The organism is Streptomyces sp. NPDC126499 (assembly GCF_040302485.1).
In the GTDB taxonomy this organism is placed as follows: Bacteria; Actinomycetota; Actinomycetes; order Streptomycetales; family Streptomycetaceae; genus Streptomyces.
The window spans coordinates 55246-170149 of the sequence record NZ_JBEOUO010000003.1 but is presented as its reverse complement, the minus strand read 5'-3'; the positions used below and the strand labels follow the sequence as shown (position 1 = coordinate 170149).

The 114904-nt window shown below is 71.8% G+C and carries 100 protein-coding genes and 5 tRNA genes (2 of these 105 running past the window's edge); 78 read left to right on the top strand and 27 right to left on the bottom strand.

Features of this window, described 5'->3' with window-relative positions; all coding sequences use genetic code 11:
- Positions 1-601: the beginning of an amino acid permease gene (locus tag ABTZ91_RS05560; RefSeq protein WP_352075824.1), read on the bottom strand. The gene continues 776 nt to the left of window position 1, outside the view; only the first 601 of its 1377 coding nucleotides appear in the window; it begins with the start codon at positions 599-601; its stop codon lies off the left edge, out of view.
- 261 nt (positions 602-862) lie between these two features.
- Between ABTZ91_RS05560 and ABTZ91_RS05555 the strand changes: the two genes are divergently transcribed.
- Positions 863-1456, top strand: coding sequence for a biotin transporter BioY (locus tag ABTZ91_RS05555; RefSeq protein WP_352075823.1), 594 nt, complete (start codon positions 863-865; stop codon positions 1454-1456).
- Between the two features lie 175 nt (positions 1457-1631).
- On the opposite strand, the gene ABTZ91_RS05550 is transcribed toward ABTZ91_RS05555, so the two are convergent.
- Both ABTZ91_RS05550 and ABTZ91_RS05545 read right to left on the bottom strand, forming a co-directional pair.
- The gene (locus tag ABTZ91_RS05550) at positions 1632-2987 is read right to left on the bottom strand and encodes an FAD-binding oxidoreductase (RefSeq protein WP_352075822.1); all 1356 of its coding nucleotides are present in this window, start codon (positions 2985-2987) and stop codon (positions 1632-1634) included.
- Positions 2988-3093: 106 nt separating this feature from the next.
- A complete protein-coding gene (locus tag ABTZ91_RS05545) occupies positions 3094-4554 on the bottom strand; it encodes an amino acid permease (RefSeq protein ID WP_352075821.1) in 1461 nt (486 codons plus the stop codon).
- A 206-nt stretch (positions 4555-4760) separates the two neighbouring features.
- On the opposite strand from ABTZ91_RS05545, the gene ABTZ91_RS05540 reads away from it, so the two are divergent.
- Positions 4761-5252 (top strand): ribose-5-phosphate isomerase, encoded by a 492-nt coding sequence (locus tag ABTZ91_RS05540; RefSeq protein WP_352075820.1) that lies wholly within the window; start codon positions 4761-4763, stop codon positions 5250-5252.
- 9 nt (positions 5253-5261) lie between these two features.
- Complete coding sequence (locus ABTZ91_RS05535; RefSeq protein WP_352075819.1) at positions 5262-6071, top strand: DNA-formamidopyrimidine glycosylase family protein; 810 nt, start codon at positions 5262-5264, stop codon at positions 6069-6071.
- A gap of 97 nt (positions 6072-6168) precedes the next feature.
- Here the strand turns inward: ABTZ91_RS05535 and ABTZ91_RS05530 are convergent, their stop codons facing one another.
- Positions 6169-7398, bottom strand: coding sequence for a GNAT family N-acetyltransferase (locus ABTZ91_RS05530; protein ID WP_352075818.1), 1230 nt, complete (start codon positions 7396-7398; stop codon positions 6169-6171).
- A 108-nt stretch (positions 7399-7506) separates the two neighbouring features.
- Here ABTZ91_RS05530 and ABTZ91_RS05525 point away from each other — a divergent pair, with 108 nt between their 5' ends.
- From ABTZ91_RS05525 to ABTZ91_RS05515, 3 genes are all read left to right on the top strand, one after another.
- The gene (locus tag ABTZ91_RS05525; RefSeq protein ID WP_352075817.1) at positions 7507-8652 is read left to right on the top strand and encodes a PP2C family protein-serine/threonine phosphatase; all 1146 of its coding nucleotides are present in this window, start codon (positions 7507-7509) and stop codon (positions 8650-8652) included.
- Positions 8653-8656: 4 nt separating this feature from the next.
- Entirely contained in the window at positions 8657-9118 is a 462-nt protein-coding gene (locus tag ABTZ91_RS05520; protein WP_352075816.1) for an HD domain-containing protein, read from the top strand.
- A gap of 174 nt (positions 9119-9292) precedes the next feature.
- Positions 9293-9487: a hypothetical protein gene (locus ABTZ91_RS05515; RefSeq protein WP_345488297.1), complete on the top strand. Its 195-nt coding sequence runs from the start codon at positions 9293-9295 to the stop codon at positions 9485-9487.
- 60 nt (positions 9488-9547) lie between these two features.
- Here ABTZ91_RS05515 and ABTZ91_RS05510 read toward each other — a convergent pair whose 3' ends face one another.
- Together ABTZ91_RS05510 and ABTZ91_RS05505 are read right to left on the bottom strand one after the other, a co-directional pair.
- On the bottom strand, positions 9548-11110 hold the full coding sequence (locus ABTZ91_RS05510) for a hypothetical protein (RefSeq protein WP_352075815.1): 1563 nt from the start codon (positions 11108-11110) through the stop codon (positions 9548-9550).
- Between the two features lie 161 nt (positions 11111-11271).
- Positions 11272-11342: transfer RNA gene (locus ABTZ91_RS05505), tRNA-Gly, on the bottom strand.
- 132 nt (positions 11343-11474) lie between these two features.
- Between ABTZ91_RS05505 and ABTZ91_RS05500 the strand changes: the two genes are divergently transcribed.
- The 5 genes from ABTZ91_RS05500 to clpX all read left to right on the top strand — a co-directional run bounded on the left by ABTZ91_RS05500 (position 11475) and on the right by clpX (position 16135).
- Positions 11475-11551, top strand: a tRNA-Pro gene (locus ABTZ91_RS05500).
- A 151-nt stretch (positions 11552-11702) separates the two neighbouring features.
- The gene (tig, locus tag ABTZ91_RS05495; protein WP_352075814.1) at positions 11703-13082 is read left to right on the top strand and encodes a trigger factor; all 1380 of its coding nucleotides are present in this window, start codon (positions 11703-11705) and stop codon (positions 13080-13082) included.
- 270 nt (positions 13083-13352) lie between these two features.
- Positions 13353-13970, top strand: a complete 618-nt coding sequence (locus tag ABTZ91_RS05490; RefSeq protein ID WP_352075813.1) for an ATP-dependent Clp protease proteolytic subunit — start codon at positions 13353-13355, stop codon at positions 13968-13970.
- Between the two features lie 63 nt (positions 13971-14033).
- Positions 14034-14696: an ATP-dependent Clp protease proteolytic subunit gene (locus ABTZ91_RS05485; protein WP_352075812.1), complete on the top strand. Its 663-nt coding sequence runs from the start codon at positions 14034-14036 to the stop codon at positions 14694-14696.
- Between the two features lie 155 nt (positions 14697-14851).
- On the top strand, positions 14852-16135 hold the full coding sequence (clpX, locus tag ABTZ91_RS05480; RefSeq protein WP_352075811.1) for an ATP-dependent Clp protease ATP-binding subunit ClpX: 1284 nt from the start codon (positions 14852-14854) through the stop codon (positions 16133-16135).
- A 119-nt stretch (positions 16136-16254) separates the two neighbouring features.
- On the opposite strand, the gene ABTZ91_RS05475 is transcribed toward clpX, so the two are convergent.
- The gene (locus tag ABTZ91_RS05475) at positions 16255-17232 is read right to left on the bottom strand and encodes a hypothetical protein (RefSeq protein WP_352075810.1); all 978 of its coding nucleotides are present in this window, start codon (positions 17230-17232) and stop codon (positions 16255-16257) included.
- A gap of 138 nt (positions 17233-17370) precedes the next feature.
- Here ABTZ91_RS05475 and ABTZ91_RS05470 point away from each other — a divergent pair, with 138 nt between their 5' ends.
- The 16 genes from ABTZ91_RS05470 to ABTZ91_RS05395 all read left to right on the top strand — a co-directional run bounded on the left by ABTZ91_RS05470 (position 17371) and on the right by ABTZ91_RS05395 (position 35298).
- Positions 17371-19992, top strand: coding sequence for a valine--tRNA ligase (locus ABTZ91_RS05470; protein ID WP_352075809.1), 2622 nt, complete (start codon positions 17371-17373; stop codon positions 19990-19992).
- A gap of 193 nt (positions 19993-20185) precedes the next feature.
- Positions 20186-21322, top strand: a complete 1137-nt coding sequence (locus ABTZ91_RS05465; protein ID WP_352075808.1) for an ATP-binding protein — start codon at positions 20186-20188, stop codon at positions 21320-21322.
- 110 nt (positions 21323-21432) lie between these two features.
- A complete protein-coding gene (locus ABTZ91_RS05460; RefSeq protein WP_352075807.1) occupies positions 21433-22932 on the top strand; it encodes a folylpolyglutamate synthase/dihydrofolate synthase family protein in 1500 nt (499 codons plus the stop codon).
- Positions 22933-22935: 3 nt separating this feature from the next.
- On the top strand, positions 22936-23292 hold the full coding sequence (locus tag ABTZ91_RS05455; protein WP_352075806.1) for a DUF4233 domain-containing protein: 357 nt from the start codon (positions 22936-22938) through the stop codon (positions 23290-23292).
- A gap of 64 nt (positions 23293-23356) precedes the next feature.
- Positions 23357-23770, top strand: a complete 414-nt coding sequence (gene ndk / locus ABTZ91_RS05450; protein WP_352075805.1) for a nucleoside-diphosphate kinase — start codon at positions 23357-23359, stop codon at positions 23768-23770.
- Positions 23771-24052: 282 nt separating this feature from the next.
- Positions 24053-25072 carry a rod shape-determining protein gene (locus ABTZ91_RS05445; protein WP_345488318.1) on the top strand — a complete coding sequence of 340 codons (1020 nt, stop codon included), beginning with the start codon at positions 24053-24055 and terminating at the stop codon, positions 25070-25072.
- A gap of 105 nt (positions 25073-25177) precedes the next feature.
- A complete protein-coding gene (mreC, locus tag ABTZ91_RS05440; protein WP_352075804.1) occupies positions 25178-26296 on the top strand; it encodes a rod shape-determining protein MreC in 1119 nt (372 codons plus the stop codon).
- Entirely contained in the window at positions 26293-26961 is a 669-nt protein-coding gene (gene mreD / locus ABTZ91_RS05435; RefSeq protein ID WP_352075803.1) for a rod shape-determining protein MreD, read from the top strand. Before mreC ends, mreD begins: the two co-directional genes overlap by 4 nt.
- A gap of 19 nt (positions 26962-26980) precedes the next feature.
- On the top strand, positions 26981-29167 hold the full coding sequence (gene mrdA / locus ABTZ91_RS05430; RefSeq protein ID WP_352075802.1) for a penicillin-binding protein 2: 2187 nt from the start codon (positions 26981-26983) through the stop codon (positions 29165-29167).
- A gap of 4 nt (positions 29168-29171) precedes the next feature.
- Complete coding sequence (gene rodA, locus ABTZ91_RS05425; protein WP_352075801.1) at positions 29172-30371, top strand: rod shape-determining protein RodA; 1200 nt, start codon at positions 29172-29174, stop codon at positions 30369-30371.
- A 40-nt stretch (positions 30372-30411) separates the two neighbouring features.
- The gene (locus ABTZ91_RS05420; RefSeq protein WP_352075800.1) at positions 30412-31926 is read left to right on the top strand and encodes a CYTH and CHAD domain-containing protein; all 1515 of its coding nucleotides are present in this window, start codon (positions 30412-30414) and stop codon (positions 31924-31926) included.
- A gap of 51 nt (positions 31927-31977) precedes the next feature.
- A complete protein-coding gene (locus tag ABTZ91_RS05415) occupies positions 31978-33906 on the top strand; it encodes a TIGR03960 family B12-binding radical SAM protein (RefSeq protein ID WP_352075799.1) in 1929 nt (642 codons plus the stop codon).
- Positions 33907-33935: 29 nt separating this feature from the next.
- Positions 33936-34097, top strand: a complete 162-nt coding sequence (locus tag ABTZ91_RS05410; RefSeq protein ID WP_352075798.1) for a hypothetical protein — start codon at positions 33936-33938, stop codon at positions 34095-34097.
- Positions 34098-34264: 167 nt separating this feature from the next.
- Complete coding sequence (locus tag ABTZ91_RS05405) at positions 34265-34483, top strand: hypothetical protein (protein ID WP_352075797.1); 219 nt, start codon at positions 34265-34267, stop codon at positions 34481-34483.
- Complete coding sequence (locus ABTZ91_RS05400; RefSeq protein ID WP_352076041.1) at positions 34431-34913, top strand: DUF6879 family protein; 483 nt, start codon at positions 34431-34433, stop codon at positions 34911-34913. Before ABTZ91_RS05405 ends, ABTZ91_RS05400 begins: the two co-directional genes overlap by 53 nt.
- A 31-nt stretch (positions 34914-34944) precedes the next feature.
- Positions 34945-35298: a helix-turn-helix transcriptional regulator gene (locus ABTZ91_RS05395; RefSeq protein WP_352076040.1), complete on the top strand. Its 354-nt coding sequence runs from the start codon at positions 34945-34947 to the stop codon at positions 35296-35298.
- Between the two features lie 673 nt (positions 35299-35971).
- On the opposite strand, the gene ABTZ91_RS05390 is transcribed toward ABTZ91_RS05395, so the two are convergent.
- Positions 35972-37546, bottom strand: a complete 1575-nt coding sequence (locus ABTZ91_RS05390; RefSeq protein WP_352075796.1) for a recombinase family protein — start codon at positions 37544-37546, stop codon at positions 35972-35974.
- A 174-nt stretch (positions 37547-37720) separates the two neighbouring features.
- On the opposite strand from ABTZ91_RS05390, the gene ABTZ91_RS05385 reads away from it, so the two are divergent.
- From ABTZ91_RS05385 to obgE, 8 genes are all read left to right on the top strand, one after another.
- Positions 37721-38548, top strand: a complete 828-nt coding sequence (locus ABTZ91_RS05385; RefSeq protein WP_352075795.1) for an SAVMC3_10250 family protein — start codon at positions 37721-37723, stop codon at positions 38546-38548.
- 177 nt (positions 38549-38725) lie between these two features.
- The gene (locus tag ABTZ91_RS05380; protein ID WP_352075794.1) at positions 38726-40000 is read left to right on the top strand and encodes a hypothetical protein; all 1275 of its coding nucleotides are present in this window, start codon (positions 38726-38728) and stop codon (positions 39998-40000) included.
- A gap of 124 nt (positions 40001-40124) precedes the next feature.
- Positions 40125-40916, top strand: coding sequence for a TIGR03936 family radical SAM-associated protein (locus ABTZ91_RS05375; RefSeq protein WP_352075793.1), 792 nt, complete (start codon positions 40125-40127; stop codon positions 40914-40916).
- Between the two features lie 234 nt (positions 40917-41150).
- Positions 41151-44993 (top strand): Rne/Rng family ribonuclease, encoded by a 3843-nt coding sequence (locus ABTZ91_RS05370; protein ID WP_352075792.1) that lies wholly within the window; start codon positions 41151-41153, stop codon positions 44991-44993.
- A 95-nt stretch (positions 44994-45088) separates the two neighbouring features.
- The gene (gene galU, locus ABTZ91_RS05365; RefSeq protein WP_352075791.1) at positions 45089-46000 is read left to right on the top strand and encodes a UTP--glucose-1-phosphate uridylyltransferase GalU; all 912 of its coding nucleotides are present in this window, start codon (positions 45089-45091) and stop codon (positions 45998-46000) included.
- Between the two features lie 184 nt (positions 46001-46184).
- On the top strand, positions 46185-46505 hold the full coding sequence (gene rplU, locus ABTZ91_RS05360; RefSeq protein WP_010476312.1) for a 50S ribosomal protein L21: 321 nt from the start codon (positions 46185-46187) through the stop codon (positions 46503-46505).
- 14 nt (positions 46506-46519) lie between these two features.
- Complete coding sequence (rpmA, locus tag ABTZ91_RS05355; RefSeq protein WP_010476314.1) at positions 46520-46774, top strand: 50S ribosomal protein L27; 255 nt, start codon at positions 46520-46522, stop codon at positions 46772-46774.
- Positions 46775-46883: 109 nt separating this feature from the next.
- Positions 46884-48323 (top strand): GTPase ObgE, encoded by a 1440-nt coding sequence (obgE, locus tag ABTZ91_RS05350; protein WP_352075790.1) that lies wholly within the window; start codon positions 46884-46886, stop codon positions 48321-48323.
- A gap of 97 nt (positions 48324-48420) precedes the next feature.
- Here the strand turns inward: obgE and ABTZ91_RS05345 are convergent, their stop codons facing one another.
- The 9 genes from ABTZ91_RS05345 to rfbB all read right to left on the bottom strand — a co-directional run bounded on the left by ABTZ91_RS05345 (position 48421) and on the right by rfbB (position 61315).
- Positions 48421-49965, bottom strand: a complete 1545-nt coding sequence (locus ABTZ91_RS05345) for a DUF6020 family protein (protein ID WP_352075789.1) — start codon at positions 49963-49965, stop codon at positions 48421-48423.
- A gap of 20 nt (positions 49966-49985) precedes the next feature.
- Complete coding sequence (locus tag ABTZ91_RS05340) at positions 49986-53552, bottom strand: CDP-glycerol glycerophosphotransferase family protein (RefSeq protein WP_352075788.1); 3567 nt, start codon at positions 53550-53552, stop codon at positions 49986-49988.
- A 69-nt stretch (positions 53553-53621) separates the two neighbouring features.
- Positions 53622-55868 carry a bifunctional glycosyltransferase family 2 protein/CDP-glycerol:glycerophosphate glycerophosphotransferase gene (locus tag ABTZ91_RS05335; protein WP_352075787.1) on the bottom strand — a complete coding sequence of 749 codons (2247 nt, stop codon included), beginning with the start codon at positions 55866-55868 and terminating at the stop codon, positions 53622-53624.
- Positions 55869-55951: 83 nt separating this feature from the next.
- Positions 55952-56893 (bottom strand): glycosyltransferase, encoded by a 942-nt coding sequence (locus ABTZ91_RS05330; RefSeq protein ID WP_352075786.1) that lies wholly within the window; start codon positions 56891-56893, stop codon positions 55952-55954.
- Positions 56890-57624: a glycosyltransferase family 2 protein gene (locus ABTZ91_RS05325; protein WP_352075785.1), complete on the bottom strand. Its 735-nt coding sequence runs from the start codon at positions 57622-57624 to the stop codon at positions 56890-56892. Before ABTZ91_RS05325 ends, ABTZ91_RS05330 begins: the two co-directional genes overlap by 4 nt.
- A complete protein-coding gene (locus ABTZ91_RS05320) occupies positions 57621-58001 on the bottom strand; it encodes a DUF2304 domain-containing protein (protein WP_352075784.1) in 381 nt (126 codons plus the stop codon). Before ABTZ91_RS05320 ends, ABTZ91_RS05325 begins: the two co-directional genes overlap by 4 nt.
- A gap of 139 nt (positions 58002-58140) precedes the next feature.
- Positions 58141-59415, bottom strand: coding sequence for a hypothetical protein (locus tag ABTZ91_RS05315; protein WP_352075783.1), 1275 nt, complete (start codon positions 59413-59415; stop codon positions 58141-58143).
- Positions 59412-60329 carry a dTDP-4-dehydrorhamnose reductase gene (rfbD, locus tag ABTZ91_RS05310; protein WP_352075782.1) on the bottom strand — a complete coding sequence of 306 codons (918 nt, stop codon included), beginning with the start codon at positions 60327-60329 and terminating at the stop codon, positions 59412-59414. The genes ABTZ91_RS05315 and rfbD overlap by 4 nt, the downstream gene beginning before the upstream one ends.
- Positions 60326-61315: a dTDP-glucose 4,6-dehydratase gene (gene rfbB, locus ABTZ91_RS05305; protein WP_352075781.1), complete on the bottom strand. Its 990-nt coding sequence runs from the start codon at positions 61313-61315 to the stop codon at positions 60326-60328. Before rfbB ends, rfbD begins: the two co-directional genes overlap by 4 nt.
- Before the next feature lie 172 nt (positions 61316-61487).
- Between rfbB and rfbA the strand changes: the two genes are divergently transcribed.
- The 8 genes from rfbA to ABTZ91_RS05265 all read left to right on the top strand — a co-directional run bounded on the left by rfbA (position 61488) and on the right by ABTZ91_RS05265 (position 69604).
- Positions 61488-62366, top strand: a complete 879-nt coding sequence (gene rfbA, locus ABTZ91_RS05300; protein WP_352075780.1) for a glucose-1-phosphate thymidylyltransferase RfbA — start codon at positions 61488-61490, stop codon at positions 62364-62366.
- Positions 62367-62385: 19 nt separating this feature from the next.
- Positions 62386-62991, top strand: a complete 606-nt coding sequence (gene rfbC / locus ABTZ91_RS05295) for a dTDP-4-dehydrorhamnose 3,5-epimerase (protein WP_352075779.1) — start codon at positions 62386-62388, stop codon at positions 62989-62991.
- A gap of 256 nt (positions 62992-63247) precedes the next feature.
- Positions 63248-64237, top strand: a complete 990-nt coding sequence (gene galE, locus ABTZ91_RS05290) for a UDP-glucose 4-epimerase GalE (protein ID WP_352075778.1) — start codon at positions 63248-63250, stop codon at positions 64235-64237.
- A gap of 96 nt (positions 64238-64333) precedes the next feature.
- Positions 64334-65455 carry a glutamate 5-kinase gene (proB, locus tag ABTZ91_RS05285; RefSeq protein ID WP_352075777.1) on the top strand — a complete coding sequence of 374 codons (1122 nt, stop codon included), beginning with the start codon at positions 64334-64336 and terminating at the stop codon, positions 65453-65455.
- 238 nt (positions 65456-65693) lie between these two features.
- Positions 65694-66173 carry a hypothetical protein gene (locus tag ABTZ91_RS05280; RefSeq protein ID WP_352075776.1) on the top strand — a complete coding sequence of 160 codons (480 nt, stop codon included), beginning with the start codon at positions 65694-65696 and terminating at the stop codon, positions 66171-66173.
- A 234-nt stretch (positions 66174-66407) separates the two neighbouring features.
- Positions 66408-67691 carry a glutamate-5-semialdehyde dehydrogenase gene (locus ABTZ91_RS05275; protein ID WP_352075775.1) on the top strand — a complete coding sequence of 428 codons (1284 nt, stop codon included), beginning with the start codon at positions 66408-66410 and terminating at the stop codon, positions 67689-67691.
- An 88-nt stretch (positions 67692-67779) separates the two neighbouring features.
- Positions 67780-68328, top strand: a complete 549-nt coding sequence (locus tag ABTZ91_RS05270; protein WP_352075774.1) for a hypothetical protein — start codon at positions 67780-67782, stop codon at positions 68326-68328.
- A gap of 193 nt (positions 68329-68521) precedes the next feature.
- Complete coding sequence (locus ABTZ91_RS05265; RefSeq protein WP_352075773.1) at positions 68522-69604, top strand: hypothetical protein; 1083 nt, start codon at positions 68522-68524, stop codon at positions 69602-69604.
- On the opposite strand, the gene ABTZ91_RS05260 is transcribed toward ABTZ91_RS05265, so the two are convergent.
- A complete protein-coding gene (locus tag ABTZ91_RS05260; protein WP_352075772.1) occupies positions 69589-70740 on the bottom strand; it encodes a M48 family metallopeptidase in 1152 nt (383 codons plus the stop codon). The two genes, ABTZ91_RS05265 and ABTZ91_RS05260, sit on opposite strands and share 16 nt — an antisense overlap.
- Before the next feature lie 128 nt (positions 70741-70868).
- Between ABTZ91_RS05260 and ABTZ91_RS05255 the strand changes: the two genes are divergently transcribed.
- The 8 genes from ABTZ91_RS05255 to ABTZ91_RS05220 all read left to right on the top strand — a co-directional run bounded on the left by ABTZ91_RS05255 (position 70869) and on the right by ABTZ91_RS05220 (position 75701).
- Positions 70869-71180: a hypothetical protein gene (locus ABTZ91_RS05255; RefSeq protein ID WP_352076058.1), complete on the top strand. Its 312-nt coding sequence runs from the start codon at positions 70869-70871 to the stop codon at positions 71178-71180.
- Positions 71181-71262: 82 nt separating this feature from the next.
- Entirely contained in the window at positions 71263-71430 is a 168-nt protein-coding gene (locus ABTZ91_RS05250; protein ID WP_352075771.1) for a hypothetical protein, read from the top strand.
- A gap of 54 nt (positions 71431-71484) precedes the next feature.
- Complete coding sequence (nadD, locus tag ABTZ91_RS05245; protein WP_352075770.1) at positions 71485-72105, top strand: nicotinate-nucleotide adenylyltransferase; 621 nt, start codon at positions 71485-71487, stop codon at positions 72103-72105.
- A 19-nt stretch (positions 72106-72124) separates the two neighbouring features.
- Positions 72125-73828: a LytR C-terminal domain-containing protein gene (locus ABTZ91_RS05240; protein ID WP_352075769.1), complete on the top strand. Its 1704-nt coding sequence runs from the start codon at positions 72125-72127 to the stop codon at positions 73826-73828.
- A gap of 80 nt (positions 73829-73908) precedes the next feature.
- The gene (gene rsfS / locus ABTZ91_RS05235) at positions 73909-74346 is read left to right on the top strand and encodes a ribosome silencing factor (protein ID WP_352076039.1); all 438 of its coding nucleotides are present in this window, start codon (positions 73909-73911) and stop codon (positions 74344-74346) included.
- A complete protein-coding gene (locus ABTZ91_RS05230; RefSeq protein WP_352076038.1) occupies positions 74343-74996 on the top strand; it encodes a histidine phosphatase family protein in 654 nt (217 codons plus the stop codon). The genes rsfS and ABTZ91_RS05230 overlap by 4 nt, the downstream gene beginning before the upstream one ends.
- Positions 74997-75091: 95 nt before the next feature.
- Positions 75092-75164, top strand: a tRNA-Ala gene (locus tag ABTZ91_RS05225).
- 303 nt (positions 75165-75467) lie between these two features.
- Entirely contained in the window at positions 75468-75701 is a 234-nt protein-coding gene (locus ABTZ91_RS05220; RefSeq protein WP_046498555.1) for a hypothetical protein, read from the top strand.
- On the opposite strand, the gene ABTZ91_RS05215 is transcribed toward ABTZ91_RS05220, so the two are convergent.
- On the bottom strand, positions 75680-77053 hold the full coding sequence (locus ABTZ91_RS05215) for a glycosyltransferase 87 family protein (RefSeq protein WP_352075768.1): 1374 nt from the start codon (positions 77051-77053) through the stop codon (positions 75680-75682). The two genes, ABTZ91_RS05220 and ABTZ91_RS05215, sit on opposite strands and share 22 nt — an antisense overlap.
- Positions 77054-77173: 120 nt before the next feature.
- Here ABTZ91_RS05215 and ABTZ91_RS05210 point away from each other — a divergent pair.
- The 10 genes from ABTZ91_RS05210 to ABTZ91_RS05165 all read left to right on the top strand — a co-directional run bounded on the left by ABTZ91_RS05210 (position 77174) and on the right by ABTZ91_RS05165 (position 88958).
- Positions 77174-77246, top strand: a tRNA-Ala gene (locus ABTZ91_RS05210).
- Between the two features lie 69 nt (positions 77247-77315).
- A tRNA-Ala gene (locus ABTZ91_RS05205) sits at positions 77316-77388 on the top strand.
- A 262-nt stretch (positions 77389-77650) separates the two neighbouring features.
- Positions 77651-80518 carry a leucine--tRNA ligase gene (gene leuS / locus ABTZ91_RS05200; protein ID WP_352075767.1) on the top strand — a complete coding sequence of 956 codons (2868 nt, stop codon included), beginning with the start codon at positions 77651-77653 and terminating at the stop codon, positions 80516-80518.
- A gap of 134 nt (positions 80519-80652) precedes the next feature.
- Positions 80653-81357 carry a hypothetical protein gene (locus ABTZ91_RS05195; RefSeq protein WP_352075766.1) on the top strand — a complete coding sequence of 235 codons (705 nt, stop codon included), beginning with the start codon at positions 80653-80655 and terminating at the stop codon, positions 81355-81357.
- Between the two features lie 102 nt (positions 81358-81459).
- Positions 81460-82305: a DegV family protein gene (locus ABTZ91_RS05190; RefSeq protein ID WP_352075765.1), complete on the top strand. Its 846-nt coding sequence runs from the start codon at positions 81460-81462 to the stop codon at positions 82303-82305.
- A 440-nt stretch (positions 82306-82745) separates the two neighbouring features.
- A complete protein-coding gene (locus tag ABTZ91_RS05185) occupies positions 82746-83510 on the top strand; it encodes a ComEA family DNA-binding protein (protein ID WP_352075764.1) in 765 nt (254 codons plus the stop codon).
- Entirely contained in the window at positions 83507-85954 is a 2448-nt protein-coding gene (locus ABTZ91_RS05180) for a ComEC/Rec2 family competence protein (RefSeq protein ID WP_352075763.1), read from the top strand. Before ABTZ91_RS05185 ends, ABTZ91_RS05180 begins: the two co-directional genes overlap by 4 nt.
- Before the next feature lie 70 nt (positions 85955-86024).
- Entirely contained in the window at positions 86025-86663 is a 639-nt protein-coding gene (locus ABTZ91_RS05175) for a helix-turn-helix domain-containing protein (RefSeq protein WP_352075762.1), read from the top strand.
- A gap of 2 nt (positions 86664-86665) precedes the next feature.
- On the top strand, positions 86666-87925 hold the full coding sequence (locus ABTZ91_RS05170; protein WP_352075761.1) for an MFS transporter: 1260 nt from the start codon (positions 86666-86668) through the stop codon (positions 87923-87925).
- A gap of 142 nt (positions 87926-88067) precedes the next feature.
- Positions 88068-88958 carry a YceI family protein gene (locus ABTZ91_RS05165; RefSeq protein ID WP_352075760.1) on the top strand — a complete coding sequence of 297 codons (891 nt, stop codon included), beginning with the start codon at positions 88068-88070 and terminating at the stop codon, positions 88956-88958.
- Between the two features lie 6 nt (positions 88959-88964).
- On the opposite strand, the gene ABTZ91_RS05160 is transcribed toward ABTZ91_RS05165, so the two are convergent.
- Positions 88965-89210, bottom strand: a complete 246-nt coding sequence (locus ABTZ91_RS05160; protein ID WP_345488412.1) for a hypothetical protein — start codon at positions 89208-89210, stop codon at positions 88965-88967.
- A 56-nt stretch (positions 89211-89266) separates the two neighbouring features.
- Between ABTZ91_RS05160 and holA the strand changes: the two genes are divergently transcribed.
- A complete protein-coding gene (holA, locus tag ABTZ91_RS05155) occupies positions 89267-90256 on the top strand; it encodes a DNA polymerase III subunit delta (protein ID WP_352075759.1) in 990 nt (329 codons plus the stop codon).
- 249 nt (positions 90257-90505) lie between these two features.
- On the opposite strand, the gene rpsT is transcribed toward holA, so the two are convergent.
- Complete coding sequence (gene rpsT / locus ABTZ91_RS05150; RefSeq protein ID WP_352075758.1) at positions 90506-90772, bottom strand: 30S ribosomal protein S20; 267 nt, start codon at positions 90770-90772, stop codon at positions 90506-90508.
- A gap of 215 nt (positions 90773-90987) precedes the next feature.
- Between rpsT and lepA the strand changes: the two genes are divergently transcribed.
- The 3 genes from lepA (at position 90988) to hemW (ending at position 96270) form a co-directional block, all read left to right on the top strand.
- Positions 90988-92859, top strand: a complete 1872-nt coding sequence (gene lepA, locus ABTZ91_RS05145; RefSeq protein WP_345488418.1) for a translation elongation factor 4 — start codon at positions 90988-90990, stop codon at positions 92857-92859.
- A gap of 216 nt (positions 92860-93075) precedes the next feature.
- Entirely contained in the window at positions 93076-94953 is a 1878-nt protein-coding gene (locus ABTZ91_RS05140; protein WP_352075757.1) for a long-chain fatty acid--CoA ligase, read from the top strand.
- An 84-nt stretch (positions 94954-95037) separates the two neighbouring features.
- Positions 95038-96270: a radical SAM family heme chaperone HemW gene (gene hemW, locus ABTZ91_RS05135; RefSeq protein ID WP_352075756.1), complete on the top strand. Its 1233-nt coding sequence runs from the start codon at positions 95038-95040 to the stop codon at positions 96268-96270.
- Between the two features lie 103 nt (positions 96271-96373).
- Here the strand turns inward: hemW and ABTZ91_RS05130 are convergent, their stop codons facing one another.
- Positions 96374-97177: a DUF3097 domain-containing protein gene (locus ABTZ91_RS05130; protein ID WP_352075755.1), complete on the bottom strand. Its 804-nt coding sequence runs from the start codon at positions 97175-97177 to the stop codon at positions 96374-96376.
- A gap of 10 nt (positions 97178-97187) precedes the next feature.
- Positions 97188-97934, bottom strand: coding sequence for an MBL fold metallo-hydrolase (locus ABTZ91_RS05125; protein WP_352075754.1), 747 nt, complete (start codon positions 97932-97934; stop codon positions 97188-97190).
- Between the two features lie 156 nt (positions 97935-98090).
- Between ABTZ91_RS05125 and hrcA the strand changes: the two genes are divergently transcribed.
- The 7 genes from hrcA to ABTZ91_RS05090 all read left to right on the top strand — a co-directional run bounded on the left by hrcA (position 98091) and on the right by ABTZ91_RS05090 (position 104754).
- On the top strand, positions 98091-99110 hold the full coding sequence (gene hrcA / locus ABTZ91_RS05120; protein ID WP_345488429.1) for a heat-inducible transcriptional repressor HrcA: 1020 nt from the start codon (positions 98091-98093) through the stop codon (positions 99108-99110).
- Positions 99111-100247, top strand: a complete 1137-nt coding sequence (gene dnaJ / locus ABTZ91_RS05115) for a molecular chaperone DnaJ (RefSeq protein WP_352075753.1) — start codon at positions 99111-99113, stop codon at positions 100245-100247.
- A 244-nt stretch (positions 100248-100491) separates the two neighbouring features.
- On the top strand, positions 100492-101583 hold the full coding sequence (locus ABTZ91_RS05110; protein ID WP_352075752.1) for a nitronate monooxygenase: 1092 nt from the start codon (positions 100492-100494) through the stop codon (positions 101581-101583).
- Positions 101580-102323 (top strand): 16S rRNA (uracil(1498)-N(3))-methyltransferase, encoded by a 744-nt coding sequence (locus tag ABTZ91_RS05105; RefSeq protein ID WP_352075751.1) that lies wholly within the window; start codon positions 101580-101582, stop codon positions 102321-102323. Before ABTZ91_RS05110 ends, ABTZ91_RS05105 begins: the two co-directional genes overlap by 4 nt.
- A gap of 143 nt (positions 102324-102466) precedes the next feature.
- The gene (locus tag ABTZ91_RS05100) at positions 102467-102826 is read left to right on the top strand and encodes a histidine triad nucleotide-binding protein (RefSeq protein WP_345488437.1); all 360 of its coding nucleotides are present in this window, start codon (positions 102467-102469) and stop codon (positions 102824-102826) included.
- Positions 102827-102845: 19 nt separating this feature from the next.
- Entirely contained in the window at positions 102846-103748 is a 903-nt protein-coding gene (locus ABTZ91_RS05095) for a ribonuclease Z (protein WP_352075750.1), read from the top strand.
- A 10-nt stretch (positions 103749-103758) separates the two neighbouring features.
- Complete coding sequence (locus ABTZ91_RS05090; RefSeq protein ID WP_352075749.1) at positions 103759-104754, top strand: adenosine deaminase; 996 nt, start codon at positions 103759-103761, stop codon at positions 104752-104754.
- Here ABTZ91_RS05090 and ABTZ91_RS05085 read toward each other — a convergent pair.
- Positions 104729-106420 (bottom strand): ABC-F family ATP-binding cassette domain-containing protein, encoded by a 1692-nt coding sequence (locus tag ABTZ91_RS05085; protein WP_352075748.1) that lies wholly within the window; start codon positions 106418-106420, stop codon positions 104729-104731. The genes ABTZ91_RS05090 and ABTZ91_RS05085 overlap by 26 nt on opposite strands.
- Positions 106421-106570: 150 nt before the next feature.
- Positions 106571-106918: a DoxX family protein gene (locus ABTZ91_RS05080; protein WP_352075747.1), complete on the bottom strand. Its 348-nt coding sequence runs from the start codon at positions 106916-106918 to the stop codon at positions 106571-106573.
- 95 nt (positions 106919-107013) lie between these two features.
- Between ABTZ91_RS05080 and ABTZ91_RS05075 the strand changes: the two genes are divergently transcribed.
- Entirely contained in the window at positions 107014-107454 is a 441-nt protein-coding gene (locus ABTZ91_RS05075) for a MarR family transcriptional regulator (protein ID WP_352075746.1), read from the top strand.
- 120 nt (positions 107455-107574) lie between these two features.
- Here ABTZ91_RS05075 and ABTZ91_RS05070 read toward each other — a convergent pair whose 3' ends face one another.
- Complete coding sequence (locus ABTZ91_RS05070) at positions 107575-108915, bottom strand: MFS transporter (protein ID WP_352075745.1); 1341 nt, start codon at positions 108913-108915, stop codon at positions 107575-107577.
- Between the two features lie 233 nt (positions 108916-109148).
- Between ABTZ91_RS05070 and ABTZ91_RS05065 the strand changes: the two genes are divergently transcribed.
- The 5 genes from ABTZ91_RS05065 (at position 109149) to ABTZ91_RS05045 (ending at position 113738) form a co-directional block, all read left to right on the top strand.
- A complete protein-coding gene (locus ABTZ91_RS05065; protein WP_407077903.1) occupies positions 109149-110285 on the top strand; it encodes a carbohydrate kinase family protein in 1137 nt (378 codons plus the stop codon).
- 195 nt (positions 110286-110480) lie between these two features.
- Positions 110481-111545 carry a PhoH family protein gene (locus ABTZ91_RS05060; protein ID WP_352075743.1) on the top strand — a complete coding sequence of 355 codons (1065 nt, stop codon included), beginning with the start codon at positions 110481-110483 and terminating at the stop codon, positions 111543-111545.
- A gap of 12 nt (positions 111546-111557) precedes the next feature.
- On the top strand, positions 111558-112055 hold the full coding sequence (gene ybeY / locus ABTZ91_RS05055; protein WP_100107097.1) for an rRNA maturation RNase YbeY: 498 nt from the start codon (positions 111558-111560) through the stop codon (positions 112053-112055).
- A 10-nt stretch (positions 112056-112065) separates the two neighbouring features.
- The gene (locus tag ABTZ91_RS05050; RefSeq protein ID WP_352075742.1) at positions 112066-113388 is read left to right on the top strand and encodes a hemolysin family protein; all 1323 of its coding nucleotides are present in this window, start codon (positions 112066-112068) and stop codon (positions 113386-113388) included.
- Positions 113385-113738, top strand: a complete 354-nt coding sequence (locus ABTZ91_RS05045; protein ID WP_352075741.1) for an MmcQ/YjbR family DNA-binding protein — start codon at positions 113385-113387, stop codon at positions 113736-113738. Before ABTZ91_RS05050 ends, ABTZ91_RS05045 begins: the two co-directional genes overlap by 4 nt.
- 59 nt (positions 113739-113797) lie before the next feature.
- Here the strand turns inward: ABTZ91_RS05045 and ABTZ91_RS05040 are convergent, their stop codons facing one another.
- A protein-coding gene (locus ABTZ91_RS05040) for an MFS transporter (protein ID WP_352075740.1) crosses the window boundary here: on the bottom strand, positions 113798-114904 show its 3' portion. The gene runs 417 nt beyond the window's last position; the window shows 1107 of its 1524 coding nt (coding positions 418-1524); its start codon lies beyond the right edge, outside the window — the gene reads right to left on this strand; its stop codon occupies positions 113798-113800.

Here is a 114904-nt window from a genome sequence, read left to right as displayed (position 1 = left end):
CGTGCGGCAGGAAACCGCCCTGCCCGGTCAGGTTGGCCAGGCCCACCGGATCCGTGTCCGGGAGCCATCCCGCGATCGCGAGTGCCCCGAGGACCAGGAACAGCACGATCGCGCCGACCTTGAGCGCGGCGAACCAGAACTCGAACTCGCCGAAGTTCTTCACCGCCGCCAGATTGGCGGCCGTGAACACCAGCATGAACACCAGCACCCAGCCCCACTGCGGGACCCCCGGCACCCAGCCGTGCGCGATCCGCGCCGCGCCCGCCGCCTCCACGGCGAGCACCACCACGAGCAGGAACCAGTACAGCCAGCCCACCGAGAAACCGGCCCACCGGCCCAGCGCCCGTTCCGCGTGCACCGAGAACGCGCCGGAGGCCGGCATCGCCGCCGACATCTCGCCCAGCATCCGCATGACCAGCATCGCCAGCGCGCCCGCGATCAGGTACGAGACGACGATCCCGGGACCGGCGACCGCGATGCCCGCGCCCGAGCCGACGAAGAGGCCCGCGCCGATCACCCCGCCGAGCCCGAGCATCGTCAGGTGACGCTGTTTCAGCCCGTGCGAGAGCGGCTCGGGTTCGGGGGCGAGGGAGTCGGGCATGGAGGAATCGCTCTCGGACGGTTTATGGAGACCCCACAGTCTCTCCAGGGAGGGGCCCGTGGCGCAAAAAGGACCTCCGTGCGGGAGTTCCCAGTGACAAGTGTCACGCTGCGCGGAGCGGCGGACGTGGGCTTTGTTTGATCTCCACGAAGGGCTCACCCCGGGCTTTGTGGGCGGCTGACCGTGATCGGGTGCTCACCCCTGGCATACGGTCGAGCCTGACCGTCCCGTCCCTGTCCCCGTCACCCCTACGGAGTACCGATGAGCACCGCCGCCGCCCCCGTCTCCTCCTTCCGGTCCGGGACGGTTCTCGCCGACCTGATCCCGGCCGGCCGCGTCCGCGACATCGCGCTGGTCGCCGGCGGCGCCGCGCTGACCGGCCTGGCCGCCCAGCTCTCCGTCCTGGTCCCGGGCTCCCCGGTGCCCGTCTCCGGCCAGACCTTCGCCGCGCTCCTCGTCGGCACCGCCCTCGGCGCCCGCCGCGGCTTCCTCGCGCTCGGCCTGTACGCCGTGGCCGGCATGGCCGGCGTGCCGTGGTTCGCGCAGGCCACCTCCGGCTGGTCCATGCCGTCCTTCGGCTACATCCTCGGCATGCTGCTCGCCGCGACCGTCGTGGGCGCCCTCGCCCGTCGCGGCGCCGACCGCTCGGTGCTCCGGATGGCCGGCACCATGGCGCTCGGCTCGGCCGTCATCTACGCGGTCGGCGTCCCCTACCTGGCCCTGGCCACCGGCATGACCCTCGGCCAGGCCGTCGCGGCGGGCCTCACCCCGTTCCTGATCGGCGACGCCCTCAAGGCGGCCCTCGCCATGGGCGCGGTGCCGGCCGCCTGGAAGCTCGTCGGCCGCAAGGGCTGAGCCGGCCGCCCAGCCGAGCCGACCGCCCCAGCCGAGCGGCTGCCCGCTCCGAGCCGGCCGTTCGCGTGGGCTGCCCGCGCCGAGCCGGTCGTCCGCGCCGAGCCGGCCGTCCGCGCCGAGCCGGCCGCAAGGGCCGAGCCTCCTGGCGCCCCGGCCTCCTGCCGCCCTGCCGCCCTCACCGCTTCCCGAACCCCCCGAAGAGGTTCGCCGGGTCGAGTTCCCCCTTGACCGCGGCGAGCCTCTTCGCCGTATCGGCGTCGTACAGACCTTCCGTCCGCCCGCGGTCGCCGAAGACGAAGCCGGCCGCCCGGCCGAGGGTCTGCGGGGCCAGTCCCTCCGTCACGCGCGCGTGCAGCTCCCGGGCAGGCGCCACGCCCTCCTCGTCCAGCGGGTAGAGCGCGCGGACCAGCCAGCCCGCCGCGCGGTACGCGGCCGGGTGCGGCACCGGCGCGTCGGCGGCGAGGGCCCCGCCCAGGTGGTTGAGCTGCACCACCGCCATCCGCCCGGCACCCGGCCCGGTCAGCCGCAGCACCCGGGCGAGCGCGTCCTCGTCGAGGTCGCCGAGGAGGATCCCGTCGCCCCAGTAGGCGTGCGGGAAGTCCGGGTCGGCGTGGATGGTGTGGCTCTCGGCGTACGGCAGCTCCCGCAGCGAGTCGCCGAGCGCGGGCCCGATCGCCCGCAGCGGCGCCACCAGACGCTCGCCCTCGGCCGCCTCGCCGGTGAACGCCACCCGCACCGACAGCACATGGCGGCCGCGCAGGTGCGGCGGCAGCGCGGGCACGTCCGGGTACACGAGGGCGGCGAGCGAGGAGGTCAGCGTCGTCGGCAGCTCCCGCGCCCAGGCCGCGTAGCCGCGCAGCACCTCGGCCGGGTCGGTCACGGCGCCGTCGAAGGAGACCGAGCCGCCGTAGAGCCGGGCCAGGGGCACCAGGCCGATCTCCACGGAGGTGACGACGCCCAGGCCGTGACCGCCGCCGAGGACCGCGCCGAACAGCTCGTCGCCCCGCGCGAGGCGGCGCAGGCGGCCGTCCGCCGTCACCAGGTCGAGCGCGTGGACGTGGCCGGCGGCCCACCCGTACGTACGGCCGAGGATGCCCAGGCCGCCGCCGAGGAGGTAGCCGACCACGCCCACGCCCGGCGAGGAGCCGTTCAGCGGGGCGAGGCCGTGCGGCGCGGCGGCCTCGATCACCTGGCCCCAGCGGGCCCCGGCGCCCACCCGCGCGGTGCGGGCCACCGGGTCGACGACGACCTCGTCCATCCGCCGGGTGTCGATCAGCAGCCCGCCCTCGACGGGACCGCCGCGCCCGTGCCCGGTGGACTGCACGGCGACCGCGAGACCGTGCTCGGCGGCGTGGCGCACGACGGCGGCGACCCCCTCGGGCCCGGTGGGCCGTACGACCCGGTCGGGCCGCACGGCGAAGGCGGTCTGGAACCCGGTGATCCGCTCGGCCGTGAACTGCTCGTCGGTGGTCCGCTCGTCGGTGGTCCGCGCTTCGGTGGTCCGCGCTTCGCTGGTCTGCGCTTCGGACATGGAAAGGCTCTCCGTTCCCGAGGTGGTCGGTGTGCGGAGAGCCTTTCGCGGATACCTGACAGGTGCCGTCAGGTATGGCGCCGGACCGGGATTCCCGTGTCGCGGATCAGACGCGCTCTGTCTCCGGGCGCTTCCGGATGCGGTCCTTGACGAGCCCGATCGCGAGGACGAGCGCGGCCACGAGCAGCGAGAGCACGACCTGCTCGCGGTTGCTGCCGCCGGCGTAGACCATGTAGCCGAGGACGAAGACGATCATGGCGGCGGTGGCCCAGGTCAGGTACGGGAAGAGCCACATCCGCACGACCAGCTTCTCCGGCTCCTCGCGCTGGATGATCCCGCGCATCCGCAGCTGGGTCAGGCAGATGACCAGCCAGACGAAGAGGGCGACGGCACCGGAGGAGTTCAGCAGGAAGGCGAAGACGTCGTCCGGCCGCCAGTAGTTGAAGAAGACCGCCACGAAGCCGAAGACCACCGAGGCGAGGATCGCCGTCACGGGCACGCCGCGCGGGTTGGTGCGGGCGAAGGACTTCGGCGCGTCGCCGCGCTGGCCGAGCGAGAAGGCCATGCGGGAGGCCGTGTAGAGGCCGGAGTTCAGGCAGGACAGCACCGCGGTCAGGACGATCACGTTCATGATCTGGCCGGCGGCCGGGATGCCGATGGAGTCGAGGGCGGCGACGTACGAGCCCTTCTCGGTGATCGACTTGTCGTTCCACGGCAGCAGGGTGAGCACGACGAAGATCGAGCCCAGGTAGAAGACGCCGATCCGCCAGATCACGCTGTTGGTCGCCTTGGTCACGGCCCGCTGCGGGTCCTCCGACTCACCGGCCGCGAGGGTGACGATCTCGCTGCCCATGAAGGAGAAGACGACCATCAGCACACCGGTGAGGATCGCGCCCGCGCCCATCGGGAAGAAGCCCCCGGTGTCGGTGAGGTGGGCGAAGCCCGCGCCCGGGTTGTCCGAGCCCGGCAGCACGCCGAAGACGGCGAGCAGGCCGATGGCGACGAAGGCGGCGATGGCGACCACCTTGATGCCGGCGAACCAGAACTCGAACTCGCCGTACGAGGCCACCGAGCCGAGGTTGGTCGCGGTGAGGACCACCATCACGATGAGCGCCCAGGCCCACTGCGGGACGGCCGGCACCCAGCTCTCCAGGATCACCGCGCCGGCGGTCGCCTCGACCGCGAGCACGACCACCCAGAAGAACCAGTACAGCCAGCCGATGGTGAAACCGGCCCAGCGGCCGAGCGCCTGGTCGGCGTAGGCGGAGAAGGAGCCGGAGGACGGGCGGGCGGCGGCCATCTCGCCGAGCATCCGCATCACGAAGACGACCATGGCGCCCACGAGCGCGTACGACAGGAGGATGGCGGGGCCGGCCGCGGCGATGCCGGAGCCGGAGCCGACGAAGAGGCCGGCGCCGATGACGCCGCCGATGGCGATCATCGACAGGTGGCGGTTCTTGAGGCCGGCCTTCAGGCCGTCGGAGCCGTGGGCGCCGGGGGAGTGCGGGGCGTGACCGGGGTCTCCGGTGCTCCTGCCTTCCTTCGCCAGGGTCGGCTGCGTGTTCATGAACGCTTCCTTCGGTATGTGGGGCTGCTCGGGTCGCGAGCCGGAGACATGTAACCCGGAGACCGATGAGTACGGAAGAGCTGATTCCGGATCGTGATTCAGGACATATCCGTGAGATATGGTCCGGACCAAAGGGACGGAAGTCCCGGACGAAGGTCCCGACCCCGCTGACCGTTACCCCGCCCCGGCCGTGCCACACTCGGAGCATGCGCGTCTACCTCGGCTCCGACCATGCCGGCTACGAACTCAAGAACCACCTCGTCGAATGGCTGAAGGCCCACGGCCACGAGCCCGTCGACTGCGGACCCCACATCTACGACGCCCAGGACGACTACCCGCCGTTCTGCCTGCGCGCCGCCGAGAAGACGGCCGCGGACCCGGACAGCCTCGGCATCGTGATCGGCGGCTCCGGCAACGGCGAGCAGATCGCCGCCAACAAGGTCAAGGGCGTCCGTGCCGCCCTCGCCTGGAGCGAGCAGACCGCCGCCCTCGGCCGCGAGCACAACAACGCCAACGTGATCTCCATCGGCGGCCGCATGCACTCCCAGGAAGAGGCGACCAAGTTCGTCGAGATCTTCCTGTCCACCCCGTACTCGGGCGACGAGCGCCACACCCGCCGCATCGACATGCTGAGCGCGTACGAGACCACCGGCGAGCTCCCGCCGATCCCGGCGCACCACCCGCAGAACGAGGCCTGATCACCGGCCATGCCTGAGGGGCACACCATCCACCGGCTGGCCGCCGACTACCGGGAACGGTTCGGCGGCCGGCCGGTGCGCGTCTCCAGCCCGCAGGGCAAGTTCTCCGACTCCGCCGCCCTGCTCGACGGGGCCGTCCTCACCCGCACCGAGGCCCACGGCAAACACCTCTTCCTGGGCTTCCCCGGCGAGGAGTGGATCCACATCCACCTCGGCCTCTTCGGCAAGGTCGGCTTCGGCGACGCGCCCGCCCCGCCGCCCACCGACACGGTCCGGCTGCGGCTCGCCAACCCCGACGCGTACGTCGACCTGCGCGGACCCACCGCCTGCGCGCTCGTCACCGACGCCGAGAAGCGCGCGATACACGACCGGCTCGGCCCCGACCCGCTCCGCGACGGCGACGGCCCCGACAAGGCGTGGCGGCGGATCTCCCGGTCCCGCACCACCATCGCCGCCCTCCTCATGGACCAGAAGGTCATCGCGGGCGTCGGCAACGTCTACCGCGCCGAGGTCCTCTTCCGGCACGGCATCGACCCGTACCGCGCGGGCAAGGACCTGACCGAGCGGGAATGGCACGCCATCTGGGACGACCTCGTGACGCTGATGCGCGAGGGCGTGCGCCTGAACCGCATCGACACCGTCCGCCCCGAACACACCCCCGAGGCGATGGGCCGCCCGCCGCGCGTCGACGACCACGGCGGCGAGGTCTACGTCTACCGCCGGGCCCACCTGCCCTGCCACATCTGTGGCGGCGAGATCCGCACCGCCGACCTCGCCGCCCGCAACCTCTTCTGGTGCCCGACCTGCCAGAACGCCTAGCGGGTCCCGTCGGAGTGCCCGGCAGGCCCTGTCGAAGTCCTGGCAGGCCCCGCCGAGATCCCCGGCGGGCCCTGCCGGCACGCCCAGCGGGTCCCTCCTAGAACCCGTGCGGCAGCCACGGGGCGACCGGCGAGCCGAACGCGACGGACGCCTCCACCAGCGCCCCCTCGCGCAGCTCCCGCACCCGCCCCGCCGCCGCCAGCGACAGAAGCGACACCCCGCCCAGATACGCCGAGCCCAACTCCCTTACGGACAGGGCAAGATCGGCGGCATCCTCGGTGCGGACGCAGACCCCGCCCTTCGCGTCACCGGTCAGCCGCCAACGCCCCTCGTTCCACGGGCAGAACGCGTCCTCGACCTCGAACACCACGTCCACCGGCGCCTGGTACGTCCGCGCCGCGAGCGCCTCGCCCACGTCCACGAGCCGGACGAACAGCCCCTCCCGCAGCGTCGGCTCACAGCGCCGGACGTCCGACACCAGGTGCTGCCAGCCGTCGTCCACCGGGCGGCTGTGGAACTCCACCCGCGAGGTCAGGTCCACCGAGCACAGGAACCGCCACAGCGCCGCCTCCGCCACCGGGTCGAGCCCCGCCAGCTGGTGCGCGACGACGGACCCCTCCGGCCCCGCCCAGGACCACTTCGGCCGGATCGCGTACTGCGCGTACCCCACGACCCCGCCGTCCCGCTCCGCGAGCACGAACCGCCGCGGCCCCGCGCCCTCCCGCTGGTCCGGCGGATCGATCAGCGCCAGCCGCTCCCAGCCCGGCCGCCTCTCCAGCATCCCCGGCCGGCCGGGCACCAGACGCGCGTACACCGCCTCGACCGCCGCCAGCGCCTCCGCCGGCGTCACCACCCGCAGCGCCACCTCGTCCGTGCCCTCCGGCACCGCGAGCCGCACCCGGGTCGTGTCGATCGCCGCCCGCACCGCGTGCGTGGCCACCCCGTAGCCGAACCGGCCGTAGATCTCCGGCTCCGAGGCCGTCAGCACCGCGAGCGGCTCGCCCCAGCTCCGTACGTCGTCGAGCTGGCGCCGCATCATCGACGTGAGGATCCCGCGCCGCCGGTGCGTCCCGGCCACGCTCACCATCGTCACCCCGGCCGCCGGCACCGCGGCCCCGCCCGGCACCGTCAGCCGGAACGTGAACGCCCCCGCCGTACCCACGCAGCGGTCCCCGTCCCAGACGCCCACGGAACGCTCGTGCTCGGTCAGCTCCTGCCAGAGCTCGCGCTCCTCGGCCGCCTCCGGAACACCCCCGAACGCGAACTCCAGCACCCCGTACCAGTCGTCCCACGCGGCAGGGTCCAGGACCCGCAGTTCAGTCGTCATATGCCATCGATATCAGCGCCCCGCGGACCGACGCGACCCGATTTCGAATGCAATGTCAGCTGGGTCCCCCCTGCACGAGCTCCGAGCGGGTGGATAGGGTCCAGGCCAATGGGACGTCGCGGTGGAGTGGACTCGTACGCGGCCCGGATGCGCAAGAGCGCCCACCGGGTCCGCGTCGCGCTGCGCCGGTCCGGGGTCGACTACTTCCGCGGCGACGGCTCCGACTGGATCGCCCTCGCCGGCCTCCTGCTCACCGTCCCCGCCATCGCCTTCGGCACCATCGTCAACCCCGTGTGGTGCGCACCCGCCGCCCTCGTCCTGCCGATCGTCGCCGGCGGACTGCTGCTGCGCCCCGCGAGCCTCCTCAGCCTGTACGCGGCGGCCGCCGGCGCCCTCATCGTCGAGTCCGTCGTCCTCGGCCCCTACACCCAGGGCCCCGCCCGGGTCACCCCCGGCACCGTCCTGGTCGTCGCCGCCTGCGGCTTCTTCGGGCTCCTCATCGCCCAGTTCCGGGCCCGCGTCGGCGTGCCCTGGCGGCGCGGCGGCACCATGCTCTTCGACCTGCGCGAACGCATCCGGGTCCAGAGCGCGCTGCCCCGCCTGCCGGCCGGCTGGCACCGCGAGATGGCGCTCCGCCCGGCCGGCGGCCAGTCCTTCTCCGGCGACTTCGTCGTCGCCGCCCGCACCAACGGCGGCCGCACCCTGGAGGTCCTGCTCACCGACGTCTCCGGCAAGGGCATGGACGCGGGCTCCCGCGCCCTGCTGCTCTCCGGCGCCTTCGGCGGACTCCTCGGCTCCCTGCCCCCGCACGGCTTCCTGCCGGCCGCCAACGCCTACCTGCTGCGCCAGGACTGGGACGAGGGCTTCGCCACCTCCATCCACCTCGTGCTCGACCTGGAGTCCGGCGACTACGAACTCCTCTCCGCGGGCCACCTGCCCGCGCTGCAGCTCCACGCCGGCAGCGGACGCTGGGAGGAGAAGGCCGCCGAGGGCCCCCTCCTCGGCGTCTACGACGGCGCCGAGTTCCACCCGGTCAAGGGCTCCCTGCGCCCCGGCGACGTCCTCATGCTGTTCACCGACGGCCTGGTCGAGAGCGCCGACCGCGACATCGCCGAGGGCATCGACCGGCTCACCGGCGAGGCCGACCGCTATGTCGCCGCCGGTTTCGAGGGCGCCGCCTGGCACCTCATCGAAGCCTGCGCCAAGGACGTCAACGACGACCGGGCGCTGCTCCTCATCAGCCGCAAGGGATGACGCCATGACCGGTACGCCGTACCTCACCCTCGCCGAGATCGAGGCCCTCGCCGTGGCCGCCCACGCCGGCCAGACCGACAAGGCGGGCCGGCCCTACGCCGAGCACCTGCGGGCCGTCGCGGAGGGGGTACGCGCGCGGGGCGGCAGCCCGGAGCAGATCGCGGCGGCCTGGCTGCACGACGCCGTCGAGGACGACGCCCTGTCCGAACGGTGGCTCGCGGACGCGGCCCTGCCGCCGCGGGTCAAGGCCATGGTGCTCGCCCTGACCAAGCGCCCCGGCGAGGAGCCGGAGGCCTACGCCCGCCGCGTCCTCGCGGTCCCCGGCGCCCTCCTGGTCAAGGAGGCCGACCTGGCCCACAACGCCGACCCGGCCCGCCTCGCCGCCCTCGACCCGCCGACCCGGGACCGGCTCACCGCCAAGTACGCCCGGATGCGGTCGCTGCTGGGTCTCGCCCCCGAGGAGTGATCAGGACCGCGGCGATCAGTGCGGAATGCGTCACGTTGACTTGATTTCGACGGCGACGATTCGTCACCCCACCGCCCGGGGCAGGAAGTTGGTGGCACGATAGATGCGGCGGGGGTGTTCTGTGACGTGCGCTCCCCGGCGGCAAGGCGGTACCGACCGAGGGTGTGATCAGTTGTGGCCATTTCACTGTCCGTGGTGCTGCTGTTGGCGATCATCCTGGTGGTGCTGATCCGCGGCGGAAACCTCAAGGCCGGCCCGGCCGTCGTCGCGGTGCTCTTCGGCTTCTTCCTTGCCTCCACCGGCATGGCCGACGACATCCAGCGCTTCCTCGACTCGATAACGCGCACCATCGGAGCGATCAAGTTCTGATCCGGCCAAGGGCCCCCGCCGCGACCGGCAGGGGCCCTTCCCGGGTCTCGACGTCCGGTCTCAGAACAGCCGGACGCCCTCGAAGCCCGAACCGGTCAGCACCGCCGGCGCGCCCAGCGTGCCGTCCTCGTGTGCCGGGTGCAGCACCAGACCGCCCCGCGGATCGGTGGTGACGAGATCGATCCGCTCGTCACCGGTCAGGTCCCCGGCCGCGACCAGCGCGGGCACCCGTGCCTCCTCCCATCCGGATCCGGCCACCACCACCGGCTCCGCCAGGACGTACGGAGCGTCCCAGCCGTAGTCGACACCGGCGAACTCCAGCGAGCCCCGGACGGGGTCACGCGCGAGCACGCCCGCCGCCAGCATCTCGGCCCTGCCCTCGGAGGCGACGATCGTCCGCCCCGCCCAGCCGCTCGCCGCCAGCACCGTCGGCTCGCCCGCGCGCAGCTCGACACCGCCCTCGTAGAGGTCGAACACCAGCAGCCGGTCGCCCTCGACCGCCACCAGCTTCGGAAGCCCCGCGACCGTCCGGTTCACCGCGATCCGGCTCACTCCGGACCAGTCGTAACCGGCGATCTCGGCCGGCGCCCCGAAACCGCCCCTGCCGTCGCCCGGGTACACCAGCAGCTTCGCGCCCTGCCGGGCCACCAGGTCGTTGCGCACGTCATTGGGCTCCTGCGGCCCGTACCGGTTGATCAGATGCCCGGCCCGCGCCACCACCGCGCCCGACCAGTCCCGGCCGTCGGCGACCACGGGCGCCGAGAAACCGCCCTCGACACCGGCGGCCAGCGTCAGCCGGCCCTGCGCGTCCACCCCGAGCAGATCGGCCCGGCCGTCGCTGTCGTAGTCACCGAACGGCTCCGGGAACGGCGAATTGACCCAGTACTCTGCGCCCACCGCGTCCGACGGGTTGCCCGCGCGGTCCACCGCCCGCGCCCAGAACGTCGCCGGACCGGACCTCTCGGGCGTGACGAAGGTCGTGGTGGCCGTCCCGTCGGCGCCGACCGGGACCCGCCCGCCGGCCGGGCAGGGCAGCGTCCTGTCGCGGTACTCGGGGTCCACGCAGAAGTACGCGGCCTCCGTCCCCTCCGGCAGGGCGAGCCGCACGGTCCGCACCGTCCCCGGGTCCGAGGCGTTCGGAAAAGGCGTCGCGTCCAGGAAGGTCACCGCCGGGGCGGCCGGCGGCGTGTAGTCGGTCGAGAACCCGCACGGCACGGTCCACTCCGAGGCCCGGCCCGCGCTCTCCAGGCGCACCTGCCACCAGTACGGGCCCTCGGGCGGCAGCGACTCCCCGGGCACCCGCAGAGTGGCCGTGGAGCCGCCGCTCGTCGGAACCGTCGTGTCGACGACCGGAGTCCCGGCCTGCCCCGCGCGCCACAGCCGGAAGTGCGCCTCGGGCAGCCCGCCCGTGGGGCTCTGGCCCTGGACCTTCACCGCCAGGGTCACATGGGAGGTGTTCCCCACCCAGGGAAGCTCGCCGGAGGTCGCGCAACCGCCCGGGAGCGACACCGGATCGACCGGTGCGTAGGGCGAGTCGGCGGCCGCGGCCGTCCCGCTTCCCAGCAGCGCCACCGCACACGCCAGTGCCAGGGACGCCACGGCCCCTCTGCTCGTTCGTCTCATGTTCCCCTCCCGGTCAGTGCAGTTGATCACTGCGGGAGCGAAGCTAGCCGGGACCTCGGACAACGGGCGCGGGGATTTCCGCGGAACGACCGGAACCGGACACACGACGACGGCCCGGGTCGGTCCATCGCAATGGACCGACCCGGGCCGTGCCGAATCAGAGCGGGCGACGGGAATCGAACCCGCGTAGCTAGTTTGGAAGACTAGGGCTCTACCATTGAGCTACGCCCGCGAAGCGGCGCCGCAGGCGGTGTGGGCCGCGGCACGGACGCCATCGTAGCGGGTCCCGGCGGGTGCCCGCACGCCCCTCGAAAAGAGGGGGCGTCACACCGTCCCCGTCCATGTACCCTACGTGTCGCACCGACGGGGTGTGGCGCAGCTTGGTAGCGCGTCCGCTTTGGGAGCGGAAGGCCGTGGGTTCAAATCCCGCCACCCCGACCACCAGCCAAGATCACGTTGTGGGCCGCCAGCCGCTTGCGGTTACTATGCAAGCTGCGTGCCCGTGTGTCTCTCTGACCGGGCCGATCGGCCGGAACCGCCCCCTGGCGGTGCCGCCCGGAAACCAGGAATCAGTCACCAAGGAGACCGAACCGTGAAGAGCGCCGTGGAGACCCTGAACCCGACCCGGGTTCGGCTCACTGTCGAGGTGCCCTTCGAGGAGCTCAAGGACAGCCTCGACGCGGCGTACAAGAAGATCAACCAGCAGGTCACGGTCAAGGGCTTCCGCAAGGGCAAGATCCCCGCGCGTGTCATCGACCAGCGGTTCGGCCGTGGTGCGGTGCTGGAGGAGGCCGTCAACGACGCCCTTCCGAAGCTCTACACCGAGGCGGTCAACGAGGCCGACGTCAACCCGCTGGGCCAGCCCGAGGTCGACATCACGGAGCTGAAGGACGGCGAGCTGCTGGCCTTCACCGCCGAGGTCGACATCCGCCCGGCCATCGAGATCCCGGACTACTCCGGCATCGAGGTCGAGGTCGACGCCATCGAGGTCACCGACGAGGACGTCGAGAAGTCCGTGCAGCAGCTGCGCGAGCGCTTCGCCTCCACCAACCCCGTCGAGCGCCCCGCGGCCGAGGGTGACGTCGTCACCATCGACCTCGAGGCCAAGGTCGACGGCGAGGTCCTGCCCGACGGTGTCGCCAGCGGTGTCTCGTACACCATCGGCTCCGGCGAGCTCCTCGACGGCATCGACGAGGCCGTCACCGGCCTGGAGGCCGGCGGCGAGGCCACCTTCACCTCGAAGCTGAAGGGCGGCTCCGCCGAGGGCAAGGACGCCGAGGTCACCGTCAAGGTCACCGCCGTCGCCGCCCGCGAGCTCCCCGAGCTCGACGACGAGTTCGCGCAGATGGCGTCGGAGTTCGACACCCTCGACGAGCTCAAGGCCGACAGCCGCAAGCGCCTCGAGAACATGAAGCAGTTCGACCAGGCCACCCAGGCCCAGGAGCGCGTCCTGGAGAAGTTCCTGGAGCTGGCGGAGATCCCCGTCCCCGAGAAGCTGCTCGAGGACGAGATCAACACCCGCAAGCACAACCTGGAGCACCACCAGCTCGGTCAGATGGGTCTGACCCTCGAGAAGTACCTGGAGTTCCAGGGCAAGACCGTCGAGGAGTTCGAGGCCGAGACCAAGGAGCAGGCGGTCAAGGGCATCAAGACCCAGTTCCTGCTCGACGAGCTGGTCTCCAAGGAGAAGCTGAACGTGGACCAGGAGGAGCTCACCGAGCACCTCATGCGCCGCGCCGCCTCCTCCGGCATGTCCCCCGACCAGTTCGCCCAGGCCGTCGTCCAGGGCGGCCAGGTGCCGATGCTGGTCGGCGAGGTCGCCCGCGGCAAGGCCCTCGCGGTCGTCGTCGAGGCCGCCAAGGTCGTCGACACCAACGGCAACGTGGTCGACCTGTCCGACGAGGACGAGGAGCAGGCCACCGAGACGGCCGAGGCCGCCGCCGGCGACGCCGAGGCCGCCGAGGACAAGTAAGCCCCACCCGGCACACCCGGCTCACCGAGAGGCCCGCGCCCCTCGCCGAAGCCCGCGCCACGGGCCCGGACGCACACCTGTGCGTCCGGGCCCGTGGACGTACTCCGACCCGTTCATGCGCCCCCAACTACCTTGCGCTCCCAGCGAACAGTTCGGGAACCGGGATGGCGCCCGCCTACCAGCGCGTTAGGGTCCATGAATACGGGGGCACTGCCCTCAGAACGAGACGCTGAGACGGCCCGGGGCCGTCGGAGACGAGCAGGTGGATACGTGACGAATCTGAAGCCTTACGCCGCGGGTGAGCCGTCCATCGGTGGCGGCCTCGGCGACCATGTCTACAACCGGCTGCTCGGCGAGCGCATCATCTTCCTCGGCCAGCAGGTCGACGACGACATCGCCAACAAGATCACCGCACAGATGCTCCTCCTGGCCGCCGACCCGGAGAAGGACATCTACCTCTACATCAACAGCCCCGGTGGCTCGGTGACGGCCGGCATGGCCATCTACGACACCATGCAGTACATCCCCAACGACGTCGTGACCATCGGCATGGGCATGGCGGCCTCGATGGGCCAGTTCCTGCTCACCGGCGGCACCGCCGGCAAGCGCTTCGCGCTGCCGAACACCGACATCCTGATGCACCAGGGCTCCGCCGGCATCGGCGGCACGGCCTCGGACATCAAGATCCAGGCCGAGTACCTCCTCCGGACGAAGAAGCGCATGGCGGAGATCACCGCGCGCCACTCCGGCCAGACCGTCGAGACGATCATCCGCGACGGTGACCGCGACCGCTGGTTCACCGCGGAGGAGGCCAAGGACTACGGCCTGATCGACTCCATCATCACGCACGCCGCGGGCGTTCCCGGCGGCGGCGGCACGGGCGCCTGAGCCCGGCAGTCCGCTGAAGAGCCCCAGCCCCCGCCGAACGCCACCAGGACGGTGAACACCCAGATGCAGAACAACCTCTCCCCGAGCGGCCTCTACACCGGCGCGCCGATGGACAACCGTTACGTCGTCCCGCGCTTCGTGGAGCGCACCTCGCAGGGCATCCGCGAGTACGACCCCTACGCGAAGCTCTTCGAGGAGCGCGTGATCTTCCTCGGCGTGCAGATCGACGACGCCTCCGCCAACGACGTCATGGCGCAGCTGCTGTGCCTGGAGTCGATGGACCCCGACCGGGACATCTCGATCTACATCAACAGCCCCGGTGGTTCGTTCACCGCGCTGACGGCCATCTACGACACGATGCAGTTCGTGAAGCCGGACATCCAGACGGTCTGCATGGGCCAGGCGGCCTCCGCCGCGGCCGTGCTGCTCGCCGCCGGCACCCCCGGCAAGCGGATGGCCCTGCCCAACGCCCGCGTGCTGATCCACCAGCCCTCCGGCGGCACCGGCCGTGAGCAGCTCTCCGACCTGGAGATCGCGGCCAACGAGATCCTGCGCATGCGCAGCCAGCTGGAGGAGATGCTGGCCAAGCACTCCTCGACGCCGATCGAGAAGATCCGCGACGACATCGAGCGTGACAAGATCCTGACGGCCGAGGACGCCCTCGCGTACGGCCTGATCGACCAGATCGTCTCGACCCGCAAGAGCACGGCCGCGACGGCAGCCTGACGCTCGACCTTCCCGCGGTGCGGTGGCATGGCCGAATCCCGACCATGCCAACCGCGCCAAGGGGGGCCCGAACAGGGGGCCCGGCAAGGTACCGTCGAATATGAGGCACCAGGAGTCGCTGAACCAAGCGCTCCACGGCGAAGGGGAAGCACCTCGTGGCACGCATCGGTGATGGCGGCGACCTGCTCAAGTGCTCGTTCTGCGGAAAGAGCCAGAAGCAGGTGAAGAAGCTCATCGCGGGACCCGGTGTGTACATCTGCGACGAGTGCATCGACCTCTGTAACGAGATCATCGAGGAAGAACTCGCCGAGACGAGCGAGGTGCGGTGGGAGGAACTCCCCAAGCCCCGCGAGATCTACGAGTTCCTGGAGGGGTACGTCGTCGGGCAGGAGCCCGCGAAGAAGGCCCTCTCGGTCGCGGTGTACAACCACTACAAGCGCGTCCAGGCCGGCGAGAACGGCGGCGGGCAGGGCCGGGACGACGCCATCGAGCTGGCGAAGTCCAACATCCTGCTGCTCGGCCCGACCGGCTCCGGCAAGACGCTCCTCGCGCAGACCCTGGCCCGGATGCTCAACGTGCCGTTCGCCATCGCCGACGCCACCGCGCTGACGGAGGCGGGCTATGTGGGCGAGGACGTCGAGAACATCCTCCTGAAGCTGATCCAGGCCGCCGACTACGACGTCAAGAAGGCCGAGACCGGCATCATCTACATCGACGAGATCGACAAGGTCGCCCGTAAGAGCGAAAACCCGTCGATCACCCGCGATGTCTCCGGCGAGGGCGTCCAGCAGGCCCTGCTGAAGATCCTGGAGGGCACCACGGCCTCCGTGCCGCCGCAGGGCGGACGGAAGCACCCGCACCAGGAGTTCATCCAGATCGACACCACGAACGTGCTCTTCATCGTGGGCGGCGCCTTCGCCGGCCTGGAGAAGATCATCGAGTCGCGGGCCGGCGCCAAGGGCATCGGCTTCGGCGCGACCATCCGCTCCAAGCGGGAGATCGAGGCCAGCGACCAGTTCCAGGAGGTCATGCCGGAGGACCTGGTGAAGTTCGGGATGATCCCCGAGTTCATCGGCCGTCTCCCGGTCATCACCTCGGTGCACAACCTGGACCGCGAGGCCCTCCTCAAGATCCTCGTCGAGCCCCGCAACGCGCTGGTCAAGCAGTACCAGCGCCTCTTCGAACTCGACGGCGTGGAGCTGGACTTCGACCGCCCCGCCCTGGAGGCCATCGCCGACCAGGCCATCCTCCGCGGCACCGGCGCGCGCGGCCTGCGCGCCATCATGGAGGAGGTCCTCCAGTCGGTGATGTACGAGGTCCCCTCCCGCAAGGACGTGGCCCGCGTGGTCATCACGGCGGACGTGGTCCGCGACAACGTGAACCCGACCCTGGTGCCGCGGATCGTGAAGAACGACGGCAGGCACGAGAAGTCGGCCTGAGCCCAACGGACAAGGGCCGTACGGACGACAGAAGGGGCGCCCCCACCGGACCGGTGGGGGCGCCCCTTCTCCTGTGGGCCCGGACGGGCCGTCAGCCGCCAGGCCGCAGCCTGCAGTCGTCAGGCCTTGACGCGGACTTCCTTGCGCAGCTTGGCGGTGATGCCGGCGGCCTCCTCGCCGGAAGCGGCCTTGCCCGCGAGCATGTCGGCCAGGTTCACCGGCACGACGAAGCCCACCGTGCTGTGGTCGGCCCACACGCACATGGTCATGCTGAAGGCCGGGGTGCCCGCGGAGGCGTCGGGCTTCGTCTTGGCCTCCTGGCACTTCAGGACGGCACCGTCGGCCTCGGCCGGCGTGTACGCCTGCGGGCTGCCGACCAGCTCCGGCTCGTCCTTGCTCTTCTCCTTCTCGGAGTTGGTCCTGATCGAGGCGAAGACGTTGTCGACGACCTTCTCGGGGTCGTCGATCTCGCCGTAGAGGCCGCTGAAGGAGAGCATCTTGCCGCCGAGCGGGTTGGCCTTGTTCTCCACCTTGTAGGCGGCCTCCACCTCCTGGGCGTTCTTGACGCCGTTCTGCTGGGCCTCCTTGAGGGAGTCCTTGCCGTCGGAGCCGCCGCCCTCCTTGGCGTCCTTCTTGTACTCGCCGAGCACCACGTCCGGGGTGGTCAGCTTGTGCGGGCCGTCGTTCGCCACGTTCGCGCCCGCGCCGCCGCCGAACACGAAGTACGCGCCCACGCCCAGCGCCGCCACCACGGCCACCGCGCCGATGATCCAGCCGGCCTTGCTCTTCTTCGGGGCCGGCGGGTGCGGCACGTAGCCGCCGGGGCCCTGCGGGGCGCCGTACGGGGGCTGCTGGGGCGGCTGGCCGTAGGGGGCGGCCTGCGGGGGCTGGCCGTAGGGGCCGGGCTGGCCGTACGGGCCCGGCTGCTGCGGCGGGACGCCCTGCGGGGCCTGCTGCGGGTATCCGTAGCCGGGCTGCGGGCCCTGCGGCTGACCGTACGGCCCGGGCTGCGCGGGCTGGCCGTAGGGACCCGGCTGGCCGTACGGCCCGGGCTGCTGGGGCTGGCCGCCGTACGGGCCCGGCTGGTTGTAGCTCATGGACAGGTTCCCCTCACAGGATGTTTATGCGTAGCGAACATCCTGTCGGAAGCCGTGCGGCACCGGGGCGGTGGGGGTCACACCGTTACGGAACAATCGAGTTTCTGGACAGCGCCGGGTCCCCCCTAAACTGGGCCCGTGACCGAGAACACTCAGCAGCAGACAGCCGCCACTCCCGAACTGCCGACCCAGTACGCGCCGGCCGAAGTAGAGGGGAAGCTGTACGAGCGCTGGGTAGAGCGGGGTTACTTCGAGGCGGACGAGAAGAGCGACAAGCCGCCCTACACGATCGTCATCCCGCCGCCGAACGTCACCGGCTCCCTCCACCTGGGCCACGCCTTCGAGCACACGCTCATCGACGCCCTCACCCGCCGCAAGCGGATGCAGGGTTACGAGACGCTGTGGCAGCCGGGCATGGACCACGCCGGCATCGCCACCCAGAACGTCGTCGAGCGCGAGCTCGCCAAGGAGGGCAAGTCCCGCCACGACCTGGGCCGTGAGGCGTTCGTCGAGCGCGTCTGGCAGTGGAAGGCCGAGTCCGGCGGCCAGATCTCCGGTCAGATGCGCCGGCTGGGCGACGGCGTCGCCTGGTCCCGCGAGCGCTTCACCATGGACGAGGGCCTGTCCCAGGCCGTCCAGACCATCTTCAAGAAGCTCTACGACGACGAGCTGATCTACCGCGCCGAGCGCATCATCAACTGGTGCCCGCGCTGCCTGACGGCGATCTCCGACATCGAGGTCGAGTACCAGGACGACGAGGGCGAGCTCGTCTCCATCCGGTACGGCGAGGGCGACACCGAGATCGTCGTCGCCACCACCCGCGCCGAGACGATGCTGGGTGACACCGCGGTCGCCGTCCACCCGGACGACGAGCGGTACCGGCACCTCGTCGGCACCGAGATCGAGCTTCCGCTGACCGGTCGCCGCATCCCGGTCGTCGCCGACAGCCACGTCGACCCGGAGTTCGGCACCGGCGCCGTCAAGGTGACCCCGGCGCACGACCCGAACGACTTCGAGATCGGCCAGCGCCACGACCTGCCGAGCATCGCGGTCATGGACGAGCACGCCGTCATCACCGTCCACGGCCCCTTCCAGGGACTGGACCGCCTGGAGGCCCGCTCCGCCATCGTCGCCGCCCTGCGCGCCGAGGGCCGGATCGTCGCCGAGAAGCGCCCGTACACCCACTCCGTCGGCCACTGCTCGCGCTGCAAGACCACCATCGAGCCGCGCCTGTCGATGCAGTGGTGGGTCAAGGTCGGCCCGCTCGCCAAGGCCGCCGGTGACGCGGTCCGCGACGGCAAGGTCACGATCCACCCGCAGGAGATGGAGAAGCGGTACTTCGACTGGGTCGACAACCTGCACGACTGGTGCATCTCGCGCCAGCTGTGGTGGGGCCACCGCATCCCGGTCTGGTACGGCCCGAACGGCGAGGTCGTCTGCGTCGGCCCCGACGAGGAGCCGCCGGCCGGCGAGGGCTGGCACCAGGACAACGACGTCCTCGACACCTGGTTCTCCTCCGGCCTGTGGCCGTTCTCCACGCTGGGCTGGCCCGAGCAGACCGAGAGCCTCGCGAAGTTCTACCCGAACTCCGTCCTCGTCACCGGCTACGACATCCTCTTCTTCTGGGTCGCCCGGATGATGATGTTCGGCCTCTACGCGATGGACGGCACCCCGCCGTTCCACACCATCGCCCTGCACGGCATGGTCCGTGACCAGAACGGCAAGAAGATGTCGAAGTCCTTCGGCAACGTGGTCAACCCGCTGGACTGGATGGACGAGTACGGCTCCGACGCCGTCCGTTTCACCCTGGCCGGCGGCGCCAACCCGGGCGTCGACGTCCCGATCGGCGAGGACTGGGTCAAGGCATCCCGGAACTTCGCCAACAAGATCTGGAACGCGACCCGCTTCGCGCTGATGAACGGTGCGACGATCGAGGGCGAGCTGCCCCCGGCCGAGCAGCTGTCCGCGACCGACCGGTGGATCCTCTCCCGCCTCAACAAGACGGTCGCCCAGGTCGACGCGTACTACGAGGACTACCAGTTCGCGAAGCTCAGCGACGCGCTGTACCACTTCGCCTGGGACGAGGTCTTCGACTGGTACGTCGAGCTGTCGAAGACGACGTTCTTCGCCGGCGGCGAGCAGGCCAAGGTCTCCGGCCGGGTCCTCGGCGAGGTCCTGGACGTCATGCTGCGCCTGCTGCACCCGATCGTCCCGTTCGTCACCGAGGCCCTGTGGACCACCCTCACCGGTCGCGAGTCCGTCGTGATCGCCGAGTGGCCGAGCGACTCGGGCTTCCGCGACGAGGCGGCCGAGGCGGAGATCGAGAACCTCCAGAAGGTCGTCACCGAGGTCCGCCGCTTCCGCGCCGACCAGGGCCTGCAGCCCGGCCAGAAGGTCCCCGCCCGCCTCGAGCTCGACGGCACCGCGCTCGCCGCGCACGAGGCCGCCATCCGCCAGCTGCTGCGCCTCCAGCCGGAGGGCGAGGGCTTCGCCGCCACCGCCTCCCTGCCGGTCGCCGGCGCCACCGTCTCGCTCGACCTGTCGGGCACGATCGACGTGGCCGCGGAGCGCAAGCGCCTCGCGAAGGACCTCGCCGCCGCGGAGAAGGAGAAGGCACAGGCCCAGGGCAAGCTCGGCAACGAGGCCTTCCTGGCCAAGGCGCCGGACAACGTGGTCGACAAGATCCGCACCCGCCTCGCCAAGGCGGACGAGGACATCGCCCGCATCCAGGCGCAGCTGGAGCGCCTGCCGCAGGCGTAGCCCGTACGGCTGGAGGGGCCCGGGACCGGTGACGGTTCCGGGCCCCTCCCGTATGTCCTCCCGTATGTCCTCCCGTATGTCCTCCCGTATGTCCTCCCGTATGTCCTCCCGTATGTCCTCCCGTGGGTGACATCACACGAGTGGTGACCGAAGTCCGTCAGCTCGGGCCGAAGGACCTTGGATGATGGAAGGCATGGCCCGCCTCCCCGCCCTGTCCGCGCTGCGCCTCCGCGCGGAGCGGTGGGCCGCCTCCCCCCGGGCCACCGACGCCGTCGCCGCACTCGGCGCCTTCGGCCTCATGCTCCTGGACGTGCCGGGGCTCGCCGGCGCCGACAACTCGCTCACCGGCGTCACCGCCACCCTGGTCCTCGCGGGCGGCGCGGCCACCCTGGTGCTGCGGCGCAAGGCGCCCTGGGTGCCCTTCCTGGTGGCGGTCGGACTGATGGGCTGGCTGCACGAGCTCACGATGATCCAGTTCGCGCTGTACTCGCTGGGCCGCTTCCGGGGCCGGCGGACCGCCGTCCTCGCCACCGCGCTGTACGTGGGCGCCGCCTACGCCTACTTCAACACGCCCGGCTGGCCCGCCCGGCACGGCGAGACCCTGAGCGACTTCCTGAGCCTGGTCGTCCCGATCGGCGTCCTCGCCGCGAGCGTCGGCATCGCCGCCTACCGCCACGACCTGGTCCGCGCCCTGGAGGCCCAGCGCCGCGAATCCGCCGCCCGGCAGGCCGTGCAGGAGGAGCGGATCTCGGTCGGCCGCGACGTCCACGACCTGGTGGGCCGGGAGCTCACCGTGCTCGCGGTGCGGGCCGAGGTCCTCGCCGTACGGGCCAGGGGAGAGGCGCACCAGCAGGGCTTCGAGGAGCTCGCCGACACCGCCCGGCGCGCCCATCACATGCTCAACGAGACCATCGTGCGGCGCGGCGACACGGCCGCCGCCACCCCGGGCCTCGACGGTCTCGCCGCGCTCGCCGCGGAGAGCGACCGGATGGGCAGCCCCGTCGACGTCACCGTCGCCCCGGAGGCGAAGGCGCTGTCGCCGCTGCGCCAGGCGGCCGTCCACCGGGTCGTACAGGAGTGCCTGACCAACGCGGCCAAGCACGCCCCGGGCCTGCCGGTCACGGTCACCATCACCGTCGAGGGCCCGTCCCTGCGCATCGAGGTCCGCAACCCCCTCGCCCCCGCACCCCCCGACCGCGCCCCCGTGTCGACCGGCACGGGCCTCTTCTCCATGCGGGAACGCGTCACCAGCATGGGCGGCTCCCTGGACGCCCGGCGCGAGCACGGCGCCTATGTGGTGACGGCGCTGCTGCCGAGCGGGCTGGGCTGACCTTCCCGCCGTGATCGAGCGGGCCGCCGGGGCCCTTGCGCGCACGGTGGGGCGAAAGTCCCGAATGGGGGGTCCCTGCTCCTGTCGGTGCCCCTCCGTAGACTGGACGCGTGAGTGAGCCGAGCGACCCGAGCGACCAGTTCGACGACATCGTCGACGCCGAGACCAACCGCGACCCGGACCTGGCGGTGATCGAGGCCGGCAGTCGCACCCTGCGCGCGATGGCCGGGCCGCCGCAGGGCGACCCGGTGCCCTCGCGCCCCGCCGACCCCGAGGTCGACAAGGCGCTGCGCGAGGTCGAGACCGAGCTGTCGACCCGCTGGGGCGAGACCAAGCTGGAGCCCTCGGTCAAGCGGATCGCGGCCCTGATGGACGTGCTGGGCGAGCCGCAGCGCGCGTATCCCTCGATCCACATCACCGGCACCAACGGCAAGACGTCCACGGCCCGCATGATCGAGGCCCTGCTCGGCGCCTTCGACCTGCGCACCGGGCGCTACACCTCGCCGCACGTGCAGACCATCACCGAGCGGATCAGCCTCGACGGCGCCCCGATCGACCCGGAGCGCTTCGTCGAGACGTACCAGGACGTGAAGCCGTACGTGGAGCTGGTCGACGCCCGCGAGGAGTACCGGCTCTCCTTCTTCGAGGTCCTCACCGGTATGGCGTACGCGGCCTTCGCCGACGCCCCGGTCGACGCGGCCGTCGTCGAGGTCGGCATGGGCGGCACCTGGGACGCCACCAACGTCATCGACGCCTCCGTCGCCGTCGTCACCCCGATCGACCTGGACCACACCGACCGGCTCGGCGAGACGACCGCCGAGATCGCCGGCGAGAAGTCCGGGATCATCAAGCAGGGCGCGACCGTGATCCTGGCCCAGCAGCCGGTGGACGCGGCGCAGGTGCTCCTGAAGAAGGCCGTCGACGTGGACGCGACGGTGGCCCGCGAGGGCATGGAGTTCGGGGTCGTCTCGCGCGAGGTCGCGGTCGGCGGGCAGCTGCTGACCCTGCGCGGCCTCGGCGGCGAGTACGACAACGTGTTCCTGCCGCTCTACGGGGCGCACCAGGCGCACAACGCGGCCGTGGCGCTCGCCGCCGTCGAGGCATTCTTCGGCATCGGCGCGCAGCACGCCCGCACCCTGGACGTGGACACGGTCCGCCGGGCCTTCGCCCAGGTGGCCTCGCCGGGCCGCCTGGAGGTCGTGCGCTCCTCGCCGACGGTCATCCTGGACGCGGCGCACAATCCGCACGGGGCGCGGGCGACGGCCGAGGGCATCACCGAGTCCTTCGGTTTCTCCCGGCTGATCGGCGTGGTCTCCACCAGCGCCGACAAGGACGCCAAGGGGCTCCTGGAGGCCTTCGAGCCGATCTTCGCCGAGGTCGTGATCACGGCGAACTCCAACCCCCGGGCCACCGACGTCGACGCGCTCGCCGCGATCGCGGTCGAGGTCTTCGGCGAGGACCGGGTGGTGGTCGAGCCGCGGCTCGACGACGCCATCGAGGCGGCGATCACGCTCGCCGAGGAAGAGGACGAGTACGCGGGCGCGGGCGTCCTCGTCACCGGTTCGATCTTCACGGTCGGCGACGCCCGACTGCTGCTGAAGCGGGGCTGAGCCATGCGGGTGCTGTGTTCCTCGACGCTGATCGGCGAGTTCTTCGTGATCGGCTTCGCCGGGCTCGTCGCGATGAAGGACGACTCCCTGGCGATGTCGACGGTGTGGACGGTGTGCGGGATCGCCATGGTCCTGTCGGTGCTGCTGTGCGGGATGATCACCCGTCCGGGCGGTGTGCAGCTCGGCTGGGCGCTGCAGATCGGTCTGGTCGCCAGCGGCTTCGTGGTGCCGGTGATGTTCTTCCTCGGCGCGCTGTTCGCGGTGCTCTGGTGGGCCTCGGTGCACTACGGCCGGAAGATCGACGAGATCAAGGCCGGCTGGGCCGCCTCCGAGGGTTCCGCAGGGCCTGACGCTGCGTGATCGTGCCCGGTGCGGGCCCTGTAGCCTCGAAGGCCCGCACACCGTTGTCTGAAGGAGTTTCCCCGTGAGCCAGCGCACGCTCGTCCTGCTCAAGCCCGACGCCGTCCGCCGTGGCCTGATCGGCGAGATCATCGGCCGTATCGAGCGCAAGGCCGGCTGGACCATCGCGGCCCTGGAGATGCGCGAGCTGGACCAGGAGACGCTGGAGCAGCACTACGGCGAGCACAAGGGCAAGCCGTTCTACGAGCCGCTGATGGGCTTCATGGCCTCCGGTCCGGTCGTCGCGCTCGTCGTCGAGGGCGAGCGGGTCATCGAGGGCGTGCGCACGCTCGCCGGACCGACCGACCCGATCGCCGCCGCGCCCGGCTCCATCCGCGGCGACTACGGCACCATCGTCCGCGAGAACCTGATCCACGCCTCGGACTCCGAGGAGTCCGCCATTCGGGAACTGAAGATCTTCTTCCCGGGCCTCGTCTGACCCCACGTCAGCCGATCAGCGCCACCCCCTGGGGCGACCGAAGGAATTTCGGTCGCCCCCAGGCATATGAACGCCGAACCCGGGAACGGATCGCCGCATCATTCCGTCACCTATACAGAGGTGGACTGGGGCGGTCCGCCGCGCGGTATCCGTGCGGGCGGCACTACGATGGGGAAACTCCATGCCGCACCACCTCCAGCCACCACCTCGCCGACCTGAGAAGCCGTCAACGCTCCGCTAGGGAAGGCCCGACGCATCCTCATGGGAAACAAGGGGAACTCAATGTCGTTCATCGGCCGTGACATGGCTGTCGACCTCGGGACCGCCAACACGCTGGTGTACGTCAGGGGTCGAGGCATCGTTCTGAACGAGCCGTCCGTCGTCGCGATCAACACCAACACCGGCGGCATCCTCGCGGTCGGTTCGGAGGCGAAGAAGATGATCGGCCGGACCCCCGGCAACATCGTCGCCGTCCGCCCGCTCAAGGACGGCGTGATCGCCGACTTCGAGATCACCGAGCGGATGCTCCGCTACTTCATCCTCAAGATCCACAAGCGTCGCTACCTGGCCCGCCCCAGGGTCGTCGTCTGCGTCCCCTCCGGCATCACCGGAGTCGAGCGCCGCGCCGTCATCGAGGCGTCCACCCAGGCCGGCGCCCGACAGGTGCACATCATCGAGGAGCCCATGGCCGCCGCCATCGGCTCGGGCCTCCCGGTCCACGAGGCCACCGGCAACATGGTCGTCGACATCGGCGGCGGCACCACCGAGGTGGCCGTCATCTCCCTCGGCGGAATCGTCACGGCACAGTCCATCCGGGTGGCCGGCGACGAGCTCGACAACGCGATCATCCAGCACGTCAAGAAGGAGTACTCGCTCCTCCTCGGCGAGCGCACCGCCGAACAGATCAAGATCACCATCGGTTCCGCCTACGACCTCGACCAGGACGAGCACACCGAGATCCGCGGCCGCGACCTCGTCTCCGGCCTGCCCAAGACCGTGGTCATCTCCGCCGCCGAGGTCCGCAAGGCCATCGAGGAGCCGGTCAACGCCATCGTCGACGCCGTCAAGACCACCCTCGACAAGTGCCCGCCGGAGCTGTCCGGTGACGTCATGGACCGCGGCATCGTTCTCACGGGTGGCGGCGCCCTGCTCCGCGGCCTCGACGAACGGCTCCGCCGCGAGACCGGCATGCCGATCCACATCGCCGAGGACCCGCTGGACTCGGTGGCGCTCGGATCCGGCAAGTGCGTCGAGGAGTTCGAGGCCCTCCAGCAGGTCCTCGACGCCCAGCCGCGCCGCTGACCCGGCCCGTACACCCGCACCGCCCGCGTCACCCCACAACTCCATCACCCCCGGGCCCCCGGCCCGGGGGCCCGTATCGAACGAGGAAAGGCACGGCCGCCGCACGTGAGGGACACACGAGAGAGCCGGCTGCTCCTGGTACTGCTGGTCGCCATCGCGTTCGCGCTGATCACGGTGGACATCCGAGGAGGCCAGGAGTCACCGGTCGACGGTGCCCGGCAGGCCGCGGCCGCCGTCTTCGGCCCCGTCGAGAACGGAGTCGCCTCGGCGGTCGACCCGATCGGCAACGCGATAGGAGCGGTCCGCGACTCCGGTGAGCGGCACGACCGGCTCGCCGCCCTGGAGCAGGAGAACGCCGCCCTCAAGGCCAAGCTCGGCAGCGACGACCGCAACCGCAGCCGGCTGCGCGAACTCGACACCCTGCTGAAGACCGCCGGCGCCGGGCAGTACGGCATCAAGGGCGCCCAGGTCATCGCCATAGGAGCCGCCCAGGGCTTCTCCTGGACCGTCACCATCGACGCCGGTGCCCGCGACGGCATCCGGCGCGACATGACCGTCCTCAACGGCGCCGGACTCGTCGGCCGGGTCACCACCGTCGGCCCCTCCACGTCGACCGTGCTGCTCGCCAACGACCCCGACTTCACCGTCGGCACCCGCCTGGAGAAGACCGCCGAACTCGGCTTCGCCACCGGCCAGGGCAACGGCCCGCTGCTCGTCCAGCTCCTCAACGGCAAGGCCAAGGTCAAGCCCGGCGACCGGCTCGTCACCTTCGGCTCGCACGGCGCCAAGCCCTTCGTGCCCGGCGTCCCGGTCGGCGAGGTCGTCCGCGTCGACCCCCTGGGCGGCGGCCTGACCCGCAACGTCTACGTCCGCCCGTACGTCGGCTTCAGCAAGCTCGACATCGTCGGCGTCGTCGTCCAGGCCCCACGCACCGACCCGCGCGACACGGTGCTGCCGCCGAAGCCCAAGCCCGCCCCGACCGTCACCGTCACGGTCACCCCGCCGCCGCCCCCGGACGGGCAGCAGCCCGGCCAGAACCAGCAGCAGGGCGAGAACCAGCAGCCCGGCCAGAACCAGCAGCAGGGCCAGGCGCAGCCGCAGGGCGACCAGCCCGCCGTGAAGCCCGACGAGCAGACCCAGCAGCAGGACCCGCAGACCCAACAGCAGGACCCGCAGGCGCAACCACAGGACCCGCCGCAGGACCAGGGGGAGCAGACGCCGTGAAGATCAACCGCATTCTGCTGTCGGCCGCGCTGATCCTCGTCGCCCTCGTCGTCCAGGTCTCCGTCCTCGCCCGCCTCCAGCTCCCCGGCGCCGTCCCCGACCTCGTCCTGCTCACCGTGGTCGCCCTCGCGCTCGTCCACGGGCACGTCACCGGCGCCCTCGTCGGCTTCAGCGCCGGCCTGCTCGCCGACCTCGCCCCGCCCGCCGACCACGCCGCCGGCCGCTACGCCCTCGTGCTCTGCGTCGTCGGCTACCTCGTCGGACTCGCCCGCCCCGAGAACGGCCGGCTCAAGTCCGCCGCCGGCCCCATGGCCGTGGTCGCCGTCGCCGCCGTCGGCTCCACCCTGCTGTACGCCGGGGTCGGCGCCCTCGTCGGCGACACCGCCGCCCGCCACGTCGGCCTCGGCTTCCTGCTGTTCACCGCCGCCCTGTACGACCTGCTCCTCGCGCCGTTCACCGTGCCGCTGATCATGGCCATCGCCCGGCGCGCCGAGAACGACCCGCTCGCCGAGGCCACCGGCGGGAGCGGAACCGACGTCGCCTCCGGCTGGCTCGCCTCCGGCACCGGCCTGAGGATCGGCACCCAGCGCGGCGGCCTGCGCATCAAGGCCGCCCGGTCCCGCGCCTCACGCGCCGGACGCATCAAGGGAGTCAAGCGACTGTGACCGAGGGGGCAACGGCAGCATGAGCAACATCCCGGAGACCGGCCGGACCCCCAGGGTCCAGATCCGGCTCGTCGTCATCCAGATCCTCGTCTTCTCCCTGCTCTTCACCCTCGGAGGACGCCTCTGGTACCTCCAGATCCGCCAGGGCAAGGAGTACACCGACGAGGCCAAGAACAACCACGTCCAGCAGGTCGTCCAGCCCGCCGTGCGCGGCTCCATCCTCGACGCCCGCGGCGTCCCGCTCGCCGACAACGAGACCCGCCTCGTGGTCTCCGCCTCGCGCACCGAGCTGATGAAGATGAAGGACGACGGCAAGGCCGTCCTCACCCGCCTCGCCGGCGTCCTCGGCATGAAGCCCCAGGACGTCATGAACAAGATCCGGCTCTGCGACTCCCAGACCCCCAAGCCCTGCTGGAACGGCTCCCCCTTCCAGCCGATCCCGGTCACCGACAAGGCCACCACCCAGCAGGCCCTGACGATCCGTGAGGCCTCCGAGGACTTCCCCGGCATCACCGCCGAACTCGCCGCCGTACGCCGCTACCCGGCCCCCGGCAAGGCCCGCACCGCACAGGTCCTCGGCTACCTCTCGCCCGTCACCGACGAGGAGATCGAGAAGGCCAAGGACACCGACTCGCCGTTCCTCCGCTCCGACCAGGTCGGCCGCTCCGGCATCGAACGCACCTACGACAAGGAGCTGCGCGGCAAGGCCGGCGTCACCCGCTACGAGGTCGACAACCTCGGCCGCGTCATGGGCCAGACCAAGTCCGACCCCGGCGTCCCCGGCTCCACCCTCGTCACCAGCATCGACGCCCGCGTCCAGGCCGTCGCCGAGTACGAGCTCCACCAGGCCATGAAGACCGTCCGCGGCGAGACCGACAAGATCACCGGCCGCCCGTACGAGGCCGACGCCGGCGCCGTCGTCGTCATGGAGTCCCGGACCGGCCGGGTCGTCGCCATGGCCTCCCAGCCCGACTACGACCCCAACGCCTGGGTCGGCGGCATCGCCGCCAAGGACTACGCGGCCCTCACCAGCAAGGACTCCAACTACCCGCTGCTCAACCGGGCCATCCAGGGCCAGGCGCCCGCCGGCTCCGTCTTCAAGGTCGTGTCCGCCAGCGCCGCCGTGCGCGCCGGCAACGACTTCAACGACAAGTACCTGTGCAGCGCCTCGTACAGCATGGGCAACCGCAGCTTCGCCAACTTCGAGTCCAAGGGCCACGGCCCCATCACCCTCGGCGACGCCCTCAAGTACTCCTGCAACACCGTCTTCTACCGCCTCGGCCACCAGGAGTGGCAGCGCGACGGCGGCCTCAAGCCGAAGAAGGACGCCAAGGACTGGTTCTACCGGACCGCCCGCGACTTCGGCTTCGGCAGCGAGACCGGCATCGACCTGCCCAACGAGGTCACCGGCCGCATCCCCGACCGCCAGTGGAAGCAGAGCTTCTGGGAGGCCAACAAGGACTCCTGGTGCAAGCAGGGCAAGAAGGGCGGCACCTACGTCGAGCAGATCGCCTACGAGAGCTGCCTCGAAGGCAACCAGCTCAAGGCCTTCGACAGCATCAACTTCGCGATCGGCCAGGGCGACGTCCTCATCACCCCCGTCCAGCTGGCCACCGCTTACGCGGCCATCAGCAACGGCGGCACCCTCTACAACCCCACCGTCGGCAAGGCCGTCATCAGCCCCGACGGCAAGCGGATCCGGGAGATCAAGCCCAAGGCCCACGGCCGGCTGCCGGTCGACGCCCAGACCATCAAGGACCTCGACAAGGGCCTGCGGTCCGTCGTCGAGCCGGGCGGCACCGCCGCCTGGCGGTTCGGCGGCTGGCCCCAGGACAAGATCCCCATGCACGCCAAGACCGGCACCGCCCAGGTCTACGGCAAGCAGACGACGTCCTGGCTGGCGACGTACACCAGGGACTTCACGATCGTCATGACCATCTCCCAGGGCGGCACCGGCTCCGGCGCCTCGGGACCGGCCGTGCGCAACATCTACGACGCCCTCTACGGCCTCGACGACGCCGGCAACCAGGACCTCAAGCGGGCCCTGCTGCCCCAGCCGCAGCAGACCCTGCCGAAGATCAACCCCGACGGCACCATCGACGCGCCCGAGGTCAAGCCGTACGACCCCAAGTCACAGCTCGTCGACCCCGCCAAGGGCGGCGTCGTGCCGCCGCTCGCCGGCCCGCCTCCGTACCTGAGGGACTGACCCGATGACCGCCCCCCACGGCTTCTCCGTCTCCCGCTACGCACCCGAGCGCGGGCCGCTCGCCCGGCTCACCGCCCGCGACTCGGTGCTGCGCCGGCTCGACTGGCCGATCCTGCTGTCCTCGCTCGCCCTGTCGCTCCTCGGCGCGCTGCTCGTGTGGTCCGCCACCCGGGGCCGCACCGAGCTGAACCAGGGCGACCCGTACTACTTCCTGTTCCGGCACGTCCTCAACACCGGCATCGGGCTCGCCCTGATGATCGGCACCATCTGGCTCGGCCACCGCACCCTCCGAGGAGCCGTGCCGGTCCTCTACGGCATCTCCCTGCTGCTCATCCTCGCCGTCCTCACCCCGCTCGGCGCCACCATCAACGGCGCCCACGCGTGGATCGTCATCGGCGGCGGCTTCTCGCTCCAGCCCAGCGAGTTCGTCAAGATCACCATCATCCTGATCATGGCGGTGCTGCTCGCGGCGAAGGTCGACGCCGGCGACCAGATCCACCCCGACCACCGCACCGTCGCCAAGGCGCTCGTCCTCGCCGCGATCCCCATGGGCATCGTCATGCTGATGCCGGACCTCGGCTCCGTCATGGTCATGGCCGTGATCGTGCTCGGCGTCCTGCTCACCTCCGGCGCCTCCAACCGCTGGGTCATCGGCCTGATCGGCGCCGGCGTCCTCGGCGCCGTCCTCGTCACCGCCCTCGGCATGCTCGACGAGTACCAGATCAACCGCTTCGCCGCCTTCGCCAACCCCGAACTCGACCCGGCCGGCGTCGGCTACAACACCAACCAGGCCCGCATCGCGATCGGCTCCGGCGGCCTCTACGGCGCCGGCCTCTTCAACGGCCACCAGACCAGCGGCCAGTTCGTGCCCGAGCAGCAGACCGACTTCATCTTCACCGTCGCCGGCGAGGAACTCGGCTTCGTCGGCGGCACCCTCATCCTCGTCCTGCTCGGCGTCATCCTCTGGCGAGCCTGCCGCATCGCCCGCGAGACGACCGAGCTGTACGGCACGATCGTGGCCGGCGGCATCATCGCCTGGTTCGCCTTCCAGTCCTTCGAGAACATCGGCATGACCCTCGGCATCATGCCCGTCGCCGGCCTGCCGCTGCCCTTCGTGTCCTACGGCGGCTCTTCGATGTTCGCCGTCTGGGTGGCGATCGGACTGCTGCAGTCCATCCGGGTGCAACGCCCCATGACCGCCTGATCCCCTCCCGCCCGGCCCGCATCGCGTCTAGATTCGATCCATGGAGGACACCAAGCGCGAGATCGAGCGGAAGTACGAGGCCACCGACACGTCCGCCGTCCCGGACCTCACCGGGATCCGGGGCGTGGCCGCCGTCCGTGACGAGGGCGTCATGGCCCTCGACGCCGTCTACTACGACACGCCCGACCTGCGGCTCGCCGCCGACTCCCTCACCCTGCGCCGGCGCACCGGCGGCTCGGACGCCGGCTGGCACCTGAAGCTCCCGGTCGCCCCCGGGATCCGCGACGAGATCAGGGCCCCGCTCACCGAGACCCTGCCGCCCTCCCTGGCGCGGCTCCTGCGCTCCCGCGTCCGGCACGAGGACGTCGTCCCCGTCGTCCGCCTCCACAGCCGCCGCGACGTCCGCCACCTCCTCGACGAGAACGGCACCCTGCTCGCCGAGTTCTCCCTGGACACCGTCCGCGCCGAACGGCTCGCGGGCGGCGGCGGTCAGGCGGCCTGGAGCGAGATCGAGGTCGAACTCGCCGACGACGCCGACGAGGCGGTCCTCGACGCCGTCGAGAAACACCTGAAGAAGGCGGGCGTCCACCCCACCGACTCGCCCTCGAAGCTCGCCCGCGCCCTCGCGGAGACCGGCGGCGGCCCCGCGCCCGCCCCGGCCCCCGCCACCGGCACCGCGGGCGCCGCCGTCCTCGCGTACGTACGGGAACAGATCGACGCCATCGTCGCCTACGACCCCGCCGTCCGCCGCGACCTCCCCGACGCCGTCCACAAGATGCGGGTCGCCACCCGACGGCTCCGCAGCGCCTTCAAGACCTACCGCAAGGTGCTCGACCGGAACGTCACCGACCCGATCGGCGACGAGCTGAAGTGGCTGGCCGGCGAGCTCGGCGTCGCCCGCGACGAGGAAGTCCTCCAGGAGCGGCTCGCCGCCCGCCTCGACGCCCTCCCCGACACCCTCCGCCTCGGCCCCGTCCACGCCCGGCTGCGCGTCCGCGGCATCAGCCGCGCCGAGGAGGCCCGGCGCACGGCGCTCGCCGCCCTCGACTCCGACCGCCACCTCGCCCTCCTCGACCGCCTCGCCGCCCTCCTCGCCGACCCGCCGCTGCGCAAGGCGGCCGCCCACGACGCCCCCGAGGTCCTCGCCCGCGCCGCCCTCAAGGACTTCGACCGCCTCGCCCGCAGGATCGACCGCGCCCTCACCCTCGATCCCGGCCCCGACCGCGACCTCGCCCTCCACGAGGCCCGCAAGGCCGCCAAACGCGCCCGCTACGCCGGCGAGGCCGCCCGCCCCACCCTCGGCAAACCCGCCAAACGGTTCACCCGGAGGGTCAAGGACGTCCAGTCCTGCCTCGGTGACCACCAGGACGGCGTCGTCACCCGCGAGGCCCTGCGCGACCTCGCCGTCCAGGCCCACGCGGCCGGCGAGTCCGCCTTCACCTGGGGCGTTCTGTACGGCCGCGAGGCGGCGGCGGGCGAGGCCCGGCAGCGGGAGCTGCCGGAGCTGTGGGAGCGGGCCTCGGCCCCGGAAATCCGGGCGGCACTGAGCCACTGAGCACCGGGGTACGCTTGAGAGTCGCCCCCTGCCAGCTCACGAAGGTTCGAGATGTCTGCTGCCGAGTCTGTCTTCCCGCAGCTCGAAGCTCTGCTCCCGCACGTGCAGAAGCCGATTCAGTACGTCGGTGGAGAGCTGAACTCCACGGTCAAGGAGTGGGAGTCCGCCGACGTCCGCTGGGCGCTGATGTACCCGGACGCGTACGAGGTCGGCCTGCCCAACCAGGGCGTCATGATCCTCTACGAGGTACTGAACGAGCGCGAAGGCGTCCTCGCCGAGCGCACGTACAGCGTGTGGCCGGACCTGGAAGCGCTGATGCGCGAGCACGGCGTGCCGCAGTTCACGGTCGACAGCCACCGTCCGGTCGGCGCCTTCGACGTGTTCGGGCTCTCCTTCTCCACCGAGCTCGGCTACACCAACATGCTCACCGCCCTCGACCTCGCCGGCATCCCGCTGGAGTCGAAGGACCGGACCGTCGACCACCCGATCGTGCTCGCCGGCGGCCACGCCGCCTTCAACCCCGAGCCGATCGCGGACTTCATCGACGCGGCGATCATCGGCGACGGCGAGCAGGCCGTCCTCGACATGACCGAGATCATCCGCCAGTGGAAGGCCGAGGGCCGGCCCGGCGGCCGCGAGGAGGTCCTCCTCCGCCTCGCGAAGACCGGCTCCGTCTACATCCCGGCGTTCTACGACGTCGAGTACCTGCCGGACGGCCGCATCGGCCGCGTCGTCCCCAACCGGTCCGGTGTGCCGTGGCGCGTGTCCAAGCACACCGTCATGGACCTCGACGAGTGGCCCTACCCCAAGCAGCCGCTCGTCCCGCTCGCCGAGACCGTCCACGAGCGCATGTCCGTCGAGATCTTCCGCGGCTGCACCCGCGGCTGCCGCTTCTGCCAGGCCGGCATGATCACGCGCCCCGTGCGGGAGCGAAGCATCACCGGCATCGGCGAAATGGTGGAGAAGGGCCTCAAGGCGACCGGCTTCGAGGAGGTCGGCCTGCTGTCCCTGTCCTCCGCGGACCACTCCGAGATCGGCGACATCGCCAAGGGCCTCGCCGACCGCTACGAGGACGACAAGGTCGGCCTCTCGCTGCCGTCGACCCGCGTGGACGCCTTCAACGTCGACCTCGCCAACGAGCTCACCCGCAACGGCCGCCGCTCCGGACTCACCTTCGCCCCCGAGGGCGGCTCCGAGCGCATGCGCAAGGTCATCAACAAGATGGTCTCGGAGGAGGACCTGATCCGGACCGTCTCCACCGCGTACGGCAACGGCTGGCGCCAGGTGAAGCTGTACTTCATGTGCGGCCTGCCGACCGAGACGGACGAGGACGTCCTCCAGATCGCCGACATGGCGATGAACGTGATCGCCGAGGGCCGCAAGGTCTCCGGCCAGAACGACATCCGCTGCACCGTCTCCATCGGCGGCTTCGTGCCGAAGCCCCACACCCCCTTCCAGTGGGCCCCGCAGCTGTCGGCGGAGGAGACGGACGAGCGCCTGGCGAAGCTCCGGGACAAGATCCGCGGCGACAAGAAGTACGGCCGCTCCATCGGCTTCCGCTACCACGACGGCAAGCCCGGCATCGTCGAGGGCCTGCTCTCCCGCGGCGACCGCCGCGTCGGTGCCGTCATCCGCGCGGTCTACGAGGACGGCGGCCGCTTCGACGGCTGGCGCGAGCACTTCTCGTACGACCGCTGGATGGCCTGCGCCGAGAAGACCCTCCCCGAGTTCGGCGTGGACGTCGCCTGGTACACCACCCGCGAGCGCACCTACGAGGAGGTCCTGCCCTGGGACCACCTGGACTCCGGCCTCGACAAGGACTGGCTCTGGGAGGACTGGCAGGACGCGCTCGACGAGACCGAGGTCGAGGACTGCCGCTGGACGCCGTGCTTCGACTGCGGCGTCTGCCCGGCCATGCAGACCGAGATCCAGATCGGCCCGACGGGCAAGAAGCTGCTGCCGCTCACGGTCAAGAAGTAGCCGTGACCAGCGGCGATGCCATCCAGCGGATGGCTGAGGCGCTTGCCGACGTACCCGAGGCGGACCGCGTCGAAGCTCTGCGAGGGCTCGGCGCGAAGGAGCGCGAGCAGGCTCCCCGCCCCACGCGGCGCACGCCGCTCCCCGCCCCTCGACGGGACTCGGGCATCGTCTCGGCGGTCGAGTGGGTGTAGGGCGTAGAGAGGCGTTCGGACGATCCTGTCCGGGCGCCTCTCGGCGTTCTCGGGGCCCGGTTTATGCGACAACGCGCATAGTCGCGTTTCCGCATAGACGGCACATCGGCCCCGCTCGTACGGTCGTGGCGATCGGCCCGCAGAGGGCTCGCACGAGGGGGTTCAGCATGGCGCGCGAAGAACTCACACGGCTCACCGGCAACACCAACGGCGGTAACTGCGGGCAGGGAGACTGCCCGAACGTCTACCGGACCGCCTCCGGCTCGTTCGTCGTCCAGGGCGACGTGTCCACCGCCTTCACCCCGCCCGCCGGGGAAGGGCTCGTGGAGATCCCTGAACTGGGCGGACAAGTTCAAGACCTTCCAGACCGAAGCCTGGCGGCTTGAGACCCTGCCGCAGTACCTCGTACCGCAGGAAGCGCAAGAGTTCGCCGCCTTCAAGGCGGGGGCCCGCTTCCCCGGACCGTACGAGGACGCGTGGATGGCCATGGTCCGCACCCGCAACGTGGGCCGGGTCCACATCGTCACCCGGCCCCTCACGGACTACCTGCGGTTCGAGTTCGAGCGGTACTACCAGCACCAGGCCCCGGCGGGGGAAGACATCCGTATCCTCGACATCACCGGCCGGCCGAACCCGCTACCCGACGTCCCGGACTTCTGGATGTTCGACCGCTCGACGGTCGTCCTCATGAAGTACGAGGCCGACGGTACGCAGATCGAGCGGGAGCTGTACGAGGGCGACCCTGCCCCGTTCCTCGAATACCAGCGCATCGCCATCGCGGAATCGGTCCCGTTCCTGGAATACGTGACCGAGTGACGTTTGGCCCGAGCAGCTCGGCCAGACCTCCCTGGAACTCGCCGCGGCACTGCGAAAGCTGCGGAAGCAGGCCGGTCTCTCCGGGGACCGGCTCGCCGCGCGCTGCAACATGTCGCAGTCGAAGGTGAGCCGGATCGAGAGCGGGAAGGTGCGCCCGTCCCTGGTGGACATAGAGCGCATCCTCAGGGCCTTGGACGCCCCGCCGACCTTGGTCGCGGAGGTGTCCGTGCTGGCCCGCATCGCCGCTACGGAGTGGCAGGACGCACGGTCTATACGGCGGAAGGGTCTGGACAAGAATTTCGGTCGCCGGGCCTTCCTGCGCTCTTCGCCCCGCATTCCTCACTCGCTTCAAACTGCAACGAAGTGGAGGGAAGAGAATCCCTGACCGATTTCAGAGATCTCTTCACTACCGGTCTTGATGGAGACGGCAGGCGACCGGCGCACCCTTGCCCTTCTGAACAGGTGAGACGGAAGCACAAGGCAGGCGGCCCCCGATCGGGGCGACACAAGGTCCAGCTCGGTCCGCCCATCCGATGGCGGCGAAGTGCACGCGGTAGGCGAGAGGGTGTCCTGGGTTCTGCGCCATGCGCCGGTACTCGTGCTGGGAGACTGCGCCCCACGAGCGGTCATGGCCGAAGCTGATAGCCACCGGTCGCACCCCCTTCCTGCGGGGCACGGCCGCAGTCGTGCGTCTCTCCCTCGACGAGGGGTGAGGTGCAGACCTCACAAGTCCAGACGACTTCGATCGTGATGTTCAAGGGCTGGCGACTCCTGGCGCTGGCCGAGGGCAGCGCGGAGCCGCGCCTCAGCATCGGGTGGAAGTCGCGCAGTACCGTCCTGCGCTTCGGGATGTCCTCGACGCCCCTGCGAGCCCCTCGGGATCGCGGCCCCTCACGGAGTGGCCAGCTCTACCGCCGCTGAACGGCGGGAGCTACGGTGTCCGCTCCCAGAGGGAGCGGGAGAGTCTTCCTATCCGGAGCCCGGGCAAGCCGTCAAGCCGGAACACCTCCGGGCATGGCTGACCGAGCCGCCCGGAGATGTGTGTCCTTGCTCCCTCGTCAGAGCCTTGCGGCGAAGTCGTCGCCCTTGATGACCAGGCGTTCGCGTACGTCGCGCGGGATTTTGAGCCGCAGGTGTACGGACGGGGCGCGCACCCCCTTGACCTTCGTGCGGGTCACCTCGCACGTGACGCCCACGCGGCGCAGGTCCTGAGCCATGGCCTCCATACCGCCCGCTTCCCACGTCTCCCGGAAGGTCTTGCCGTTGTGCACGAGAACCCAACGGTCTTGCGTGGTCTCGGGATCGATGGCGTTCAACTCTTCCGTGAGCTTGTCGAGCGTCTCCTCCGCCCGCTCGCGAGTGAACCGCGTCTTTGAGAAGCGGCCCTCTGGTTCGAGTTCCGCCATGTAATAGGAGATGGCATCTTCGAGTCGCTTAACTTCGTCGCGTGCCTCGGCTCCCTTCGCGTACTCCCGGACCTGGACGGGGAAGTCGCCGAGGACGCGCAGCACGTCGCCCACGAGGACGTCGTAGACGTCCTGCGGGTTGGGCGCGCCGAGGCCGCCGCCCTTGCACTTGCCGCAGCGCAGGTACGTGTAGCTCCGGCCGTTGCTCATGTTCTTCTGCACGGTCATGTTGGTTGAGCAGTCGACGCAGATCAGCACACCGAGGAACTGCGTCGCTCCGCCCGCCTGCCGGGTGGGTTGGCTCTTCCCGCGGCGGTCGAGTGCCGCTTGAAGGGTCTCGAACTCCTCCTCGGCGAAGATCGGGGGCCCGACCCGTATCGGCTTGCCATCGTTGCCGAGGACGAGCCTGCTCCGTCGCTTGCCGCCCTGCTTGTTCTCCTCGACCCGGTAGCCCATGAGCGCGGGGTTACGAAGGCGGCGCAGGAGAGTCGACGTGGTGAGTCCCGTCGACATGAGGCCGGAGCGGACGAGACAGAGGGCCATGCGTCGGGCGGAGACGCCCCGGAGCGCCATGCGCCGGGCCCAGTGCAGTGCCTTGTGTGCGCTCGGCTCGATGGCGAGCGCCGGCTTGCCGTCCACCTTCGTCGTGACGTAGCCGTACGTCGGTTTGCCCACGAGCCATGAGTCCTGCGTGCGCGCGTAGTCCCACAGTGACGTGACGCGGGTCGACGTGTTCGCCGCTTCGATCTCGGCGATGCCACCGATGAGCGTGACCATGATCCGGCCCACGGTCGTGCTGAGGTCGATCGCGTCGTTCTTCGACACGAGGTTCTTCCCGTACCGCTCGCACCACTCGATCATCGTGGACAGGTCCGTCATGCGACGAATGAAGCGGTCGAGCTTCCAGAAGAGCAGAGCGTCGAACTCCGGAGCCCGGTTGTTGAGCCACTCCCCGAGCTCCTTCCGCTTCCACGGCGGAACCTTCGTCGCCGACACGTTGAGATCGGAGGCGACGCCGACGACGCGGTACCCCTTCTCTCTGGCCAGGAGACGCAGGTCGAGTTCCTGCCGCACCGGCGAGGTCGTGTCTTCCGTAAGTACGGACAGGCGGACGGAGAGGAGTGCGCGAGGGGCGTCCTCGGGGAGCAGGGCCTCCGCCCGCTTCAGGTCCTCCAGGAGGGCCAGGTCCGAGGCGGTCCACTCGCTCTCGATGTCGTACGTCTTCATGGCTACGGAGAGTACAGATTGGATGTGGTCTTGTTTCCGTATTCCCCATATGGAAATACACATCAGGGTGTTTGACCATGGTGAACCGTCCAACCGGTGCGTCCGGCGCGTGTCCGGGAATGCTCACCAAGCCCGTCTGCCTGGTGGGCTTGGTTCTAGGGCCCTGGAGGCGGCATGAGGGAGCTGTTGTACCTGTCCAGTGCGAAGCTCGCAGAGTTCCTGCCCGAGAAGGATGGTGGGTTCTCCGGTCGGGCAGTGGAGGCGGAAGTGTCGGCGCTCGGCGCGGGTATGCGCCTGGCAGTGGGTGAATCCCCATCCGTTGCAGACTCACTGGGGGAGCGCTTACAGCAGGTGCTTGATCACGTCAGTGCCAAGTGTGAGGCGCACACGAACATCCCGGACTCCTGCGAGTCGCTCACCGCCTATGACTGGCTTGAGTTCACAGGGTTCTTCCGCCATGGGCCCAGGGTGAGGGACTGGGGACTCATCGACAGAGGTGTTTACACGTTCATGTCGATTGAAGATGCGTCGTGCGCGCTGAGGCACGGTGACGACAGCTGCGCTGGTGTTCAGGTCATCCTCTGTGGTTCACGGCATCACGTCCTGACCGAGACTGAGGCTCCACCGACGCGAATGGGGTCTGGGTCTGACTGGCTGCATGATCTGGCCGCTGCCTTGGTCGAGAGGGAAGGGCAAGGAGATACGTCGTTGCCGGATGACCTTGATTCCACGAGCCGGCGCGACAAAGAGTTCGCTGCGCGTTCTGCCTACGACATGCTTCTGACCGAGTACGAAGGGCCCGCGTACCTTCACGGCCACGCCCGAGTGTTGTGCAACTTCCCTCCTGGGGTGTGGCAGCACAGGTTGATCGTGGCGACCCCCTTGTATGTGGAGGCTGTACCGCGCCCCCGGCGCGGAGCCATCGCGATCGCTGGGCGGTCAGCTCCTGTCGGAGTGTGGCAGCGATTGCGGCTGGCCATGCGTCGAGAGACGCGAAGGTGAAAAGCTGATGTAACCCTGTATGGGTATGGCCGCAGATGGACACGCACATCCAGATCGGCCCGACGGGCAAGAAGCTGCTGCCGCTGTCCGTCGTGAACAAGTAATTTCGGCACAGCGATCGTGTGACGGCCCGGCGGAGGGTGAACCCTCCGCCGGGCCGTCGGCGTCCTGTTGGACATGAGCACGGAAAACCCGGCGCCGGTCCCGCCCGCCCCGCACGCCCTGATCCGCATCCCGGTCAGAATCGTCGTGCTGGTCCTCGTCCTCCCGGTCCGCATGGCCTGGGACGCCCTCACGGCCACCGGCCGCCTCCTCGACCGCGCTCTGCTCCGCCCCATCGGCCGGGGCCTCGCCTGGCTCTACCGCCACACGGTGAAGCGCCCGGCCGTCTGGCTCTACGAGCGGCTCCTCGCCCCGGCCGGCCGAGCACTGATCCGGGCCGCGCGCGGCACGGGGCGCGGCATCGCCTGGGCGCTGGGTGGTCTGTGGGACGGCCTGGCGTGGGTCTTCGGCGGTCTGTGGCGCGGCCTGGCATGGGTGTTCGCGCAGCTGGGCGCCGGCCTGGCGTGGGTCTTCGGCGGCCTGTGGCGTGGGCTCTCCTGGGTGCTCGGCGGGCTCTGGCGTGGGCTCTCGGCCGGGGCGATCCTGCTCGGCAAGGCGGCCGCCTGGCCCTTCGTCGCCCTCTGGCGTCATGTGCTCGTGCCCGTCGGCCGCTACGGGATCGCCGCACCCGCCGTCTGGCTGTACCGGTCGGTGCTCGCCCCCGTGGGACGCGGCATCGGCTGGGCGCTCGTCCGTTCGGGGCGGGCCCTGGCCTGGGTGCTCGGCGGGCTCTGGCGGGGGATCGCGCTCGGCGCCGGGTGGCTGCGCCGCGGGCTGCTGATCACCGTCCGGGCGCTCTGCACGGTGCTGCTGGTGTGGCCGTGGCGGTACGGGATCGTGCCGCTCGTCACGTACGGGATCGCCCGTCCGGCCGTCTGGCTGTGGCAGCGCGTCCTTCTTCCCGTCGGCCGTGAGATCGGAGACGCCCTCGCCATCTGCTGGCGCACCGCCGGTTTCCTCTCCCGGGCCGTCGGCCGCGGCCTCGCGTGGCTGGCCCGCAACCTGGTCGTCCGCCCCGTGGTCTGGGCCGTCCGTCACCTGTTCGTACGCCCCGCCGCCTGGATCTACCGCGAGGTGTGCGCCCCGGCCGGCCGCTGGGTCCGCGACGCCGTGTGGGCCCCGGCCCGTAAGGCCCTCGCGGAGGGGCGGCAGGCGGCCCGGGCCGCGCTCGCCTCCGCCCGGGAGGCCGTCCGCCGGGCCCGGCTCGACACCTGGCGCGCCTTGGTGGGGGAGAGCGGGGCGAACCGGCCCGGGGAACGTCAGGTGGCCCGGGCGCGTACTCTGGGTAGTACAACGAACGTCCCCGGCGCGGCGCCCGGCCCCGAGATCTCCCCGCAGACGCGGGGGTGAACCGGGCGGGCCCCCCAGGGCACACCCGCATTTCGAGGGCGGTGCGCCACCCGCGCCCGCCCCGCACCGAGGAGAAGAACCACTGGGCAAGCGACAGCCCGAAGGCCCGCCGCCCGCACCGGCGGTGCAGCGCATCCGACTGCGCTACACCAAGCGCGGCCGCCTCCGGTTCACCAGCCATCGAGACTTCCAGCGCGCCTTCGAGCGTGCGCTGCGCCGTGCCGAGGTGCCCATGGCGTACTCGGCCGGGTTCACCCCGCACCCGAAGGTGTCGTACGCCAACGCCGCCCCGACGGGTACGGGCTCCGAGGCCGAGTACCTCGAGATCGCCCTCACCGAGCACCGCGACCCGGAGACCCTGCGGGTCCTGCTCGACGAGTCCATGCCGAGCGGCCTCGACATCGTCGACGCCGTCGAGGCCCGGACCTCCGGCCTCGCCGACCGGCTCACCGCCTCCGTGTGGGAGCTGCGGCTCGACGGCGTCGACGTCGAGGACGCGCGCAAGGCCGTCGAGGCGTTTCTCGCGGCCGAGAGCGTGGAAGTACAGCGCAAGACCAAGAACGGTCTGCGCACCTTCGACACCCGCGGTGCCGTCGTGGAGCTGACCGCGGCCCCCGCCCCGGGCGATCCCCAGGGTGATAGGCCGCTGGACAGCGCCTGTGCGATACTGCGGCTGGTTGTTCGGCACGTGACACCTGCCGTGCGACCCGACGACGTCCTGTCCGGTCTCCGAGCTGTGGCCGACCTGGCGCCGCCGGTCCCCGCTGCGGTGACCAGGCTGGCGCAGGGGCTCTTCGACGAGGAGTCCGGCACGGTGACCGACCCGCTCGCGCCCGACCGCGAGGCAGTCACGGCCGCTCCACCCACGGCCGCCGTGACGTCCTCAGCGACGGCGCCGGGTGTCGGTACCGCGTAGGGAGCGGTCGTTGTAGCGCCGCCCTGGTACTCGGGAGCCACCTGGGTCGGGCAGCGCACTGACCAGGAGACTTTCGCCAGGCCGTACGCACAGGGCGTACGGAACCGGCGAGCCAGACACAGAGCTCCCGTGCGGCGCCCGCGCCCCGGACGGCGGCACCGCGCATCTCGCGCGTTCGTGCCGCCGGACCGGAACAAAGACGCGGCGCCCGGGAGCGTGACGGGAGAACCCCGCATGCTCGAAGAGAACGACACCACCGCACCCGGTGACAAGCTGCCGCCGCGCCGTCGGCGCCGCGCCGCGTCCCGGCCGGCCGGTCCGCCGGTGACGGCCGAGGCCGCCGCCGAGACCACCGAGGTCGTCGAGACCACCCCCGCCCCGGCCGCTCCGGTGTCCGAGGCCCCCGCCGCCGAGGAGCCGGCGCCCGCGCGTCCGCGCCGCCGCGCCACCCGGAAGGCCACCGCACCCCAGACGGCCCCCGCCGAGGCCCCGGCCGCGGAGGTCGTCGAGACCACCGCCGCCCCGGCCGCTCCGGTGTCCGAGGCCCCGGCCGCCGAGGAGCCGGCGCCCGCGCCGCGTACGCGCCGTCGTGCGACCCGTGCCGTGGCGACCCCGGAGCCCGTCGAGACCCCGGCCGCCGAGGCCGCGCCCGCCGCCGAGGCCGCTCCGACCGAGGCCCCGGCCGTCGAGGAGCCGGCGCCCGCGCCGCGTACGCGTCGTCGTGCGACCCGTGCGGTGGCGGCCCCGGAGCCCGTGGAGACCCCGGCCGCCGAGGCCGCTCCCGCCGCCGAGACGGCGCCGGTGGCCGAGGAGGCCGCCCCGGCCCCCCGGACCCGCCGCCGCGCCACCCGTAAGACCAGCACGCCCGAGGTGTCGGCCTCCGCCGCCGCCGAGATCGCCGCCGAGACCTCCGGCGAGGCGCTGCCCGAGGACACCGTCGAGGAGATCGCCTCGCACGGAGCCGACGTCGCCGCCGCGGAGGAGGCCGCCACCCGCGGCCGTGGCCGCCGCCGCGCCGGCTCGCCGCAGTTCGCCGCCCCGGCCGCCGAGGCCGAGGCGCCGCGCACCCGCCGGGCCGCCCGCCCCGCCGTCGCCGTCTTCCAGGCGCCGGTCTTCACCGAGCCGATGTTCCAGACCCCGGAGACCGCCGCCGCCATCGCCGCGGCCGAGGCCGTGGAGGAGGACGTCGAGGAGGAGACGGACGAGACCGTCGAGCCCGTCGAGACCGTCGAGGTCGCCGAGCGCGCCGAGACCGGTTCGCGCCGCCGCCGTCGCCGTCGTGGCGAGCCCGTCGCCGTCGAGCCCGTTCCGGCCACCGTCGCCGACGAGCCCGAGGTCGAGTCGACCCCCGAGGCGGAGGCCGAGACCGAGGTCGAGGCCGAGGAGACCGACGAGTACGAGGACCGTCCGTCCCGTCGTCGCCGTCGTGGCGGCCGTCGCCGCCGCCGCGGCGAGTTCGCGGAGGCCGAGGACACCGAGGAGTCGGAGGAGGCCGAGGAGGCCCACGCCGAGGCCGAGGGCGAGGCCGAGGAGCCGGAGGAGGGCGAGGAGGCCGAGGCGTTCGGCGGTTCCAGCAGCTCCCGCCGTCGCCGTCGCCGCCGTCGCCGCAGCGGTGACGCCGCCGCCGAGGCCGAGGCCACCGAGGAGGACGGCGTCCGCACGGTCGTCAAGGTCCGCGAGCCCCGCCCGGCCCGCGAGAAGGCCGAGCCGTCCGACGAGGTGCAGTCCATCAAGGGCTCCACCCGCCTGGAGGCCAAGAAGCAGCGCCGCCGCGAGGGCCGCGAGCAGGGCCGCCGCCGCGTCCCGATCATCACCGAGGCCGAGTTCCTCGCCCGCCGCGAGGCCGTCGAGCGGGTCATGGTCGTCCGCCAGAACGGCGAGCGCACCCAGATCGGCGTCCTGGAAGACAACGTGCTCGTCGAGCACTACGTCAACAAGGAGCAGGCCACCTCGTACGTCGGCAACGTCTACCTGGGCAAGGTCCAGAACGTGCTGCCGTCGATGGAGGCCGCCTTCGTCGACATCGGCAAGGGCCGCAACGCCGTCCTGTACGCCGGCGAGGTCAACTTCGAGGCGCTCGGCATGGCCAACGGCCCGCGCCGCATCGAGACCGCCCTCAAGTCCGGCCAGTCGGTCCTGGTGCAGGTCACCAAGGACCCGATCGGCCACAAGGGTGCCCGTCTGACCAGCCAGGTCTCCCTGCCGGGCCGCTACCTCGTGTACGTGCCCGAGGGCTCGATGACCGGCATCAGCCGCAAGCTCCCGGACACCGAGCGCGCGCGTCTGAAGACCATCCTCAAGAAGATCGTCCCCGAGGACGCGGGCGTCATCGTGCGCACCGCCGCCGAGGGCGCGAGCGAGGACGAGCTGCGCCGTGACGTCGAGCGGCTGCAGGCGCAGTGGGAGGACATCCAGAAGAAGGCGAAGAACGGCAACGGCAACGCGCCGACGCTGCTCTACGGCGAGCCGGACATGACCGTCCGGGTCGTCCGCGACATCTTCAACGAGGACTTCTCCAAGGTCATCGTCAGCGGCGACGACGCGTGGGAGACCATCCACGGCTATGTCTCGCACGTCGCTCCCGACCTGGTCGACCGCCTGTCCAAGTGGACGAGCGAGGTCGACGTGTTCGCCACGTACCGGATCGACGAGCAGCTGATGAAGGCGCTGGACCGCAAGGTCTGGCTGCCGTCCGGCGGTTCGCTGGTGATCGACAAGACCGAGGCGATGGTCGTGGTCGACGTCAACACCGGCAAGTTCACCGGCCAGGGCGGCAACCTGGAGGAGACCGTCACCAGGAACAACCTGGAGGCGGCCGAGGAGATCGTCCGGCAGCTGCGCCTGCGCGACCTCGGCGGCATCGTCGTCATCGACTTCATCGACATGGTCCTGGAGTCCAACCGCGACCTGGTGCTGCGCCGTCTCCTGGAGTGCCTGGGCCGGGACCGGACCAAGCACCAGGTGGCCGAGGTCACCTCGCTCGGCCTGGTGCAGATGACCCGCAAGCGGGTGGGTCAGGGCCTCCTGGAGTCCTTCTCGGAGACCTGCGTCCACTGCAACGGGCGCGGCGTCATCGTCCACATGGAGCAGCCGACCACCGCCGGCGGCGGTGGCGGCGGCAAGCGCGCGAAGAAGCGCGGCCGCGGCGGTGCCGAGCACGTCCACGAGCACGAGCACGAGGCCGTCGAGACCGCGGACGAGTCGGCCGAGGCCGAGACGGAGACCGAGGCCGAGGTCGCGGCGGAGCTCGCGGCCCCGGTCGCGCTGCCCGAGCCGATCGCCCCGGACGAGGAGCTGTACAGCAGCGTCGCGGAGGCCGAGGCCGCCGCCACGCGCGGTCGCGGCCGTCGCCGGGCCACCCGCCGGGTGTCGGCGCCGGTCGCCTCCCCGGCCGTCACCGAGACGGAGACCTACGAGGTCGTCGTCCCGGAGTCGAAGCCGGAGCCGAAGCCGGAGGAGAAGGCCGAGGCCAAGGTCGAGGCCGAGGCCGAGGTGGCGCCGGAGCAGGTCGCGGAGCCCGTGGCCGAGCCGGCCGTCGAGGCGGAGGCCGCCCCGGCGCCGCGTACCCGTCGCCGTGCCACCCGTAAGGCCACGGCACCGGCCGGTTCGCCGGCCCCGGCCGCCGAGCCGGTGGTGGAGACGGTCGCCGCTCCGAAGGCCCCGATCGTCGCGGAGCCCGAGGCCGAGCCGGCCCCCGCCGAGCCCGCGCCCGTCGCCGAGGAGGCCCCCGTGGCCGCCCCGCCGAAGGCGCGGCGCCGGGTGGTCCGCAAGGCCACCGCTCCGGCCGGTTCGCCGACCGGATCCGAGGAGGCCGCCGTGGTCGTCGTCGCGTCCCCGGCCCCGGCCCCGGCTCCGGCCGAGGCCGAAGCCGAAGCCGGGGTCCCCGCGGACGCCGAGGCGCAGGCGGAGGCCGACGAGGCCCCCGCCCCGGCCAAGAAGGCGGCTCGCAAGACCGCCAAGAAGGCCACCGCGAAGAAGGCCGCCACCAAGAAGACGGCGGCCAAGAAGACCGCGGCGAAGAAGACGACGACCGCCAAGAAGGCCGCGAAGAAGACCGCTGCCCCCGCGCAGGACTGACCCTCAGTCCCCGACGCGACCCGTGTGGGCCGTCCTCCTCCCGAGGACGGTCCACACGCTTTGACCCCCCGGATCGGAAACCAGGAACCAGCCCGATGAACAACACCCCCGCCCCTCGCGTGCGCAAGGCCGTGATCCCCGCCGCCGGCCTCGGTACGCGTTTCCTTCCCGCCACGAAGGCGACGCCGAAGGAGATGCTGCCGGTCGTCGACAAGCCGGCGATCCAGTACGTCGTGGAGGAGGCGGTCTCGGCGGGGCTCGACGACGTCCTGATGGTCACCGGGCGGAACAAGCGGCCGCTCGAGGACCACTTCGACCGGAACTACGAGCTGGAGGAGGCGCTGGTCCGCAAGGGCGACGAGGAGCGCCTCGCCAAGGTCCAGGAGTCCAACGAGCTCGCCACCATGCACTACGTGCGCCAGGGCGATCCGCGCGGCCTCGGTCACGCCGTGCTGTGCGCCGCCCCGCACGTCGGTGACGAGCCCTTCGCGGTGCTCCTCGGCGACGACCTGATCGACCCGCGCGACCCGCTGCTCGCCCGCATGCTGGAGGTGCTCGGCGAGAACGGCGGCAGCGTGGTCGCGCTCATGGAGGTCGACCCGGCGCAGATCCACCTCTACGGCTGCGCGGCCGTCGACCCGACCGGCGACGCCGACGTCGTACGGATCACCGGCCTGGTGGAGAAGCCGGAGCCGGCCGAGGCGCCCAGCAACCTCGCCATCATCGGCCGCTACGTCCTCGACCCGGCCGTCTTCGACGTCCTGCGCGAGACGGAGCCGGGCCGCGGCGGCGAGATCCAGCTGACCGACGCCCTGCAGAAGATGGCGGTCGACGAGCGGGTCGGCGGCCCGGTGCACGGCGTCGTCTTCAAGGGGCGCCGTTACGACACGGGCGACCGCGGCGACTACCTGCGGGCCATCGTGCGGCTGGCCTGCGAGCGCGAGGACCTGGGCCCGGACTTCCGCGCCTGGCTCAAGGGCTTCGTCGCCGAGACGACCGAGATTTGACCCCCTACGGGAGCCGCCCGTAACCTAGACCGTCGGCGTGTCGGTATGCACGCCACACCTCTGAGCACCTCCCTCCCGGGTCTCCGGGAGAGGCCGCTCGTCCGATTCCGGATCGCCGTGGGCCCCCGGCCCGCGCGGGCGGCTGGCATCAGAGGTCCCGTTACCGAGTGAGAGAGAGATCCGCGTGTACGCCATCGTGCGCAGCGGTGGTCGCCAGCACAAGGTTGCTGTCGGCGACATCGTTGAGGTTGACAAGATTTCCACCGCCAAGGTTGGCGACACGGTCGAGCTCTCGACCCTGCTCGTTGTCGACGGCGACGCCGTGACCAGCGACCCGTGGGTCCTGGCGGGCATCAAGGTCCAGGCCGAGGTCGTGGACCACCACAAGGGCGCCAAGATCGACATCCTGCGCTACAAGAACAAGACCGGCTACCGCCGTCGCCAGGGTCACCGTCAGCAGTACACGGCGATCAAGGTCACGTCCATCCCGACGGCCGCGAAGTAAAGAGGGACTGAGCAATGGCACACAAGAAGGGCGCATCGTCCACCCGGAACGGTCGCGACTCCAACGCCCAGCGGCTCGGCGTGAAGCGCTTCGGCGGTCAGGTCGTCAACGCGGGTGAGATCCTGGTCCGCCAGCGCGGCACCCACTTCCACCCGGGCGCGGGCGTCGGCCGTGGCGGCGACGACACGCTGTTCGCCCTGCAGGCCGGTTCGGTGCAGTTCGGCACCTTCCGTGGCCGCAAGGTCGTGAACATCGTTCCGGTCGCCTGATCGGACACTTTGCGGAGGCGGACCTCACTTCCCGTACGGGGAAGCGGGTCCGCCTTTCGCGTGTTACTAGATAGACATTCCACGCTTAATCTCTCTGGAGGCACAGAACATGACCACCTTCGTGGACCGCGTCGAGCTGCACGTCGCCGCGGGTAACGGAGGCCACGGCTGCGCCTCCGTCCACCGGGAGAAGTTCAAGCCGCTCGGCGGCCCGGACGGCGGCAACGGCGGCCGCGGCGGTGACGTGATCCTGGTCGTCGACCAGTCCGTCACCACGCTCCTCGAATACCACCACTCGCCGCACCGCAAGGCCACCAACGGCAAGCCCGGCGAGGGCGGCAACCGCTCCGGCAAGGACGGCCAGGACCTGGTCCTGACCGTGCCCGACGGCACCGTCGTCCTCGACAAGAAGGGCAACGTCCTGGCCGACCTGGTCGGCCAGGGCACCACGTACATCGCCGCCCAGGGCGGCCGCGGCGGCCTCGGCAACGCGGCCCTCGCCTCCGCGCGGCGCAAGGCGCCCGGCTTCGCGCTGCTCGGCGAGCCCGGTGACGTCCAGGACATCGTCCTGGAGCTCAAGACGGTCGCCGACGTGGCGCTCGTCGGCTACCCGAGCGCCGGCAAGTCCTCGCTGATCTCCGTGCTGTCGGCCGCCAAGCCGAAGATCGCGGACTACCCCTTCACGACGCTGGTCCCGAACCTCGGCGTGGTCACGGCCGGCTCGACGGTCTACACCATCGCCGACGTCCCCGGTCTCATCCCCGGCGCCAGCCAGGGCCGTGGCCTGGGCCTCGAGTTCCTGCGCCACGTCGAGCGCTGCTCGGTGCTCGTCCACGTCCTCGACACGGCGACGCTGGAGTCCGACCGCGACCCGGTCACCGACCTCGACGTCATCGAGGAGGAGCTGAAGCAGTACGGCGGCCTCGAGGACCGCCCGCGCATCGTCGTCCTCAACAAGATCGACATCCCGGACGGCCAGGACCTCGCCGACATGATCCGCCCCGACCTGGAGGAGCGCGGCTACCGCGTCTTCGAGGTCTCCGCGGTCGCCCGTACGGGCCTGAAGGAGCTGTCCTTCGCGCTGGCCGAGATCGTCGCGAAGGCCCGCGCGGCCAAGCCGAAGGAGGAGGCGACCCGGATCGTCATCCGCCCGAAGGCGGTCGACGACGCCGGCTTCACCGTCACCTACGACGAGCAGGAGGACGTGTACCGCGTCCGCGGCGAGAAGCCCGAGCGCTGGGTCCGCCAGACCGACTTCAACAACGACGAGGCCGTCGGCTACCTCGCCGACCGTCTCAACCGCCTCGGCGTCGAGGACGAACTGATGAAGGCCGGCGCCCGCGCCGGCGACGGCGTCGCCATCGGCTCCGAGGAGAACGCGGTCGTCTTCGACTGGGAGCCCACGATGGTCGCCGGCGCCGAGATGCTCGGCCGCCGCGGCGAGGACCACCGCCTGGAGGCTCCCCGCCCCGCCGCCCAGCGCCGCCGCGACCGGCAGGCGGAGCACGACGAGGCGCAGCGGGAGTTCGACGAGTTCAACCCGTTCTAGAAACGACGGCCGCCTACGGCGAAGGGGCCCGCTTCCTCTGGGAGGCGGGCCCCTTCGCTGTCGTCCGGGGGTTCCGGGGGTTCCGGGAGTCAGGCCGTCAGGCGACCCGGGCCGGTTCCGGGTCCGGGTCCGGGTCGGTGTCCGGGTCGGTGTCCGTGGAGGCGGAGGCGCGCTCCGGGGCCGGGGCGGCCGGTGCCGGGTCGGCGCGCTTGGTGAAGCGGGGCTTCGCGCCGATCAGCGGCAGGCACAGGATGCCCAGGAACAGCGGGGCGAACATGTAGCGGGCCAGGGGGGCCGGGTTCGCCGCGACGACCGTGAGCTGGAGGGCCAGCGGGACCGCGAGCAGGGCCACCGGGGCCCAGGTGCGGTTCCTGCGGGAGAAGGCCAGCACGACCGCGTACGCCGCGTAGCACCAGATCGCCCCGCGGAACAGCAGCCACTGCAGCTGCGCCGTCTTGCTCGCCTGCCACACGAAGTACGCCGCGTCGTTCAGCTTGTACGACAGCGGGCGGATCTTCAGGATCGGCCGGTAGGGGCTCTCCTTCATGTCCGGGTTCCAGTCCGCCCAGCCGAACAGGTTCTTCGGCACGGCGGGCGGGCTGATCAGGGTGTGGCCCATCTTGTCCACGGGACCCGGATACGGCGACCACGCGATGTGCGAGCGGCACAGCCGGGCCGAGATCATCCGGTCCGGCGTGCGCTCCAGGACCCGGAACCACAGGTCGACCAGCTGGTCGTTGTACTTCTCCGCCAGCTTGCGGTTCATCGGCTTCTGCATCGCCCAGTCGGCGTTGTAGCAGTTGGCCGCCTTCCCGCCCCAGTGCGACAGCGGCGCGACCTTCGCCATCAGCGTCTTGTCGGCCTTGGTGAAGGTGTGCGGCACCTGGCCGTACACCACCGCGATGTCCGCGTAGTTCATCGCGTACACCTGGTCCTTGGTCGGCGTCTTCACGCCGACGGCCGGGTAGACGACCAGCTGCAGGCCCGCACCGATCACCGCCGGAAGCACCGTCGCGAACAGCAGCCACCTGCGCACCTTCGGCAGCGTCAGCAGCAGCACCGGGACCGCGATGAGCGCGACCAGCAGGCCGTTGTTGCGGAAGATGCTCATGAACAGGAAGCCCACGAACAGGACCGCGATCTCGTTGCGGAACGCCTTGTCGCGGACCTGGGACTCGCCCCGCAGCCGGCGCGCCGCGAGGCGGCCCGTCGCGGCGAAGGCGAGGATCGCGCCGATCGCGTACGCGACGTCCTTCCACACGTAGATCACGAAGGTGCCGGTGGACGGCAGCAGCGCACACGCCACCGCCGCCGCGAAGATCCACTTCCCCTTGACGCCGAACATGCGCAGCGTCACCGCCACGTAGGCCAGGGTCGCCGCCATCGCCACGGACTGCGCGAACGTCAGCAGGGCCAGGTCACCGGTCAGCTGGATGCTGAGCCAGACCAGGACGTCGTACGCCACCGAGTGGTTGGACATCCAGTGGCCGGTGGTGACGTGCCACACGTACGAGATCGAGTCGTAGCTCATCCCGCCCGGGTAGAACGCGGCCCACCACACCAGGAAGATCAGCTGGGTGGCCGCGTAGACCGCGAACGGGAGCCGCCGCTGCGGCGGGATCCGTTCCAGGGTCCGGTTCACGAGGGGGAGGGAAGGCGTCTTCACCGCTGCTCCGCTGACTTGGTGGACGGGCTGTCGGGGTGCGCGAGCTCCAGCATCCGGCGGATCACCCGCTCGGAGGCGCGGCCGTCGTCGAGGTCGCAGAACACGTCGCGGAACTCCCGGTAGGCGTCGGTGTATCCGGCGCTGATCCGGTCGATGTCGCCGAGCGCCTCGATGAGTTCGTCGGAGGTCTGCAGCAGCGGGCCGGGGGCCCGCTTCTCGAAGTCGAAGTAGAAACCGCGGAGCTGGTCGCGGTAGTACTCCAGGTCGTACGTGAAGAAGAGCATCGGACGGCCCGTGTTCGCGAAGTCGAACATCAGCGACGAGTAGTCGGTGACGAGCACGTCGGTGATCAGGAACAGCTCCGCGATGTCCGGGTAGCTGGACACGTCGAAGACGAAGCCGTCGCCCGCGCCGGGCACCGCGTCCACGATGTTCGAGTGCTTGCGGACCAGCAGGACGTGGTCGTCGCCGAGCCGCCGCGCCGCCTTCGCGACGTCGAGGCGGAGATCGAACTTGTAGTTCCCGGCCTGGTAGAACTGGTCGTCCCGCCAGGTCGGCGCGTACAGCACGACCTTCTTGTCCTCGGGCAGCCCGATCCGCTCCCGGACCGTGCGCGCCAGCTCCTCCGTCTTCGGGGCGAGCAGCACGTCGTTGCGCGGGTAGCCCGACTCCAGGATCTCCCCGTCGTACTGGAAGGCCCGCTTCATGATCGGGGTCGAGAAGCGGTTGGGGGAGACCAGGAAGCTCCAGCTCGGGGTCTCCTGGGCGACCTTCTCCAGGTACTTGCGGTCGGCGAACTGCACGCTGTCGATGTCGTGGCCGATCCGCTTGAGCGGGGTGCCGTGCCAGGTCTGCACGATGACCTGGCCCTCACGGCGGTCGATCCAGAACGGCAGGTGGGTGTTGGTCACGATGAAGCGGCTGGTGCCGAGCGCCTCGTACCACTCGCGGCTCCAGCGGCGGATGACGCGTACGCCCTCGGGGATCTCGGACCGCAGGTCCTCCACGACCCAGATGTGCTCCAGGTCGGAGCCCTGGCGGACCAGCTCCTCGTAGACCGCCCGGGGCGAGTCGGAGTACTGGCGGCCGGAGAAGGAGGCGTAGAGGACGGTGTCCTTCAGCGGGGCGGTGCGGGCCCGCCGGTAGACGGTGGACCGCATCTCGCGCTGACGGAACCAGCCGAGCTCGTCCGCGTCCAGGTCGGAGGCGGCGTCGATGAGCAGCCGGTCGTAGAAGCGGTGGGTCAGCGCGTAGTCGCGGCCGCGCAGCGAGAACGGGACGGGGAGGGAGCCGAGGGCGCCGGGGACGGCCCGCACCGGCACCTCGACCCGGCTGTCGACGGTCCGCACGAACAGGTACCAGCGGCCCTGACGCAGCGGCACCTTGGTGAAGCCGTCGGGCACCGGGAGGAAGTCGGCGCGGAAGCGGCCGTCCTCGGCGGTGACCGGGTAGCGGTGCTCCTCGGCGTGCCGGCTGTGGCGCAGCACCAGCTCCAGCGGCTCGTCGACGGTGGCGGGCAGCGCGCCCTCCAGGGTGATCCGGCCGTCCGCGGACACGGTGGCGTCCGCGATCATGGGCTGGACCGGCTGGGTGCGCAGCACCAGGCGGCCGGCGCCGTCATTGGTGACCGCCACCGCACGCGCGCCCCACCCGGTGGTGTCCGTGCCGTCGAAGGCGTACTGGCGCCCCAGGTCGGCCTGCCGGTCGTCCACGGCGACCGGGAACTTCTTCGAGCCGATGACCAGCTCGGCCGCCCACTTGTCGGTGACCTCCAGGTCGTCGGAGTCACGGCCCTCGACGTCGAGGTCGGCGAGCGGGACCCGTACGGAGAAGTCGGCGGCGCCCTCGCGGGCGACGGAGAACTGCAGTTTCGCGCCGGAGGTGGCGTGGGTGAGCCGCAGCACCGGCTTCGCGCCGGGCGCGGCGGCCTCGTGAGCGAGGGCACCGGACAGCTCGACGGCGCCGTCGGCCCGGCGGTGCCCGGTCAGCCTGGCGCGGACCTTGTCGACCCGCAGGTACAGGTGGCTGTCGGCGACGAACGGAACGATCCGGACGTCCTTCTCGACCCAGTGCTGGGCCGGGCTCTCGGCGTTGCCGCTCTCGCCGGCCTTCAGCCGGGTGCGGCGGGCCACGCCTTCCTGGACGGTGGCGACGGTCATCCGCCACACGCCGTCGCGCCAGCCGCCGCGGCCCTTCAGCTTGGCCGGGTTGAGGTCGAGGGAGAAGCCGGACCAGTCGTAGTTGTGCAGCGACTGGCCGGAGGTCTGGGTGGCCTTGGGGGCTCGCGTCCGGCTGGGCCGGACGAGGACCGTGCGCCGGCTGCCGCTCTCGCGCATCATCAGGACGCGCAGGGACGGCTTCGGCTTGGGGGCGGCCAGGTTGCGGATGTAGGCGTGGCCGTCGATGTGCAGCCGGCCGCCGCGCCAGACGACCTCCTCGACCCGGGCGCGCGCGGAGAACTCGGGGCCCACGCGCAGGACGTCACGGGGGACCGTCCGGCCCTTGTCGAGCACCGGGTAGTCGGCGACGTGGCGCAGGCCCTGGCGGGTGACCGGGATCGCCCGGCCGGTCTCGCGCTCGAAGGTGATCAGCTTCAGGAGCTCTTCGAGCCGGCCTTCGCCGATCAGGTGGCACTTCAGCCGCAGCGACACGTCGATCCGGCCGAGGACCCGGGGGTCGACCCGGCCGAGGAAGTCGGCGGCGCCGCTCATGAACAGCTCGCGGAACTCCGGGCCGGCCTCGTCGAGCACGCCCATGAAGAGCGGCAGCTCGTCGCTGATGAAGATCTGGTCGTACCAGCGCTTGTGCTCCTCGAACGCCTCGCCCGGCTGGGAGGCGAGGAAGCGGCTCACGGAGTCGCAGGACTTTATGCGGTCGCGGACGTTGACCGGCTCGGTCCGGCGCTGGGTGATCGAGGGCGCGCCGCCGGTCCGCTGCCGCCACAGGTAGACGGGCTCGCCGAGCACGTCCACGGCGGCGGCCTGGAAGTGGGCCGGCAGCGTCACCGGGGCGTCCTCGTAGAGGATGCCGGGGAACTCGAAGGCGTGCTTGTCCCAGAACGACCGGCGGAACACCTTGTTCCACGCCGTGCGGTCGTAGACGAGCTCCTTGTCACGGGTGATGTGCGTGCGGTCGCGGTCCTTGCCCAGGCGCTTGTGGTGCAGCGGCGACGGCAGGACCTCGCCCGCCTTCAGCAGGTTCACGTTGCCGCTGGCGAAGTCGGAGCCCGTCGCGTCCAGCTTCTCGACGAACCGCGCGTAGGCGTCCGGCAGCACGACGTCGTCGCTGTCCACGAACGCCAGGTACTCCGTGCCCTCGGTGAGATGGGCGACACCCGTGTTACGAGCCGGGCCGAGGCCCTTGTTCTCCTGCGCCACCACCCGGAACCGCTCGTCCTTCTCGGCCCAGGCACGGGCGATGGCGAGGCTGCCGTCGGTCGAGCCGTCGTCGACGACGATCGCCTCCCAGTCGGTGAACGTCTGGTCGGCGATCGACTGGAGGCACTCGTCGAGGAAGAGCTCCACGTTGTACACGGGAACGACGACTGACAGGCGGGGAGGCATTGGGTACTGCGCCTTTCTTCAAGGTGTTCGTGCGTGCGGCGACGACGTGGCTCGCCGGACACGGTAGCTCTAGCCGCGGGTGCGTGGGCCCGGACGCTCCGTGGGGAGGGTCACCGGCGGTTCATTCTCCTGGTTCAGGAAGACCTTCCGTACCACGCGCTCCGCCGCGAAGCCGTCGTCGAACTCACAGAAGCGCCTCCGGAACTCGGTCCGCAGTGTGGCGGAGTCGTCGTCGGACCAGCGCCCCGAGAGGAAGACGTCCAGAAGGTCCGATTCGGTTTCCACCACGTGGCCCGGAGACTCCACGTGGATGTCGAAGTAGGTGCCGCGGGTCGCGCGGTACACCTCCCAGTCGTTGGCGTAGATGACCACGGGCCGGTCGAGCAGCGCGTAGTCGAACATCAGCGACGAGTAGTCGGTGAGCAGGCAGTCGGCGGCCAGGAACAGCTCCTCCACCGACGGGTGGCGGCTGACGTCGATGACGCCGGAGCCGCCCTTGGGGCCGGTGCCGGCCGGGCTGTCCAGGTGGAAGTAGTGGGCCCGGGACAGCACCGTGAAGCCCTCGCCGAGGCGGACCGCCAGCTGCTCCAGGTCCAGCAGCGGCTTCGGCGTGCCCTGGTAGTCGCGGTGCGTCGGCGCGTACAGGACCACGGTGGAGTCCGTGTCCAGGCCGAGCTTCTCGCGGGCCGCCCGCCGCTCCTTCTCGCCGGCCCGCACCAGGACGTCGTTGCGCGGGTAGCCGTAGTCCAGCGAGCGGTACTCGGCCGGGTAGGCGCGGTCCCACACGGCGGTGGTGAAGCTGTTGGACGAGACGCTGTAGTCCCAGCGGTCCACCCGCTTCATCAGCGTCTTCATGTCCAGGTCGCCCTGGGCGACCGGGAACTCGACCAGGTCGACGCCCATCCGCTTCAGCGGCGTGCCGTGGTGCGTCTGCACGTGGATCTGGCCGGGGCGCTTGACCACCCGGGTCGGGAAGTTGACGTTGTTCACGAAGTACTTGCCGCGGGCCATCGCCCGCCAGAAGCCGAACGAACCGGGGTGGACGACCCGCGTGCCGGGCGGCGGCGTGTTGCGCGAGCCGGGCTTGAGGACCCAGGTCGTCTTCACCTTCGGTGCCAGTTCGAGCAGCTTCTGGTGGACGGCGGCCGGGTTGCAGGCGTAGTCCGTGTTCCAGTACGCGGCGAAGACGGCCGTGTCGTTCTGCACCGGCAGCATCCGCTGGGCACGGTAGTAGCCCGCGAGCACCGCGGAGCGCAGCGGCTTGCGCAGCTTGCGCGGGGCCGCCTTGACCCGGCGGGCCGTGCGGTAGGCGCGCCGGGCGGCGCCGCGCAGCGGGGCGGGCAGCTTGGCGACGGCCCGGCGGGAGGCGGAGAGCCTGACGGCCGGCGGGCTGACGTGCCCGGCGGGGCGGTAGGTCTCCTCGTACTGGAGGAACTTCGCCCGGAACTCCTCGCGGGCCTCGTCGGGGAGCCGGCCGGGGGAGTTCTCGATCACCCGGAAGTGGGTGATCATCCGGTCGAAGAGGGGGCCGCGCCAGCGGTCGAACTCCGGGTGCGCGTCGAGGAAGGAGAAGACCAGCTCGTACTGGTCGAAGACGTCGAAGTGCTTGCGGCTGGTGCTGTGCAGGATGCTGCCCTGACGGCGCTGGCGGTAGTGCACGCACACCCGGGGGAGCACCGCGATCGACTCCGCGGCGATCAGCACCGGGTAGGTCCAGGGCGTGTCCTCGTAGTAGCCGTGCGGGTACTCGAAGCCCCAGCGCTTCACGAAGTCATGGCGGTACGCCTTGTTCCAGGCGACCTGGAGCAGGTCGAGCAGCGCCGGGTTGTCCGCCAGGCCGACGGCGTCGGGCGGGCTGTCGGCGAGGACCTTCGCCTTGGCGTTGGGGCTGATTCGGCCGTCCCAGTGGGTCCGGGAGTAGTCGAAGACCAGCAGCTCGGGGTCGTCGGTCTCGGCGAGGCGCTGGTCGATGGCCGCGAGCGCGCCCGGCAGCATCGTGTCGTCGCTGTCCAGGAACAGCAGATAGGTGCCGTTGGCCCGGGCCATGCCCGCGTTCCGCGCCCGGCCGAGGCCCACGTTCTCGGCGAGCTGGACCGCCACCACCCGCGGGTCCGCCGCCGCGTATTCGTCCATGATCTCGCCGCACGCGTCGGGCGAGGCGTCGTTGACCGCGATCAGCTCGAAGTCCTCGAACGACTGGCCGAGGACGGAGTCCAGGCAGTCCCGCAGATACGCCTCGACGCGGAAGGCCGGGACGATGATGCTGAACCGGGGTGCGGCTGCCGATGGCCGGGCTGCTGCTTGCGTGGGAGTCATGAGGGCGGGCTCCGGGACGGGCGGGGGCGGGACGGACAGAATACGGCGGGGCGGCGGGAAGACCCGCCGCCCCGCGCGGACGGTCATCGAGAGCCGGTCAGGGCGTACCTCAGCAGGGTGCGTACGGCGTCGGGCCGGCGCAGGGCTCCTGGCAGCAGGGTCAGCGCGTGCAGCCGCATCGACAGGTGCAGCCGGGCGGCGCGGGCCGCCTTGGGCCAGCCGTGCGCGTCGAGCTCGGCGGCCACCTCCTGGAAGAAGCGGACGGCCTCGCCGAAGCGGGCGCCGGAGACGGCCTCGGAGGAGGACAGGCTGCCGGAGTGGCGCCGGTAGCGGAAGGCGGTGGCCGGCTCGACCACCAGCTTCTCGCCCCGCCGGATCAGCTCGATGATCAGCGCCAGGTCCTGGATGACCGACAGGTCCTTGCGGAAGCCGATCTCCTTGACCACGTCGGCGCGCCAGACGATCGAGGGGAAGTACAGCCAGTTGCCGCCGAGCAGGTTCGAGGCGAGCGGCTCGCCGGACAGCACCAGGCGCCGGCCGCCGGTCTTCGGCGCGTACAGCCGCTTCTTGACCTCGTCGCCGAGCGAGGTGGACGGCTTGCCGTGCTCGTCGATGACCTGGACGCCCGGCTGGTAGATCGCCGCGTCGGGCACGGCGGAGACGGCCGCGCGCATCGTGGCCACGTAGTTCGGCAGCAGCAGGTCGTCGCTGCCGAGCATGCTGAAGTGCGTGGACTCGACCAGGTCGACGCACTTGGCGAAGTTCCCGGTGATGCCGAGGTTGGTCTCGTTGCGCTGGTAGTGGACCCGGTCGTCGCCGAGGGAGGCGAACCACTCGGGTACGCCCTCCTCCTTGCCGTCGTCGACGACGGTCAGCCGCCAGTTCTCGTCGGTCTGCTCGAGGACGCTGCGGACGGCGGCCTGCATCAGACCGGTGTCGCCGTAGTGCGGCAGCATGATGTCGAGGGTGCCGAGACGGTCGGTGCCGTCCGACGCGCCGGGGCCGGGGTTTCGCACCGCGGTCACTTGCCCTTCCTCTTCGGGCCGAGGGCGGAGCGGCGGCTGAGCGCGAGCAGCAGGATCATGCCGATCCGGCCCAGGTAGAGCGTGGCCTTCCACGGGGACTGGCTGGGGGTGCCGGTGGCGCGCGGACGCATGGCGACGGGCACCTGCTCGATGCGGTAGCCGGCCCGGACCACGGCGATCGTGGACTCCACGGTGTCGCCCAGGTACTCCACGGGGTACCAGTGGGCGAAGACGTCGATGAGGTCGCGGTTGGAGGCGCGGAAGCCCGAGGTGACGTCGGTCAGCTTGGTCTTCGCCATCCGCGTCAGCCAGAACGCGAGCACCAGCATGGCCCACTTGCGGGGGCCGCGGGTCTCGTAGTCGCCGGTGCCGGCGAACCGCGCGCCCATGACGAGGTCGGCGCCGGCGTCCAGGCGGGCCAGCAGCTCGGGCACGTTGCGCGGGTCGTGCTGGCCGTCGGCGTCGACCTGGATGGCGACGTCGTAGCCGCGGTCGTACGCGTAGCGGTAGCCGGCCCGCATCGCGCCGCCCACGCCCAGGTTGTACGGGAGCTTCAGCACGGTCGCGCCCGCGCCGCGCGCGACGGCGGCCGTGTCGTCGGCCGAGCCGTCGTCCACGACGAGCACGTCGGCGCCCGGCAGCGTGGTGTGGACCTCCTTGATGACGTCGGCGACGCCCTCGGCCTCGTTCCACGCGGGCATGATGATCAGTACACGCTTGCCGTCGATCACTTGCGGCCCTCCTGCCCGGTCGCCGGGTCCGTCCGCCGCGTCGCGAGCTGTTCGCGCAGCTCCTCGACGTCGAGGCGCAGCAGCGCCACTTCCTCCGAAAGGGTGCGGCCCTCCTCCTCCAGGTGGCCGACCTCCCAGCTCAGCTGCAGGCAGACGATGAAGAGGAAGGCGACGCTGAGGAAGAGGATGAGGCTGACGCCCGACGCGACGCCCACGGCACGGGCGACCGAGTCGAGGCCGCTCGGGAAGAAGCCGAGCGGGATGATCACCAGTCCGGTGAGCACCCAGAGGAACGCGTACTTCTCCTTGAGCTTGCGGCGGCGCAGCAGCTCGACGATGCACGCGACGAGAAAGACCCCGGTGACCGAAGTCAGCATCCACAACTTCACGCCGGGCTCCGGTCTATCGGACGACTCATGGAAACGGCCTGTCTACTTCCAAAAGGGGGCGAAGGGCGCCGTACGGCTGCAGCCCACTGTCCGTCGAAATCGATCACGGAGAGTGAGGGAATGAAGATCATTCCGATGAGTGCACCGAACGGTAGACTACACGAGAGCGAAGAACGAGCATCATGACGGTGACCACGGCGAGTGACCCCACCGCATAGGCGATCTCGACCCGGCCGCGCAGCTCCAGCGGGCTCAGAGTGACGGCCACGAGCGCCGCCGTACCCACGGTCCACGCCATCAGCTGCTGCCGCGCGGCACCGCTGGTGAGCAGCGCCTGACCGAGCACCATCGCCAGCATGTACAGCGTCGTGCCGAGCGAGAGCCACATGAAGTCGAGCGGTCCGAGCACGTCGGGGGAGTTGAACAGCACCGGCAGCAGGACGGGGCCGAGCGCGACCGCTCCGACACCGAAGGCCACGCCGAGGCCCGCCGTCATCGCCGAGGCCCGCAGCAGCAGCCGCCGGTAACCGCGGGTGTCCCCCTCCGCCTGCGCGGTCGACAGACCGGCGAGCAGCGACGCCTGGAAGGCGCCGAACGCGAACAGCGGCACGCGCGCGAGGACCAGCGCCGACAGCAGGGCCGCCACCAGGGCGCTGTCGTCCGTGGCGATCAGCTTGGTGCTGACCACCGCGACATTGACCAGGACCTGCGCCAGCAGGGTGGAACCGACCAGCAGTCCCAGGTGCTCGATGAGCTCCCGCCACTCGGCCGTCGTCCCGCCCCGCGCGCCGCGCAGCACCGGCGGCAGGGTGACCAGCACGGCGATCAGCGGCGCGGCGGTCATCACGGCGGCGAACACGAACGACGACGAGACGCCGACGAGCGCGAGGACCACCGACAGCACGATCCGCAGCAGCCCGTCGAGACCCAGCTGGAGTCCGTACACCTCGAAGCGGCCGAGCCCGGCCAGGACGCCACGGGTCAGATGGGCGAGGGCGAGCGCCGTGAAGGCACCGCCGAGCGCCAGCACCAGGCTCCGGTCGCCGTGGAAGAAGAGGTCGGCGAGCGGCCCGGCGAACAGCGCCAGCGGCACCAGCACCACGGCCAGCAGCCCGCCGGCGAGCACCGCCCCGCGCCGCAGCACGGGAAGGGCGCCGTCACCGGCGACGACCCGGGCGGCCACCACCCGGGTGACCTCCTGCTCGACCGGGAAGAAGAGGCCGAGCCCGACGGAGGCGACGACCGTCCACAGGACCGAGAAGCTCGCCATGTCGTCGACGGACAGCGAGTGGCCGGCCGCCGCGAGATGGACGTAGTTGGCGCCGCCGAGCAGCGCGGTGCCGATGCCCACGAAGGCGGCACCGCGCGGCAGGGCGGTGGTGATGCGGTCGAGCAGGGTCACGCGCCGGACCGTCCGCCCGGCGCCATCGTCTTCAGGGCCTCCGCGAGCTGCTCGCGCCAGTGCGGCTGCACCGCCACGCCCGCCTCGGCCCAGCGCTCGTGCGCGAGGACGCTGTAGGAGGGGCGGCGCGCGGGGCGTACGAACTTCTCCGACGTGGTCGGCCGCACCCGCTCCGGGTCGAGGCCGGTCAGCTCGAAGGCCGCCCGGGCCAGGTCGAACCAGGTCGCCGTCTCCGAGGCCGTGCCGTGGTAGACACCCGCCGGGGCCCGGCCCGCGACGGCCGCCTCGCCCAGGTCCCGCAGCTGGCGGGCGAGCGCACGGGTCCAGGTCGGCTGACCGCGCTGGTCGTCGACGACGTCGACCGTCTCGCGCTGCTCGGCCAGGCCCAGCATGGTCGACACGAAGTTGCGGCCGTGCGCGCCGTACAGCCAGGCGGTGCGCACCACATAGCCGCGCTCCGGCAGCAGCTCGGCGACCGCCCGCTCACCGGCCAGCTTGCTGCGGCCGTACGCGTTCACCGGGGAGGTGGCGGCGTCGTGCGGGTACGGCTCGGTGGCGTCGCCCGGGAAGACGTAGTCGGTGGAGACCTGGAGCAGCACGGCGCCGCTGTCGGCGCAGGCCGCGGCGAGGGCGCGCGGACCGTCCCCGTTGATCCGGGTGGCCGCGGCCTCCTCGGTCTCGGCGCCGTCGACGTCGGTCCACGCGGCCGCGTTGACGACCACGTCGTGGCCGGCGACGGCGGCCCGGACGGCCTCGGCGTCGGTGATGTCGAGGTCCTTGCGGGTGAGCGCGGTGACGTCCGCGCCGGCCTCGGCCAGGACCTCGGCGAGGTCGCGGCCGAGCATGCCGGCGGCGCCGGTGATCAGCCAGCGGGCCGGCGAGGACGGGGCGCCGGTGTGCTGCTCGGTGCTCATGCGGACAGCGCCGCCTTCGCCTTCAGCGGCTCCCACCAGGCGCGGTTGTCGCGGTACCACTGGACGGTGTCGGCGAGGCCCTGCTCGAAGGAGACGAGCGGGGTGTAGCCGAGCTCGTTCCGGATCTTCTCGATCGACAGGGAGTAGCGCAGGTCGTGGCCCTTGCGGTCCTCGACGTGCTCGACCATGTCCCAGCCCGCGCCGCAGGCCTCGAGGAGCAGGCCGGTGAGCTCCTTGTTGGTGACCTCGGTGCCGCCGCCGATGTGGTAGACCTCACCGGCGCGGCCGCCGCGCAGCACCATCTCGATGCCCCGGCAGTGGTCCGAGACGTGCAGCCAGTCGCGCACGTTCAGGCCCTCGCCGTACAGCGGCACCTTCTTCCCGTCCAGCAGGTTCGTGGTGAACAGCGGGATCATCTTCTCGGGGAAGTGGTACTGCCCGTAGTTGTTGGAGCAGCGCGTCACCACGACGTCCATGCCGTGGGTGCGGTGGTACGACAGGGCCAGCAGGTCCGAGCCGGCCTTGGAGGCGGAGTACGGGGAGTTCGGCGCGAGCGGCCAGTCCTCGGTCCACGAGCCCTCGGCGATGGAGCCGTAGACCTCGTCGGTGGAGACGTGCACGAACCGGCCAACGCCGTGGCGCTTGGCGGCGTCCAGGAGGACCTGGGTGCCGAGCACGTTCGTCGTCACGAACGGCGAGGAGTCGAGGATCGAGCGGTCCACGTGGGACTCGGCGGCGAAGTGCACGACCGCGTCCTGCCCGCGCATCACCTCGTCGACGACTCCGTGGTCGCGGATGTCGCCGCGGACGAAGGAGTAGCCGGGCCGGTCCGCCACCGGGGCGAGATTGGCCTCGTTGCCCGAATAGGTGAGGTTGTCCAGGACGGTGACCTGGGCACCCTCGCCCGAGGGCAGCTCTCCCAAGAGCAGTGCCCGCACGAACTGTGAACCGATGAACCCGGCGCCGCCGGTGACGAGAATCCTCATAAGGGGCCTCATTCTATGGGTTCCGCTTCCGGCGCCCGTTCCCCCGGTCCGTTCCCGAGTCCGTCGCCCCGTCGTTCGCGCCGCCGTTCGTGACCGTTCTCACGGCGGGCGCCCGACGGCCCGCCGCCCGGGTGGCGGGCGGCCCCGCGGGCCTGCCGTAGGCTGCGTGCCCATGCGTGGAATTTTGCTCGCCGGTGGTACCGGCTCCCGACTGTGGCCGATCACCCGGGCCGTGTCGAAGCAGCTGATGCCGGTCTTCGACAAGCCGATGATCTATTACCCCCTGTCGACCCTCGTGATGGCGGGGCTCCGGGAGATTCTGATCATCACGGGCCCCGAGGAGCGCCCGCAGTTCGAGCGGCTTCTGGGCGACGGGTCCGATTTCGGTCTCGACATCCAGTTCGCCACTCAGGATCACCCGAACGGAATTGCCGAGGCATTCGTCATCGGTGAGGAATTCATCGGCGACCAGCCCGTGGCGCTGATCCTCGGCGACAACATCTTCCACGGCGTCGGCCTCGGCCGGCAGCTCGCCCGGTACAGCGAGCCCGAGGGCGGCGTCGTCTTCGCCCACGCCGTCTCCGACCCCACCGCCTACGGCGTCGTCGACTTCGACGAGCAGGGCCGCGCCCGCTCCATCGAGGAGAAGCCGAAGAACCCGAAGTCCCGCTACGCGGTGCCGGGCCTCTACTTCTACGACAGCCGGGTCGTCGAGATCGCCAAGGGCCTGAAGCCCAGCGACCGCGGCGAGCTGGAGATCACCGACGTCAACAAGTACTACCTCGACCGCGGCGAGCTCCAGGTCTCGGTCCTCGACCGCGGCACCGTCTGGCTGGACACCGGCACCTTCCAGTCCCTCGTCCAGGCCTCCGAGTACGTCCGCGTGGTCGAGGAGCGGCAGGGCATGAAGATCGGCTGCCTGGAGGAGGCCGCCTGGCGCGCCGGCTTCATCGACGACGCGCACCTGCGCGCCCTCGCCGAGCCGCTGACCAAGAGCGGTTACGGCGACTACCTGCTGAACCTGCTCGCGTACGAGGCCGAGAAGGCCTGAGAGAGGACGGATCGGTCCCATGAAGGTCAACCCGCTGGGCATCGAGGGTGCCTGGGAGTTCGTCCCGCAGCAGCACGGTGACGCCCGAGGCCTGTTCCTCGAGTGGTACAAGGCCGACGCGCTGGCCGAGGCCGTCGGGCACCCGCTCGGCCTGAAGCAGGGCAACCTGTCGGTGTCCGCCGCCGGGGTCGTGCGCGGCATCCACTTCGCCGACGTCCCGCCCGGCCAGGCCAAGTACGTGACGTGCGTGCGCGGCGCCGTGCTCGACATCATCGTGGACGTCCGGGTCGGCTCGCCGACCTTCGGCCGCTGGGAGGCCGTGCGCCTCGACGACAAGGACCGCAAGGCGGTCTACCTCTCCGAGGGCCTCGGCCACGGCTTCTGCGCGCTCACCGACGACGCCACCGTCACCTACCTCTGCTCCGAGGGCTACGCCCCGCAGCGCGAGCGCACGGTCTACCCGCTCGACCCGGAGATCGGCATCGAATGGCCGGTCGACGGCGAGCCCGAACTCTCGGCGAAGGACGCCCAGGGCCCGACCCTGGCCCAGGCCCGCGAGGCGGGGATCCTCCCGGTGTACGAGGAGTGCGTGGCGTTCCGCCGCTCGCTGGCGGACCGGGCCTGAGGCCCGGGCGCGCCCGGGGCCGGGCGCGGGTGCGGGTGCGGGCGCGGCGACCTGACGAGTCGGTTCCGGTCCCGGGCCCTCGCCGGGGTACGGTCCGGGGTCCTGCCCGGTCCCGGCCGGGACCCCCGTACTGGTCCCCGCCCGGTTCGGGTTCGGCCAGGGGCGCCGGGATCCTGCCGGTCCCGGCGCGGGACCCCCGTACTGGTCCCCGCCCGGTTCGGGCGGTGCCCCGGCCCGTTCGGGTTAGGCTGCCCGAATGACGTGGCTCATCACCGGCGGCGCCGGTTACATCGGTTCCCATGTCGTCAAGTCCATGACCGAGGCCGGTGAGCGGGTGGTCGTCCTCGACGACCTCTCCACCGGCGATCCGGCCAGGGTCCCGGCCGGCGTCCCGCTGGAGCGCGGCAGCGTCCTCGACCGGCCCTTCCTCGACCGGGTCCTGCGCGACCACGCGGTCCGCGGCATCGTCCACCTCGCCGCGAAGAAGGCCGTCGGCGAGTCCGTCGAGCGCCCGCTCCTCTACTACCGCGAGAACGTCAGCGGCCTCCAGGTCCTGCTCGAAGCGGCCGCCGACGCCGGCGTGACCGGCTTCGTCTTCTCCTCCTCCGCCTCCGTGTACGGCATGCCCGACACCGATCTGGTGACCGAGGACACCCCGTGCGCGCCCCTCAGCCCGTACGGCGAGACGAAGGTCACGGGCGAGTGGATGGTCCGCTCCGCCGGCCGCGCGCACGGCATGGCCACCGCGTGTCTGCGCTACTTCAACGTGGCCGGCACCGCCGCGCCCGAGCTCGCCGACACCGGTGTCTTCAACCTCGTCCCCATGGTCTTCCAGCGCCTCGACGCCGGACTGCCGCCGCTGATCTTCGGCGACGACTACGCGACCCCCGACGGCACCTGCGTCCGCGACTACATCCACGTCGACGACCTCGCCGAAGCCCACCTGGCCACCGCGCGCCGGCTCACCGAGTCCGCCGCCGCGGGCGACTTCCGCGACCTCACCCTCAACATCGGCCGCGGCGAGGGCGTCTCCGTACGGGAGATGATCGACCTGGTCCGCGAGGTCACCGGCCGGACCGTCGAGCCCGAGGTCGTCGCCCGGCGCCCCGGCGACCCGGCGAAGGTCGTCGCCTCCGCCGAACGGAGCGCCGCCGAGCTGGGCTGGAAGGCCCGCCACGACGTGCGTTCCATGATCGCCTCGGCCTGGCAGGCACACACCGCAAGCGCTGTCCAGCCGGCGGAATAGACGGGCGGCGCCCGGCGCCGCTCGCGTAGATTGCCTGCCGAGCGAGCGCACGGGCGCGAGAGCACGACCGAGAGCATGACGGCGAGGACGACGCAGGTGACACAGGCCAGGCAGTACGTGACGGAAGCCCGCAGGATCGTGGTGAAGGTCGGCTCGTCCTCGCTGACCACCGCCTCCGGCGGCCTCGACGCCGACCGCGTCGACGCCCTCGTGGACGTCCTCGCCAAGGTCCGCAGCGGTGGCGAGAAGGAGATCGTCCTGGTCTCCTCCGGCGCCATCGCCGCGGGTCTCGCACCGCTCGGCCTCACCCGCCGCCCCAAGGACCTCGCCCGGCAGCAGGCCGCCGCCAGCGTCGGCCAGGGCCTGCTCGTCGCCCGCTACACCGCCTCCTTCGCCCGGTACGGCATCCGCGTCGGCCAGGTCCTGCTCACCACGGACGACACCAGCCGCCGCGCCCACTACCGCAACGCCTACCGCACCCTCGACCAGCTGCTCGCCATGGGCGCCCTGCCGGTCGTCAACGAGAACGACACCGTCGCCACCGACGAGATCCGCTTCGGCGACAACGACCGGCTCGCCGCCCTCGTCGCCCACCTCGTCCGCGCGGACCTGCTCGTCCTCCTCTCCGACGTGGACGGGCTCTACGACGGGGACCCGTCCAAGCCCGGCACCTCGCGGATCGCCGAGGTCACTGGTCCCGACGACATCGCCCACGTCGAGATCGGCTCGGCCGGCAAGGCGGGCGTCGGCACCGGCGGCATGGTCACCAAGGTCGAGGCGGCCCGGATCGCGGCCGCCGCCGGCATCCCCGTGGTCCTCACCTCCGCCAGCCGCGCCGCCGACGCCCTCGCGGGCCGCGACACCGGCACGTACTTCCACCGCACCGGCCGCCGTTCCGCCGACCGGCTCCTGTGGCTCGCCCACGCCTCGACCCCGCAGGGCGCGCTGACCCTCGACGACGGGGCCGTGCGGGCCGTGGTGGAGGGCAAGAAGTCACTGCTCGCGGCTGGTATCGCCGCCGTGGAGGGGGAGTTCACCGCCGGCGACCCGGTGGAGCTGCGGGACACCGACGGCCGCGCCGTCGCCCGCGGGCTCGTCAACTTCGACGCCAAGGAGATTCCCCGGCTGCTCGGCCGCTCCACCCACGACCTGGCACGCGAACTCGGCCCGGAGTACGAGCGCGAGGTCGTGCACCGCGACGACCTGGTCGTGATGTGACCCGCGTGCGGTCACCCGCACGCACGCGAACCGCACGCATGTGCCCCGTGCCCATGTGAACCGAAACGGCTGAAACTCTGGTCATCCGGTAGGGACCTTTACCAAAACCGCCCCATGCGCCGCCGCGGGCTGGTCAACTTTCTCTCGGGGGCACGGAGAGGGCGGGGACGACAGCACGCGCAGTACACGCAGCAGCATGCAGCAGCACGCAGCACAGGCATCACACAGGAGGCCGCCGGTGAGACGAGCGCGCCCAGGGGCACTGCCCCGCGGGACGGCCGAACGCGCCCTGACGAGCGTCGAGGCCGGAGCCGATTTCGACGAGTACGAGCAGGACGTGCCCGAGCAGACGGACGGGAGGACCCCCGAGCGGGAGCTGTCCAAGCTCTGGCACATCACCCTCAGCGTCTCCGGAGCGGAGGCCCCGCTGCAGGAGGTGCGCCGTGCCCTGGAGCAGCTGGCCCACGACCACCCCTTCCTGCTGACCAGCCGCTATGCCAACGACCACGCCGAGATCCGCTACTGGGAGGAGGCCCGCGACCTCCACGACGCGGCGGCCGTCGCCCTGCGGCTGTGGGGCGAGCACCGGCAGAGCGCCAAGCTGCCGCCCTGGGAGATCGTCGGCCTGGAGGTCATCGACCGGGAGACCTACCACCAGCGCGTCGCCGAGGGCTACGGCCCGCCGCCGGCCGCCCCGGTCGGCGTCCACCCGTACTGACGGGCCCCTGACGGGCGCCGTGCCGGCCGCCCCCGGGGCCCTGGCGCGGCCGGGAGCGCCCGGGAGCTCGGCGGGGACGTCTCGCAGTGCGGGACGGCCCGGGGTCCGCGCCCAGGAGCTCGGCCGGGAGCACACGCGGGAGCTCGGCCGGGAGCTCGGCCCGGACGTCTCGCAGTGCGGGACGGCGATGAGATACGTGAGGGATGTCCGCAGTGGTGCCAGTACCCTGCGGACATGACCTCGCTCATGCCCTTCGACAACATGTCCCCGGTCACCCAGGCCGCCTACCGGGCCCGCGCCGCCGCCGCCGAAGTCGCGCCACTCCCGCGCGCGACGAAGGACGACGCCCTGCTGGCGATCGCGGACGCCCTGGAGGTCCGCACGGCCGAGATCGTCGAGGCCAACGCCGAGGACATCGCCCGCGCCCGGGAGGCCGGCACCAGCGAGGCCATCATCGACCGGCTCACCCTCACCCCCGAGCGGGTGCGGGCCATCGCCGCCGACGTCCGGCACGTCGCAGCCCTGCCCGACCCGGTCGGCGAGGTCGTCCGCGGCTCGACCCTCCCCAACGGCATCGACCTGCGCCAGATCCGCGTCCCGCTCGGCGTCGTCGGCATCATCTACGAGGCCCGGCCCAACGTCACCGTCGACGCCGCCGCCCTCTGCCTCAAGTCCGGCAACGCCGTCCTGCTGCGCGGCTCCTCCTCCGCGTACTCCTCCAACACCGCCCTGGTGAAGGTCCTGCGCGACGCCGTCGGCGGCGCCGGACTGCCCGCCGACGCCATCCAGCTCGTACCCGGCGAGTCCCGCGACTCGGTACGCGAGCTGATGCGCGCCCGCGGACTCGTCGACGTCCTCATCCCGCGCGGCGGCGCCTCGCTGATCAAGACCGTCGTCGAGGAGTCCACCGTCCCGGTCATCGAGACCGGCACCGGCAACTGCCACGTCTACGTGGACGCCGAGGCCGACCTCGACATGGCCGTCGACATCCTGATCAACTCCAAGGCCCACCGGGTCAGCGTCTGCAACGCCGCCGAGACCCTCCTGGTCCACCAGGACATCGCCGACGCCTTCCTGCCGCGCGCCCTGGACGCCCTGGCGGAGGCCGGCGTCACCGTCCACGCCGACGAGCGGGTCCTCGCCCACGCCGAGGGCGGCAAGGCCACCGTCGTCCCTGCCACGCCCGAGGACTGGGAGACCGAGTACCTCTCCTACGACATCGCCGCCGCCGTGGTCGACTCCCTCGACAAGGCCGTCGAGCACATCCGGCTCTGGTCCTCCGGCCACACCGAGGCCATCGTCACCACCTCCCAGGCCGCGGCCCGCCGATTCACCCAGCTCGTCGACTCGACCACCGTCGCCGTGAACGCCTCCACCCGCTTCACGGACGGCGGACAGTTCGGCTTCGGCGCCGAGATCGGGATCTCCACCCAGAAGCTGCACGCCCGCGGCCCCATGGGCCTTCCCGAGCTCACCTCCACCAAGTACATCGTGACCGGCGACGGTCACGTCCGGTAACCGACACCCCCTTCCGGGTGCCGGCCGAGGGCAGGGACAGTTCGCGCTCTCCCTGCCCAAAACCCCCTTCCCGGTCTACTCTGAACCCGTGCCGGACGACGTGGGGGGCAGGCCGTTTCAGGACGGCGGAGACCCCGAGGACTCTGTCGACCGCGGAGGCGCCGACGAGGATTTCGCCACCGTGGTCTTCGACGAGGACTTCGTACGGGCCGCCGAGATCCACGAGCCGACCGCCGTCGAACGGCTGCTCGCCGCCGCCCAGGCCCGCGCCGAGGCCGAGGCCGCCCGCGCCCGGGCCGTCGCGGGGCTCGCGGACGACGATCCCTACGACGACGGCCACGACCGCGGCCGCTTCGCCGACGGCGACGACCCGGACGACGAGGACGACGACTTCGGCCCGTACGGCCCCCACGGCGGCGCCCTGCGCCCCTACCGCGGCACCGCCCGCTGGCACCGCCCGGTCGCCTGGGTGCTCGCCCTGCTGATGGGTGTCGGCATGGTGGCCCTCGCGTTCAGCGCGGTCTACCGGGGCGCCTCCGCCAACCGCCAGGACCGCATCCCCGCCCCGCCGGCCACCACCGGCGTCGACAAGCCCCGTGTGGCCCCCTCCGCGGCCACCGTCCCCGGCGCCCGCTAGACCAAGCCCCCGGCGCCTTGCTGGACCAAGCCCTCGACGCCCGCTGGGCCAGGCCCCCGGCGCCCGCTGGACCAGGCCCCCGACGGCCCCGCTCAGGCCCTTCGCCCGTTCGCCGCAACGGGCGTCCGAAATCTTCCGAAGTTGTCGTGTACCTGGGCGTTTACCGGGACCTCCGCCGACCTACCCTGAAGGTATGGCAGGCCGTGGCGACCCGCCTGAGGGGACGCCCGACGGTGTCCCCGGCGGTGAGGACGAGTACCGATCCGTCGTCTTCGACGAGGCGTTCGTCCGCGCTGCCCGGCTCCAGGAGTTCTCCGCCCAGGAACGTATGGGAGAGCACGCCCAGGCCGTCCGCCCCCTCCCCGGCGCGGAACCCCGCGGCGGCGGGTCCCGGCAGGCCCTGCTCCTCGTCCTGCTGATCCTGCTGGCCTTCGGCACAGCCGTCTACCTCGGCGTCCGCAACCCCTACCAGCCCCCCGTCGACCAGCCGGCCGAAGCACTGCGCACCACCCTGGTCCCGCTCGCCCCCCAGGGCCCGGTACCGGGCGGCGAACCCGCCCGGCTCTTCGCCCGCAGCCCCGCCGCCGAGCAGCGCACCGGCGCCGCCGGCATCACCCTCCCCCCGACCGGCCGCACCGGTCACTTCTCCGAGAACCAGGTGATGACCGCCCTCGGCATCGCCAAGGACTACCTGGTCGCCTCCTCCCTCGCACCCGACGTCCTGGCCGGCGTCACCGTGCGCCCGCCCCGCCTGCTCGTCGACCCGGACCAGCAGGAACAGTTCGACCGAAGCGTCGAATCCCCCCGGGACGACGGCCGGCACGCCGTCTCCGGCTGGCTGGTCCGCTTCGACCCGCGGCGCGTCGCGCTCGCCGACCCTGCCGTCCGCGTCCAGGGCACCCTCCGCTTCGCGGAGGTCACCACCGATCTCCTGGAGGTCACCGCGGACCACACCTTCACCTACGCCGTCCGCCCCGCCACCTCCGGCAGCGGCCCGGCTCCGCAGGCCTCGCTGTTCACCGTCCACCGCGAGCTGCGCTTCCGCTTCGACCGTGAGGACCTGCGGATGCACCGCGCCGAACTGGTCACCAGCACCGTCCGGGCCGGCCCGCAGTCCTGCGGCGCCGACACCACCGGCGCGCTGCGCCCGCTGCTCGCCGGCGAACGGGCCGCCGACCGCGACCGGCAGCCGGTCACCGACCCGTACGCCACGGACCGGGCGACCACCGCCGCGCTCTGCGGCACCCTCGCACCCGGCGCTCAGCCCTCGCTCTGACCCCGCTCGCCGGTCCCGTCGCCACCGGCCGAGCCGCTGTCGTCGGAACCGCCCTGCGACCCCTTGGCGCCCTGGCCGCCCGTGCCCGTGCCGTTGCCGCCGTTCCCGCCGCCGAAGCGGCCGAACAGCTTCCCGCCCAGATCGCCCGCGAGATCCCCGGCGCCACCGGCTATGTCGGTGACCAGCTTCATCAGCGGATCCTTGCTGCTGCGCACCGACTCCGCGTAGTGCCGCCCGGACTCGCGGAAGGAGTCGGTCACCGAGGTGTCCTTGTCCTCCGTGCGCTTCGGGTAGTGACCGTCCATGATCCGCTGGTAGTCACGGGTCTCCGACCACTTCTTCAGCTCGGCGGCGCGCACCGTGGTGAAGGGGTGCGAGCGCGGCAGCACGTTCAGGATCTTCAGCACGGAGTCGCGCAGGTCGCCGCCCTTCTCGTACTCGTCGGCCTGGGCGAGGAAGGCGTCCACGTTCATCTCGTGGAGGTGGTTGCCGCCCGCGATCTTCATCAGCCCGCGCATCGAGGCCTGCAGGTCCTGGCCCACGAGGAGCCCCGCCCGGTCGGCCGACAGCTCCGACTTGCGGAACCACTCGCGCAGCGCGGTGACGATCGCCATGACCGCCACGTTCCCCAGCGGGATCCAGGCGACCTTCAGTGCCAGGCTGGTGAGGAAGAGCAGGACCGTCCGGTACACGGAGTGACCCGACAGCGCGTGGCCCACCTCGTGGCCGACGACCGCCCGCATCTCCTCCTCGTCGAGCAGCTCCACCAGACCGGTGGTGACCACGATGATCGGCTCGTCCAGGCCGATGCACATCGCGTTCGGCTTCGGGTCCTGCGTGACGTACATCGGCGGGACCTTCTCCAGGTCCAGGATGTAACAGGCGTCCCGCAGCATGTCGTTGAGGTGGGAGAACTGCGCGTCGCTCACCCGCACGGAGTCGGAGAGGAACAGCAGTCGCAGGCTGCGCTCGGGCAGCAGCCCGCTCAGCGCCTTGAACACGGTGTCGAAGCCGCTCAGCTTGCGCAGCGCGACCAGCGCCGAGCGGTCGGCCGGGTGCTCGTAGGCCCGCGAGGAGATGTCCGGGAAGCGCTTGCGCTGCCTGCCGGGCAGATTCCCCTGGTGGTTCTCGGTCATGGATGCCCCCTGTTCGTACGAGTCGGTGCTCGTCCCCCTGACGCAACCCAGCCTAGGGGAGGGGACTACCGTATGCCGGAGCCTGTGGATAACTCGGGCACCGTGGACAAGCAAGGAGCACCACCGCCATGACGGACACCGCGACCGCCGCCGTCACCGTCCTGCTCGCCGCGACGGAGGAGCAGGGCCCGGGCGACACGCTCCGGATCGCGCTCCTCGTCTCGATGGTGGGCGCGGTCCTCCTCGCGTGGTTCCTGCTGCGCGGCTACGGGAAGGGCGCGGACGGCGACGCGGGCAGCGGGGCGGAAGGTGACCGGGGCAGCGGTGCGGCCGGCGACCGGGGCAGCGGTGCGGCCGGCGGCCCGGAGCGTGGCCCGGACCACGTGGGGACGAAGCCCACGGACGGCCCCGCGGACGGTCACGGGGACGCCAACGCCTGAGTCGGCGTGAGCACGCCGCGACGTGCCGCATACGATGTGCGCGAAGTCTCGCTCCCATCCCCGATCGAAGGTCCTGCCGAAGATGAGCCTCCACGCCACCGCCGCCAACCTGGTCACGCTCGCCTCCGAGGGGGGCGCCGAGCACGGCGGCAACCACGACAGCCTCAACCCCTACGTCACCGGTTTCGGCTCCCTCGCCGCCCTGCTCCTGCTGCTGTGGATCACCACCCGGTTCAACCGCGACCGCTAGAGCCCGAAGGCCGCTGATCCGGCGTCCGCCGCCGTGCCAGTAGGCTCTGCACGCATGGGAGAGCAGGAAGTGCCTACTGGCGGTCGCGGCAAGCGCCGCCTCGGCGTGATGGGCGGAACGTTTGATCCGATCCACCACGGACACCTGGTGGCCGCCAGTGAGGTGGCCGCCCTGTTCCACCTCGACGAGGTGGTGTTCGTGCCGACCGGGCAGCCGTGGCAGAAGAGCCACAAGGCGGTCTCGGCGGCCGAGGACCGCTATCTGATGACGGTCATCGCCACCGCCTCCAACCCGCAGTTCTCCGTCAGCCGCATCGACATCGACCGGGGCGGCCCGACGTACACCATCGACACCCTGCGGGACCTGCGCTCCCTCAACACCGATTCGGACCTGTTCTTCATCACCGGCGCCGACGCGCTCTCGCAGATCCTCACCTGGCGCGACGCCGAGGAGCTGTTCGCGCTCGCCCATTTCATCGGCGTCACCCGACCGGGTCACGACCTCACCGACGACGGACTGCCCAAGGGCGGCGTGTCCCTGGTCGAGGTCCCCGCGCTCGCCATCTCCTCCACCGACTGCCGGGCACGGGTCGCACAGGGCGACCCGGTCTGGTATTTGGTCCCGGACGGTGTGGTGCGCTACATCGACAAGCGCCAGTTGTACCGCGGCGAGTGAGCCTCGGGGAGGGGCACCGGTGAACGACCAGCAGAACCCGTACGACCCGTACTATCCGCAGCCGCAGATCATCGGCTACGACGAGTACGGGCAGCCGGTGTACCAGCAGCAGGCCCCGCAGCAGCACTACGACCCGTACGGGCAGCAGCAGGTCCCGGCCTCCGCCCAGCCCCAGGACTACGCCTACGACCCGTACGGGCAGCAGCAGCCGGTCCAGCAGCCCCAGGCGCCGCAGCAGCCGCCCCAGCACCACGTGCAGCAGGCCCCGCCCCAGGACTACGGCTACGACCCGTACGCCCAGCAGCCCGGCTACGACCACCAGCAGCAGTACGGCACCGGACAGCAGTGGGCCGTACAGACCGAGCCCGCTCCCGCTCCGCCGGCGCCCGCCCCGGCCCCGGAACCCGCCCCGTCCGCCGCCGTGCCCGGGCCGCGCCCGGCGCCGGAGGACGACGGGCGCGCGTACCGCACCGAGCAGTTCTCGTTCATCGAGGAGCCCGACGAGGACTCCGAGGACGTCATCGACTGGCTGAAGTTCACCGAGAGCCGCTCCGAGCGGCGCGAGGAGGCCCGCCGCAAGGGCCGCAATCGCGTCGTCGCCCTCGTGGTCGTCCTCGCGCTCGCCGTCGTCGGCGGTGTCGGCTACCTCTGGTCGGCCGGCCGGCTCCCCTTCACGGGCGGCGGCGAGCAGCAGCGGAACACGGCCACCGGACCGCAGCAGCGGGACACGATCGTCGTCCACCTCCACCACACCAAGGGCGGCGGCACCTCCACCGCCCTCCTGGTGAACAACGCCACCACCAAGCAGGGCACCACCGTCCTGCTCCCCAACTCCCTGGCCGTCGCCGACGACGAGGGCGCCACCACGACACTCGCCAAGTCCGTCGAGGACGACGGCTCCAGCGGCACGCGGGAGGCGATCGGCAACCTCCTCGGCGCGAAGATCACCGGCACCTGGCGGCTCGACACCCCGTACCTGGAGAATCTGGTCGAGCTCGTCGGCAACATCGACATCACCACCGACACCGACGTGCCCGGCGAGAAGCCGGGCGCCGAGCCGCTGGTCCAGAAGGGCGAGAACCAGACGCTCAACGGCCGCGCCGCCGTCGCCTACGCCACCCACCGGGCACCCGGCGAGGCCGAGGCCAAGCAGCTCCAGCGCTTCGGCCAGGTCATGTACGGAGTCCTGCGGAAGATCTCCGACGACCCCAAGGCCGCCACCGTCACCGTCGAGACCCTCGCCCAGATCCTCGACCCCTCCCTGCCGGAGAAGGACCTCGGCGCCTCGCTCGCCAAGCTCGCCGAACACGCCAAGGTCGGCGACCACAAGACGGCGCTGCTCCCCGTCGAGCCCGACGGCTCCCTCAGCGAGGCCACCGGCGACAGCCTGGTCAAGGACATCCTCGGCGGCAAGGTCAGCGCCCCCGAGCAGGGCGCGGCGACCCGCGTCGCCATCCGCGACGCCACCGGCGAGGACGCCACCGAGGCGGCCCGCGTGGTCCTGATCAACGGCGGCTACGCCGTGGTCGGCGGCACCAAGGCCGACACCGAGGAGAAGTCCCGGGTCGTCTATGCGGACGACGCCCGGAAGGCGACCGCCTCGGAGGTCGCCAAGACCCTCGGTCTGCCGGCCGGCTCCGTCACCAAGGGCAAGCCCACCGGAAACGCCGAGGTCACCGTGGTCCTGGGCCAGGACTACAAGATCCCCGGCGCCGGACGATGACCCTCCGACAATCCTTTTCGGGCCCGTCGGCGGTACATGAGACCCTTGAGGTGTCTCTGACCGCCGACGAAAGCCTGCATGTGACCGCCACGGACCGCTCCATCGAACTCGTCACCACCGCCGCCCAGGCGGCGGCCGACCGGCTCGCGCACGACATCATCGCGTACGACGTCAGCGACGTGCTGTCGATCACCGACGCCTTCCTGCTCGCCTCCGCACCCAACGACCGCCAGGTCAAGTCGATCGTCGACGAGATCGAGGAGCGGCTGCTCAAGGAGCTCGGCGCCAAGCCGGTGCGCCGCGAGGGCGACCGCGACGCCCGCTGGATCCTCCTCGACTACGTCGACATCGTGGTCCACGTCCAGCACAGCGAGGAGCGGGTCTTCTACGCCCTCGAGCGGCTGTGGAAGGACTGCCCCGAGCTGCCGCTGCCCGAGGACGCGCGGAAGACGCGCGGCAAGGCGGAGGAGCACGCCCGCCTGATGGGCACCGACGGAGCGGACGGTGAGCTGAGCTGACCAGCGGCAAGGGCGGCACGGGCCGCCGCATCGTGCTGTGGCGTCACGGCCAGACCTCGTGGAACCTGGAGCGCCGCTTCCAGGGCTCCACGGACATCGAGCTGACCGAGACCGGCGTCGCCCAGGCGCGCCGGGCCGCCCGGCTGCTCGCCGCGCTGAAGCCGGACGCCATCGTCTCCTCCGACCTCAAGCGGGCGGCGGCCACGGCCGCCGAGCTCTCCGCGCTCACCGGCCTCTCCGTCGCGCACGACTCCGCCCTGCGCGAGACGTACGCGGGGGAGTGGCAGGGGCTGACCCACGACGAGATCACCGCGCGGTTCGGCGAGCAGTACGCCGCCTGGAAGCGCGGGGAGCCGGTGCGCCGGGGCGGCGGTGAGCTGGAGACCGAGGTGGCCGACCGGGCCGCTCCGGTGGTCCTGGCGCACGCCGAGAAGCTCCCCGTGGACGGCACCCTCGTCGTGGTCAGCCACGGCGGCACCATCCGTACGACCATCGGCCGGCTGCTGGACCTGGAGGCCCGCCACTGGGAGAGCCTGGGCGGCCTTACGAACTGCTGCTGGTCCGTCCTCGGTGAGGGCGCGCGCGGCTGGCGCCTCATGGAGCACAACGCCGGCACGCTGCCCGAGCCCGTCCTCGGCGACGACGACTGAGCACCGCGAGCGGCCTGCCGGACCCCGATTTCACTTTCCGGCAGGTCACAGGCTAAAGTTCTTCTTGTTCGCAGCGCGGAGCGCGAAGAACACGAGGGGCTATAGCTCAGTTGGTAGAGCGCTTGCATGGCATGCAAGAGGTCAGGAGTTCAATTCTCCTTAGCTCCACAGTCACCGGATCCCGTCCCCAGTGGGGGCGGGATTCGTCGTTTCGTCGGCCCTCGCGTCACGTACGCGGACTCCCGTCACGCGGCCGAACTCTCCTGTCAGGCACCCGGTCCGCCGACGACGCTGACCCCCTTGCGGAGCCATGGCAGAATCGGACCGCCGGAGGGGACGAGGGTCCGGACGGGAGGGAGCCCGCATGGCCGTGGACGGTGCCGAGGAGATCACAGCCGATGCCGTCTCGGATGCCGCCCCTGTGCCATGGGCCCGGCTCGACTGTTCCCCGTGCCCTTGTGGAGCCGAGTGATGGGTGCGCACAGGCGGAAGTGCGACTGGTGCGGCAGCGGTACGCCCATCGTCCGCGACATGGACCCGCTCAACCCGGAGTTCCAGTACTGGTGCGAGGAATGCGCGCGGGCGCTGATCATAAAAGGCGACCCCATCGAGACCTACCGTGAGCTCGAAGGGGAGCCGATCTACGGCCGGCTCCTCGACGAGCACTGCACCCTGAAGCGGTTCTACTCCTTCGCGACCGCCTGAGGCTCCCGCGTCACGGACTCCGCGTCTGCCTCTGCCTTGGCGTCGGGCTCGGTGGCCCGGCCGGCGCCCGTCCGCGGCGTGCGCGCCCGCCACCGCGCCAGCGCGTACCCGGCGAAGACCGCCGTAGCCGTCAGCGGATAGACCGCCGAGAGCAGCATCTGACCGGCGTTCTGGTGCAGTTCGGGACGGCCCGGGTCGTGCGGCACCCACCACAGCGCGAACGAGGCGAAGGCCAGGGCCACAGCTCCCGTCACCGGCCACGCGCGCGTGGAGCGGTCGTACAGCAGGATCAGCAGCGGCACGCACCACACCCAGTGGTGGGACCAGGAGATCGGGCTGACCATCAGCGCCGTGAACGCGGTGACGATCACGGCCACCGCCTTGTCGCCGCGGAGCGCGGCCCGTACCGCGAGCACCATCGCCGCGCCGCCGAGCAGGGCCGCGGCCGCCACCCACCACAGGCCCGGCGCGTCGGTGTGCATCAGCCGGGCGAGAACCCCGCTGAGGGACTGGTTGGCGGTCTCCTCCGCGTGGCCGACCCGGCCCGTCTCGAACAGGGTCCGGGTCCAGAACGTCCGGGAGTCGGCGGGCAGGGCCAGCGCCATCGTCAGCGTCGTGACGAGGAAGACCCCGGTCGCCGTCAGCGCCGTCCGCAGCCACTGGTTGAGCGTCCGGTCCCGGCGCCACAGCAGCAGGCCGGCGGCGAACAGCAGGACCACGAAGAGACCCGGAGTGAGCTTCACCGCCGTGGCGAGTCCGATGCCCACACCGGCCCAGCGGCTCCCCTCGCGACGGGTCAGGTCCCAGAGCACCGCCACCGCTATGAGCAGGTTGATCTGCCCGTACCGCAGGGTCGTCCACACCGGCTCGCACCAGACCACGACGGCGGCGACCCACAGGGTCGTACGCCACAGATCGGCGCGGGAACCGAGGCGCGATCCGAGGCGGGATCCGATGCGGCCTCCGGCGAGGGATCCGGCGAGGGATCCGGCGCGGGAGAGCGCCGGACGCACCAGCTGGAGCGACAACTGGACCAGCGCCACCACCAGGAGCAGGTTTCCCGCGGTGGACAGCGTCCGCATCAGCGGGACGCTCACCAGGGTCAGCGGCAGGAACAGGACGGCCGCGAACGGCGGATAGGTCATGGCGAGATTCGCCGACGTGGCCCGCATCGCGTACAGGTCGCCTCCGGCCCTCAGCGTCTCGGCCTCCGCCCGGTAGACCATCACGTCGAGCATGTTCACGTGCGCGAGGCGTTGCGCCACCCAGAAGACCGCGAAGGAGAACAGACAGACCGCCGCGGCGGCGGCGAAGGGCCGGGCGCGGGTGGGGGAGGGCGCGGAGACGGACACAGTCGGCGACCCTACCCGGCCGGCCGCGGGGCCCTCTGGAGAAACGGATTTGGAGAACGGTCGGACGGCCGGTTACTGTTCTGTCCGTCGCCGCGCCAGTAGCTGGAGCGGTGAACGCAAGGGGCTATAGCTCAGTTGGTAGAGCGCTTGCATGGCATGCAAGAGGTCAGGAGTTCAATTCTCCTTAGCTCCACAGAAGGGAAGCGGGCCGCCCGGACGGGTCGGTTCGCACCGCTTCTGCGGTACTGTGTATCCCTCGCAAGGGGCTATAGCTCAGTTGGTAGAGCGCTTGCATGGCATGCAAGAGGTCAGGAGTTCAATTCTCCTTAGCTCCACAGGAGAGAAGCGGGTCGTCCGGACGGACGGCCCGCTTCTTCGTGCTCACGCCCCGGAACGCCGGTGCGGCCCGCTCGGGCCCTGCGGTACCCTGACGCCATGCGTGCCGTACGCCTTCTGCTTAGCGAGCCGCGCTGATCAGTCCCGACGGATGAAGATCCGGTCGGCATCGGCGCGGCGTCCCCTCCTGTGCGAGGGGTTTTTTCATTTCGTGGCAGTTGCTGGCAGTGGGCAGAGACGATCGATGGAGCTTCAAGGATCATGACCGAGATCAACACGGCTGCCGAGACGGCGGCCCCGCATCGCTACACGGCGGCCGTGGCCGCCGACATCGAGGCACGCTGGCAGGACGCCTGGGACGCCGAGGGCACCTACGAGGCCCCGAACCCCACCGGTGACCTGGCCGGGGACGCGGCCGTGGCGGCCCGCCCCAAGAAGTTCATCATGGACATGTTCCCGTACCCGTCCGGTGCGGGTCTGCACGTCGGTCACCCGCTGGGCTACATCGCCACCGACGTCTTCGCCCGCCACGCGCGCATGACCGGGCACAACGTCCTGCACACCCTGGGCTTCGACGCCTTCGGCCTGCCGGCCGAGCAGTACGCCGTGCAGACCGGCACGCACCCGCGCGTGTCCACCGAGGCCAACATGGAGAACATGAAGGCCCAGCTGCGCCGGCTGGGCCTGGGCCACGACAAGCGCCGGTCGTTCGCCACGATCGACCCGGAGTACTACAAGTGGACCCAGTGGATCTTCCTGCAGATCTTCAACTCCTGGTACGACGACGAGGCCAAGAAGGCCCGCCCGATCGCCGAGCTGGTCGAGCAGTTCGAGAACGGCACCCGTGAGGTCCCCGGCGGCCGTGCCTGGAGCGCCCTGAACGCCGTCGAGCGTGCCGACGTCCTGGGCGAGTACCGCCTGGCGTACGCCTCCGACGCGCCGGTCAACTGGTGTCCCGGCCTGGGCACCGTCCTGGCCAACGAGGAGGTCACCGCCGACGGCCGCTCCGAGCGCGGCAACTTCCCCGTCTTCAAGGCCAAGCTGCGCCAGTGGAACATGCGCATCACCGCCTACGCGGACCGTCTGCTGGACGACCTGGACGCGCTGGACTGGCCCGAGGCCATCAAGCTGCAGCAGCGCAACTGGATCGGCCGCTCCGAGGGCGCCCGCGTCGACTTCCAGGTCGGCGACGCCGGAGCGATCACCGTCTTCACCACCCGCCAGGACACCCTGTTCGGCGCCACCTACATGGTGCTGGCCCCCGAGCACGACCTGGTCGAGAAGATCGTCCCGGCCGCCTGGCCCGAGGGCACCCACGAGGTGTGGACCGGCGGTCACGCCACCCCCGCCGAGGCCGTCGACGCCTACCGCAAGCAGGCCGCCTCCAAGTCGGACGTCGAGCGGCAGGCCGAGGCCAAGGAGAAGACCGGCGTCTTCACCGGCGCGTACGCGACCAACCCGGTCAGCGGCGAGCAGGTCCCCGTCTTCATCGCCGACTACGTCCTGATGGGCTACGGCACCGGCGCGATCATGGCCGTCCCGGCGCACGACTCCCGCGACTTCGCCTTCGCGCGCGCCTTCGAGCTGCCGATGCGCTGCGTCGTGGAGCCGAGCGACGACCGCGGCACCGACCCGGCCGGCTGGGACGACGCCTTCTCCTCGTACGAGGCGAAGCTGATCAACTCCGCCAACGCGGAGATCTCCCTGGACGGCCTGGGCGTCGTCGAGGCCAAGGAGCGGATCACCGCCTGGCTGGCCGACCGCGGCATCGGTGAGGGAACGGTCAACTTCCGTCTGCGCGACTGGCTGTTCAGCCGCCAGCGCTACTGGGGCGAGCCCTTCCCGATCGTCTACGACGAGGACGGCGTCGCCCACGCGCTGCCCGAGTCGATGCTGCCGCTGGAGCTGCCGGAGGTCGACGACTACTCGCCGCGCACCTTCGACCCGGACGACGCGGACACCCAGCCGGAGACCCCGCTGTCCCGCAACGAGGACTGGGTCAACGTCACCCTGGACCTGGGCGACGGCCCCAAGCGGTACCGCCGCGAGACCAACACCATGCCCAACTGGGCCGGTTCCTGCTGGTACGAGCTGCGCTACCTGGACCCGCACAACGACGAGAAGCTGGTCGACCCGGCGATCGAGCAGTACTGGATGGGCCCGCGCGAGGGCATGCCCACCGGTGGCGTCGACCTGTACGTCGGCGGTGCCGAGCACGCCGTGCTGCACCTGCTGTACGCCCGCTTCTGGTCCAAGGTCCTGTTCGACCTGGGGCACATCTCCTCGGCGGAGCCGTTCCACAAGCTGTACAACCAGGGCATGATCCAGGCCTTCGTCTACCGGGACTCCCGCGGCATCGCCGTCCCGGCCGCCGAGGTCGAGGAGCGCGACGGCGCGTTCTGGTACCAGGGCGAGAAGGTCAGCCGCGTCCTGGGCAAGATGGGCAAGTCCCTGAAGAACGCGGTCACTCCCGACGAGATCTGCTCCGAGTACGGTGCCGACACCCTGCGCCTGTACGAGATGGCCATGGGCCCCCTGGACGTCTCCCGCCCGTGGGACACCCGCGCGGTCGTCGGGCAGTACCGCCTGCTGCAGCGGCTGTGGCGCAACATCGTCGACGAGACGACCGGCGAGGTCACCGTCGTCGACGAGCCGGCCGACGAGGACACCCTGCGCGCCCTGCACAAGGCCATCGACGGGGTCTCCCAGGACATGGTCGCGATGCGCTTCAACACCGCCATCGCCAAGATCACCGAGCTGAACAACCACCTGACCAAGTCCGGCGGCCCGGTCTCCCGGCAGGTCGCCGAGCAGCTGGTGCTGCTGGTCGCCCCGCTGGCCCCGCACATCGCGGAGGAGCTGTGGCACCGCCTCGGCCACACCGACTCGGTCGTCCACCAGGACTTCCCCGTCGCCGACCCGGCGTACGTCGTCGACGAGACCGTGACCTGCGTCGTGCAGATCAAGGGCAAGGTCAAGGCGCGTCTGGAGGTCTCCCCGTCCATCGGCTACGCGGAGCTGGAGGCGCTGGCGCTGGGTGACCCGGCCGTGGTCGCCGCGCTGGGCGGCGCGGAGATCCGCAAGGTGATCGTCCGTGCGCCGAAGCTGGTCAACATCGTCGCCGGCTGACGGCCGGACGACGAGCACCGGGGCCTTCCCCTAGGGGGAGGCTGGGGGCAGGTTGGGGGTTCCGCTGGAACCCTCGGCCTGCCCCTTCCGTTTACCGTGGAAGAACCACAATCGAGGCCGGAGGGGCGAGCCACATGGAAGCCTTGATCACGATCTTGGCATTGCTCTTCGTCGCCTTCGTGGCGCTCGGGGTCTATGCCACGGTGAAGGTGGCCAAGGCTGCCAAGCGCGGCGTCGACCGCACGATCGACCAGGCCAAGCGCACGGTCGAGGACACCACGCTGCGGGCCAAGAGCTTCGGCCAGACCGGCGTCGCCGGCGAGCTGGCCCAGCTGCGGCTCTCGCTGCGCACCTCGATGCGCGCCACCCAGGACGCGCTGCAGGCGGGCGTCGCCGAGGACGCCTCCCTGAGGGAGTCCCTGGACCTCTTCGAGCGGCTGAGCGCCCATGGGCGGGAGCTGGACGAGGACCTCAAGCGGCTGGAGCGCGAGCCGGACCGGGCGCACGTCGCCGGGCAGTTGCCCGATCTCCGCCGGCGCACCGAGCAGATCACCCACTCCGCCGACGCGCTGCGCTTCGCGGCCCGCGACCGGGCCCGCCAGTTCGCCCAGGACGAGCTCTCCTCGCTGAGCGCCCAGATCGACATGGAAGCGGGCGCCCTGCGCCACTGGACCCGCACCGACGGCCCCGGCGAGGCCGCGTCCGCCGGTCAGCAGGCACCGGCCCCGTCCGAAACGCAGGCCGCGGCGCCCGAGCAGCCGCAGGCGATCACCGCCCCGGATCCCCGTCTGACGGCGTACCCGTGGGAGAAGTCGACCCGCCCGGAGAGCACCACCTGAGGGCTGCCGGAGCCTCCGGCCGGGCGTCCGCCGGTTCCGCGCGGGGCGTGCTGACGGGGCCCGGGCTGCCGCGCGGCGGCGTCGGCGGGTAACCTCCCGCTCATGTCCCGGCATGTCGCGATCGTCACCGATTCCACGGCCTACCTGCCCCCCCAGGTGATGGAGCGGCACGCCATCACGGCCGTTCCGCTCACCGTCGTCATCGGGGACCGCGCGCTGGAGGAGGGGACCGAGATCTCGGCCCGCTCGCTCGCGGAAGCACTGCAGAAGCGGCGCTCGGTGACCACCTCGCGGCCCGCGCCCGAGGTCTTCGCCGCGACCTACCGCGCCGCCGCCGAGGCCGGGGCCCAGGGCATCGTCTCGCTCCACCTGTCCGCCGAGGTCTCCGGCACCTACGACGCCGCCCTGCTCGCCGCCCGGGACGCGCCCGTGCCCGTCCGGGTCGTCGACACACGGATGGTGGGGATGGCGCTGGGCTTCTGCGCCCTCGCGGCGGCCGAGGTCGCCGAGGCGGGCGGCTCGGTCGACGAGGCCGCCGCGGCGGCCGAGAAGCGAGCCTCGAACACCTCCGCCTTCTTCTACGTCGACACGCTCGACTACCTGCGGCGCGGCGGACGCATCGGGGCGGCACAGGCGTTGTTCGGATCCGCGCTGGCCGTGAAGCCACTGCTCGAACTCGACGCCGGGCGGATCGAGCTGCGGGAGAAGGTGCGGACGGCGTCGAAGGCCATCGCACGGCTGGAGGAGATCGCGGTCGAGCGGGCCGGGGCCGGCCCCGTCGACGTGGCCGTGCACCACCTCTCCGCGCCCGACCGGGCCGCCGCCCTGGCCGAGCGGCTGCTGCGGCGGCTGCCGGACCTCGGGGAGCTCCAGGTCACCGAGGTCGGCGCGGTCATCGGCGCCCACACCGGTCCTGGCCTGCTCGCGGTGGTCGTCTCGCCGCGCTGACCCTTGTCTTTTTCCTTGCTCGCCACCTCGTGCCGTCCCTCGTTCGGGTGAGGAAGTTATCCACAACGGGGCGGTTATCCACCGGATTTGAGGCGTCTCAGCGGATTCCGGCGAAGCTGCCTACCGTCGGATCCATGACTCTTCGCACACACATCGGATCAGGACGCGGCACGGCGACCAGCGGCCCCGGGAGGGCGCCGGGATCGGACGGCCGCGCCGCACGGCGACCCACACGGACGGCGCGCACGTCCCGGGCGACTCGCCCGGCCCGCCCGGCCTCGGAGACGGTACGGCGACGGGGCGAGGCACTGTTCCCGGCGTCACCGCCTCCGCCGTCGGCGCCGCCCACGCCCCGGCCCCCGGAATCGGCCCGGGCCGACGCGGGAGAGCGGGCGGGACCGGAGCCGCCCCTGCGGCGCGGGGAGAGGTTACGGCTGGCGGTGCGCGAGCGGCTGCCGCTGTGGGTCCAGTCCCGGTGCGGACTGGAGCGGCGCTCGCTGGCCGCGCTCGCCGTGGTCCTGGTCGTGGGCGCCGGCGTCGCGGGAGCCTCCTTCTGGACGGGCCGGCCCCAGCAGGTGAGCGCGCCCGAGGTGGTCGTGGCGGCCCGGCCGCTGCCCGGGACCACGCCCTCGCTCCCGGAGCACGCGTCTCCCGGCACACCCGGATCGCCCACGTCTCCCGTGTCGTCCGTGCCTTCCGCGCCGACGGGGGCGGGTGCCGGGGCCGGGGCAGGTGCGGGCCCGGGAGCGGGCGCGGTGGTCGTGGTGGACGTCGCGGGCAAGGTGCGCCGGCCGGGAGTGTTCACGCTGCCCGCCGGATCGCGCGTCGCGGATGCGCTGCGCGCGGCCGGCGGCATCCGGCCGGGCACGGACCTGACGGGCCTCAACCGGGCCAAGGTGCTTCAGGACGGCGAGCAGGTCGTGGTCGGACTCCCCGCGGGGGCGAGCGGTGCCGGAGCCGGGGGAGCGGCCGGCACGGGGGCCGGTGCGGGACTGGGGCCGCCGAGTCCGACGAGCCCGCTGAGCCTCAACACGGCGAGCGTGGAACAGCTCGACGAACTGCCCGGGGTCGGCCCCGTCCTCGCCCGGCACATCGTCGAACACCGCGCCCGGCACGGAGGATTCCGCTCGGTCGCCGAGCTGCGGGACGTCAACGGGATCGGCGAACGCCGGTTCGCGGAGCTCGCACCGCTGGTCCGACCATGAGTGAGGACATCCGCACCGCGGCCCCCAGGGACGAGGGCCCGGCCGATCTGCGGCTCGTCCCGCCGGCCCTCGCCGCCTGGGGCGGTGCGGCGCTCGCGGTGGGGGTCGCCGGCTGGTGGACGTTCGCGGGCGTGCTGCTCTGCCTGGCCGGGGCGGCACTGCTGCTGGTGCCGGCGGCTCGGCGCGGTCTGCGGGCGACCGCCTGCGCCGGGGTCCTGCTCTGCGCCGCGGCGGGCGCCGCCTCCGGTGGTCTGCACGCGGCCGACCTACGGCGCGGCCCGGTGCCCGAACTCGCCGCCGCCGGCGGCCGGGTGGACGCCGAGGTGACGGTCACCGCCGACCCGCGGCTCACCCTGCCCCGGGTGGGCGGTGGCCGGGCGGCGCCCGTCCTGGTGGTCGTGACGGGCGAGGTGACGAGGGTCCGGGACCGGGACGGCGCCATGCACCGGACCAGGGCGCCGGTCCTGGTCCTCGTGCCCGCGGGGGAGGGCCGGCAGGAGTGGCTGACGCTGCTTCCCTCCACCCGGATCGCCGTGCGGGGCAGGCTGGCGCCGGCGCGGTCCGGTGACGTCTTCGCCGCGGTCCTCCGCGCCGACGGCGGCGGACCGCCCCGGGTCGCGGGCCGGCCGAGCACGCTCCAGCGCACGGCCGGTGACCTGCGCGCCGGACTGCGGCGGGCGACGGACGGGCTGCCCCCGGACGCCCGGGCACTGCTGCCGGGTCTGGTCGTGGGCGACACCTTGCGGATCGGTCCCGAGTTGAAGGAGGCTTTCGAAGCGACCGATCTGACGCACCTTCTGGCCGTCTCCGGTTCGAATCTCACCATCGTCCTGCTGCTCCTGATCGGCAGGCCCGGCACCGCCCAGCGGGTGGAGCGGGGTGGGCTCGCCCCCAGGCTCGGCATTCCGCTGAGGGCCACGGCCCTCGCCGGGGGAGGACTGACGCTCGCGTTCGTGGTCGTCTGTCGTCCGGACCCGAGCGTGCTGCGGGCGGCGGCGTGCGGGCTCGTCACGCTGCTGGCCATCGCGACCGGCCGGCGCCGTTCGCTGATCCCGGCGCTCGCGGCCGTGGTGCTGATCCTCGTGCTCTACGACCCCTGGCTCGCGCGCAGTTACGGCTTCCTGCTGTCGGTCCTGGCCACGGGGGCGCTGCTCACGGTCGCCCCGCGCTGGAGCGACGCGCTGCGGCGACGCGGGGTGCCCGGCAGGGTCGCCGAGGCACTGGGGGCGACGCTGGCGGCGCAGGCCGTGTGCGCGCCGGTGGTGGTGGTCTTCGCGGCACGGGTGAGCCTGGTGGCGGTGCCCGCCAACCTGCTCGCCGAGCCGGCGGTGGCACCGGCGACGGTGCTGGGGTTCGCCGCGCTGGGGCTCGCACCCGTGTGGCCAGGGGCGGCGGAGGCGGTGGCGCGGGTCGCGGGCCTGCCCGCCGGGTGGATCGCGGGGGTGGCCAGGACGGGGGCGGAGCTGCCCGGGGCCCAGACGGCCTGGCCGGACGGCTGGCGGGGCGGCGTGCTGCTGGCGCTGGTGGCCGGGCTCGTGTTCCTCGCGGTGCGGCGGCTGCCGGCACGGCGGTGGATCGGGGCGGGCTGCGCCGTGCTGCTGTTCCTGGCGGTGGTGCGGCCGCCGCCGCTGGTCCGGGTGGTCACCGGCTGGCCGCCGCCGGGCTGGGTGTTCGCGATGTGCCAGGTCGGCCAGGGCGACGCCACCGTCCTTTCGGCCGGCGGGGACACGGCCGTCGTGGTGGACGCCGGACCGGACCCGGCGCCCGTCGACCGCTGTCTGCGGGACCTCGGGGTGCGCCGTGTGCCGCTCGTGGTGCTCACCCACTTCCACGCCGATCATGTCGCCGGGCTGCCGGGGGTGCTGCGGGGGCGGGCGGTGGGCGCGATCCAGACGACCGGTCTGGACGAGCCGCCGGGCCAGGCCGCGTTCGTGCGGCGGACGGCGCTCGCGGCCGGGGTGCCGCTGGTGCGGGCGGGGTCGGGGGAGCGGCGGGTTCTCGGCTCGCTGGAGTGGCGGGTGCTGTGGCCCAGGAGCCACGCGGCCGGCGGGCGGCACGTGCCGGAGGGGCCCAACGACGCCAGTGTCACGCTGCTCGTCCGGGCCGTCGGCGGAGTGAGCCTGCTGCTGCTCGGCGACCTCGAACCACCGGCCCAACAGGCGCTGTTGCGGGACCATCCGGGGCTGCCGCCGGTGGACGTGCTCAAGGTCGCCCACCACGGTTCGGCCCACCAGGACCCGGGGCTGATGCGGGCGGTGCGGCCGAGGCTGGCCCTGGTGTCGGCGGGGCGGGACAACCCGTACGGGCATCCCTCACCGCTGACGGTCGGGGCGCTGCGGGCCGGTGGTGCGCGGGTGCTGAGCACGGACCGGGACGGGGCGATCGCGGTGACAGGAGCGGGCGCGGGGCTCGCGGCGCACACCTTCGCCGTCGCGTCGCCTTGAGGGAACGCGGGTGAGCGCGTTCCGTGAGGCAATCCTTGTAAAGGAGTCTTTCTAAAGTTATGTTTACATCATGACCGAGCGGCAGCCTCGCAGCATCCGGCTCACCGATCCCCGCGCCCTGCGCGCCTACGCCCATCCGACCCGGATGACCCTCGTGGGTCTGCTCCGGCGCAGCGGGCCCTTCACCGCCACCCAGGCGGCCGAGCTGACCGGCGAGTCCGTCGCCAGCTGCTCGTACCACCTGCGGATACTCGCCAAGTACGGGCTGGTCGAGCAGGCGCCGGGCGGCAAGGGCCGGGAGAAGCCGTGGCGGGCGACGGCCCAGTTCACCGAGTGGCCCGACCACAGCGAGGACGCGGCCGTCGCCGAGGCGGCGAACGCGCTCAGCGGAGCCGCGATCGAGCTCTACTTCCAACGGGTCCTCCGGGCCGTGGAGAACCGCCACACCCTCCCCCGGGAGTGGCAGGAGGCCGAGCAGTTCGGCGACACGCTGGTCCACCTCACTCCCAAGGAGCTCGCCGACCTCGGCCGGCGGATCGAGGAACTGCTGCGCCCCTACGAGGACCGTGACCTCGATCCGTCCCGGCGGCCCGAAGGCGCCAGGCCCGTGAGCATCGTGCGCATCGCCTACGTGGACCGCGAATTCCCCGAGGACGCACCCCGCGCCACCCACCCCGAAGGCACGCACGGCGACGGCGAGGAGCGGTGACCATGGCGCTCGGCACCCGCATACCCGCCCTTCTCCGCGACCGGCAGTTCCGGCGGTACTGGACCGGCCAGACCGTCTCGCTCGTCGGCGACCAGATCTCCCTCATGGCGCTCCCGCTCGCCGCCGTGCTCGTCCTCGGGGCCGATGCCGCCGAGATGGGCTGGCTGAAGACGGCCGAGCTGCTGCCCGCACTGCTGCTCAACCTGCCGCTCGGCGCCTGGGCCGACCGCCAGGCCCGCAGGAGACGGGCGATGATCGCGGCCGACCTCGGCCGGGCGGCGCTGCTGCTGACCCTCCCCGTCGCCTACCTCCTGGACGCGCTGACGCTCGGCCAGCTGTACGCGGTCGCCTTCGGAGTGGGCGCGCTCTCCGTGCTGTTCGAGGCGTGCAACACCACGCTCTTCGTGGCCCTCGTCCCCACCGAGCGCTATGTGCAGGCCAACTCCCTCGTCAACGGGAGCCGTTCCATGGCCTGGCTGGCGGGCCCGGGGATCGGCGGCGTGCTCGTGCAGATCCTCACCGCACCCTTCGCGCTGCTCGCCGACGCGCTCACCTATCTGGTCTCGGCCGGATACCTGGCCCGGATCCGTCCCGTGGAACCGGCGCCCGCGCCGGTCGAGAAGGGCCACTTCACCGAAGGGCTGCGCTGGCTGGTGAAGGACGCGTCGATGCGCGCCCTGTTCGCCTCGGCCGGCACGGTCCAGTTCTTCAACTACATGTTCCACACCCTCTTCGTGCTCTACGCCACGACCGAACTGGGCCTGAGCGCCGGTGTGCTGGGCGCGGTCCTCGCGGCGGGGGCGGTGGGCGGACTGATCGGCGCGGCAGCCAGCGGCGCCGTCGTCCGTCGGATCGGCATCGGACCGTCTCTCGTGACCGGTTTCCTCGGCTTCACGCTTCCGCTGCTGCTCATACCCCTCGCCGGCGGCCCGCTGCCGCTGGTCGTCGGCCTGCTGTTCGCCGCCGAGTTCCTGTCCTGCGTCGGCGTGATGGTGGTCGACGTCGCCTCCGGCTCGCTTCAGATGGCGCTGATACCCGACGCCATCCGGTCCCGGGTGATGGGTGCGTTCCGGACGCTGAACCACGGCTTCCGTCCGGTCGGCGCACTCGTCGGAGGTCTGCTCGGCGCCGGCCTCGGGCTGCGGCCCACCTTGTGGATCGCGACCGCGGGCGCCGTCTTCGCGGTCCTGTGGGTACTGCCCTCGCCCCTGCCGCGGCTGCGGGAGCTGCCGGAGAAGGCGCCGGTCGCCGTACAGGTGTGAGCGGTGCCCGCGAGTTCCACCGGAATCCCCAATTCGGACCTCCGGTAACACTTACGCCGTTTGCCTCGAACGCCTCACCAGTGATCGAATGCCTCTTCGTTGCAGCAGAAGGCGTGAGCGGTTTGTCCGGGGGTATGTGAAAGTGTTCGGTCTGTTCGGTAAGCGTGGCCGGCGAGCCCCCCAGGGCGGCCCGCTGGCGGGACTGCCCGTGCCGAGGTCGGCGGGCGTCCTGAGCTGCCGGGTGCTCGACCCCGTCAGCGAGCCGGTCCGCCGGGCCGAGTTCGTGCTCAGCGACACCGCGGGCCGCAAGGTCCTGGCCGGGGAGACCGACCCGTACGGCAGCGTCCTCGCGACCGTGCCGGCCGGGGAGTACCGACTCGCGGTCACGGCGGAGGGCTACACCCCGTACCACGGCAACGCCCTCGTCACCGAGAACGCCCACGCGGGCCTGGGTGACGTACTGCTCCAGATCGCGCCCCAGCAGCCGCTGCCCGAGCCGGGCGACTGGGAGATCGACCCGACGCACTCCCAGATCGGCTTCACCGCCCGGCACATCGGCCTCGCCCGGATCCACGGCCGGTTCAACAGCTTCGCCGGCGCCGTCCGCATCGCGGAGCGCATGGAGCGGTCCGCCATGCACGTCGTGATCGACGCGGCGTCCATCGACACCGGTGTGCGGATGCGCGACGACCATCTGCGCTCCGCCGACTTCCTCGACGTCGGCGCCTACCCGACGATGGAGTTCTTCAGCGAACGCTTCGTCCACAAGGGCGGCAGCCGCTGGGCCGTCACCGGCGCGCTCACCCTGCACGGCGTCAGCCGCACGGTCACCCTCGACACCCAGTACCTGGGCCTCGGCAACGGCCTGCACGGCGAGACCCGCTGCGCCTGCCGGGCCACCACCGAACTGCACCGCGAGGACTTCACCCTGACCTGGCAGACGCTGCTCGCGCGCGGAATCGCCGCGGTCGGCTCCAGCATCACCATCGACCTGGACGTCCAGATCGTGCCCAAGACCGCCCGGTCGGCCTGACGCGCCCTACGGGGCTTCCAGCCAGCCCTCGTACTCGGCCGCCAGCTCGTCCAGCGCCGCCGGGTCCAGCCTGCCCTCCGGGTCCTCGACCACCACCAGCCACTGGGCGTCCTCGGCGTCGTCCTCACCCGCCAGAGCGTCCCGGACGAGCTGCGGCTCCTCGGCGACGCCGAAGCGGTCGGGCAGCTCCTCCGCGACCTCCTCGGCCGCGTCGCGGTCGGGGAGGACCAGTACGTGTCTCACATCGCTCACGTGCACATTCTCGACGATGGCCGGACTGTCGGTGGCACGTGGGATGCTGGAGCGCGATGGCCACCAGAAAGACTTCCACCGACGACCTCCTCGCCCCCGTCACGCTCGCCGTGGGCCAGGAGGACCTGCTGCTCGACCGCGCGGTCCGCGAGGTGGTGGCGGCGGCCCGCGCCGCCGACGCCGACACGGACGTCCGTGACCTCGCCCCCGAACAGCTCCAGCCCGGCACGCTGGCCGAGCTGACCAGCCCCTCGCTCTTCGCCGAGCGGAAGGTCCTGGTCGTGCGGAACGCGCAGGACCTGTCGGCGGAGACGATCAAGGACATCAAGGCGTATCTCGACGCGCCCGTCGAGGAGATCACGCTCGTGCTGCTGCACGCCGGCGGCGCCAAGGGCAAGGGACTCCTCGACGCGGCCCGCAAGGCGGGCGCGCGGGAGGTCGCCTGCCCGAAGACGACGAAGCCGGCCGAGCGGCTGACCTTCGTACGGCAGGAGTTCCGCTCGCTGGGGCGCTCGGCCACGCCCGAGGCGTGCCAGGCGCTGGTCGACTCGGTCGGCAGCGATCTGCGGGAGCTGGCCTCCGCGGTGGCACAGCTGACCGCGGACGTCGACGGCACGATCGACGAGGCGGTCGTCGCGCGCTACTACACGGGCCGAGCCGAGGCCTCGTCCTTCACGGTCGCCGACCGCGCCGTCGAGGGGCGGGCGGCGGAGGCTCTGGAGGCCCTGCGCTGGTCGCTCTCCACGGGCGTCGCGCCCGTCCTGATCACCAGCGCGCTGGCCCAGGGCGTCCGGGCGATCGGCAAGCTCTCCTCCGCCCGCGGCGGCCGTCCCGCCGACCTCGCGCGCGAGCTGGGCATGCCGCCCTGGAAGATCGACCGCGTCCGCCAGCAGATGCGCGGCTGGACCCCCGACGGCGTCGCCCTCGCCCTGCGGGCGGTCGCGGAGGCCGACGCGGGGGTGAAGGGCGGCGGCGACGATCCGGAGTACGCCCTGGAGAAGGCCGTGGTGACGATCGCCCGCGCGGCCCGCCTCCGCCGCGGCTGACCCCGGGACCGGTCACCCGCCCCGGGTCACTCCGCACCACGGTGCCCGGCAGGCCCCGCTCCCCGACACACGCCGAAGGCCCCGCCGCCCTCCTGGGGAAGGAGGGCGACGGGGCCTTCGGGTTCAAGCTGGTGGTCCCGTACACGCGTGGCGAACGCGTCTCGCGTACGAGGCCGGGGTGGCCGACCGGGAGCGGAAGAGAGGGCCCGCTGGGTCCCGTGCGGCCGGGTGAAGCCGTGAGATCAGAGCTCAGCCCTGGAGGGAGGCAACCTTGTGGGCCAGCGCCGACTTCTTGTTGGCGGCGGCGTTCTTGTGGATGACACCCTTCGAGACAGCCTTGTCGAGCTGACGCGAAGCGGCACGAGCGGCCACAGTGGCCTTCTCGAGGTCGCCGGCGGCGACAGCCTCGCGGGCCTTGCGGATCGCGGTCTTGAGCGACGACTTGACGGCCTTGTTGCGCAGGCGCGCCTTCTCGTTGGTCTTGTTCCGCTTGATCTGGGACTTGATGTTCGCCACGAAAGAGCCTTTACAGGTTCGATGTTTCTTCAGGATGTGCCGCTCCCCCGTAGCCCTCGGGGCACGGGAGGTACCCCCGGGAGAGGGCACACGAGACACAGCTGTCCACGGTATCAGCCGCTCTCCGCGCCGCCCAAACCGAGCACCGGCCCGCAGTCATGGGACCATGGAGCCTACGTATCCGTTCTGAACATCGCCCGAGACGAGAACCCTGCGTGCCCGCGACTCCTACCAACGTGCCCGAGCCGAGCCGAACCGACCCGGCTCTGATCCGCAATTTCTGCATCATCGCGCACATCGACCACGGCAAGTCCACGCTCGCCGACCGGATGCTCCAGCTGACCGGTGTGGTCGACCAGCGGCAGATGCGCGCCCAGTATCTCGACCGGATGGACATCGAGCGTGAGCGCGGCATCACGATCAAGTCCCAGGCGGTCCGTCTGCCCTGGGCCCCCAGCGCGGGGCCGGACCAGGGCACGACGCACATCCTGAACATGATCGACACCCCCGGGCACGTCGACTTCACCTACGAGGTCTCGCGCTCGCTCGCCGCCTGCGAGGGCACGATCCTGCTCGTGGACGCCGCGCAGGGCATCGAGGCGCAGACCCTGGCCAACCTCTACCTGGCGATGGAGAACGACCTCACCATCGTCCCGGTCCTCAACAAGATCGACCTCCCGGCCGCCCAGCCGGAGAAGTTCGCCGAGGAGCTGGCCAACCTCATCGGCTGCCAGCCGGAGGACGTCCTCAAGGTCTCCGCCAAGACCGGCATGGGCGTCGAGGCCCTGCTCGACCGCGTCGTCCGGGACATCCCGGCCCCGGTGGGCGTCGCCGACGCCCCCGCGCGCGCGATGATCTTCGACTCCGTGTACGACTCCTACCGGGGCGTCGTCACGTACGTCCGTGTCGTCGACGGCCAGCTCAACAAGCGCGAGCGCATCAAGATGATGTCGACCGGCGCCACCCACGAGCTCCTGGAGATCGGCACCAACTCGCCCGAGATGCTGCCGGCCGACGGCCTCGGCGTCGGCGAGGTGGGCTACCTCATCACCGGTGTGAAGGACGTCCGCCAGTCCAAGGTCGGTGACACGATCACCTCCCAGAGCAAGGGCGCCCAGGAGGCGCTCGGCGGTTACAAGGACCCGAAGCCGATGGTCTTCTCCGGTCTGTATCCGCTGGACGGCTCGGACTACCCCGAGCTGCGCGACGCGCTCGACAAGCTCCAGCTCAACGACGCCGCCCTCGTCTACGAGCCGGAGACCTCCGCCGCCCTCGGCTTCGGCTTCCGCGTCGGCTTCCTCGGTCTGCTCCACCTGGACGTGATCCGCGAGCGCCTGGAGCGCGAGTTCGGGCTCGACCTGATCGCCACCGCGCCCAACGTGGTCTACCGCGTGGTCATGGAGGACGGCACCGAGCACACGGTCACCAACCCGAGCGAGTTTCCCGAGGGCAAGATCAGCGAGGTGTACGAGCCCGTCGTACGCGCCACGATCCTCGCCCCGACCGAGTTCATCGGCTCGATCATGGAGCTGTGCCAGAACCGGCGCGGCACCCTCCTCGGCATGGACTACCTCTCCGAGGACCGCGTCGAGATCCGCTACACCCTCCCGCTGGCCGAGATCGTCTTCGACTTCTTCGACCAGCTGAAGTCCAAGACCCGCGGCTACGCCTCGCTCGACTACGAGCCCACCGGCGAGCAGGCCTCCAGCCTGGTCAAGGTCGACATCCTGCTGCACGGCGACAAGGTGGACGCCTTCTCGGCGATCACCCACAAGGACGCCGCGTACGCCTACGGTGTGCGGCTCGTCGCCAAGCTGCGCGAGCTCATCCCCCGGCAGGCCTTCGAGGTGCCGATCCAGGCCGCCATCGGCTCCCGGGTCATCGCCCGCGAGACCATCCGCGCCATCCGCAAGGACGTCCTCGCCAAGTGCTACGGCGGTGACATCTCCCGTAAGCGGAAGCTGCTGGAGAAGCAGAAGGAAGGCAAGAAGCGGATGAAGATGGTCGGCTCCGTGGAGGTCCCGCAGGAGGCCTTCATCGCCGTCCTCTCCAGCGACGACGCGGCGGGCGGCAAGGCGAAGAAGTAGTCCGCGCGGTAACTGCCGTGTACACCGAACGGGTCTGTGCGCCATGTGCGCACAGACCCGTTCGTTATATGCAAGCTCTTACGCGCCAGACTCAGGAGCTCTACTCTGAAGCCGCTCGAAGGTTACTCGCCAGTTAGTTACGTCACGTAGTCACGCCACGCCCCACGCATGCCCGATCACACCGCCTGACCGCACCGCCGCCGCCCGGAGGACGTCGTGAGCGACACACAGACCCTGATCGAGAACCGGCCGCCGTCCGTCGCGGCCCTCTTCCTTGAGCGCGTCGAGCGGACCCCGGACGCGGAGGCCTACCGCTACCCGGTCCCCTCCGCCTCCGGCCAGGGCCCCGACGACTGGAAGTCGCTCAGCTGGGCGCAGGCCGCCGAGCGGGTCCACGGCATCGCCGCCGGCCTGATCGACCTCGGCGTCGCACCGGAGGAGCGGGTCGCCCTCGCCTCCTCCACCCGCGTCGAGTGGATCCTCGCCGACCTCGGCGTCATGTGCGCCGGCGCCGCCGTCACCACGGTCTACCCGCAGACGAACGCCGAGGAGTCGGCCTTCATCCTCTCCGACTCCGACTCGCGCGTCCTGATCGCCGAGAACGCCGACCAGCTCGCCAAGGCCGTCGAGCGCCGCGCCGACCTGCCCCAGCTCCACCACGTCGTCGTCATCGACCCCGAGGGCGCCGACACCTCCGACGAGTGGGTGCTCACCCTCGCCGAGCTGGAGGCGCGCGGCAAGGCGTACCTGGAGAAGCACCCCGAGGTCGTCAAGGAGCGGGTCGCCGCGATCACCAAGGACCAGCTCGCCACCCTGATCTACACCTCGGGCACCACCGGCCGCCCCAAGGGCGTCCGCCTCCCGCACGACAACTGGTCGTACATGGCCAAGGCCATCGCCGCCACCGGCCTGGTCACCCGGGACGACGTGCAGTACCTGTGGCTGCCGCTCGCCCACGTCTTCGGCAAGGTGCTCACCTCCGGCCAGATCGAGGTCGGCCACGTCACCGCCGTCGACGGCCGCATCGACAAGATCATCGTCAATCTGCCGGTCGTGCAGCCCACCTACATGGCCGCCGTCCCCCGGATCTTCGAGAAGGTCTACAACGGCGTCGCCGCCAAGGCCCGCGAAGGCGGCCCGGCCAAGTACAAGATCTTCCAGTGGGCGGCCGGCGTCGCCCGCGAGTACGCCAAGGTCACCCAGGACAACTTCCGCCGCACCGGCACCGCCTCGGCGCCCTTCGGCCTCACCGTCAAGCACAAGGTCGCCGACGCGCTCGTCTACAAGAAGCTCCGCGAGGCCTTCGGCGGCCGGCTGCGCGCCGCCGTGTCCGGCTCGGTCGCCCTGGCCCCCGAGATCGGCTACTTCTTCTCCGGCGCCGGCATCCACATCCTGGAGGGCTACGGCCTCACCGAGTCCTCCGCCGCCTCCTTCGTGAACCCCGGCGAGGCCTACCGCACCGGCACCGTCGGCAAGCCGCTGCCCGGCACCGAGGTCCGCATCGCCGACGACGGCGAGATCCTGCTGCGCGGCCCCGGCATCATGGAGGGCTACCACGGCCTGCCGGAGAAGACCGCCGAGGTCCTGGAGCCGGACGGCTGGTTCCACACCGGCGACATCGGCGAACTGTCCGCCGACGGCTACCTGCGGATCACCGACCGCAAGAAGGACCTGTTCAAGACCTCCGGCGGCAAGTACATCGCCCCGTCGGAGATCGAGGGCCGGTTCAAGGCCGTCTGTCCCTTCGTCTCCAACATCGTGGTGCTCGGCGCGGACCGGAACTACTGCACCGCCCTCATCGCCCTCGACGAGCCCTCCATCCTCGGCTGGGCCGCCGAGCACGGCCTCGGCGGCAAGTCCTACGCGGAGGTCGTCGCCTCCCCGCAGGTCGAGAAGCTCGTCGAGGGCTATGTCGCCCGCCTCAACGAGGGCCTGCAGCGCTGGCAGACGATCAAGAAGTTCCGGCTGCTGCCGCGCGACCTCGACATCGAGCACGGCGAGCTCACCCCGAGCCTGAAGATGAAGCGGCCGGTCGTGGAGCGGACCTATCGGCACCTGATCGAGGAGATGTACGCGGGAGCGCGCGAGGCGTAGGGCGGGAGCCGCCGCCCGGAAGTATCCACAGGCGGTTGTCCACAGGCCGGACGCTCACGTCGGGCGGTACGGGACAATGGGCTCATGCCTTCCGTACTGCCCGATGGTGAGCCCATGCCCGACGACGGGGTGCTGCCCGCGCACGCCCTGCAGGGGGCCGGGGAGCGTCCGCTCGGGTTCTATCTGCACGTGCCGTACTGCGCCACCCGGTGCGGCTACTGCGACTTCAACACCTACACCGCGAGCGAGCTGCGCGGCGCCGGCGGCGTGCTCGCCTCCCGGGAGAACTACGCGGGGCAGGTGGCCGAGGAGATACGGCTCGCCCGCAAGGTCCTCGGCGACGACCCGCGCCCGGTGCGGACCGTCTTCGTCGGCGGCGGCACCCCCACGCTGCTCGACGCCGCCGACCTCGTGTCGATGCTGGCGGCGATCCGCGACGAGTTCGGGCTCGCCGACGACGCCGAGGTGACCACCGAGGCCAACCCGGAGTCCGTGAACCCGGCCTATCTGGAGGAGCTGCGGGCGGGCGGCTTCAACCGGATCTCCTTCGGCATGCAGAGCGCCCGCCGGCACGTCCTGAAGATCCTCGACCGCAGCCACACCCCCGGCCGCCCCGAGGCATGCGTCGCGGAGGCGCGCGCGGCCGGCTTCGAGCACGTCAACCTCGACCTCATCTACGGCACGCCCGGCGAGTCCGACGACGACTGGCGGGCCTCCCTCGACGCGGCGATCGGCGCCGGACCCGACCACGTCAGCGCCTACGCGCTCATCGTGGAGGAGGGCACCCAGCTGGCCCGGCGCATCCGGCGCGGCGAGATACCCATGACCGACGACGACGTGCACGCCGACCGGTACCTGATGGCCGAGGAGGCGCTCTCCGGAGCCGGGTTCGAGTGGTACGAGGTGTCCAACTGGGCCACCTCCGAGGCCGGCCGCTGCCTCCACAACGAGCTGTACTGGCGCGGCGCCGACTGGTGGGGCGCCGGGCCGGGCGCGCACAGCCACGTGGGCGGCGTCCGCTGGTGGAACGTCAAGCACCCCGGCGCCTACGCGGCGGCCCTGGGCGACGGGCAGTCCCCCGGGGCCGGGCGCGAGGTCCTCTCGGAGGAGGACCGGCGGGTCGAGCGGGTCCTCCTGGAGCTGAGGCTGCGGGAGGGGTGCCCCCTGGACCTGCTCCGCCCCGCCGGGCTGGCCGCGGCCGAGCGGGCCCTGACGGACGGCCTGCTGGACCCGGGCCCGTACGGCGAGGGGCGGGCGGTGCTGACGCTCCGGGGGCGGCTGCTGGCGGACGCGGTGGTGCGGGACCTGGTGGACTAGCGGGACCTGGTGGACCAGGGGAGTGACGCCTGACCGCCGGCTCACCCCCGTGGGTGCGGAGGGCGGCGGCCAGGTGCCGAGGCGCTCGACGAGCGACTCGACGTCATGGCACGGTCACGTGGTCGATCAAGCGCTCGACCGCTCCCAGCAGCTCCGGCTCCAGGTCCTTGTAGGAGTGGACGCGGGACAGGATGTGCTGCCAGGCGGCGCCGGTGTTGGGGGGCCAGCCCAGGGCGTGGCAGACGCCGGTCTTCCAGTCCTGGCCGCGGGGGACGGCCGGCCAGGACGGGATGCCCAGGGCGGAGGGCTTCACGGCCTGCCAGACGTCGATATAGGGGTGGCCGACCACGAGGACGTCGGGGGAGGAGACCTGGGCCGCGATGCGGGACTCCTTGGAGCCCGGGACCAGGTGGTCGACCAGGACGCCGAGCCGGGCATCCGGGGCCGGGGCGAAGTCGGCGACGATGGCCGGGAGGTCGTCGACGCCCTCCAGGTACTCCACCACGACGCCCTCGATCCGCAGGTCGTCGCCCCACACCCGCTCCACCAGCTCGGCGTCGTGGCGGCCCTCGACGTAGATCCGGCCCGCTCGGGCGACCCGCGCCCGGGCGCCGGGGACGGCGATCGAGCCGGAGGCGGTACGGGTGGGCCGCGCGGGCGCCGGGCGGGAGGGGCGGACCAGGGTGACGACCCGGCCCTCCAGGAGGAAGCCGCGCGGCTCCATCGGGAAGACCCGGTGCTTGCCGAAGCGGTCCTCCAGGGTCACCGTGCCCGCCTCGCAGCGGATCACCGCCCCGCAGAAGCCCGTCGTGACCTCCTCGACCACGAGGTCACGGTCCGCCGGGACCTCCGGCACGGGCGCCGAGCGCTTCCAAGGAGGTGTCAGATCCGGGTTGTAGCTGCGCATTCGGGGGACGTTATGCGACGGAGAAGCGCCGTGCCAGTTCATCGCGCTGGCGTCGCACGAACGCCGCGTCGACCACCGCCCCGTGACCCGGCACGTACACGGCGTCCTCGCCGCCCAGGGCCAGGAGACGGTCCAGGGCGTCCGGCCAGCGGGACGGGATGGCGTCCGGGCCGGCCTGGGGTTCGCCCGACTCCTCGACCAGGTCCCCGCAGAAGACGATCTCCCGCTCACCCGGGACGAGCAGCACCAGGTCATGGCCGGAGTGCCCGGGGCCGACGTTGGCGAGGAGGACCTGCCGGCCGCCCAGGTCGAGGGTCCACTCGCCGGAGACGGTGTGGCGCGGCGCGACCAGCGCCTCGGCGGCCTCCGCCGCCTCCCGCTCGTCGACCCCGTGCCGTACCGCGTCCGTCCGCAGCGCCTCGCGCTCCCGGGGCAGCAGCGTGTCCATGCCCACCGCTCCGAAGACCTCGGCGCCGGCGAAGACCGCCGTGCCGAGCACATGGTCGAAGTGCGGATGGCTGAGTGCGATATGTGTCACCTCGCGGCCGCCCGTGAGCTCCGCCACCTGGGCACGCAGTTCGGCGCCCTGCGCGAGGGTGGCTCCCGTGTCGTACAACAGGACCGCTCCCGGGGCGACGACCAGGCCGACGGTGGCGTCCCAGCCAGGCAATCGGCGCCTGCCCACGCTGTCCGTGAGCCGCTCCCAGCCCAGCTCCGCCCACCGCCCCGCACGACCGTTGATGCCGTCCACGTCCATACCGCGACCCTAGCGGCTGTGCCGACGCCGACGCCGCCTCCTTGCCAGGAGCGATGTCCGCCGCCGTACACTGGCCGGGGGATTCCTGGCACTCGGGCAGGGCGAGTGCCAAAAGCGGAGCAACCGGAACCGGATCGACAGCTGGAGGTGCGCGCGATGCTCAGCGAACGCAGACTCGAGGTGCTGCGCGCCATCGTCCAGGACTACGTCGGGACGGAGGAGCCGGTCGGCTCCAAGGCGCTGACCGAGCGGCACAAACTCGGCGTCTCGCCGGCCACCGTGCGCAACGACATGGCCGTCCTGGAGGAGGAGGGGTACATCGCCCAGCCCCACACCAGCGCCGGACGCATCCCCACCGACAAGGGCTACCGCCTCTTCGTCGACCGGCTCGCCGGCGTCAAGCCGCTGTCGACCCCCGAGCGGCGGGCGATCCACAACTTCCTCGACGGGGCCGTCGACCTCGACGACGTCGTCGGCCGCACGGTCCGGCTGCTCGCGCAGCTGACCCGGCAGGTCGCCGTCGTGCAGTACCCCTCGCTGACCCGGTCGACGGTGCGGCACGTGGAACTGCTGTCCCTGGCGCCCGCCCGGCTGATGCTGGTGCTGATCACCGACACCGGCCGGGTCGAGCAGCGGGTGATCGACTGCCCGGCGCCCTTCGGCGAGACCTCCCTCGCGGACCTGCGGGCCCGGCTCAACAGCCGGGTCGTCGGCCGTCGCTTCGCGGACGTGCCGCAGCTGGTGCAGGACCTGCCGGAGTCCTTCGAGGACAGCGAGGACCGCGGCACGGTCTCGACGGTGCTCGCGACCCTCCTCGAAACCCTCGTGGAGGAGCACGAGGAGCGGCTCATGATCGGCGGCACCGCCAATCTGACCCGCTTCGGACACGACTTCCCCCTGACGATCAGGCCCGTCCTGGAAGCCCTTGAGGAGCAGGTCGTGCTCCTCAAGCTGCTCGGCGAGGCCAAGGAATCGGGCATGACCGTACGGATCGGGCACGAGAACGCCCACGAGGGGCTGACGTCCACGTCCGTCGTCTCGGTCGGCTACGGTTCCGGCGGCGAGGCAGTCGCCAAACTCGGCGTGGTCGGACCGACCCGCATGGACTACCCCGGAACGATGGGAGCGGTACGCGCAGTGGCACGTTACGTCGGACAGATCCTGGCGGAGTCGTAAGTGGCCACGGACTATTACGCCGTCCTCGGCGTGCGTCGCGACGCCTCGCAGGACGAGATCAAGAAGGCTTTCCGCCGACTCGCCCGCGAGCTTCACCCGGACGTGAATCCGGACCCGAAGACGCAGGAGCGGTTCAAGGAGATCAACGCCGCGTACGAGGTCCTGTCGGACCCGCAGAAGAAGCAGGTCTACGACCTCGGCGGCGACCCGCTGTCCTCCTCCGGAGGGGGCGGGGCCGGCGGCTTCGGCGCGGGCGGCTTCGGGAACTTCTCGGACATCATGGACGCCTTCTTCGGTACGGCGTCCCAGCGCGGCCCGCGCTCGCGCACCCGGCGCGGCCAGGACGCGATGATCCGCCTGGAGATCACGCTCGACGAGGCGGCCTTCGGCACCACGAAGGACATCCAGGTCGACACGGCCGTCGTCTGCACCACCTGCTCCGGCGAGGGCGCCGCGCCCGGCACCTCCGCGCAGACCTGTGACATGTGCCGCGGCCGTGGTGAGGTCTCGCAGGTCACCCGGTCCTTCCTGGGCCAGGTCATGACCTCGCGGCCCTGCCCGCAGTGCCAGGGCTTCGGCACCGTCGTCCCGACCCCGTGCCCGGAGTGCGCGGGCGACGGCCGGGTCCGTTCCCGCCGCACGCTCACGGTCAAGATCCCGGCCGGTGTCGACAACGGCACCCGCATCCAGCTCGCCGGCGAGGGCGAGGTCGGCCCCGGCGGCGGCCCGGCCGGCGACCTGTACGTGGAGATCCACGAGGTGCCGCACGACGTCTTCCAGCGGCGCGGCGACGACCTGCACTGCACGGTGACCATCCCGATGACGGCGGCCTCGCTCGGTACGAAGGTGCAGCTGCAGACCCTCGACGGCCTGGAGGACGTGGACATCCGTCCCGGCACCCAGTCCGGCCAGTCGATCCCGCTGCACGGCCGCGGCGTCACCCACCTGCGCGGCAACGGCCGGGGCGACCTGATCGTCCACGTCGAGGTCCAGACCCCGACGAAGCTCGACGCCGAGCAGGAGCGCCTGCTGCGCGAGCTGGCCAAGCTGCGCGGCGAGGAACGCCCGCTGGGGCAGTTCCAGCCGGGGCAGCAGGGTCTGTTCTCGCGCCTGAAGGACGCGTTCAACGGGCGTTAGGCGCGCTGCCGGGGGTCCGGGGGGCGCCCCCGGGCCGACACGGTCAGCCGGGGCAGCAGGGTCTGTTCTCGCGCCTGAAGGACGCGTTCAACGGGCGTTAGGCGCGTTGCCGGGGGTCCGGGGGTCGTCCCCCGGGGGCGCCCGGAGGTGTCCTGAGGCCGGAGGCATATGCGACGGGGTCCCGCACGGGTGCGGGGCCCCGTCGCGGTTCGGCGGGCCGGACGGGCATGACACGATTGCCTGCATGTCCAGCTCGCTGAGCGATCTCTCTCGTCATCCGATCGTGCAGGCGCCCATGGCGGGTGGCGCCTCCTGCCCGGAGCTCGTCGGTGCCGTGTGCGAGGCGGGGGCGCTCGGGTTCCTGGCCGGCGGCTACAAGACCGCGGGCGGGCTCTACCAGGAGATCAAGCAGGTCCGCGCGCTCACCGGCCGGCCCTTCGGCGTCAATCTGTTCATGCCGCCGGGCGGCCAGCCCGCCGACCCCGCGGCCGTCGAGGTCTACCGCCACCAGCTCGCGGGTGAGGCCGCCTGGTACGAGACCGAGCTCGGCGACGCCGAGCAGGGCAGGGACGACGCGTACGAGGCCAAGCTGGCGATCCTCCTCGACGACCCCGTGCCGGTCGTCTCCTTCACCTTCGGCTGCCCCGACCGCGACGCGCTCGACGCCTTCGCGCGGGCCGGTACGTTCACGATCGTCACCGTCACCTCGGTCGACGAGGCCCGGACGGCCGAGCGGGCCGGTGCCGACGCGATCTGTGTGCAGGGCACCGAGGCGGGCGGGCACCAGGGCACCCACCGCGACGATCCGGCCGACGGACCCTGCGCCGGCATCGGCCGCGGGCTGCTGCCCCTGCTCACCGAGGTGCGGGAGAGCGTCCGGCTGCCGATCGTGGCGACCGGCGGCCTCATGCGCGGCCGGCAGATCGCCGCCGTGCTCGCGGCCGGCGCCGACGCCGCCCAGCTCGGCACCGCCTTCCTCGTCTGCCCCGAGTCGGGAGCGCACCCGCTGCACAAGCGGGCCCTGACCGACCCCCTCTTCGTCCGCACCGAGCTCACCCGGGCCTTCTCCGGACGGCCGGCCCGGGGCCTGGTGAACCGTTTCATGCGCGAGCACGGCCCGTACGCGCCCGCCGCCTACCCCGAGGTCCACCACCTCACCGCCCCGCTGCGCAAGGCCGCCGCGACCGCCGGGGACCCGCAGGGCATGGCCCTGTGGGCCGGGCAGGGCCACCGCCTGGCGCGGGACCTCCCGGCCGGCCGGCTCGTGGAGGTCCTCGCCGCCGAACTCGACACCGCCCTCGCCGGGCTGCCCGACAGCACCAGGAGCACATCGTGACCGCACCCGTCTTCGTCGTCGACGCCGTGCCCGCCGTCGGCGGCTTCCTCCTCGACGGGCCCGAGGGCCGCCACGCCGTGTCCGTGAAGCGGCTGCGCGCCGGGGAGGAGCTGGTGCTCACCGACGGGCGGGGCGCCTGGGCCGAGTGCGTGGTGGCCGCCGCCGAGGGCAAGGACCGGCTGACCGTCGACGTCACCGCCGTCCACGAGGATCCCGAGCCCGCGCCCCGTGTCACCGTCGTCCAGGCCCTGCCCAAGGGCGACCGCGGCGAACTGGCCGTCGAGACCATGACGGAGACCGGCGTGGACGCGATCGTGCCGTGGGCCGCGTCCCGCTGCATCACCCAGTGGAAGGGCGAGCGCGGCCTCAAGGCCCTCGCCAAGTGGCGGGCCACCGCCCGCGAGGCCGGGAAGCAGTCGCGCCGCACCCGCTTCCCCGAGGTCACCGACCTGATGACGGGCAAGCAGGTCGCCGCGCTCCTCGCGGACGCCGACTTCGCCGCCGTCCTGCACGAGGACCGCGCGCACCCGAGCGGGGCCCTGGCCACCGCCGAACTGCCGCGGGAGGGCTCCATCGTCCTCGTCGTGGGGCCCGAAGGCGGTGTCTCCCCGGACGAGCTGGCGCTGTTCGAGGAGGCGGGGGCGAAGCCGTACCGCCTCGGGCCGAGCGTGCTGCGCACCTCCACGGCGGGCACGGCGGCCGCGGCGCTCGTGCTCGGCCGTACGGGACGCTGGGCGTAGGCGCGCCTGAAGCGAGCCTTCGGCGAGCTCACGTGGCGCCCCAGCGGCCCGGTGCGGATCGCGGGCCGGGTCGGCGGCCGCTGTCGGTGGCCCCCGATAGCATGCGGGTTGTACTGATCGACAGAGGCGAGGAGGCCCGGGCCATGGCCGGAGAGCCGCAGAGCGACTGCCTGTTCTGCAAGATCGCGGAGGGGGAGGTGCCGGCGACGATCGTGCGCGAGACCGAGACGACGGTGGCGTTCCGCGACATCAACCCGCAGGCGCCCACGCACGTCCTGGTCATCCCGCGCCTGCACTACCCCGACGCCGCCTCCCTGGCCGCCGCCGCGCCGACCGTCGCCGCGGACGTGCTGCGCGAGGCCGGCGAGGTCGCCGCGCAGGAGAAGGTCGACGGCAGCGGCTTCCGGATCGTCTTCAACACGGGCGCGGGCGCCGGCCAGACCGTCTTCCACGCCCACGCGCACGTGCTCGGCGGCCGCGGCCTCAACTGGCCGCCCGGATAGGGCAGGACGGTTCCTTCCCTTGTCCGTACGCGAACTGGTCGTCCTCGGCACGGCCAGCCAGGTCCCGACCCGGCACCGCAACCACAACGGCTATCTGCTGCGCTGGGACGGGCAGGGCATCCTCTTCGACCCCGGCGAGGGCACCCAGCGGCAGATGCTCAGGGCCGGGGTGGCGGCGCACGATCTCGACCGGATCTGTGTCACGCACTTCCACGGTGACCACTCCCTGGGCCTTGCCGGGGTGATCCAGCGGATCAACCTCGACCAGGTCCCGCACCCGGTCACCGCGCACTACCCGGCGAGCGGGCGGCGTTTCTTCGAGCGGCTGCGGTACGCCACGGCCTACCGGGAGACGGTGAAGCTCGCCGAGGTCCCGGTCGCCGCCGACGGGCCGCTCGCGGTCACCGAGTCGTACACGCTGGAGGCGCACCGGCTCTCCCACCCCGTGGAGTCGTACGGCTACCGGCTCGTCGAGCCGGACGGGCGCCGCATCCTGCCCGAGCGGCTGGCGGCGCACGGCATCAAGGGCCCCGACGTGGGCCGCATCCAGCGCGAGGGCGTCCTCGACGGCGTCACCCTGGAGCAGGTGAGCGAGGTCCGGCGCGGACAGAGGTTCGCCTTCGTCATGGACACCCGGCTGTGCGACGGGGTGTACGCGCTCGCCGAGGGCGCCGACATGCTGGTCATCGAGTCGACGTTCCTCGACGAGGACGTCCAGCTCGCCGTGGACCACGGCCATCTGACGGCCGGCCAGGCCGCGGCGGTCGCCCGGGACGCCGGCGTGCGGCACCTGGTGCTGACGCACTTCTCGCAGCGGTACACCGACCCGGAGGAGTTCGAGCGGCAGGCGCGGGCGGCGGGGTTCGAGGGGGAGCTGAGCATTGCCCAGGACCTGATGAGGGTCCCCGTACCGAAGAGATAGAACGAGCACCGTGCCCGTACCGAAAGCCGAACTGCACCTCCACATCGAAGGGACCCTCGAACCCGAGCTCGCGTTCGCGCTCGCCGAGCGCAACGGCGTCACCCTGCCGTACGCGGACACCGAGGCGCTGCGCGAGGCGTACCGGTTCGGCGATCTGCAGTCCTTCCTGGACCTGTACTACGCCCTGATGGCGGTCCTGCGCACCGCCGACGACTTCACCGAGCTCGCCGACGCCTATCTGGCGCGGGCCGCGGAGCAGGGCGTGCGGCACGCCGAGATCTTCTTCGACCCGCAGGCGCACACGGCGCGCGGGGTGCCGATGGGGGTCGTGGTGGACGGGCTCGGGGCCGCCCTGGACCGGGCCGAGGAGCGGCACGGGATCTCGACGCGGCTCATCATGTGCTTCCTGCGCGACGAGACGGCCGAGTCGGCGATGGCGACGCTGGAGGCCGCGAAGCCGTATCTGGACCGGATCACGGGGGTGGGTCTGGACTCGGCGGAGGTGGGCCATCCGCCGGCGAAGTTCCGCGAGGTGTACGAGGAGGCCGCCCGGCTCGGTCTGCGGCGGGTCGCGCACGCGGGGGAGGAGGGCCCGGCGGAGTACATCCGCGAGGCCCTCGACGTCCTCGACGTGGAGCGAATCGACCACGGTCTGCGCTGCATGGAGGACCCGACGCTCGTCGAGCGGCTCGTCCGCGAGCGGGTGCCGCTGACGCTGTGCCCGCTGTCCAACGTGCGGCTGCGGGCGGTCGACGTCCTGGAGGAGCACCCGCTGCGGGCGATGCTGGACGCGGGCCTGGTGGCGACGGTCAACTCCGACGACCCCGCGTATTTCGGCGGCTATGTGGGCGACACCTTCGACGCGGTCAGGGACGCGCTGTCGCTGACGCCGGAGCAGCTGCGGACCCTCGCGCGGAACTCCTTCCTGGCCTCCTTCCTGGAGGACGACGAGGCACGGCGGGAGCGGTACCTGGCGGAGGTCACCGCGTACGACTTCGGGGCGTGACCCCCGCCCCCGCCCCGGTCCCGGCCCCCGCCGAGGCCGCAGCCCCCGCCCTCGGCGAAGCCGCGGCCGAAGCCAGTGCCCGGGGTTCAGCCGGGGCCAGGTCGAGGCGGCGGCCACGGAAGCCCTCCCGGAGGCGCCGGTCATGGCTGACGATCACCAGCGTGCCCCGGTAGGCGGCGAGCGCGGCGTCGATCTCCTCCACCAGGCCCGGGGCCAGGTGGTTGGTCGGCTCGTCCAGGAGCAGCAGGTCGGCGGGCGCCGTCACGAGCCGGGCCAGCTCCAGCTTGCGGCGCTGGCCCGTCGACAGGAGCCGCACCGGGGTCGCCAGGTCCCGCGCGGCGAAGAGCCCGAGGGCGAGCAGTTCGTCCTCGCGGCCCTCCCCGAAGGCTTCGCGGACGGTACGGGGATCGGTGGGCGGGGCGGTGTCCTGGCGGAGCAGCCCGACCCGGGCCGGGGCCTTCACCGTGCCCGCGTCCGGGACGAGTTCGCCCGCGAGGACCTTCAGGAGGGTGGTCTTGCCGGCGCCGTTGGGCCCGGTCACCAGGAGCCGTTCGCCCGCGTCGAGGTGCAGGGCGTCCAGCCGGAGCCGGCCGGCCACCCGGATCCCCGTCAGGTCCACGGGCGCGCCCTCGCCCGCCGGGGCGGCACGGAAGCGCAGCGGCTCGGGAGGCGCGGGCACCGGGTGGGCGGTGAGCCGGGCCAGCCGCTCGCGGGCGGCGCGGATGCGGCTCATCGCCCCGTGCGCCCGTGACCGGGCGCGGAAGGCGCCGGCCCCGCTGAACGCGGCCGGGGCCTTGCGCGGGATGGCGCTGAAGCGGTCGATATTGCTGTCCGCGAGCGCCGTGTACCGGGTCAGCTCCGCCTTCCACTCCTCGTGCTCCCGCTGTCTGCGGGCCCGCTCGGCGGCGCGGCCGGCGAGGTAGCCGGCGTAACCGTTGCCGTACCGGCGCAGGGTGTGCCGGTCCTCGTCGACCTCCAGGACGGCGGTGGTGACCCGTTCGAGGAAGACGCGGTCGTGGGAGACGGCCACGACTGTGCCCCGGTGGGCGCGCAGCCGCTCCTCCAGCCAGGCGACGGCCTCGTCGTCGAGGTCGTTGGTCGGTTCGTCGAGCAGGAGCAGTTCGGGCTCGGCCGCGAGGACGGCGGCGAGGGCGAGCCGGGAGCGCTGGCCACCGGAGAGGGTGCCGAGGGGGCGGTCGTGGTCGAGCGGGCCGGGTTCGCCGAGCCGGCGCAGGGTCGTCTCGACCCGGCGGTCGGCGTCGGCGCCGCCGCGCGCCTCGTAGGCGGCGAGCAGCTCCGCGTACCCGGCGAGGTCGCCGGTGTCGGCGAGGGCCGCCTCCGCCGCGCGGATCGCCCGCTCCAGCGCCCGTACCTCCGCCAGCGCCTGCTCGACGGCCTCGCCGACGGTGGCGGTCGGCGGGAGGTCGAGGGTCTGGGCGAGATGACCGAGGCCGCCGGGGGCCTCGACGGCCACGGTGCCGTTGTCGGGGCTCTCGAGGCCGGCGAGGAGCCGGAGCAGGGTGGACTTCCCCGAACCGTTGTCCCCGACGACGCCGAGGCGCTCGCCGGGCCGGACGGTGAGGGAGACGCGGTCGAGCACGGTGCGGTGGTGGACGTGCCGGTCGTCGTAGCGCTTGGTGACCTCGGTGAGTTGGGCACGGAACAAGGGCGATCTCCTGTGGGGTCGACGGCGGGACCGCCGCGAGACGATCCGTCTCGCGGCGACTCGTCGACCGTATACCCCGACTCCTCGGAATGCAAGACGAGACGTCTCGTATTGTCTTCGAAGTTTTGGAGCGGTCGGGTCGGCGGCCGGTCAGGCGGAAGCGACGCGCAGGGCGAGCGCGACCGCCGGGAGCAGCGTCAGGACGGCGGCCGGGGCCAGCGCGTAGTCCTTCCCGCGTATGTGGGCGACGACGGCGCCCGCGAAGTAGAGCACCAGGCCGACGGCCGCCGCCTCACCGAGGAGGGGGACGGCCAGGCCCGCCAGCAGGCCGACGGCGCCCGCGGCCTTCGCCGCCGCCAGCCATGGCAGCCAGGAATCGGGCACCCCCAGCTTCGTCATGCTGTCGACGACGGCCGGGTTGCGGGTGAAGGTCATGAAGGCGGACGCGCAGAGCGCGAGTGCCAGAAGGCCGGCGAGGACGGCGTAGGCGATGAACATGATGGAGCGGCTCCAATGCTGGGGACGTGGAAACCATTGAACACTATCAACGATTATTCGCGCTCCATAATTAAGCCGCTGTTACGGTGGACGGCATGGCAGCTCTCCCGAACGATCGCCTCGGCTTCCTCCTCTCCTTCCGCGGGGAGCTCACCGGCGCCCGCATCCGCGCCGCCCTCGGCATCGCCGGGCTGCACCCGCGCCACGCGATGACGCTGATGCGGCTCGCCCCCGCGGCCATGAGCCAGCGCGACCTGGCCGCCGCGATGGAGGTCGACCCCAGCCAACTGGTCGCGATCCTCAACGAGCTGGAGGCCGACGGGCTGGCCGAGCGGAGGCGCGACCCGGCCGACCGGCGACGGCACATCGTGGAGATCACCGACGCCGGCGCGGCGGTGCTGGAGCGGATCGACGCGGCCGTGAGCGCCACCGAGCGCGAGATCTTCGGCGACCTCACCGAAGCCGAGCAGGCCCTTCTGCGCAGCCTGCTGGACCGGATCGTGGTGGACCCGGCCGGCCACGAGTGCGGTGAGTAACCCCGCCCCGTGACCTGGCCCATGAGGGCCGGTGTCGGGCCCGGGCCGCTCCAAAAGCCCCGCGCCGTTCTCAGCCCCGGGTCGCTCCCGGCCCCGGGCCGGTCCCAGCACCGGCCCGTCTCAGCCCCGGTCCGTCGGCCTCGCCAGGCGGAAGGCCGACCTCGCCGCCCGGCGGCGCGAGGCCGGGACCCGGATCTCGGTGACCTCCTGTTCCGGCGCCCCCAGTTGGGGCAGCAGGGAGGGAGGCGTGGCGGTCGTGGCCGCGAGGACGGCCGCCGGGGCGCCGCCGCGGCGGCGGATGGACCCCGGGACGAGCGGGCGGCCGGAGACGTGGCGTGCGACGGCCGTCATGGGGACGGCGACGAGGAGCAGCAGGACGCACAGTGTCAGGCCCATGCCGCGATAACCGGCCGCCTCCGACAGCACGCTGCCCGTCACGGGACCGCAGGCCACGCCGAGCGAGGACGCCGAGCCGACCATGACCGCCCAGCGCCCGCGCGGATCGAGCGAGGCGGCGAGCCCGAGCAGATACGACAGGACGACCGGGTACGCCGCGTTCCACAGGATCTCGCCGGTCGCGAAGGACACCGGCCCCTCGGAGGCCGAACTGAGCAGCACGCAGCCGGCGATCAGCGCCGTACCCGCCCCGATCGGCACCGCCCGACCGAGCCGCGAGCCGAGCGCCCCGGCCACGACGACGCCCATGAGCCCGGCACCGAGCGCGGCGGCGAACACCACGCCCAGCGTCACCTCGGAGAGCCCCGCCTGGGTCAGGCCGATCCGGCCGCTGACGCCCCACAGCGCGTTCTGCGCCATCGACCACAGCAGGATCCCGCAGGCGAGGACCGTCCCCGCGGACCGCTGTGGCAGCGGCCCCGCCACCGCCGCCTCACGCGCCACGGGCGCCTCGCCCGGCAGCCACGCCGTCACCGGCCACACCAGCAGCGCCGTGCCCGCGATCGCCGCGAACGGCAGCGCGTGCCCGCCGCCCAGGTGCGGCAGCGTCAGATACAGCGCCCCCGCCGTCGCCGAGACCGCTAACAGGCCGAGTGCGGAGGCCCGGTGAGGATCGGGGCGGCCCGCGATCCCGGCCGCCGCCACCGCCGTCGCCGTACCGGAACCGAAGCCGCCGACGACCGCTCCCGCCACGACCGTAAGGACCGCGTCCGTCGTCGCCGACGTGCCGTAGCCCACGGCCATCGCCGCCAGCCCGAGGCGCGCCGCCCGGCGCGGACCGATCCGCTCCCCGTGGGCGGCCAGCGTGAAGCCCGCCGAGGCCGAGCCGAGCAGCAGGATCGAGCCGACCAGACCGGCCTGGGTCGCACCGAGACCGAGCCCGGCGGACAGCCGGCCGACGACCGTCGGCAGCAGATAGGGGGCGAGATAACCCGCGGTGAAGAGGGAGACGAGGGCCACGAGAGCGGCGCGCGCCCCCAGGGCACGCGGAGGGCGCGACGGCATGGCGTTCCAGGAACCGAACGGGAAAGTGAGACGGCGCCCGGTGATCCACGGGGTCGCGGCACCATGTGTATCAAGCATCCGAGGGGGCGGAGAAGGCGTTATCCCCCGATTCGCTCTGTGATACGGGTCACCATGGGCGGGGGAGAGGTTTGGCGCACGATGATCATGGGTACTTGGCGGCGAATTCGTTGCGCCGAACCCCTCTCCCCGGCCCCTTCCGGCACACTGTCCGCATCAGCACCACGACCGGGGAGCCTGCCGTGACCGACCGCGACACCGACCTCGCCGACGTCGACCCGCTGGTGTGCCTGCGCGAGCCCACCGACCCCGACTGCGACGTCTTCCTCACCGGAACGGTCTTCCTCGACATCATCTTCACCGGCCTCGACAGCGCCCCCGTGCGCGGCACCGAGTCCTGGGCCCGCGGCATGGGATCCAGTCCCGGCGGCGTCGCCAACATGGCCACCGCACTCGCCCGCCTCGGCCTGCGCACCTCCCTCGCGGCCGCCTTCGGCGACGACCACTACGGCGAGTACTGCTGGGACGCCCTGGAACAGGGCGAGGGAATCGACCTCGCCCTCTCCCGCACCGTCCCCGGCTGGCACTCGCCCGTCACCGTCTCCATGGCGTACGAGGGCGAGCGCACCATGGTGTCCCACGGCCACGCCGCGCCGCCGCACGAGGGCGCCCCGCCCGCCTACCCGCCGCGCGCCCGCGCCGCCGTCGCCTCCCTGGTGCCCGGCCGCAGCGAGGAATGGGTGGCCCGGGCGGCCCGCGACGGCGCAAGGATCTTCGCCGACGTCGGCTGGGACGACACCGGGCGCTGGGACCTGGCCGGCCTGACCGACCTGGAGCACTGCGAGGCCTTCCTGCCCAACGCGGCCGAGGCGATGCGCTACACCCGCACCGACTGCCCCCGCGCCGCCGCCCACGCCCTCGCCGACAAGGTCCGCTACGCCGTCGTCACCCTCGGCTCCGAAGGTGCCTACGCCGTCGACGGGGCCACCGGCGAGACGGCCGAGGTCCCCGCCATCCAGGTCTCCGCCCTCGACCCCACCGGCGCGGGCGACGTCTTCGTCGCCGGCTTCGTCACCGGCACCCTGGCCGACTGGCCGCTCGCCGACCGGCTCGCCTTCGCCGGCCTGACCGCCGCCCTGTCCGTGCAGGAGTTCGGCGGCTCCCTCTCGGCCCCCACCTGGGGCGAGATCGCCGCGTGGTGGCAGCACGTCCAGGGCCACGAGTGCCAGGACCCGGCCGCCCTCCGTGCCCGCTACGCCTTCCTGGAGCGGCTGCTGCCGGTCCAGGACCGCCCCTGGCCGCTGCGCCGGGCGGTCCCCACCATCGGCTTCCGCCCCGCCCCCGCGCCCTGACACGGCCCCGCCCCCGCGCCCTGGCAGGCCCGCCCCCGCGCCCTGACACGGCCCCGCCACGCCCCCGCGCCGTGACCGGCCGCCCGTAAAAGGCTTCTGGGTTGTCCGACGCGAGTCGTAGGCTTGGTATCCGAGAGGTTGTCGAGCAGCGAGAACCCTGCGACAGGAGGTATGCGCAGGCCATAGTGCCGGCCCATGACTCAGACACCCACAGCCCACGCCCCCGCGCCGGGGCAGGCACGCGCACAGTTCACCGTCCCCGCGAAGCACCCGATGGTGACGATGCTGGGGACCGGCGACTCCTTGCTGCGCGTGATCGAGAAGGCGTTCCCGGCGACGGACATCCACGTCCGGGGAAACGAGATCAGCGCGATCGGTGACGCGAGGGAAGTCGCACTGATCCAGCGTCTGTTCGACGAGATGATGCTGGTGCTCCGCACCGGACAGCCGATGACGGAGGATGCCGTGGAACGTTCGATCGCCATGCTGCGGGAGGAGACCGGAGACCCGGCGGCCGAGACGCCCTCCGAGGTGCTCACGCAGAACATCCTCTCCAGCCGCGGTCGCACCATCCGCCCCAAGACGCTCAACCAGAAGCGCTATGTCGACGCCATCGACAAGCACACCATCGTCTTCGGCATCGGCCCCGCCGGCACCGGCAAGACGTATCTGGCCATGGCCAAGGCGGTCCAGGCCCTGCAGTCCAAGCAGGTCACCCGGATCATCCTGACCCGGCCGGCCGTCGAGGCGGGCGAGCGGCTCGGCTTCCTGCCCGGCACGCTCTACGAGAAGATCGACCCGTATCTGCGGCCGCTCTACGACGCGCTGCACGACATGCTCGACCCCGACACCATCCCCAAGCTGATGGCGAACGGGACGATCGAGGTCGCGCCGCTGGCGTACATGCGGGGACGCACGCTCAACGACGCCTTCATCATCCTCGACGAGGCGCAGAACACGAACCCCGAGCAGATGAAGATGTTCCTCACCCGCCTCGGCTTCGACTCGAAGATCGTCATCACCGGTGACATCACCCAGGTCGACCTCCCCGGCGGCACGAAGAGCGGTCTGCGTCAGGTCAGGGACATCCTCGAAGGCGTCCCCGACGTCCACTTCTCGGCCCTCACGTCGCAGGATGTCGTACGGCACAAGCTCGTCGGCCGTATCGTCGACGCGTACGAGCAGTACGACAGCCGCAACGGCGGCCGCGAGGGCGGCGGCCGGGACGGCGGCCGTCACGAGAGCCGCAACGGGAAGTAGAAGCAGCAGCACATGTCGATCGACGTCAACAACGAGTCCGGAACCGAGGTCGACGAGCAGGCGATCCTCGACATCGCCCGCTACGCGCTCGCCCGCATGCGCATCCACCCGCTCTCCGAGCTCTCGGTGATCGTCGTGGACGCCGAGGCGATGGAGCAGCTCCACATCCAGTGGATGGACCTGCCGGGCCCGACGGACGTCATGTCCTTCCCGATGGACGAGCTGCGCCCGCCGGCGAAGGACGACGAGGAGCCCCCGCAGGGGCTCCTCGGCGACATCGTGCTCTGCCCCGAGGTGGCCAAGAAGCAGGGCGAGGACGCCCCGACGCAGCACTCCATGGACGAGGAGCTCCAGCTCCTGACCGTCCACGGGGTGCTGCACCTGCTCGGCTACGACCACGAGGAGCCGGACGAGAAGGCCGAGATGTTCGGCCTCCAGGCCGCCATCGTGGACGGCTGGCGCGCGGAGAAGGGCCTCACCGGCCCCTCCCCGGCGCCCACCGTCTCCTGAGCGGGACGCCATGAGTGCTCAGCTCATCCTGGGCGCGGTCGCCCTCGTCATCGTCGCCTGGCTCGCCGCCTGCGCCGAGGCCGGCATCGCCCGCGTCTCCAGCTTCCGCGCCGCCGAGGCCGTACGGTCCGGGCGGCGCGGCGCCGAGAAGCTGGCCCAGGTCGCCTCCGACCCCACCCGCTACCTCAACGTGGCGCTGCTCGTCCGTGTCGCCTGCGAGATGGCGGCCGGCGTCCTCGTCACCTACGCCTGCCTGGAGGAGTTCCCCGAGACCTGGGAGGCGCTGCTCATCGCGATGGCCGTCATGGTGCTCGTCTCGTACGTCGCCGTCGGCGTCTCGCCGCGCACCATCGGCCGCCAGCACCCGCTGAACACGGCGACCGCCGCCGCGTACGTGCTGCTGCCGCTGGCCCGGATCATGGGCCCGGTCCCGCAGCTGCTCATCCTCATCGGCAACGCGCTCACCCCCGGCAAGGGCTTCCGCAAGGGCCCCTTCGCCTCCGAGGCCGAGCTGCGGGCCATGGTCGACCTCGCCGAGCAGGAGTCGCTGATCGAGGACGAGGAGCGCCGGATGGTGCACTCGGTGTTCGAGCTCGGCGACACCCTGGTGCGCGAGGTGATGGTGCCGCGCACCGACCTCGTCTGCATCGAGCGGTACAAGACCGTCCGCCAGGCCCTCACCCTCGCGCTGCGCTCCGGCTTCTCGCGCATCCCGGTGACCGGGGAGAACGAGGACGACATCGTCGGCATCGTGTATCTGAAGGACCTGGTCCGCAAGACGCACATCAACCGGGAGGCCGAGGCCGACCTGGTGTCCACCGCGATGCGCCCGGCGGCCTTCGTCCCCGACACCAAGAACGCGGGCGACCTCCTGCGGGAGATGCAGCAGGAACGCAACCACGTCGCCGTCGTCATCGACGAGTACGGCGGCACGGCCGGGATCGTCACCATCGAGGACATCCTGGAGGAGATCGTCGGCGAGATCACCGACGAGTACGACCGGGAGCTGCCGCCCGTCGAGGAGCTCGGCGAGGACCGCTACCGGGTCACCGCCCGTCTCGACATCGGCGACCTCGGCGAGCTGTACGGCTTCGGACCCGACGAGTACGACGACGAGGACGTGGAGACCGTCGGCGGACTGCTCGCCAAGGCCCTCGGCCGCGTGCCGATCGCCGGCGCCAACGCGGTCGTGAAGCTGCCCGACGGGCGGGCGCTGCGGCTGACCGCCGAATCCCCCGCCGGCCGCCGGAACAAGATCGTGACCGTGCTCGTCGAACCGGTCGGCAAGGCCGGCGAGGGGGACGGCGACGGGGAGGAGACGGCCGAGCGATGACGCCCGAGCAGCTGCGCGCCCTGTGTCTGGAGTTCAACGACGCGAGCGAGGAGTTCCCGTTCGGCCCGGACGTGTCCGTCTTCAAGGTCGCCGGGAAGATGTTCGCGCTGTCCTGGCTGGACGCCGAGCCGCTGCGGGTCAATCTCAAGTGCGACCCGGAGGACGCCGTACGGCTCCGCGAGGAGCACCCGGCGATCGCCCCCGGCTATCACATGAACAAGCGGCACTGGAACACCGTGACCGTGGCGGAGCTCCCGGACCGGATGGTCCGGGAGCTCGTCGAGGACTCCTACGACCTGGTCGTCGCCGGCCTGCCGAAGGCCGTACGGCTGCGTCTCGACCGGCCGTAGGGGGTGTCCCGCCGATCCCGCCGCTCCCTGATCCGGCCTGATCGACAGGACACCCCGGCTCACTTCGCGCGCCGCAGCCCCACGGCGATCAGCACCGCCGCCGCCAGCACGATCGCCGCGTCCAGCGCGAGGACCGTGCGCACGCCCGCGTACAGGCTGTCGCCGGTGGTGGCCAGCACGCCCAGCATCGGGATGCCGATGGTGATGCCGACCTGCTGGGTCGTGGTGACCAGGCCGGTCGCCAGGCCCTGCTCCTCGTCCGGGACGCCGGAGGTGACGGTCACCCCGTACGCGATGATCGCGCCCAGGTGGCACATGGACGCCAGCGAGACGGCGACCCCGGCGAGGATCGCGCCCGACCCGGTGCCGATGCCGAGCAGCGCGGCGGTCAGCAGACCCTGCCCGGCGAGACCGACGACCAGGGTGCGGCGGGCGCCGAACCGGCCGATGGCCTTCGGCGCGAGCGTGCCCGCGAAGACCGACACGACGCCCTGGACGCCGAAGACGAGCCCGGTGGCGAAGGACGACAGGCCCAGCGTCTCCTGGAGGTAGAGCGTCAGGACGAAGACCACCGTCGACATCATCGAGAAGGTGACCAGACCGCCCAGATTGCCGAAGGCGATCGTGCGCCGCTTCAGCATCGGCAGCGACACCAGCGGGGCGTCGCTGCGGGACTCCACGATGCCGAAGGCCACCAGCAGCGCCACACCGGCGACCAGGGTGACCTGGACGTCCAGGCGGCCGAAGCCGTGTTCGGCCGCCGTCGACAGGGCGTAGATCAGGGACAGCAGCCCGCCGGTGACGGTCACCGCGCCCGGCACGTCGAGCCGGGGCCGCTCGGGGGTGCGGGACTCGGGCAGCAGGCCGGGCGCCAGCGGCAGCACGATCAGGGTGAACAGGGCGAGCAGGCCCATGGTGGAGCGCCAGCCGAGGGTGTCCGTCATGACCCCGCCGAGGATCATGCCGACGGTGAAGCCGAGCGACAGCAGGGTGCCGGAGATGCCGAGCGCCCGATCGCGCTGCGGGCCCTCGGGGAAGGTGGTGGTCAGCAGGGACATGCCGGTCGGGACGATCATGGCGGCGCCGATGCCCTGCAGGGCCCGGCCGGCCAGGAAGGACGCCGGGTCCCAGGCGAAGGTGGCCAGCAGGGACGCCGCGCCGAAGAG

What these genes read in the sequence shown, in the direction of transcription:
- ABTZ91_RS05555 (WP_352075823.1), top strand. Translation starts at nt 863, where the DNA reads ATGAGCACCGCCGCCGCCCCCGTCTCCTCCTTCCGGTCCGGGACGGTT.
- ABTZ91_RS05550 (WP_352075822.1), bottom strand. Translation starts at nt 2,987, where the DNA reads ATGTCCGAAGCGCAGACCAGCGAAGCGCGGACCACCGAAGCGCGGACC.
- ABTZ91_RS05545 (WP_352075821.1), bottom strand. Translation starts at nt 4,554, where the DNA reads ATGAACACGCAGCCGACCCTGGCGAAGGAAGGCAGGAGCACCGGAGAC.
- ABTZ91_RS05540 (WP_352075820.1), top strand. Translation starts at nt 4,761, where the DNA reads ATGCGCGTCTACCTCGGCTCCGACCATGCCGGCTACGAACTCAAGAAC.
- ABTZ91_RS05535 (WP_352075819.1), top strand. Translation starts at nt 5,262, where the DNA reads ATGCCTGAGGGGCACACCATCCACCGGCTGGCCGCCGACTACCGGGAA.
- ABTZ91_RS05530 (WP_352075818.1), bottom strand. Translation starts at nt 7,398, where the DNA reads ATGACGACTGAACTGCGGGTCCTGGACCCTGCCGCGTGGGACGACTGG.
- ABTZ91_RS05525 (WP_352075817.1), top strand. Translation starts at nt 7,507, where the DNA reads ATGGGACGTCGCGGTGGAGTGGACTCGTACGCGGCCCGGATGCGCAAG.
- ABTZ91_RS05520 (WP_352075816.1), top strand. Translation starts at nt 8,657, where the DNA reads ATGACCGGTACGCCGTACCTCACCCTCGCCGAGATCGAGGCCCTCGCC.
- ABTZ91_RS05510 (WP_352075815.1), bottom strand. Translation starts at nt 11,110, where the DNA reads ATGAGACGAACGAGCAGAGGGGCCGTGGCGTCCCTGGCACTGGCGTGT.
- ABTZ91_RS05485 (WP_352075812.1), top strand. Translation starts at nt 14,034, where the DNA reads ATGCAGAACAACCTCTCCCCGAGCGGCCTCTACACCGGCGCGCCGATG.
- ABTZ91_RS05475 (WP_352075810.1), bottom strand. Translation starts at nt 17,232, where the DNA reads ATGAGCTACAACCAGCCGGGCCCGTACGGCGGCCAGCCCCAGCAGCCC.
- ABTZ91_RS05465 (WP_352075808.1), top strand. Translation starts at nt 20,186, where the DNA reads ATGGCCCGCCTCCCCGCCCTGTCCGCGCTGCGCCTCCGCGCGGAGCGG.
- ABTZ91_RS05455 (WP_352075806.1), top strand. Translation starts at nt 22,936, where the DNA reads ATGCGGGTGCTGTGTTCCTCGACGCTGATCGGCGAGTTCTTCGTGATC.
- ABTZ91_RS05445 (WP_345488318.1), top strand. Translation starts at nt 24,053, where the DNA reads ATGTCGTTCATCGGCCGTGACATGGCTGTCGACCTCGGGACCGCCAAC.
- mrdA (WP_352075802.1), top strand. Translation starts at nt 26,981, where the DNA reads ATGAGCAACATCCCGGAGACCGGCCGGACCCCCAGGGTCCAGATCCGG.
- rodA (WP_352075801.1), top strand. Translation starts at nt 29,172, where the DNA reads ATGACCGCCCCCCACGGCTTCTCCGTCTCCCGCTACGCACCCGAGCGC.
- ABTZ91_RS05420 (WP_352075800.1), top strand. Translation starts at nt 30,412, where the DNA reads ATGGAGGACACCAAGCGCGAGATCGAGCGGAAGTACGAGGCCACCGAC.
- ABTZ91_RS05415 (WP_352075799.1), top strand. Translation starts at nt 31,978, where the DNA reads ATGTCTGCTGCCGAGTCTGTCTTCCCGCAGCTCGAAGCTCTGCTCCCG.
- ABTZ91_RS05410 (WP_352075798.1), top strand. Translation starts at nt 33,936, where the DNA reads ATGGCTGAGGCGCTTGCCGACGTACCCGAGGCGGACCGCGTCGAAGCT.
- ABTZ91_RS05405 (WP_352075797.1), top strand. Translation starts at nt 34,265, where the DNA reads ATGGCGCGCGAAGAACTCACACGGCTCACCGGCAACACCAACGGCGGT.
- ABTZ91_RS05390 (WP_352075796.1), bottom strand. Translation starts at nt 37,546, where the DNA reads ATGAAGACGTACGACATCGAGAGCGAGTGGACCGCCTCGGACCTGGCC.
- ABTZ91_RS05385 (WP_352075795.1), top strand. Translation starts at nt 37,721, where the DNA reads ATGAGGGAGCTGTTGTACCTGTCCAGTGCGAAGCTCGCAGAGTTCCTG.
- ABTZ91_RS05380 (WP_352075794.1), top strand. Translation starts at nt 38,726, where the DNA reads ATGAGCACGGAAAACCCGGCGCCGGTCCCGCCCGCCCCGCACGCCCTG.
- ABTZ91_RS05370 (WP_352075792.1), top strand. Translation starts at nt 41,151, where the DNA reads ATGCTCGAAGAGAACGACACCACCGCACCCGGTGACAAGCTGCCGCCG.
- galU (WP_352075791.1), top strand. Translation starts at nt 45,089, where the DNA reads ATGAACAACACCCCCGCCCCTCGCGTGCGCAAGGCCGTGATCCCCGCC.
- rpmA (WP_010476314.1), top strand. Translation starts at nt 46,520, where the DNA reads ATGGCACACAAGAAGGGCGCATCGTCCACCCGGAACGGTCGCGACTCC.
- obgE (WP_352075790.1), top strand. Translation starts at nt 46,884, where the DNA reads ATGACCACCTTCGTGGACCGCGTCGAGCTGCACGTCGCCGCGGGTAAC.
- ABTZ91_RS05340 (WP_352075788.1), bottom strand. Translation starts at nt 53,552, where the DNA reads ATGCCTCCCCGCCTGTCAGTCGTCGTTCCCGTGTACAACGTGGAGCTC.
- ABTZ91_RS05335 (WP_352075787.1), bottom strand. Translation starts at nt 55,868, where the DNA reads ATGACTCCCACGCAAGCAGCAGCCCGGCCATCGGCAGCCGCACCCCGG.
- ABTZ91_RS05320 (WP_352075784.1), bottom strand. Translation starts at nt 58,001, where the DNA reads ATGCTGACTTCGGTCACCGGGGTCTTTCTCGTCGCGTGCATCGTCGAG.
- rfbD (WP_352075782.1), bottom strand. Translation starts at nt 60,329, where the DNA reads ATGAGCACCGAGCAGCACACCGGCGCCCCGTCCTCGCCGGCCCGCTGG.
- rfbB (WP_352075781.1), bottom strand. Translation starts at nt 61,315, where the DNA reads ATGAGGATTCTCGTCACCGGCGGCGCCGGGTTCATCGGTTCACAGTTC.
- rfbA (WP_352075780.1), top strand. Translation starts at nt 61,488, where the DNA reads ATGCGTGGAATTTTGCTCGCCGGTGGTACCGGCTCCCGACTGTGGCCG.
- rfbC (WP_352075779.1), top strand. Translation starts at nt 62,386, where the DNA reads ATGAAGGTCAACCCGCTGGGCATCGAGGGTGCCTGGGAGTTCGTCCCG.
- galE (WP_352075778.1), top strand. Translation starts at nt 63,248, where the DNA reads ATGACGTGGCTCATCACCGGCGGCGCCGGTTACATCGGTTCCCATGTC.
- ABTZ91_RS05275 (WP_352075775.1), top strand. Translation starts at nt 66,408, where the DNA reads ATGACCTCGCTCATGCCCTTCGACAACATGTCCCCGGTCACCCAGGCC.
- ABTZ91_RS05265 (WP_352075773.1), top strand. Translation starts at nt 68,522, where the DNA reads ATGGCAGGCCGTGGCGACCCGCCTGAGGGGACGCCCGACGGTGTCCCC.
- ABTZ91_RS05260 (WP_352075772.1), bottom strand. Translation starts at nt 70,740, where the DNA reads ATGACCGAGAACCACCAGGGGAATCTGCCCGGCAGGCAGCGCAAGCGC.
- ABTZ91_RS05255 (WP_352076058.1), top strand. Translation starts at nt 70,869, where the DNA reads ATGACGGACACCGCGACCGCCGCCGTCACCGTCCTGCTCGCCGCGACG.
- ABTZ91_RS05250 (WP_352075771.1), top strand. Translation starts at nt 71,263, where the DNA reads ATGAGCCTCCACGCCACCGCCGCCAACCTGGTCACGCTCGCCTCCGAG.
- nadD (WP_352075770.1), top strand. Translation starts at nt 71,485, where the DNA reads ATGGGAGAGCAGGAAGTGCCTACTGGCGGTCGCGGCAAGCGCCGCCTC.
- ABTZ91_RS05220 (WP_046498555.1), top strand. Translation starts at nt 75,468, where the DNA reads ATGGGTGCGCACAGGCGGAAGTGCGACTGGTGCGGCAGCGGTACGCCC.
- leuS (WP_352075767.1), top strand. Translation starts at nt 77,651, where the DNA reads ATGACCGAGATCAACACGGCTGCCGAGACGGCGGCCCCGCATCGCTAC.
- ABTZ91_RS05195 (WP_352075766.1), top strand. Translation starts at nt 80,653, where the DNA reads ATGGAAGCCTTGATCACGATCTTGGCATTGCTCTTCGTCGCCTTCGTG.
- ABTZ91_RS05190 (WP_352075765.1), top strand. Translation starts at nt 81,460, where the DNA reads ATGTCCCGGCATGTCGCGATCGTCACCGATTCCACGGCCTACCTGCCC.
- ABTZ91_RS05180 (WP_352075763.1), top strand. Translation starts at nt 83,507, where the DNA reads ATGAGTGAGGACATCCGCACCGCGGCCCCCAGGGACGAGGGCCCGGCC.
- ABTZ91_RS05175 (WP_352075762.1), top strand. Translation starts at nt 86,025, where the DNA reads ATGACCGAGCGGCAGCCTCGCAGCATCCGGCTCACCGATCCCCGCGCC.
- ABTZ91_RS05170 (WP_352075761.1), top strand. Translation starts at nt 86,666, where the DNA reads ATGGCGCTCGGCACCCGCATACCCGCCCTTCTCCGCGACCGGCAGTTC.
- holA (WP_352075759.1), top strand. Translation starts at nt 89,267, where the DNA reads ATGGCCACCAGAAAGACTTCCACCGACGACCTCCTCGCCCCCGTCACG.
- hemW (WP_352075756.1), top strand. Translation starts at nt 95,038, where the DNA reads ATGCCTTCCGTACTGCCCGATGGTGAGCCCATGCCCGACGACGGGGTG.
- ABTZ91_RS05130 (WP_352075755.1), bottom strand. Translation starts at nt 97,177, where the DNA reads ATGCGCAGCTACAACCCGGATCTGACACCTCCTTGGAAGCGCTCGGCG.
- ABTZ91_RS05125 (WP_352075754.1), bottom strand. Translation starts at nt 97,934, where the DNA reads ATGGACGTGGACGGCATCAACGGTCGTGCGGGGCGGTGGGCGGAGCTG.
- hrcA (WP_345488429.1), top strand. Translation starts at nt 98,091, where the DNA reads ATGCTCAGCGAACGCAGACTCGAGGTGCTGCGCGCCATCGTCCAGGAC.
- ABTZ91_RS05110 (WP_352075752.1), top strand. Translation starts at nt 100,492, where the DNA reads ATGTCCAGCTCGCTGAGCGATCTCTCTCGTCATCCGATCGTGCAGGCG.
- ABTZ91_RS05100 (WP_345488437.1), top strand. Translation starts at nt 102,467, where the DNA reads ATGGCCGGAGAGCCGCAGAGCGACTGCCTGTTCTGCAAGATCGCGGAG.
- ABTZ91_RS05080 (WP_352075747.1), bottom strand. Translation starts at nt 106,918, where the DNA reads ATGTTCATCGCCTACGCCGTCCTCGCCGGCCTTCTGGCACTCGCGCTC.
- ABTZ91_RS05075 (WP_352075746.1), top strand. Translation starts at nt 107,014, where the DNA reads ATGGCAGCTCTCCCGAACGATCGCCTCGGCTTCCTCCTCTCCTTCCGC.
- ABTZ91_RS05070 (WP_352075745.1), bottom strand. Translation starts at nt 108,915, where the DNA reads ATGCCGTCGCGCCCTCCGCGTGCCCTGGGGGCGCGCGCCGCTCTCGTG.
- ABTZ91_RS05060 (WP_352075743.1), top strand. Translation starts at nt 110,481, where the DNA reads ATGACTCAGACACCCACAGCCCACGCCCCCGCGCCGGGGCAGGCACGC.
- ybeY (WP_100107097.1), top strand. Translation starts at nt 111,558, where the DNA reads ATGTCGATCGACGTCAACAACGAGTCCGGAACCGAGGTCGACGAGCAG.
- ABTZ91_RS05050 (WP_352075742.1), top strand. Translation starts at nt 112,066, where the DNA reads ATGAGTGCTCAGCTCATCCTGGGCGCGGTCGCCCTCGTCATCGTCGCC.
- ABTZ91_RS05045 (WP_352075741.1), top strand. Translation starts at nt 113,385, where the DNA reads ATGACGCCCGAGCAGCTGCGCGCCCTGTGTCTGGAGTTCAACGACGCG.